The organism is Thermoanaerobacter siderophilus SR4 (assembly GCF_000262445.1).
In the GTDB taxonomy this organism is placed as follows: domain Bacteria; phylum Bacillota; class Thermoanaerobacteria; order Thermoanaerobacterales; family Thermoanaerobacteraceae; genus Thermoanaerobacter; species Thermoanaerobacter ethanolicus.
Genome location: NZ_CM001486.1, coordinates 831683 through 947025, shown reverse-complemented (window position 1 = coordinate 947025; position 115343 = coordinate 831683). Strand labels below are relative to the sequence as shown.

General features: G+C 34.9%; 98 protein-coding genes, 1 tRNA gene and 9 pseudogenes (2 of these 108 running past the window's edge). 80 read left to right on the top strand and 28 right to left on the bottom strand.

The genetic code is table 11. The features are described 5' to 3' along the window. From THESIDRAFT1_RS04550 to THESIDRAFT1_RS04455, 21 genes are all read left to right on the top strand, one after another. Positions 1-1590: the 3' portion of a VirD4-like conjugal transfer protein, CD1115 family gene (locus THESIDRAFT1_RS04550; RefSeq protein WP_006569667.1), read on the top strand. Its footprint begins 243 nt before the window's first position; 1590 of the gene's 1833 nt are visible here — the last part of the coding sequence; its start codon lies off the left edge, out of view; it ends in the stop codon at positions 1588-1590. A 12-nt stretch (positions 1591-1602) separates the two neighbouring features. Beyond that, positions 1603-1845, top strand: a complete 243-nt coding sequence (locus THESIDRAFT1_RS04545; protein WP_006569666.1) for a hypothetical protein — start codon at positions 1603-1605, stop codon at positions 1843-1845. A gap of 40 nt (positions 1846-1885) precedes the next feature. Next, positions 1886-2743: a conjugal transfer protein TrbL family protein gene (locus tag THESIDRAFT1_RS04540; protein ID WP_006569665.1), complete on the top strand. Its 858-nt coding sequence runs from the start codon at positions 1886-1888 to the stop codon at positions 2741-2743. 5 nt (positions 2744-2748) lie between these two features. Next, positions 2749-3048, top strand: coding sequence for a PrgI family mobile element protein (locus THESIDRAFT1_RS04535; protein WP_006569664.1), 300 nt, complete (start codon positions 2749-2751; stop codon positions 3046-3048). Further along, on the top strand, positions 3045-3671 hold the full coding sequence (locus tag THESIDRAFT1_RS04530) for a TraC-like domain-containing protein (protein ID WP_006569663.1): 627 nt from the start codon (positions 3045-3047) through the stop codon (positions 3669-3671). The genes THESIDRAFT1_RS04535 and THESIDRAFT1_RS04530 overlap by 4 nt, the downstream gene beginning before the upstream one ends. Positions 3672-3685: 14 nt before the next feature. After that, positions 3686-5479, top strand: a complete 1794-nt coding sequence (locus THESIDRAFT1_RS04525; protein ID WP_006569662.1) for a VirB4 family type IV secretion system protein — start codon at positions 3686-3688, stop codon at positions 5477-5479. Further along, complete coding sequence (locus THESIDRAFT1_RS04520) at positions 5479-6405, top strand: M23 family metallopeptidase (RefSeq protein ID WP_006569661.1); 927 nt, start codon at positions 5479-5481, stop codon at positions 6403-6405. Before THESIDRAFT1_RS04525 ends, THESIDRAFT1_RS04520 begins: the two co-directional genes overlap by 1 nt. A 16-nt stretch (positions 6406-6421) precedes the next feature. Further along, positions 6422-7513, top strand: a complete 1092-nt coding sequence (locus tag THESIDRAFT1_RS04515; protein ID WP_006569660.1) for a hypothetical protein — start codon at positions 6422-6424, stop codon at positions 7511-7513. A gap of 136 nt (positions 7514-7649) precedes the next feature. Next, positions 7650-8729 (top strand): hypothetical protein, encoded by a 1080-nt coding sequence (locus THESIDRAFT1_RS04510; RefSeq protein ID WP_244262754.1) that lies wholly within the window; start codon positions 7650-7652, stop codon positions 8727-8729. After that, the gene (locus THESIDRAFT1_RS04505; RefSeq protein ID WP_006569658.1) at positions 8698-9075 is read left to right on the top strand and encodes an ASCH domain-containing protein; all 378 of its coding nucleotides are present in this window, start codon (positions 8698-8700) and stop codon (positions 9073-9075) included. Before THESIDRAFT1_RS04510 ends, THESIDRAFT1_RS04505 begins: the two co-directional genes overlap by 32 nt. Before the next feature lie 73 nt (positions 9076-9148). Continuing rightward, positions 9149-9469, top strand: a complete 321-nt coding sequence (locus THESIDRAFT1_RS04500; RefSeq protein WP_006569657.1) for a hypothetical protein — start codon at positions 9149-9151, stop codon at positions 9467-9469. A gap of 257 nt (positions 9470-9726) precedes the next feature. Continuing rightward, positions 9727-10698, top strand: coding sequence for a copper amine oxidase N-terminal domain-containing protein (locus tag THESIDRAFT1_RS04495; RefSeq protein WP_039929163.1), 972 nt, complete (start codon positions 9727-9729; stop codon positions 10696-10698). Positions 10699-11137: 439 nt separating this feature from the next. Next, complete coding sequence (locus THESIDRAFT1_RS04490) at positions 11138-11326, top strand: hypothetical protein (protein ID WP_244262793.1); 189 nt, start codon at positions 11138-11140, stop codon at positions 11324-11326. Positions 11327-11411: 85 nt separating this feature from the next. Then, on the top strand, positions 11412-11765 hold the full coding sequence (locus tag THESIDRAFT1_RS04485; protein WP_006569653.1) for a type II toxin-antitoxin system MqsR family toxin: 354 nt from the start codon (positions 11412-11414) through the stop codon (positions 11763-11765). 13 nt (positions 11766-11778) lie between these two features. Then, positions 11779-12357: a type II toxin-antitoxin system MqsA family antitoxin gene (locus tag THESIDRAFT1_RS04480; RefSeq protein ID WP_006569652.1), complete on the top strand. Its 579-nt coding sequence runs from the start codon at positions 11779-11781 to the stop codon at positions 12355-12357. Between the two features lie 86 nt (positions 12358-12443). Further along, the gene (locus THESIDRAFT1_RS04475) at positions 12444-12797 is read left to right on the top strand and encodes a helix-turn-helix domain-containing protein (RefSeq protein ID WP_006569651.1); all 354 of its coding nucleotides are present in this window, start codon (positions 12444-12446) and stop codon (positions 12795-12797) included. Continuing rightward, on the top strand, positions 12784-12915 hold the full coding sequence (locus tag THESIDRAFT1_RS14545; protein WP_279625021.1) for a hypothetical protein: 132 nt from the start codon (positions 12784-12786) through the stop codon (positions 12913-12915). The genes THESIDRAFT1_RS04475 and THESIDRAFT1_RS14545 overlap by 14 nt, the downstream gene beginning before the upstream one ends. Before the next feature lie 17 nt (positions 12916-12932). Further along, a complete protein-coding gene (locus THESIDRAFT1_RS04470) occupies positions 12933-13526 on the top strand; it encodes an ImmA/IrrE family metallo-endopeptidase (protein ID WP_244262753.1) in 594 nt (197 codons plus the stop codon). An 84-nt stretch (positions 13527-13610) separates the two neighbouring features. Further along, a complete protein-coding gene (locus THESIDRAFT1_RS04465; protein WP_006569649.1) occupies positions 13611-14630 on the top strand; it encodes a stalk domain-containing protein in 1020 nt (339 codons plus the stop codon). A gap of 66 nt (positions 14631-14696) precedes the next feature. Next, positions 14697-19742, top strand: a complete 5046-nt coding sequence (locus THESIDRAFT1_RS04460) for a PKD domain-containing protein (RefSeq protein WP_006569648.1) — start codon at positions 14697-14699, stop codon at positions 19740-19742. Between the two features lie 615 nt (positions 19743-20357). After that, on the top strand, positions 20358-20687 hold the full coding sequence (locus tag THESIDRAFT1_RS04455; RefSeq protein ID WP_006569647.1) for a DUF3775 domain-containing protein: 330 nt from the start codon (positions 20358-20360) through the stop codon (positions 20685-20687). Positions 20688-21196: 509 nt separating this feature from the next. Here the strand turns inward: THESIDRAFT1_RS04455 and THESIDRAFT1_RS13840 are convergent. From THESIDRAFT1_RS13840 to THESIDRAFT1_RS13830, 3 genes are all read right to left on the bottom strand, one after another. Continuing rightward, positions 21197-21559 (bottom strand): hypothetical protein, encoded by a 363-nt coding sequence (locus THESIDRAFT1_RS13840; RefSeq protein ID WP_006569646.1) that lies wholly within the window; start codon positions 21557-21559, stop codon positions 21197-21199. A 63-nt stretch (positions 21560-21622) separates the two neighbouring features. Then, positions 21623-21760, bottom strand: a complete 138-nt coding sequence (locus THESIDRAFT1_RS13835) for a hypothetical protein (RefSeq protein WP_244262752.1) — start codon at positions 21758-21760, stop codon at positions 21623-21625. A gap of 48 nt (positions 21761-21808) precedes the next feature. Beyond that, positions 21809-22405, bottom strand: coding sequence for a DDE transposase family protein (locus tag THESIDRAFT1_RS13830; protein ID WP_244262751.1), 597 nt, complete (start codon positions 22403-22405; stop codon positions 21809-21811). 790 nt (positions 22406-23195) lie between these two features. Here THESIDRAFT1_RS13830 and THESIDRAFT1_RS04440 point away from each other — a divergent pair. Beyond that, positions 23196-23876 carry an RES domain-containing protein gene (locus THESIDRAFT1_RS04440; RefSeq protein ID WP_039929162.1) on the top strand — a complete coding sequence of 227 codons (681 nt, stop codon included), beginning with the start codon at positions 23196-23198 and terminating at the stop codon, positions 23874-23876. Positions 23877-24134: 258 nt separating this feature from the next. Beyond that, a pseudogene (locus tag THESIDRAFT1_RS04435) lies at positions 24135-25350 on the top strand (IS256 family transposase). 273 nt (positions 25351-25623) lie between these two features. On the opposite strand, the gene THESIDRAFT1_RS04430 reads toward THESIDRAFT1_RS04435, so the two are convergent. Next, the gene (locus THESIDRAFT1_RS04430) at positions 25624-27027 is read right to left on the bottom strand and encodes an ISLre2 family transposase (RefSeq protein ID WP_006569644.1); all 1404 of its coding nucleotides are present in this window, start codon (positions 27025-27027) and stop codon (positions 25624-25626) included. A 192-nt stretch (positions 27028-27219) separates the two neighbouring features. On the opposite strand from THESIDRAFT1_RS04430, the gene THESIDRAFT1_RS04425 reads away from it, so the two are divergent. The 16 genes and pseudogenes from THESIDRAFT1_RS04425 (at position 27220) to THESIDRAFT1_RS04355 (ending at position 44208) form a co-directional block, all read left to right on the top strand. Continuing rightward, positions 27220-28815, top strand: a complete 1596-nt coding sequence (locus THESIDRAFT1_RS04425) for a type I restriction-modification system subunit M (protein ID WP_006569643.1) — start codon at positions 27220-27222, stop codon at positions 28813-28815. Next, positions 28790-30127: a restriction endonuclease subunit S gene (locus THESIDRAFT1_RS04420; protein WP_006569642.1), complete on the top strand. Its 1338-nt coding sequence runs from the start codon at positions 28790-28792 to the stop codon at positions 30125-30127. Before THESIDRAFT1_RS04425 ends, THESIDRAFT1_RS04420 begins: the two co-directional genes overlap by 26 nt. 4 nt (positions 30128-30131) lie before the next feature. After that, positions 30132-33020: a type I restriction endonuclease subunit R gene (locus tag THESIDRAFT1_RS04415; RefSeq protein ID WP_006569641.1), complete on the top strand. Its 2889-nt coding sequence runs from the start codon at positions 30132-30134 to the stop codon at positions 33018-33020. Next, positions 33017-33334 (top strand): M48 metallopeptidase family protein, encoded by a 318-nt coding sequence (locus tag THESIDRAFT1_RS04410; protein ID WP_006569640.1) that lies wholly within the window; start codon positions 33017-33019, stop codon positions 33332-33334. Before THESIDRAFT1_RS04415 ends, THESIDRAFT1_RS04410 begins: the two co-directional genes overlap by 4 nt. Positions 33335-33610: 276 nt before the next feature. Beyond that, positions 33611-34603 (top strand): hypothetical protein, encoded by a 993-nt coding sequence (locus THESIDRAFT1_RS04405; RefSeq protein WP_006569639.1) that lies wholly within the window; start codon positions 33611-33613, stop codon positions 34601-34603. A gap of 402 nt (positions 34604-35005) precedes the next feature. Further along, entirely contained in the window at positions 35006-37291 is a 2286-nt protein-coding gene (locus THESIDRAFT1_RS04400; protein ID WP_006569638.1) for a hypothetical protein, read from the top strand. Positions 37292-37335: 44 nt separating this feature from the next. Continuing rightward, on the top strand, positions 37336-38115 hold the full coding sequence (locus tag THESIDRAFT1_RS04395; protein WP_006569637.1) for a hypothetical protein: 780 nt from the start codon (positions 37336-37338) through the stop codon (positions 38113-38115). A gap of 432 nt (positions 38116-38547) precedes the next feature. Further along, the gene (locus THESIDRAFT1_RS04390; protein WP_006569636.1) at positions 38548-38772 is read left to right on the top strand and encodes a DUF3006 domain-containing protein; all 225 of its coding nucleotides are present in this window, start codon (positions 38548-38550) and stop codon (positions 38770-38772) included. 308 nt (positions 38773-39080) lie between these two features. After that, complete coding sequence (locus THESIDRAFT1_RS04385; RefSeq protein ID WP_006569635.1) at positions 39081-39422, top strand: hypothetical protein; 342 nt, start codon at positions 39081-39083, stop codon at positions 39420-39422. Between the two features lie 46 nt (positions 39423-39468). After that, entirely contained in the window at positions 39469-40062 is a 594-nt protein-coding gene (locus THESIDRAFT1_RS04380) for a hypothetical protein (RefSeq protein WP_006569634.1), read from the top strand. A 64-nt stretch (positions 40063-40126) separates the two neighbouring features. Then, positions 40127-41113, top strand: a pseudogene (locus THESIDRAFT1_RS04375) (ComEC/Rec2 family competence protein); the annotation flags it as partial. Positions 41114-41212: 99 nt separating this feature from the next. Next, entirely contained in the window at positions 41213-41383 is a 171-nt protein-coding gene (locus tag THESIDRAFT1_RS15085) for a sunset domain-containing protein (protein WP_483027939.1), read from the top strand. Between the two features lie 271 nt (positions 41384-41654). Next, on the top strand, positions 41655-41936 hold the full coding sequence (locus THESIDRAFT1_RS04370; RefSeq protein ID WP_039929160.1) for a hypothetical protein: 282 nt from the start codon (positions 41655-41657) through the stop codon (positions 41934-41936). 197 nt (positions 41937-42133) lie between these two features. Continuing rightward, on the top strand, positions 42134-42751 hold the full coding sequence (locus THESIDRAFT1_RS12915; protein WP_244262750.1) for a hypothetical protein: 618 nt from the start codon (positions 42134-42136) through the stop codon (positions 42749-42751). A 14-nt stretch (positions 42752-42765) separates the two neighbouring features. Then, positions 42766-43191, top strand: coding sequence for a hypothetical protein (locus THESIDRAFT1_RS04360; protein WP_208854064.1), 426 nt, complete (start codon positions 42766-42768; stop codon positions 43189-43191). Positions 43192-43656: 465 nt separating this feature from the next. After that, positions 43657-44208 (top strand): hypothetical protein, encoded by a 552-nt coding sequence (locus THESIDRAFT1_RS04355; RefSeq protein ID WP_006569631.1) that lies wholly within the window; start codon positions 43657-43659, stop codon positions 44206-44208. Between the two features lie 243 nt (positions 44209-44451). Here THESIDRAFT1_RS04355 and THESIDRAFT1_RS04350 read toward each other — a convergent pair. Continuing rightward, a pseudogene (locus THESIDRAFT1_RS04350) lies at positions 44452-45804 on the bottom strand (IS1380 family transposase). Positions 45805-46118: 314 nt separating this feature from the next. Between THESIDRAFT1_RS04350 and THESIDRAFT1_RS13365 the strand changes: the two are divergent. The 10 genes from THESIDRAFT1_RS13365 to THESIDRAFT1_RS04310 all read left to right on the top strand — a co-directional run bounded on the left by THESIDRAFT1_RS13365 (position 46119) and on the right by THESIDRAFT1_RS04310 (position 61079). Beyond that, complete coding sequence (locus THESIDRAFT1_RS13365) at positions 46119-46259, top strand: hypothetical protein (RefSeq protein ID WP_004398757.1); 141 nt, start codon at positions 46119-46121, stop codon at positions 46257-46259. Positions 46260-46675: 416 nt separating this feature from the next. Further along, positions 46676-47902, top strand: a complete 1227-nt coding sequence (locus tag THESIDRAFT1_RS04345) for an ROK family transcriptional regulator (protein WP_006569630.1) — start codon at positions 46676-46678, stop codon at positions 47900-47902. A gap of 124 nt (positions 47903-48026) precedes the next feature. Continuing rightward, positions 48027-49316 (top strand): extracellular solute-binding protein, encoded by a 1290-nt coding sequence (locus THESIDRAFT1_RS04340; RefSeq protein ID WP_006569629.1) that lies wholly within the window; start codon positions 48027-48029, stop codon positions 49314-49316. A gap of 66 nt (positions 49317-49382) precedes the next feature. Further along, entirely contained in the window at positions 49383-50330 is a 948-nt protein-coding gene (locus tag THESIDRAFT1_RS04335; protein ID WP_006569628.1) for a carbohydrate ABC transporter permease, read from the top strand. Positions 50331-50345: 15 nt separating this feature from the next. Beyond that, the gene (locus tag THESIDRAFT1_RS04330; RefSeq protein ID WP_003868296.1) at positions 50346-51179 is read left to right on the top strand and encodes a carbohydrate ABC transporter permease; all 834 of its coding nucleotides are present in this window, start codon (positions 50346-50348) and stop codon (positions 51177-51179) included. A gap of 39 nt (positions 51180-51218) precedes the next feature. Beyond that, positions 51219-53051 (top strand): glycoside hydrolase family 66 protein, encoded by a 1833-nt coding sequence (locus THESIDRAFT1_RS04325; protein WP_006569627.1) that lies wholly within the window; start codon positions 51219-51221, stop codon positions 53049-53051. Positions 53052-53068: 17 nt separating this feature from the next. Further along, entirely contained in the window at positions 53069-54160 is a 1092-nt protein-coding gene (locus THESIDRAFT1_RS04320) for a glycoside hydrolase family 15 protein (RefSeq protein ID WP_006569626.1), read from the top strand. Next, entirely contained in the window at positions 54150-54371 is a 222-nt protein-coding gene (locus THESIDRAFT1_RS15080) for a hypothetical protein (protein WP_244262749.1), read from the top strand. Before THESIDRAFT1_RS04320 ends, THESIDRAFT1_RS15080 begins: the two co-directional genes overlap by 11 nt. A gap of 23 nt (positions 54372-54394) precedes the next feature. Continuing rightward, complete coding sequence (locus THESIDRAFT1_RS04315; RefSeq protein ID WP_244262748.1) at positions 54395-55849, top strand: glycoside hydrolase family 66 protein; 1455 nt, start codon at positions 54395-54397, stop codon at positions 55847-55849. Positions 55850-56399: 550 nt separating this feature from the next. Then, positions 56400-61079 (top strand): glycoside hydrolase family 66 protein, encoded by a 4680-nt coding sequence (locus THESIDRAFT1_RS04310; RefSeq protein WP_006569624.1) that lies wholly within the window; start codon positions 56400-56402, stop codon positions 61077-61079. Positions 61080-61442: 363 nt separating this feature from the next. On the opposite strand, the pseudogene THESIDRAFT1_RS04305 reads toward THESIDRAFT1_RS04310, so the two are convergent. Together THESIDRAFT1_RS04305 and THESIDRAFT1_RS04300 are read right to left on the bottom strand one after the other, a co-directional pair. After that, a pseudogene (locus THESIDRAFT1_RS04305) lies at positions 61443-62611 on the bottom strand (aminotransferase class I/II-fold pyridoxal phosphate-dependent enzyme). Continuing rightward, positions 62608-63094 (bottom strand): annotated as a pseudogene (locus THESIDRAFT1_RS04300) (Lrp/AsnC family transcriptional regulator). Before THESIDRAFT1_RS04300 ends, THESIDRAFT1_RS04305 begins: the two co-directional pseudogenes overlap by 4 nt. 264 nt (positions 63095-63358) lie before the next feature. Here THESIDRAFT1_RS04300 and THESIDRAFT1_RS04295 point away from each other — a divergent pair. The 3 genes from THESIDRAFT1_RS04295 (at position 63359) to THESIDRAFT1_RS13360 (ending at position 65466) form a co-directional block, all read left to right on the top strand. Then, positions 63359-64174, top strand: a complete 816-nt coding sequence (locus THESIDRAFT1_RS04295; RefSeq protein ID WP_006569621.1) for an Rpn family recombination-promoting nuclease/putative transposase — start codon at positions 63359-63361, stop codon at positions 64172-64174. Positions 64175-64585: 411 nt separating this feature from the next. After that, positions 64586-65137, top strand: coding sequence for a hypothetical protein (locus tag THESIDRAFT1_RS04290; protein ID WP_006569620.1), 552 nt, complete (start codon positions 64586-64588; stop codon positions 65135-65137). Positions 65138-65325: 188 nt separating this feature from the next. Beyond that, a complete protein-coding gene (locus THESIDRAFT1_RS13360) occupies positions 65326-65466 on the top strand; it encodes a hypothetical protein (RefSeq protein ID WP_004398757.1) in 141 nt (46 codons plus the stop codon). Positions 65467-65727: 261 nt separating this feature from the next. Here the strand turns inward: THESIDRAFT1_RS13360 and THESIDRAFT1_RS04285 are convergent, their stop codons facing one another. Both THESIDRAFT1_RS04285 and THESIDRAFT1_RS12910 read right to left on the bottom strand, forming a co-directional pair. Continuing rightward, positions 65728-66300 (bottom strand): hypothetical protein, encoded by a 573-nt coding sequence (locus THESIDRAFT1_RS04285; RefSeq protein ID WP_039929158.1) that lies wholly within the window; start codon positions 66298-66300, stop codon positions 65728-65730. Then, positions 66270-66557, bottom strand: a pseudogene (locus tag THESIDRAFT1_RS12910) (transposase); the annotation flags it as partial. The pseudogene THESIDRAFT1_RS12910 and the gene THESIDRAFT1_RS04285, both read right to left, overlap by 31 nt. A gap of 175 nt (positions 66558-66732) precedes the next feature. Here THESIDRAFT1_RS12910 and THESIDRAFT1_RS04280 point away from each other — a divergent pair. The 4 genes and pseudogenes from THESIDRAFT1_RS04280 to THESIDRAFT1_RS04265 form a co-directional block, all read left to right on the top strand. Further along, positions 66733-67295: pseudogene (locus THESIDRAFT1_RS04280) on the top strand (Rpn family recombination-promoting nuclease/putative transposase); the annotation flags it as partial. A 156-nt stretch (positions 67296-67451) separates the two neighbouring features. After that, positions 67452-67676 carry a DUF3006 domain-containing protein gene (locus THESIDRAFT1_RS04275; RefSeq protein ID WP_039929490.1) on the top strand — a complete coding sequence of 75 codons (225 nt, stop codon included), beginning with the start codon at positions 67452-67454 and terminating at the stop codon, positions 67674-67676. 86 nt (positions 67677-67762) lie between these two features. Then, positions 67763-68425, top strand: a complete 663-nt coding sequence (locus tag THESIDRAFT1_RS04270; protein ID WP_004398749.1) for an SdpI family protein — start codon at positions 67763-67765, stop codon at positions 68423-68425. Between the two features lie 13 nt (positions 68426-68438). Further along, complete coding sequence (locus tag THESIDRAFT1_RS04265) at positions 68439-68630, top strand: hypothetical protein (protein WP_004398746.1); 192 nt, start codon at positions 68439-68441, stop codon at positions 68628-68630. Here THESIDRAFT1_RS04265 and THESIDRAFT1_RS04260 read toward each other — a convergent pair. From THESIDRAFT1_RS04260 to THESIDRAFT1_RS04245, 4 genes are all read right to left on the bottom strand, one after another. After that, positions 68616-68852 (bottom strand): methyl-accepting chemotaxis protein, encoded by a 237-nt coding sequence (locus THESIDRAFT1_RS04260; RefSeq protein ID WP_039929154.1) that lies wholly within the window; start codon positions 68850-68852, stop codon positions 68616-68618. The genes THESIDRAFT1_RS04265 and THESIDRAFT1_RS04260 overlap by 15 nt on opposite strands. A 263-nt stretch (positions 68853-69115) precedes the next feature. Beyond that, positions 69116-70399, bottom strand: coding sequence for a putative bifunctional diguanylate cyclase/phosphodiesterase (locus THESIDRAFT1_RS04255; protein ID WP_244262747.1), 1284 nt, complete (start codon positions 70397-70399; stop codon positions 69116-69118). A 128-nt stretch (positions 70400-70527) separates the two neighbouring features. Continuing rightward, complete coding sequence (locus THESIDRAFT1_RS04250; protein WP_341853122.1) at positions 70528-71916, bottom strand: flagellar assembly protein A; 1389 nt, start codon at positions 71914-71916, stop codon at positions 70528-70530. Between the two features lie 790 nt (positions 71917-72706). Further along, on the bottom strand, positions 72707-72934 hold the full coding sequence (locus THESIDRAFT1_RS04245; protein WP_039929152.1) for a hypothetical protein: 228 nt from the start codon (positions 72932-72934) through the stop codon (positions 72707-72709). A gap of 438 nt (positions 72935-73372) precedes the next feature. Here THESIDRAFT1_RS04245 and THESIDRAFT1_RS04240 point away from each other — a divergent pair, with 438 nt between their 5' ends. Next, positions 73373-75403, top strand: a complete 2031-nt coding sequence (locus THESIDRAFT1_RS04240) for a GGDEF domain-containing response regulator (RefSeq protein WP_006569616.1) — start codon at positions 73373-73375, stop codon at positions 75401-75403. A gap of 432 nt (positions 75404-75835) precedes the next feature. Then, a complete protein-coding gene (locus THESIDRAFT1_RS04235) occupies positions 75836-76183 on the top strand; it encodes a DUF302 domain-containing protein (protein ID WP_006569615.1) in 348 nt (115 codons plus the stop codon). Positions 76184-76508: 325 nt separating this feature from the next. Here the strand turns inward: THESIDRAFT1_RS04235 and THESIDRAFT1_RS04230 are convergent, their stop codons facing one another. The 6 genes from THESIDRAFT1_RS04230 to THESIDRAFT1_RS04205 all read right to left on the bottom strand — a co-directional run bounded on the left by THESIDRAFT1_RS04230 (position 76509) and on the right by THESIDRAFT1_RS04205 (position 83161). Then, positions 76509-77708, bottom strand: coding sequence for a dihydrolipoamide acetyltransferase family protein (locus THESIDRAFT1_RS04230; protein WP_006569614.1), 1200 nt, complete (start codon positions 77706-77708; stop codon positions 76509-76511). 34 nt (positions 77709-77742) lie between these two features. Next, positions 77743-78762 (bottom strand): alpha-ketoacid dehydrogenase subunit beta, encoded by a 1020-nt coding sequence (locus THESIDRAFT1_RS04225; RefSeq protein ID WP_004401010.1) that lies wholly within the window; start codon positions 78760-78762, stop codon positions 77743-77745. Positions 78763-78809: 47 nt separating this feature from the next. After that, positions 78810-79799: a thiamine pyrophosphate-dependent dehydrogenase E1 component subunit alpha gene (locus tag THESIDRAFT1_RS04220; protein WP_006569613.1), complete on the bottom strand. Its 990-nt coding sequence runs from the start codon at positions 79797-79799 to the stop codon at positions 78810-78812. A gap of 215 nt (positions 79800-80014) precedes the next feature. Next, positions 80015-82039 (bottom strand): sigma-54-dependent Fis family transcriptional regulator, encoded by a 2025-nt coding sequence (locus THESIDRAFT1_RS04215; protein ID WP_006569612.1) that lies wholly within the window; start codon positions 82037-82039, stop codon positions 80015-80017. Between the two features lie 222 nt (positions 82040-82261). Beyond that, positions 82262-82489 carry a hypothetical protein gene (locus THESIDRAFT1_RS04210; RefSeq protein WP_003871258.1) on the bottom strand — a complete coding sequence of 76 codons (228 nt, stop codon included), beginning with the start codon at positions 82487-82489 and terminating at the stop codon, positions 82262-82264. A 318-nt stretch (positions 82490-82807) separates the two neighbouring features. Then, entirely contained in the window at positions 82808-83161 is a 354-nt protein-coding gene (locus THESIDRAFT1_RS04205) for a metal-sulfur cluster assembly factor (RefSeq protein ID WP_004401004.1), read from the bottom strand. A gap of 607 nt (positions 83162-83768) precedes the next feature. Here THESIDRAFT1_RS04205 and THESIDRAFT1_RS04200 point away from each other — a divergent pair. From THESIDRAFT1_RS04200 to THESIDRAFT1_RS04180, 5 genes are all read left to right on the top strand, one after another. Next, positions 83769-84008, top strand: coding sequence for an alpha/beta hydrolase (locus THESIDRAFT1_RS04200; protein WP_228378978.1), 240 nt, complete (start codon positions 83769-83771; stop codon positions 84006-84008). A 4-nt stretch (positions 84009-84012) separates the two neighbouring features. After that, positions 84013-84249: a hypothetical protein gene (locus THESIDRAFT1_RS04195; protein WP_003870989.1), complete on the top strand. Its 237-nt coding sequence runs from the start codon at positions 84013-84015 to the stop codon at positions 84247-84249. A gap of 82 nt (positions 84250-84331) precedes the next feature. Further along, positions 84332-84988, top strand: coding sequence for an N-acetylmuramoyl-L-alanine amidase family protein (locus THESIDRAFT1_RS04190; protein WP_003870990.1), 657 nt, complete (start codon positions 84332-84334; stop codon positions 84986-84988). Next, entirely contained in the window at positions 84989-85324 is a 336-nt protein-coding gene (locus tag THESIDRAFT1_RS04185) for a phage holin (protein WP_003870991.1), read from the top strand. A 269-nt stretch (positions 85325-85593) separates the two neighbouring features. Further along, a complete protein-coding gene (locus tag THESIDRAFT1_RS04180) occupies positions 85594-87495 on the top strand; it encodes a DUF4914 family protein (protein ID WP_006569611.1) in 1902 nt (633 codons plus the stop codon). A 107-nt stretch (positions 87496-87602) separates the two neighbouring features. On the opposite strand, the gene THESIDRAFT1_RS04175 is transcribed toward THESIDRAFT1_RS04180, so the two are convergent. From THESIDRAFT1_RS04175 to tdh, 3 genes are all read right to left on the bottom strand, one after another. Further along, entirely contained in the window at positions 87603-88880 is a 1278-nt protein-coding gene (locus tag THESIDRAFT1_RS04175) for a solute carrier family 23 protein (RefSeq protein WP_006569610.1), read from the bottom strand. Positions 88881-89101: 221 nt separating this feature from the next. After that, positions 89102-90337: an aminotransferase class I/II-fold pyridoxal phosphate-dependent enzyme gene (locus THESIDRAFT1_RS04170; protein WP_006569609.1), complete on the bottom strand. Its 1236-nt coding sequence runs from the start codon at positions 90335-90337 to the stop codon at positions 89102-89104. Between the two features lie 19 nt (positions 90338-90356). Beyond that, entirely contained in the window at positions 90357-91400 is a 1044-nt protein-coding gene (gene tdh, locus THESIDRAFT1_RS04165; RefSeq protein WP_006569608.1) for an L-threonine 3-dehydrogenase, read from the bottom strand. A 261-nt stretch (positions 91401-91661) separates the two neighbouring features. Between tdh and nifJ the strand changes: the two are divergent. Continuing rightward, a pseudogene (gene nifJ / locus THESIDRAFT1_RS04160) lies at positions 91662-95173 on the top strand (pyruvate:ferredoxin (flavodoxin) oxidoreductase). 26 nt (positions 95174-95199) lie between these two features. On the opposite strand, the gene THESIDRAFT1_RS12900 reads toward nifJ, so the two are convergent. Next, on the bottom strand, positions 95200-95361 hold the full coding sequence (locus THESIDRAFT1_RS12900) for a CDIF630_02480 family spore surface protein (RefSeq protein WP_003870730.1): 162 nt from the start codon (positions 95359-95361) through the stop codon (positions 95200-95202). Between the two features lie 156 nt (positions 95362-95517). On the opposite strand from THESIDRAFT1_RS12900, the gene THESIDRAFT1_RS04155 reads away from it, so the two are divergent. Beyond that, positions 95518-95925 (top strand): DUF1284 domain-containing protein, encoded by a 408-nt coding sequence (locus THESIDRAFT1_RS04155; RefSeq protein ID WP_004400988.1) that lies wholly within the window; start codon positions 95518-95520, stop codon positions 95923-95925. 6 nt (positions 95926-95931) lie between these two features. Here THESIDRAFT1_RS04155 and THESIDRAFT1_RS04150 read toward each other — a convergent pair whose 3' ends face one another. The 5 genes from THESIDRAFT1_RS04150 to THESIDRAFT1_RS04135 form a co-directional block, all read right to left on the bottom strand. Next, complete coding sequence (locus tag THESIDRAFT1_RS04150; RefSeq protein WP_006569606.1) at positions 95932-96792, bottom strand: ABC transporter permease; 861 nt, start codon at positions 96790-96792, stop codon at positions 95932-95934. Then, the gene (locus tag THESIDRAFT1_RS04145) at positions 96789-97691 is read right to left on the bottom strand and encodes an ABC transporter ATP-binding protein (RefSeq protein ID WP_006569605.1); all 903 of its coding nucleotides are present in this window, start codon (positions 97689-97691) and stop codon (positions 96789-96791) included. The genes THESIDRAFT1_RS04150 and THESIDRAFT1_RS04145 overlap by 4 nt, the downstream gene beginning before the upstream one ends. A gap of 4 nt (positions 97692-97695) precedes the next feature. After that, entirely contained in the window at positions 97696-97932 is a 237-nt protein-coding gene (locus THESIDRAFT1_RS13820) for a hypothetical protein (protein WP_244262746.1), read from the bottom strand. 143 nt (positions 97933-98075) lie between these two features. Further along, the gene (locus THESIDRAFT1_RS04140) at positions 98076-98879 is read right to left on the bottom strand and encodes a DUF2275 domain-containing protein (RefSeq protein ID WP_244262745.1); all 804 of its coding nucleotides are present in this window, start codon (positions 98877-98879) and stop codon (positions 98076-98078) included. A 2-nt stretch (positions 98880-98881) separates the two neighbouring features. Beyond that, positions 98882-99382 carry an RNA polymerase sigma factor SigX gene (locus THESIDRAFT1_RS04135; RefSeq protein WP_003870725.1) on the bottom strand — a complete coding sequence of 167 codons (501 nt, stop codon included), beginning with the start codon at positions 99380-99382 and terminating at the stop codon, positions 98882-98884. Positions 99383-99579: 197 nt separating this feature from the next. On the opposite strand from THESIDRAFT1_RS04135, the gene THESIDRAFT1_RS04130 reads away from it, so the two are divergent. The 15 genes and pseudogenes from THESIDRAFT1_RS04130 to mce all read left to right on the top strand — a co-directional run. After that, positions 99580-100521 carry a DMT family transporter gene (locus THESIDRAFT1_RS04130; protein ID WP_004400981.1) on the top strand — a complete coding sequence of 314 codons (942 nt, stop codon included), beginning with the start codon at positions 99580-99582 and terminating at the stop codon, positions 100519-100521. Between the two features lie 220 nt (positions 100522-100741). Next, positions 100742-101269 carry a class I SAM-dependent methyltransferase gene (locus tag THESIDRAFT1_RS04125; RefSeq protein WP_006569603.1) on the top strand — a complete coding sequence of 176 codons (528 nt, stop codon included), beginning with the start codon at positions 100742-100744 and terminating at the stop codon, positions 101267-101269. Between the two features lie 68 nt (positions 101270-101337). Continuing rightward, a tRNA-Glu gene (locus THESIDRAFT1_RS04120) sits at positions 101338-101412 on the top strand. Between the two features lie 146 nt (positions 101413-101558). Then, the gene (gene spoIIE / locus THESIDRAFT1_RS04115; RefSeq protein ID WP_006569602.1) at positions 101559-103904 is read left to right on the top strand and encodes a stage II sporulation protein E; all 2346 of its coding nucleotides are present in this window, start codon (positions 101559-101561) and stop codon (positions 103902-103904) included. Positions 103905-103989: 85 nt separating this feature from the next. Continuing rightward, complete coding sequence (locus tag THESIDRAFT1_RS04110) at positions 103990-104580, top strand: vWA domain-containing protein (RefSeq protein ID WP_004400971.1); 591 nt, start codon at positions 103990-103992, stop codon at positions 104578-104580. 79 nt (positions 104581-104659) lie between these two features. Next, positions 104660-106037: pseudogene (tilS, locus tag THESIDRAFT1_RS04105) on the top strand (tRNA lysidine(34) synthetase TilS). A gap of 25 nt (positions 106038-106062) precedes the next feature. Further along, positions 106063-106608 (top strand): hypoxanthine phosphoribosyltransferase, encoded by a 546-nt coding sequence (gene hpt, locus THESIDRAFT1_RS04100; RefSeq protein ID WP_003867797.1) that lies wholly within the window; start codon positions 106063-106065, stop codon positions 106606-106608. 71 nt (positions 106609-106679) lie between these two features. Beyond that, positions 106680-108515 (top strand): ATP-dependent zinc metalloprotease FtsH, encoded by a 1836-nt coding sequence (gene ftsH / locus THESIDRAFT1_RS04095; RefSeq protein ID WP_003870719.1) that lies wholly within the window; start codon positions 106680-106682, stop codon positions 108513-108515. Positions 108516-108677: 162 nt separating this feature from the next. Then, positions 108678-110063, top strand: a complete 1386-nt coding sequence (locus tag THESIDRAFT1_RS04090) for an ATP-binding protein (protein ID WP_006569600.1) — start codon at positions 108678-108680, stop codon at positions 110061-110063. Positions 110064-110088: 25 nt separating this feature from the next. Beyond that, positions 110089-111756, top strand: coding sequence for a formate--tetrahydrofolate ligase (locus tag THESIDRAFT1_RS04085; protein ID WP_006569599.1), 1668 nt, complete (start codon positions 110089-110091; stop codon positions 111754-111756). 20 nt (positions 111757-111776) lie between these two features. Continuing rightward, on the top strand, positions 111777-112142 hold the full coding sequence (locus THESIDRAFT1_RS04080; protein WP_003867801.1) for a hypothetical protein: 366 nt from the start codon (positions 111777-111779) through the stop codon (positions 112140-112142). A 123-nt stretch (positions 112143-112265) separates the two neighbouring features. Continuing rightward, the gene (locus THESIDRAFT1_RS04075) at positions 112266-113945 is read left to right on the top strand and encodes an acyl-CoA mutase large subunit family protein (protein ID WP_003870716.1); all 1680 of its coding nucleotides are present in this window, start codon (positions 112266-112268) and stop codon (positions 113943-113945) included. Between the two features lie 12 nt (positions 113946-113957). Beyond that, complete coding sequence (icmB, locus tag THESIDRAFT1_RS04070; protein ID WP_003870715.1) at positions 113958-114359, top strand: coenzyme B12-dependent isobutyryl CoA mutase small subunit; 402 nt, start codon at positions 113958-113960, stop codon at positions 114357-114359. 2 nt (positions 114360-114361) lie between these two features. Then, the gene (meaB, locus tag THESIDRAFT1_RS04065) at positions 114362-115297 is read left to right on the top strand and encodes a methylmalonyl Co-A mutase-associated GTPase MeaB (RefSeq protein WP_006569598.1); all 936 of its coding nucleotides are present in this window, start codon (positions 114362-114364) and stop codon (positions 115295-115297) included. 21 nt (positions 115298-115318) lie between these two features. Continuing rightward, positions 115319-115343, top strand: partial view of a methylmalonyl-CoA epimerase gene (gene mce / locus THESIDRAFT1_RS04060; RefSeq protein ID WP_003870713.1) — the 5' portion only. The gene runs 377 nt beyond the window's last position; 25 of the gene's 402 nt are visible here — the first part of the coding sequence; it begins with the start codon at positions 115319-115321; its stop codon lies beyond the right edge, outside the window.

Genomic DNA, 115343 nt, shown 5'->3' with positions numbered 1-115343 from the left:
ATTCCTATGTATGGAAGGAGAAAAAGAAAAACTGATGAGTTAGGGCTTCCTGAAGCTGCAGGAAGAGGAGAATATGGAACTGCAAGGTGGAGAACAGAAAAAGAAGTATCAAAAACTTTTACAGTGTGGAATTTGAACAACAACAACCCCCCGAAAGGGGGCTTTGTTGTAGGCTTTAATCCTGCTACAGGAAAAACATGGCTCGATACAGGAGATACTCACTGTTTAGTTATAGGCTCAACAAGAAGCGGTAAGTCGAGAAGAATAATACTCCCTACAATATGGACTTTAGCAAAAGCAGGGGAAAGCATGATTGTATCTGACCCGAAGGGGGAGTTATATGGATATTCATCAGAGTATTTGAAAAAGCTTGGGTATAAGGTCATACTAATAGATTTAAGAAATCCATACAGAGGCAATCAGTGGAATCCAGTTTTAGAAGTGGCTTCTAAACTTGAAGCCGGTGATTATTCTGCTGCAAGTCAAAATGCATGGGACATAGCAAATATAATAACAAATCAACAGCCACATATAGGGGTAGATCCTATATGGCCTCAGTCACAAGAAAGTCTTACTGCTGCTTTAATACTTGCCGTTGCTTCTTCTGCGCCAAAGGAAGCAAGGCATTTAGGCAGTGCTTATGAGATACTTCACCGCTTAGGCGCAAATGGAGGGGAGTTATTAGATAAGTATTTTAAGTCATTGCCTCATACACACCCTGCAGCATCAGCTTATGGAGTTACTGCTTTATCAGAAGACCGCCTAAGAAGTTCAATATTCACAGGAACAGCAGCACAGCTGAGGCTCTGGAGCGACCCTGCAGTTATTTACCTTACATCTAAGCGGGACCACGATTTAGATGCTGTAGGGAAAGAAAAAGCAGCAGTATTCATAGTTATCCCCGATGAAAGAAGCACACGAAACGTATTAGCAACACTTTATATCTCGCAAGCTTATCAAGCTTTAGTTGACCTTGCAAATAAAAATGGAGGAAGACTTCCTCAAAGAGTTAACTTTATTCTAGACGAATTTGGGAACCTTTCTCCAATGCCTGACTTTGATAAAAAAATTACTGTAGCAGCAGGACGTGGAATGAGGTTTTTGCTGGCTGTTCAGGATATATCACAGATTAAAGCGAAATACAGAGAATTAGCTCAAACAATCACAGGAAACTGTGCAACATGGGTATATATACTAACAACAGATTTAGAAACAGCAAGGATAATAAGTGGAAAAACAGGACAGTACACAATAAGGACTGAAAGTTATTCTTCACAAGTTAAACATACAGATTACAGCCACGGCACAACGGAAGGCCTTACAGGAAGGCCTCTTTTACTACCTGATGAAGTTTTAAAATGGCCAGAAGGAAGAGCTTTAATACTTCAGGCAAGGCAGAATCCCGCATGGCTTCCTTTACCTGACCTTTCTAAATGGCCTGCAGTAGAAGATTTAATTCCTGCTGCTTTAGAAGAAACTGCAAGGGAGGTGGTGCATGCTCCTGTATGGATACCTGATGTTGAGAGTGAAGGTATAAAAGAAAAAGATGTAGAGAGAACTAATGAGAATTTATTATCAAAATTAAGATGAGGAGGAGATTTTATGCCAACATTAGTTACAGGTGCTTTTCAACTTTTAAATGATGCTCTTACATGGATTTTATATCTCATTCCTGCTGCTTCTGGTGCAGCTATAGGATATCATGCTTTGATGAAACAAATGGGAGATGGAGATCCTTCTGTAACAGCAGCTCATAACAGAGCTATTAGAAATGTTTTAATTGCTGGAGCAATAGGAATGAGTGCAGCATCACTTGTTAAAGTTGTTTTAGCTTATTTTAAATAAGAGGACGGTTTGAAATCCGTCCTCTTTGGAGGTGATTTTTTTGTTTAGTGCTATCACAAACATGATTTCAGATGCAGTTACAAACTTTTTTCAGAATTTGCTTGAAAGTTTAGTAAGCATGTTTACTTCATTTTTTGGAGATGAAATGGCAGTTGCTCTTAAAATACTCAATACTCCATACATTACAAATGGGATTAAATTAGCTCAGATAATAGCAGGAACATTACTTGCTTTAAAGGTTGCGGCTGAGGCACTAAAGACATATATTCTATATAATTCAGGAGATTCCTCAGCACAGCCCTTAGAACTTGTCAAAAGAACTGCTTTTGCTGCTGCAATGGTTTCAACTTCGCCGTGGTTGGTTACAAAGGTATATACTTTTGGTGCAGATTTAGCAAAAGAAGTAGCTGCTTTACCTGCTGTCAATCTTGAAAATCCTGTTTCAAATATAGTTTCAGGCATTTCGCAAATGTCAACTGCTTTACTGCTAATTCTTTTAGCAGTAATAGTGATATGGATTTTAATTTTAATTCAAACTGCAATAAGAGCTGTTGAAATTGCTTTTATAGCTGTTTCAGGTCCAATTATGGCAGTGGGACTTACACGGCCAGATGAAGGTGTGTGGTCTGTATGGTGGAGAGAGCTTGTTGTATTGTCACTATCTCAAGCGGTACAGACATTTATGATTAGAGGATTTTTATCTACAATTGCAAATATGTATTTTACGAGTGAGATTTTGAGTAAATTAATGCTTATAGGCTGGCTGTGGGTAGCTTTTAAGACCCCGTCTGTTTTGAGGCAGTTTGCATATCATACCGGCGTTGGGAGTGCAGTTGGGCAGACAGCACAATCTGCAGGAAGCATGTATTTAATGAGAAAAATGATTATGAGAGGGTGATGTTTTTGTATCAAGTGCCCAAAAATATTTCTGCAAAGTTTGAGTTTTTTCCGGGCTTTGGATGGAAAGAGCTCTTTTTTGTACTTATTGGACTTTCAATAGGTCTATTTGTTTATTTAATATTATCAATTTTTACGAAGTCTATCATAAGGTATTTGATAGTACTTATTTTAACAGGGCTTTCTTACTTTGCAGTTGTTCCCGGTCCAGATGGAAACAGCGTATTTAGTTTAATCAAATACTATCTAAATTGGACTAAAAAGCAAAAAAGATACCTTTATGTGCAGGGAGGTTGCAGAGATTGATTGGAATTTTTAAAAAAGAAAAAGCTGTAAAAAAAGATAAAGCAAAAATAGAAGAGCAGAAAAGAAAGGCTGTTCAGGAGTGGCTTCCTGTAAAAGATGTTGCAGAAGATATGATTTTACTCAAAGACGGAAGATATGTATGTGTTCTAAAAGTTATGCCTTTGAACATCGGCTTAAAAAGCGAAAATGAAAAGAAGAGAATAATACAGACAGTTTATGAAGCTTTAAACGGCTTTAAGGATTCTATGCAGATATTTTCTATGGGAAGACCAGTAGACCTTGACCCTTATATTAATTTTCTTCAGACAAAATCAAGGGAGGAAACAAGCGTAATTAAAAAGAGACTTCTTCAGGAGTACCTGAAATATGTCGCTTCTATTGTCACAAGCGGTGAGGCAATAGAAAGACGCTTTTTTATTATGCTCTCAAGTAAAGAAAAAGACGAATTAAAAGCAAAAGCCCATGAGCTTGCCAACAATCTTGAAAAGTCAGGGTTAAAGGTGGAAATAGCAGCAGATCAGGACATAATAGACCTTCTTTTCAGCTTCAGCCATCCATCACAGGCAGCATTTGAAAGAGCGCCTTTATTTTCAGGACCCTACTTACCACCTATGTATTCTTAAGTGAGGTGAAAGATGTGAAGAAAAAAGAGAATACAAGTGTACTTACAGGCTTAATAGATATGATTTCGCCTCAGGCTCTTGAGTTTAATGCAAGGCAGATTGTATTCAACGATCAGCTTGCAAGAGTTTTAGTTATAGCAGGCTATCCTCCTAAAGTTAGTGCTGCATGGCTTTCAAGAATTGCAGGAATGCCGGGTGTGGTGTGTTCAGTTCACATTGAGCCTACTGACCCTACAAATTTAATCATGAGTTTAAATAAGGCTATTGGTGAATATGCAGGAAGGCTTGAGATGGGAGGAAATGCCCTCACAATGCAGAGGACAGAGCAGGCTTTAAAAGATGCAGAAGAGCTTATGAGAAAAATAGATCAAGAGCAGCAGCAGGTGTTTTATGTTACAGTCGTCTTAATGGTCCTTGCCCCTAATCAGCAGGAGCTTGATAGAAAAACACGTCAGGTTGAAGCAGCTCTAGCAGCTTCAGGTATGAGAGGAAGAGTCCTTATATTCCGTCAGGAAGAAGGCTTAAAAGCTGCAGGACCCTTCTGCACTCTGCCTGACGAGGTGAAAGAAGCAGGAGCAAGGAATATGCCCGCTGAAACTGTTGCAGCTTCTTTTCCATTTACTGCTTCAGGTATAAACGATGGAAGTGGTGTTGTTTTGGGAAAAGACAGAGACGGAGGATTAGTACTGGTTGATATATGGAAAAGAGGAGGAGACAGGACAAATTCTAACTGGACTATTCTTGCAAAGCCCGGCGCAGGAAAAAGCTTCACTGCTAAAATGCTCCTTTTAAGAGAGTACATGCAGGGAAGCAGAGTCATAATCATAGACCCTGAAAGAGAGTACAAAGATATGTGTAATAAGCTTGGAGGAGTGTGGATTAACTGCACAGGTGGAGAAGGAAAGATAAATCCACTGCAGGTGAGATTGAGACCGATTGATGAAGAGGAAGATGAAAAAAAGCAGAACACAACCTTTCAAAGTCCGTTAGCCTTACATGTCCAAACATTAAGGACATTTTTTAGTCTGTATCTCCGAGATCTCACAGACACAGAAAAGGCAGCTTTAGAGGATGCATTAGTGGAAGTGTATAAGGAAGCGGGAATTACATGGGATACAGACCCGAAAGATATTCCAAATGAAAAGTGGCCAACTGTGAGGGAATTATATAAATACCTTGTTAAAAAAGCAGAAGAAAATCCCGAAGCCTATGGAAGGCTTTCAGTACTTTTAAAAAGAGCGGCAGAAGGAGTAGACTCATACCTTTGGGCAGGTCCAACTGCCATAGAGGCTGATTCTGATTTTATTGTCTTTGACGTTCATGATTTGCAGAATGCTGAAGACCAAGTTAAAAGAGCACAATATTTTAATGTGCTCTCTTTTGCATGGAACATACTTGAAAGGGATAGAAGAGAGAGAACTGTTTTGGTTGTGGATGAAGCATGGATGCTTGTTGACCCTCAAACGCCTCAGGCAATTGCATTTTTGAGAGACACATCAAAGAGGATAAGGAAGTACAACGGAAGCTTAATTGTCATAAGCCAGAACGTTATAGATTTCCTTGCTCCTGAAGTGCAGAGGTACGGCCAAGCTTTACTGGATAATCCAACATATAAGCTCCTTTTAGCACAGGGAGAAAAAGACTTAGAAGCAATAACGGCCCTTATGAACCTTTCTGAAGCAGAGCATGACCTTCTCGCAAATGCAAAAAGAGGAGAAGGTCTTCTTGTTGCAGGTACACAGAGAATTCACATAAAGATTGAGGCAGCACCTTATGAAATGCAGTATTTAACTGGAGGCGGAAACTGATGAACGTTTTGGGAAAAGTGCTTCTGGCTTTCTTGCCAGATGATTTGGAGAGTGTTATTAAGTTCGCTCTTCTTTTTATTTTAGTCCCAATTGTATTTCTCACCCTCGCTTTTGCGGGACCTATTACTGCTGTTGAGAAAATACCTCTTGTCAGCTATGAGCAGATTCAAATGTATATTAGTATTGCTAAAAAAGTGAGTGAAAGTACTAAAAATCCCTACAGTGAGGGTGTAGAAATTGACTGGAGGCAGCTTGTTGCTATAGATGCTGTAAGGTTCAAACAGGATTTTAGTGAAGCAAATCCTCAGGAAGTTGAAGAGCTTGCAAAGCTGTTTTTAGAAAAAGTAGGTGAGGTAAAAGTAAAAGAGGGTGATGAAGTTAAAATTTATCCTATATATAGGCTTAGAAGTCTTGATGAAGTTTTAAATATTTTACATTTTTCTAGAGAAGAAAAGGAAAAGGTAAAAGAATTTTTAAGTATCGATTTTTCAGCTTTACTGGACTATGCTGTGCCAGAAAACTGGTCTCCTGTTGAGAAAACTCTTAAATGGCCAGTATCGGGAGTTTACACTATAACCTCTCACTTTGGACCTCGAATTGACCCGGTATACGGAGTAGAAGGATTTCACTCTGGTGTGGATATAGGTGCACCAGCAAGAACACCGGTCACAGCTGCTTTGGATGGAGAAGTAGTCTATGCAGGATGGAATGACGGTTACGGCTTAGTTGTTTTTATATGGCACAACAACAATTTAGAGACAAGATATGCTCATTTATCATCAATTACAGTTAAGCAGAGACAAATTGTAAAAGCCGGTGATGTGATTGGATATGTAGGCTCTACAGGAAAGAGCACAGGCCCTCATTTGCATTTTGAGGTGAGAGTTGGAGGAAAGGCTGTAAATCCATTTGACTTTTTTAAGTAAGAAAGGAGGTTTGGACTTGCTTGTTTCACTTATTGCTACAAAGCAGATGGCAGAGCAGATAAAAAAAGCTTTAGCTGATGCAGGAGATATTGTTTTTGAACATAATGGTAAATTAGATTCTGAGAGTGTTAAAGAAATATTTTATTCTGCTTCTCGGGTTTCTGCAGAGGTACTTATTGTAGATCTTGATATTTTCTATGGGAAAGAAATTATTTCTGCTCTTCAAGGTTTCAGAATCGCAAGACCTAATACCAGAATAATTGTAATTGCACCTGAGAGGAAACCGGGTGATGAAATAATTTCTTCCATAGTTGGCTTGGGCATATATGATATAGCAGCAGGAGAAAAAGAATCCAATTGGAGTGAAATAATTAAAAATATTTTACTTTCGCCTCCAGCCACATATGCTCAAGCTGCAAGATGGCATACGGGTCAGTTTTTGAATGCTTCTATACAGGCAAAGGAAAGGGTTATTATAGAAGAAAGGCCGGCTGGTATTGTCACTATAGCAATAGCCGGTACTGCTCACGGTATAGGATGTACTCATACAGCTCTCTCTATTTCTTCATTTCTTGCCCGTTTAGGACATTCTACAGCAGTTATAGAAGACAGCCAGAGGCCTGTATTTTCTTTTTTATGCAGTGTCTTAAAATCAAAAGAAGGAAAAGCAGAAGGTTCTTATGCGGTTTATGGAATAGATATTTTCCCACTAAATGAAAGTGAAAATAACGATAATTGGAATTACGACATGCTTCTTAAAAAAATTAAGGCGGGGCAGTATGAATATGTTGTTAGAGACCTTGGAGTTTTGGATTCAGCAAGGAAAAGAGAAATGTATAGAGCTGATATAGCTTTTGTCGTGGCTTCAGCTGCAAAATGGCGGTGGCATGAGGTTATTGACAGGATTGATTCTGAATTTAGTGTTATTTTTCCTTTAGCTTCGCAAAACGATGCAGAAGAAATTTCTTTTTATGCAAAAATTAAAGGAACAGCTTTACCCTACTGCTCAAATCCTTTTGCTAAAGAAAATGATTCTGTTTTTTCAAAACTGCTTGCTCCTGTACTGCCAAGCAGAAGAAAAAAGAGAATTTTGTTTGGGGTTTTTTAAATTAAAGTGTATTGTTCTTTAATTTAAAAGCAAAATTTTTGAAAAATAATAAAGGATTTCTTTGCTTTATGTAGAAATATATACTAGAAAGTGGTTAGGTTTTAACATTTATAGAGAAGTATTAGGGGGTTATTGTATGGGAGGGAAGTTTAAATGGACTAAGTTTGAAAACTGCGATATTAATGATCCTTTTTTTAATTCTCTCAAGCAAGATTATCCAGAATTCCCTCAGTGGTTTATGAAGAAAAGTAAAAATGGAGAAAGTGCTCTTGTATGTGAGGACGAAAAAGGCCTTTGTGCGTTTCTTTATTTGAAAGAAGAAAAAGAGCCTATTGAACTTATTGATCAGATTTTACCCAGCAAAAAGAGAATAAAAATAGGAACTCTTAAGTTAGATGAGAGAATCCAAGGACAAAGGCTTGGAGAAGGTGCTGTAGGTGTAGCGCTTTGGAGATGGCAGGAATCTGAAGCAGAAGAGATATACTTAACAGTATTTCCTAAACATACTCTATTGATTGAATTAATTGAAAAATTTGGTTTTACATATATGGGTAAAAATAAGAGAGGAGAAAATATCTATTTAAAGAGCAAGAAAAAGATAAATTACAGTGACCCTTTTAAGGCGTTTCCGTTTTTAAATCCGTATTTTGAAAAAGCCGGATATATACCTATTTATGATTATTACCATGATACACTTTTTCCGTATTCTGAACTCTATAATACTAAACAAGAAGTAGAGGAAAAAGCTGCAGCGAATGGAATTACGAAAGTATTTATAGGATTCCCTACTTCAAATTTACACCATAAAGTGGGTGAACCTGTTATAATCTATAGGATTGATACAAAGGCAGAAAAAAATAAACAGTATAAGTCTGCTGCTACTTCTTTTTGCACTTTAACTAATTTGACCATTATTAAAAGCGATAACATTCCTAACATTGATTTAGATAAATTTATAAAACTAGCAGGAAATAAAACTGTTTATTCTCCTGAGGAATTGGAACAGTTTTTTTATGAGAAGAAAAATATAGTTTTAATAGAAATGGTTTATAACGGTTTTTTTGGAAAAGGGGAAAATATAACTTTTAAAGAATTAAATGAAAAAGGTCTGTTCAATGATTATCCATATAATATTGTACTTTCACGAGAACAGTTTATATCAATATTAGAAATGGGTGGTAAGGATGTCTCAAATATTATTATCAATAAGACCTGAATATGTAGAAAGTATTTTTAAGGGTACCAAACGCTTTGAATACAGAAAAATAAAGTTTGCTAGAAAAGATGTAAATAAAATATTAATTTATTGTACTGCACCAGTTATGAAAGTTGTTGGAGAAGCGGAAATACTAGATGTTATTGAAGATACTCCTTCCGCAGTATGGGAAAAAACCAAAGATTATGCAGGTATTGATAAAAAACTTTTTGATGACTATTACAAAAATAAAGAAAAGGCTGTTGCCTATCGGCTTGGAAACGTAAAAAAATATCTTAAACCAATCAAACTAACTGATTTGGGAATAAGCTTTGTTCCGCAATCTTTTGTGTATATTGAGTCTTAAAAAATTCTACACAATAAATTTTATTAAGGCATTTTACAGAATTAAGTAAGAATGTAGAAAGGAGTTGTGTTTTTTGATACTCTTTCATGGAACTTCTTCTATAAGGGGAAAAAATATTATCAGAGAAAGAAAAATAAGAATAGATGCTCCAAAGGTTTATAATTCTAAGCATCCCATGCCTACAACTCCAAATCTTATTTATTTAACGCCCGATTTTGCTCTTGCTTTATATTACGGAAATAAAACTTCTGTATTGTACGACGATGATCCTTATTTAATTATTTTTAGAATAGAAATTAGTAAAGATTTGTTACTTCCAGATAAAGATGAATTTGATTATACAATAAAAGATTTTAATCCTATTGAATTCAACCATAAAAAAAACTTACGTTAGAAGAGTCTTTAGAGGAAGTTAAAAGTTGTGCTGTTGATAAAGATATATGTTTTGATGATTTTGTGAGTTATTATGCTGAGCTACCTTCTAGTCACTATAAAAATATAGGCGGGATTCTGTATAAAAAAATACAACTAATTTTAAATAACAGCGATTATAAGACTCGTAATAAACAGGCAGATATTTTCATAAATGAATTTATATCACAAATTAAATGGGAAAAACTTTAAAAATAATGAAAAGGAGATGTGATGTGTATGTTTAAAAAGCTTATTTACTTTGTTATTACAGTTGTTTTGATTTTTTCTTTACTGCAAATAAGTGCTTTTGCGAAAGATACAACAATTACAATTAAACCAGGGCAGGTGTTTAATATTTTTGATTATTTGAAAGATGTAGGAGATAAACTGACAGTTATTTATTCAGGGAATAATAGTAAAACGACTTATAAAGTTTTGGAAAAAGGGGCTGACGAAAAGGGTAATTATCTTTTATGTGAAGTAACATATGAACCGAACTGGGACAATGATCCACCATCTCGACAAAAATACTATATTCCCTATGTCCCTCACAAAATAGGCACTGTCACATATACTAAAAAAAATGTTGGACAGGTTACTGAAGATATGCTTAGCAATAAATATGTATCTGATGATATACAAACGCTTGGCTATTTAGAAGGTTTATATACAGATGCAAGTGTTTTAAGTATAGACAAAATTAATGGTACACCTATAAAAAGTACACAATACTGGTATTTTGCTAATTTTCTTCCTCAAAGCGAAAGAGAATATCTTGCAAGCAGATTTATTGATGGAACTGCTTTTGAGTGGCCATCCATTTTCTATACTATAAACGTTAATGGGAAACAAATACACTATGAGCAGTACGGTGCAATGCCATATATAAAGAATGGGAGAATGATGATACCTTATAGAGCCTTGTTTGAACTTGGTTTTGGACTTCCTGAAAATCAAGTTATCTGGAATGATAAAGACTACAGTGTTACTGTAATAAAAGGAGACACAACAATTAAGCTTAAAATAGGTAATAAAACAGCATACATCAATGGGAAACCATATACATTAGATACAGCTCCAGAACTTAAGCTTGATAGGACTTTTGTACCTTTGAGATTTGTTTCTGAAGGACTTGGTTATAAAGTTGAATGGATACCAGATCCAGGGCAAAGAGCTGGTTGGGGTACAGTTAATATTACAGGCAATTAAGGAGTGGTATTAGTGAAAAAAACACTTTTAATTTTAATGGCAGTGGTGTTTCTTTTTTCCACTGCCTTAGATAATTTTATAGCGCAATTAGATTTACAGGAATATATGGTTAACATCAATAATAAGATTTCAAAATTTTAAATCGGTACGGATTTTTCATTTTCGCTTCGCTCAAATCAAAAATCCGGTTAGGAGAGCACCTCTGCTTTCGCAGACGTGCTTTTTTTATTTGCTCCCGCAGGAGCAATTATACGCCTGCTCGCCTATCGGTCAAGGGGCAAGCCTTGCCGGGTCGGTGAGCATATCCTCCCTCGCTTACGCTCGGTCCGGTATCCCTCCCCGACCCCTTGACCTTCGGCTCGCAGGCTGTTTCGTTTTAACTGCCGGGGGCAAACAAAATTTGATATTGAATTTTTTAGGGAGGTGCTCTTAAGTGAGTATGAAAGAGATGAGAGAAAGGGTTATGGAGTTTTTGAGAGAGCAATTGGAACTTGACAAGTTTATATTAGAGAAATGCGACCTTATGCCGGGAGGTGTTTTTGTAAAGGACAGAGAAGGTAAAAGTATGCTGGTTTTTTACGATTTTATGAAAGATAAAGTGGATTATTGGTTTGAAGATGAAAAATAATTAAAGAATTTTATAAAAAATACTATCAAATGATTGCAAAATTATTTGGAATGTGATAAAATACTAAGTGAAAGGAGTATATGCTATGACTCAAATTGAGGAAATTGAAAAATTCCTCAATGTTGCTAAAAATTTAATGAAAGCAGGTGCTTTTGATTTTGTTCCTCGAAAGAAAAATATGGATTCAATTAAAGAAGCTGGCCTAACAATTAAGCATGTTAAAGGGATTATTATGGATTTAACCTGCAAAAATTATTACAGAGGTCCCAGTGAAGATTTGGGAAGCAACAGGGAAGGTTTTGTATGGGAGTTTGGATATGGTATTGAAGGAACAGACTTTTACATAAAGCTTAAAATCGAAAAAAGAGGAGAAAAGCAATGTTTAGTATGTCTTTCTTTCCACAAAGCAGAACAGCCGTTAGTTTATCCGTATAAGTGAGGAGGTGTAGAGTGTGAAGAAATTCTGTCCAGTCTGTGGTAAAGAACAAGAAACAGAAGTGATTGAAAAAGAAGAAGTATCAAACATCAGAGGGGATGAAATAAAAGCTTTAGCAAGGATAAGGATATGTAGTATTTGTGGTGAGGAGCTGTTTGATGAGGAGCTGGAAGAAGAGAATATACAGAGGGTCTATGATATATATCGAAAAAAGCACGGCATACTCTCACCTGATGAGATAAAAAACATTAGAGAAAGTTATGGGTTAAGTCAGAGAGCCTTTGCCAAGCTTTTAGGTATAGGCGAAGCTTCTATTGCAAGGTACGAAACCGGAGCTCTACCTGAAAAGTCTTTGAGCAATATGATAATGCTTTTGAAGGATCCAAAAAATATGGAGAAGCTCCTTGAGAAAAATGAAGATGTTTTAAGCCAGAGAGAAAAAGCAAGACTTCTGCGGAAATTAGAAGAAATGAGTGAAAGAACAAAAATGATAATGATTCCGGAAGAGCTTTATAAAGTACTAGAAGAAAGAGCCGAAAAGGAGGAAAAAAGTATTGATAAATTTGTTAACGATATATTAAGAAGGATTATATAAAACAAAAATAGATGGATATTTTATAACAAATATATTACAATGATAATAGAATAAATATATAAGTGTAACAAAAAGAGGGAAACAGGATGTCAGTATATAGAGCAATTGGAGAAAAGTTAAAAGAAGTACGGGAAAGGAACGGTTATACTCAGGCTGAAGTGGAAAAGGCTACAGGGATTAAAAGGGAACTGCTCTCATATTATGAGAACGGCAGGAGAGAAATAGATATTGCTACACTTGAAAAGCTTGCATCCTTTTATGGGTATTCAATAGAGTATTTTATAAAAAATACTGAAGAGCCGGAGGTTACCCTAGCTTTCAGAACTGATGGATTAACGGAGGAGGATATAGAAGTTATAGGGTGGGCTAAAAATTTTGTAAATAATTTGTATCAGATGGAGAAGCTGCTGGAAAAGAGGGATAGTCGTGTTAACGCTTGAGATTGAAGGAAAAAGGGATGCTCGTAAGATTAGAGGGGAAATGGGACTTGGAGATGGATCTATTGATGTATTTAAGATTTTTAAAGAAAAAATATTTCATATGCTAAAAAGCCTTTAAAGAGCAACATTTCAGGAATGTTTTTAAGAAAGGGAAATGTCAATTTTGTGTTGATAAATTCATCAAAAACAAAAGGACATCAAAATTTTACTGCTGCCCATGAGTTATACCACATTTTATTTGAAGAAGGTCAGACAGGAAGTGTGTGTGTAGCCGGCATTTTTGAGCAGAAGTCGCCGAGCGAAAAGAAAGCAGATTATTTTGCTGCAAATTTTTTGATGCCTGCTGAAACGCTGGAGCTGGAGTTGTTTAAAAGAATGGGTTCATCCAAGAGAAAACCGGATTTTCCTGACCTGCTCTATTTAGAGGCTTTGTTTGGAGTCAGCCACTCTGTAATGCTCATTAGGCTGCAGCAAATTGGGGTTTTAGATGATGATGATATATTACGTTTTAAAAAGGGAATAATCAATGAGGCAGTAAAGTATGGGTATGATATTTCTCTCTATTTACCTACTGAAAAAGATATAATTGTGTCAGATTATGTGGAAAAAGCAAGAGTACTTTTGGAGGAAGGTATTATTTCTGAGGGGAAATATGAGGAACTTTTAATTGAAGCAGGGTTTGAGAATGTATTGTTTGGGGAAGAGGTGCAGGAGTATGAAGATTGTTAGGTATCCTGTAGTGTTCGATACTGACTGCATCTCTTCCTTTAATGAAAGTTATTTAAAAAATTTAAATAGAAAGGAGTTTTCATTATGAAAAAGATAATTTCAGCGATAATTGCTGTCTTACTAATCTTTTTATCCATTCCTGCGTTTGCGCAAACTGGAGGTCAAGAAGAAGAGCTTCCCTATCAAGAGTGGATAGATAAAGGATGGATAAAAGCAGTATCACCTGATGAGAAAGGCCATGATAAATTAGGTTGGTACTACATTATGCCCGGAAAAGAAAAAGAAATAGCTTACAGTGATAAGCTTAAGAATACAGATAGGTTAATTGTTGTAGCAGGGTCTCTTTATTATGATAAACCTTTAGAAGAACTCGTAAAAATTTATAAGGAGCAAGGATTTAGCGATGTGTGTTTATATGATTTAACAACAAAAATAGGATATTTGGATGGGTACTTAGCAAATGATTATATAGGAACAGTAAGATATAATCACCCAGATACATTTAAAGTAGCGCTTTGGAAACAATTTACTGTGGGACTAATTACAGTGAATGGTGTAGATTGGCAGAAAACACCTTATAAAGATGTAATATTACAAGCTTTATACAGCAGATGGGAAGGTTTAAAGGACCCTGCATATAATAAGTATTTGATTGACCCCAAATGGAATGGATATACTATGGAATGCATTTATAATTGGGATGGTGTAGATGTATGGATAGGTAAAGACAATATTACCGTAAGATATGAATTGAAAGAAAACAAGGGAAAATTACCTACAAGAGTCATATCAGACAATGGTGTTGCGATGATACCCCTACGTGGTGTTATGGAAGAATTAGGAGCAGTTGTTGATTATAACGCTAAAACTCAGCAGATAACTATAAAAGATAAAGGTAAAACTGTGGTACTAAAAATAGGGTCTGATACAGCAGTAGTAGACGGCAAAGCAGTTAAAATGCCAAGAAAAGTATATGTGAAAAATGGATACACAATGCTTCCTTTAAGGTTTGTTGCTGAAAATTTAGACCATGCAGTAGAATACTTGAATGACGGCACAATAATGATTTGGAGGGCAAAATACACTACACCACCAAGGATATGAAGAGGCTTCAGTTAAGTCTGAAGCTTCTTTTCTTTTTCTAAAAATTACTTAAAGGAGATGGTGTTTTTGTTCAAAAGAATTGTTTCTGTAGTTGTTCTTATTACATTTCTGGCAGGGTTAATATACATTCCCAAGTTGGAAAATGCCTATGCAGCGGTAATCGACGATGTAGGAGATTTAAATTTAAGTATTGATAGTCCTGTAACATTAAACCCAACTGATTCTCCAAATCTGGTTCCTAATCCGATTCCTAAAAAATCTAACGACAAAAAACTCTATTCCGGTAAATGGAGTGTATATGTTGACGGTACACTTGCTGGGTATGACAAGGTAATAAAGCATATTTACACAGGCAGTAAAGCAGAGCAGTACAATTTTATTAAATACAGCACTGTTTCTCAATGGATAAATGTATTTGGCGGTAACCCTACTTTTGTGAATTCTTATTTAAGTCAAATTAGATTGAGCATATCAGGTTCAGACCGTGTGTATATACGTTATTTGGCTGAACTTTCCGGTGCCCATGTAACAGGATATAAAGTATTGGATGAAAAAGCCGGTAATGGTGAGGTATATGTTGCTACAACAAGACCTCCTTCTGCAAATATATCTATTTCACCAACAAATCCAAGAGAAAGTGATGACGTAAAAATTACAGTTTCGGGTACCTCCTTCTTTAATTTTTGGAACACCGATTTAAAAAATGCTTTAGGGCTTCAAGATAAAATTGTATATACAGTGGATATAGATGGACAAAGAGTAATTAGTGCTAAGACATTGTTTAATAAACAAGGTTTTACTGAAACTATTACGAGGAAATTCTCCGCAGGACAGCATACTATAACTCTATATGTGAAAGATGCAGTAGACAGACTTACAAGGAAGGACTATACCTTCACAGTAAGTGCTGCACCTACACCACCGCCTCCTCCCGGAAGCATACAGGCAAAGATAAATCTTATTTTAGACCCGCCATCTCTCAAAGCAGGAACAACAGGAGATGTGAATGCAACAATAGATGCGACATCTTCTGTGTCAAGCGGAACAGGTCCTTATTCGGCAAGATTTTGGTTGCAGGTGAATGGAGTAGATCTATTAGGTTCAGACGGTGTGGCTGTGCAGAATTTGACTTCTCTTTCTCAAGCAAAATATACAAAGCTTATTGTTAATGCAAAGCCCGGCGATAAGGTCTGGGCAAAGGTAAGAGTATGGGATGCAAGCATAAATAAAACTTCAGAGGCAGAGACGACAAAAGTAATAGGACAGTATGAAGATGTACCTACTCCAGAGCCGACACCACCTCCTGCACCAGAACCTGTACCTCCTGTTGCAGTTATAAATGCTCCTTCAGAAGTGATTCAGGGTGATGATGTGTATATAAGCTCTGGAAGCTATGACGCTGATGGAAATATTGTCAACTACAGCTGGAGCATTTCTCCTTCAAGTGGTGTAGTAGGTACTCTTTCAGGTGAAAGCGGTACGGTATACTTTGACAAAGTAGGAACATACACAGTAAGGCTAACGGTAACAGATAATGATGGGTTAACAGATACGGCACAAAAAACTATAGAAGTAAAACCTGCAGTACCTAAAGCATTTTTTGACTACACGGGTGCTCTGAAAGAAAATAGAAAAGTAGTTTTAGATGCGTCAGGCAGCTATACATCACCGAAGTATCCAATGGTATGGGATGCAACAGAGTGGGAGATAACACCTGTAAGCAGCGGCTTGACACAGGATGATATAAAGATAGTGCCTTCTACAGATATGAAAACAAGAACGGTCCTTTTTAAGAAAGCAGGAGATTACAGAGTAAGAGTAAGGGTAAAAAATAGTGCAGGAAATTATTCTGACTGGTATGAAAGGACATTAACTGTTGTAGAAGATTTACCTCCTGTTGCAGATTTCTTTGTAATGACCACTGCTTTGAGGGACCCTTCAAACGGCAATATGGCCAAAATAGAGCTTATAGATGCTTCTTATTCTCCAGATGGTGATAAAATAGTGCAGAGAATATGGAAATATAAGTATGACAGCAACAACAACGGCAGTTTTGATGATGAGCAGTGGATAACTTTGGACAGTGGCAATAATACTCACCCAGTACTCTATACAAAAGATGTAGGAAAGTATTTATTTGAACTTTCAGTTAAAGAAGATTTTGGAGAAGAAACCATACCAGAGTTTATATCTCCTTCGGATTATAAAACCAGCGATACTTCAAATAAGCCGATGAAGGATAAAATATGTGAAGTGATAAACTTACAGCCTGTTGTGGATTTTGAAATGTATGAAAAGAAAAAAGCAGAGTTGGTTATAAGGGTTGGTAAATTGAACAATTATGATGCAAGGGTAAAACAGCTGGAAGATGGAATAAATAATTTGCTGATACCTCTTTTAAACAGCAAAAACATTGATGCAAAAGTGATAGACAGTGACTTTGGGACAGGAACTTATGGAGGAAATACGAGTTTTGATGGCAGCAGATATACTGTATCAAGCTATGTAATTAAAGCTACTGTAGATACTGCAGGGAGATTCGGGATTACCACTGTGGAAGGTTTTCCGGGCATTACTTCTGATGATAATCAGTACTTGCTTTATAGAGGAGACGTATCAACTACGTCAGCACTTGTAGTGAAAATTGATGGGAATTTGTATAACCTGTATAATTACACACCCACGTCAATTACTACAGAAAATGGCAAAATAGTAGTTAATTACGGTACAATAAATGGAGTAGAGATAAAGGTAATATACACAATCTATGACGATAAATATGTGCTCATAAATTTTGTTGCGACGAATAAAACTACTGTACAAAAGAACATAGGATTTAAGGTATACTATGATACTTGCGTAGCAGGTAATGATGGTTCTCCAATAAAAGTAACGAATAAGGGATTTGAGATTTACAATGACACATATCAGGTTAGAGCAGTAGGGATATTGAAAGATAATCCAGTAATTACTCCTCCTACAGACTGGCGAATGGAAACATGGAGCGGCAGCATGAAAACCGACTTCCCTTACGATGACGGCAGAGCACATTTCAGCAGCAGTTATTACGTTGGACAAACATATCAGACGGGTGATACGGCAATAAGTTTGTGGTGGCACTCACAGAGTGTTGCATCCAATCAACAGAGAAGTATTACTACACTGCTGGGTATAGAAAGACCGACAGAAGCAAAACTTGATATGCTTGGAGATAGCCTCTTAAATGTTGTTTTTAATAATTTAAATGCTGGAAAATATGTACTAGTTTTTAATGACCTATCTTTCTTGGATTACAACGATAATAATGCAAAAACAAAGTTTGCAAATGCAATAAATCAATTATCTTCAAAATTAGTAATTGCAGGGCAGACAACATTTCCTGCATCACAAGCAGACGGGCTTATAAATTTAGTTACAAATGGCGGATTTAAAGTTATTGATAACAGCATAAGCAACCAACTGACTGCTATTGCAGAGTATATTGCAAAAGACTTAGAAAACCAGCAAAGGATAATTGAAAAATATGTTATATTAGGCGAACCAATTGAGATAAAAACTTACTACAATGACCCAGAAAATGACCCAAAATACCAGGAAAGATGGATGTACTTGCATGACCCGAATTACTTTGAAAACAGTTTAGGACTCGCAAGCTTTAATGGAAAATATATAGATGCTCCTATAACTGTCTTTGATAAGGTTGGGAAATATGAAGTGGAGTATGAGGCAAGAGATAATCCAAAAGATGATGATAGATTTGACAACTACAGGCTGTGGAGCTATAAGCCTTTGAGCACTATGTACATCTATGTTCACAGAAGGCCTATTGCACAGTTCGCTGTGACTATGACCTCAAGCGGCTCAAACTACATTGTCTCAATTACAGACCAAAGCTATGACCCAGACCATATGTCACTGCCTAACAAAGGTATACAGGCCTGGGAGTGGAAGTGGAAAGAAGTCAATGAAACAACATGGCATGATGGAAAAATGTCAGGGACATTCCCTGTAGGAAAAACTTATCTAGTGTACCTTAGGGTACAGGATCTAGAAGGAGCATGGAGTGAGCCAAAAGTACAGACAATAACGACGCAGAATATAAATTTACCGCCTGTTGCACAGTTTACTGTAAATCCTGTTGTTCAGGTTGTAAACAAGACAATCACAATAGTTGATCAAAGCTATGACCCTAATGGAGATCCCATTGCAGAACGGCAGTGGAGAGTGCAGAAACCCGATGGGACATGGATAAACTACGGCAGCACTGTACCTAACAATATACCTTCATTAGGAATTGGAACATATACAATAGAGCTTAAGGTTAGGGATAATCCTCGTGTTGGGACACCACTTTGGTCAGAGCCGTATACACAAACAGTAACGATAATACCTGAAAATAATAAACCTGTAGCTAAATTTACAATAAGTCCTAATCCAGTAGTAGCTGATGAGCCATTTACGATAACAGACCAGAGCTATGACCCCGACGGTGACCCGATTGTGGCAAGAGAGTGGAAAGTGCAGAAGCCTGATGGGACATGGGTAACAATAAATCAATGGAAGCCTACTTTTGAGGAAATGGGACTTGGAGATGATGGAACATACAAGATACAGCTGAGAGTATTGGATGACCCAACAGGCAGAAATCCAAACCTCACACCGATGTGGTCAGATCCTTACACAGTTACAGTACAAGTTCAAGGAAAGCTTATTGTTATCGGAAGTTCAAACAAGACCACATACAAAGCAGGAGAAGCGATGATTCTCTATGCCCGAACTGAAGGAAAGGCCTACCGTGTAGAAGCAAAAATGTGGTACCCGAAAAATGAATTTACTTCTTCCAATGTGACTACTTTAGTATCTGATATACCTTTAACCACTCCACCGCAGGATGTGATGACATGGCATACTAAACATACCAAGGAAGAAGGAAGAGATGTTGTAGTAATTATTCCCCAAAATATGCCTGACGGTACTTACAAGATAGTGTTTACGGCTTATAAGCAGCTGGCAGGTGGAGGAATAAAAACAGCTGTAGATACTATTACCGTCAGAGTGAAGGGCACAATATATGATAATTCAAAATCACAAATCATTGGTCCTAAATTTTGATATGAAGGCCCTGTATAGAGCAGTTACTCTATACAGGGCATAATTTTTTATAAGCACAAATTTCATGATATTTTTATATTTCCTGATGAAATAAAAAGGCTTAAAATAGGAGAGGCTTTCGTTGTTAAGAAATTTCCTTATTTTTATATAAGGAAATTATTGATAAAGAAAAGGAAATAGGATTTTGAACTAGAATAATGTGTAATAGTATATTTTGGTGCTGAATTTATTAGTGTTAAAGATAGTCATGATGCCTATTGAATGGAAAATTGCATATATAAACATCAAAAAGGAAGGTTATGGAACCCCGTATATGGTTCTGGTACCTTTTGAGGATGAAAGAATTAAGGAAATTTATTATGGAAAACGAAGGATTACAGGCAGATTGTTAAGACATTAGACAATCTGAAAAAAGTGTATAGGCCGTCTTTACTTTTTGCAAAAAAAGAAGGATTTTGAGAAGTTATACAGAATAATAAGTATAAAGAGGAAATATTATATAAAAAATGAAGGATTTTAAAGGTAATGACAAAAAGAATATCATAAACGTGGCTTAAATGAAGGATTTCAAATTGTGCACAAGCCTATATTACAATAAAAAAGGGGATGAATTGGATGTCTTATAACATAAAAAATATTTTAGTGGAAGTAATTAAATTAGCTGAAAAACGTCGAATGGCTGAAGAAGCTAAAGAAAAAACAAAAAATCTAAAAGATTTTGAGTTGCAAAGTCTTTTAGATGAATCGGATAAAGAAAAGAAATTAAGAGACTTTTTAAATAATTTAGACTTTGAGACCATAAAAACAATACAAACAATTATGTATTTGGGAAGAGATAAAGATTATAAAAAAGGAGAATCACCAGTAGAAAGATATATTAATCATTGGCTATTTCTCAGTGGTGCCAAGGGTGGTCAACGAAAGAGATTGAAATTGAGCAAATGATAAGTAAAATGCCATTAGATGAGTATTTAAAAAATGGTATGAGAATATTGAATATTAAATAGAGCATACTGCCAAGACTATTTTTATACATAAACAAAATGGGGGAAGGAACCCTTCTTGCTTTACATTACTTTGCGTTTCTTTGTTAGCCTACCCCCTGTCAGCTAACATACCTCCCTATTTATTTTTTTAATTCCTGCCCCGGGAGCGCCGTGAAATAGGTTCCTTTACGGCAAGGGGCATGCCCAATATTTTGGTTAACATTGAGCAACCTCCCTTTAAGGGAATTATATTTATTTTAACACACTTTAAAAAAAAGATAAACCAAACACAGGAGTATGCAGAGATTTCGCATCTAATTTCCAATAAAACTTTTTTCTTGATAGGAAATTAGACGTATTCCATTTTGTTGAAATTTTGGAATTTGAAAAGGCCGTAGGCCGTGTATATAGATACACCTTCCCCCTCCCCATCATAATGAAAAGCAATATTTCCAATTTTATTATCGACTATGCAGTGTTAAAAATTGGATTAATCCAATTCATAATTATCAACATTTCATCTTTCAGATCTTCTATTATATTTATCTGCAAAAGCCTTTTTTCTCTGAATCCCCGAATGTTTCTAAAAAAGTATAATTGGGTTAAGTTAAAGGCTATCATCATGAATCCAACTATAGCCTCTATGCCCGTAGGACTATGCAAATAGCAATGGTCAAAATGACACTCTGTTTTCAATTGGTGAAATACATTATTTTCAATGTTTCTGTTCGTAGTTACAATCCATACCTCTTTTGATTCTTTTTTATCATTGCCTTCATAAATCTCCTCTACAAATCTTATAAATCTTACTTTCTTTTCCATACCCGTCATTTCAAATCCATCCTCATCCCATGCACTAACTATAATTTTGCTTTTCTTTTCCTCATCTACGATCTATTTTTTATTAGCCTCTCGCTTTTTAAATAATCCTAATGCGTCTTTAACAATATGAAGCCTTTCATCTTTTACTCTAACAACTGCATCCATTCCAATTGCAAGGACTTCTTTAATCCATGATGTTTTGCAATACAAAGCATCTGCAACTATAACATCTGCAAAGTGATGATATTTTTCATAAAGCTATCTAATGAGTCTTTTACCTCCGGTAATTTCACCTTCATCTTTATCAGAACAATCTTTTTTAGGTTCTAACATTTTATAACCCAATACAGTATGGGGATCAGAACCCACAGTTGCACAAACAACTGCTCTGTGGAAGTAATGAGTTATTCCTTGCTTATCAACACGGGTAAGGCATTTTTCACAGCTCTTTTTAGTACTTTCAAATATCTCGACTCCATTAATAGCGGCAACCTTTATACCATCAATTGTACCGTTTCTAAATACCTTATTTTTGAATATAGTTTTTATTATATGATCATGCATACCATTCAAACCGTTTATATCAAAACTACTTAAAGAACGCCTAACGGCGTCAATATGGGGCAATCTTGTTCCCTTTGGAAATAAATTTTTAAATCTTCCTTTTTCCAACCAATGTTCGAGTCTATTAAAACTTTTAAGTCTACAAATAAATGTGAACAGAACTATAAATGAAATAGTTGAAGTTTCAATTTGAGGATTTATTCTTCCATCTTTTAACCCCTTGACTTTTTCTCCAAGATGGTATACCCTAGAGAAGTAGGTGAGCATTTGTTTTAAATAGCGCTTGTTCATCTCAAAACATCCTTTCTATTGGGTTTGTTACAAAATTCATTATAGAAAGGATGTTTTTATTTTTAAACACTAAATTTTTTCTAGTAAAAATCGGAATTTACATATTTCAATTATTATTCATCTAAACCTTGACATATCAAGGAGCTATGCCCTATTTATTTTTTTAGCTGCGAAACTTCTGCAGTAAATGAACTAATGGTTTACTATCCAATAGAAGGTAACTAAACACCCACCCTTCTTTTTGGTTTTGATATTTTGTTATAAAATTATAATAATTATTTTAATTTCAATTTGAAGTTAAAAGGCAGGCATTCAGAAAGAATACCTACCCCAACTATTGACAAGAAGCTTTATTTTTTAATTACCGTAGAATAATTTAAAAATCTGAATTAATGCAGCAATAATTTGAAGCCAAATTAATATAAAAGAAAATATATCATCATATCGAATTTTTTTATTTTTTTCATCCCAAATCATCTCCTAGATAATTTAATTATTAACCCTTACATTATTTTTAAACCCTATTAGTCACCATTTATATAATCAATTTTATAATCACTTATTTTGGGAAAAATATGTTATAATAAAAGGGAGATGTTATGTATAGTAATGTAATCATCTCTTTTTAATATGAGGACTTATCAAAATCATAAGTCCTCATATTAATTAAATTGAAAATTTTCTATACAAACTAAAGTTCAAAACTTTTTGTTATTTTTATTAACAGACAAATTTGAAAGTTAATTTTTGACTAATTGCAAATCATATTATTATGATAGGAGAAATTATTATGAATGAATATGAAAGTGCTTCAAAGTTATGGAAAAGTTTTAAAGAAGAAATAATGTATAATAATCGTTTTTTCCCTAGTAACAAGGAATTGATTAAGAAATTAAACGATACTCTATCAAAATTGTCTGAAATGGCTAGTGGACGTTTTTTGACTAGAGGAGATTTCTATCGTGCCAGAATAGGAAAATTTGACAAAGAAGAAGATATTAGAAAGCCAGACCCTAAAAAAGTACCTATTGGTGATCAAAGATGTAATCCAAGAGGAATATCATATTTTTATGTAGCAGGTGATCCTACTACAGCCATATATGAAATTAAACCGGAAATAGACGAAATTGTAACAATTGGAAAATTTAAGATTAAAAATCCTTTAGATTTGAAAATATGTTATTTAAATATGATTAATATACCTGAAAGTAATCCAATCAAAGAGCTTGCTTTAAGTGAAGAAGAACGCTGTCTATTAAAGATAATATTAAAAGAAATATCAAAACCTTTAAATTCTCAAGAAACATTAGGATATATACCAATTCAATATATTGTAGAATATATAAAGAATAAGTCTTTTGATGGATTTGTTTTTGATAGTTCTCTTAAAGAAGATGGTAAAAATTATGTATTTTTTGATGATTCAAAATTTGAGTTTGTTAGTATTAAACACGTAAAAATAAAAAAGTAAATATAGAATATAAAGATATTGATTAAGTGTAACATACTCCAAGTTTCAATTCTTTTCTTTATATTTTTATTTTATCCTGTTCGAGTTAAAGTGTCTACAATAATATACTAACAGATAGTGTCAAGATACTGTAGGATTTTTTTAAGACAACCCCTGAAACTTAGTTAGAGACTGTAAAAAATTTTGTGTAAACTGATTAAAAACCTCTTTCTTGGTAAGAATTAGAATATATACAAAACCAAGAAGGAGGTTTTAAAAATGTCACTATTGACAAAAGAACAATTAAGAAATTTCATTAGTGAAAACAATATTCAATCTATTCCAGACCTTTACACATCATTAAAAACCTTTTTAAAGATACTATTCAAGAAATGCTTGAAGCAGAACTTTCAACAGAACTTGGCTACGAAAGATATGACAAAAAAGACAAAGATACTCAAAATTCAAGAAATGGCTATACTCAAAAGACGGTAAAAACTCAATTTGGTGAGATGGAAATTGATATTCCAAGAGACAGACAAGGAGAATTTGAACCCAAAATAGTTCCAAAATACAAAAGAGACATATCAGGAATTGAAGAAAAAGTAATAGCTCTATATGCAAGAGGGATGTCAACAAGAGATATTCATGACCAGATAAAAGACCTGTATGGAATAGAACTATCCGCAGAAATGGTAAGTAAAATAACCGAAAGAATAGTACCAGAAATAAAAGAATGGCAATCAAGGCCATTAGAAAAGATATACACTTTCATATTTATGGATGCCATACATTACAAAGTAAGAACAGACGCTCATATTATCAATAGAGCAGCTTATGTAGTATTAGGGGTAACGATAGAAGGCATAAAAGATGTATTAGGGATTTGGATTGGAGAAAATGAGAGTTCAAGATTCTGGCTTGGAGTATTAAATGAGCTAAAGAACAGAGGAGTAGAAGATGTTTTAGTATTTTCTGTAGATGGATTAACAGGGATAAAAGAAGCAATACAAGCAGCATTTCCAAAATCAGAGATACAAAGATGTATAATACATCAATTAAGGAACTGCTTCAAATATGTGTCATATAAACACCTTAAAGAATTCAGTAAAGATTTTAAAGCAGTATATCAAGCAGCTAATGAAGAAATAGCAAGGGATGAATTTGAGAAATTAAAAACAAATGGCAGAATCTATATCCTTATGCCATAAAGAGTTGGGAGAATAACTGGGATGTATTAAGTCCATTTTACAAATTCCCTGAAGAAGTAAGGAAAATAATGTATACAACAAACATAATTGAAGGATTCCACAGGCAGTTAAGGAAAGTTACAAAATCAAAAACAATATTTCCATCTGATGAAGCATTAGAAAAAATGCTATACTTAGTAACAATGAATGTATTAAAGAAATGGACAGTGAGGTATAAAAACTGGGATATAGTATTAAACCAATTAATTATAATGTATCCTGGAAGACTTGAAAAATACCTATAGGTGGGCGAAGCCCGAAAAAATTTTTTCTCTAGAACCTTTGAATCCCTAGGTCTTCAAAGGTTCTAGAGAAAAAGCTTACAATATCCCTAATTAAATATTTTAACCAAAATTATTCACTTTCATGCATAAGATATAGAAAGAAGGTTATACTAAAGATAGAACAGATAAAAATGTTAACTGATTCTTACTGAGAAAGAGGATATAATTAATCTAAATACACAAAATATTTTTCACTCCCCTTAGTTAATTTCAGCCTTCAACTTATCATGCTTTTTATATAACTTGTGCATATTTTAATGCTCTTAAAACCCTATATATTGGCGTTACTTTCCCTATATTCAAAACCGTAATATTGTTTATTTTTTCATTTGTAGACGTTTTAACTCTCCTTACCGCTTCTTTTATTTGCTTCTTCGTTAATTTGTAACTTCCTGCATTTATATTCTTTTTCTTGCCCCATTCTACTTCTCTTAAGTCTCCTCCATTCTTGCTAAATACCCTTAATTTCGCCATTAGTTTTAATCCTTCTCTGCTCCACCCTAATGGATTCCTGCTCAATCTGGCTGAAAATACATGGCTTATATGCCCTTCTGCACTGCACCCTATTACATCTTTGTCTTCGTTGTATATTTTTATCCCTTCCCAATTGTTTAGTATGTATTTCCTTGCTTCTTTTATCTTCTCTTTCTCTCTCTCTTCCTCTGCTGCCTTTATTAGCTCATCAAATACCTTCTTCACTCCCTCTTTATCCCCTTCATTTATTGCTCTCCATATCTTATCCCTATACTTTGGCTCTTTTGATGTAGCTTTTAATACGTATTTGTTTAAATGATATCTGTCTAACACAAACCTTGATTTTACTATCCATTCTAATCCCTCTTTTATCCACGGTGCTCCATCTCCTGCTATGTATATCTTCTCTATCTTCTCTTCCTTGTAATTTTCTTCTATGTAATTTGCTACATCTATCCATATGTCTTCAGCTTTCTCTCCTACGTATGCCTTGTAATACACATTTTTCAGTACGTTCCTTCCGTTTTTCTCTTCTCTCCCTTCATGTATGTACACCAATCGTGGTGTTTCATCTCTACCCTCTTGTAAAGGTACATGGTCTTCATCTGCCTCTATGTATAATACCCTTACTTCTTTCTTCTCTTTTATTTCTCTCTTTACTTCTACTTCTCCTATTTCCCTTATTGCGTTTAATACCGTCTGTTTACTTAACTCCTCTGGACATGCTTTTTTACTACTTCTCTCATATGATTCTTCTATCGCGTTTTCTACTAACTTTATTTTTACTCCCTTTTCTATCCTATCGTGCCGTCCTATCTCTAATGCATCATCCACCAAATATGTATATCTTCCATCCTCTTTAGATTTGTAATATGTCCTCTCATATTCAATATCCCCAAGAATTGTCGTTAACCTCTTTTTATCTTTCCTCTCTACTACCCATTTTTCTTTCCTTCTCTTATCTTCTTTTATTATCCTATCTAACTCTTCAATAATTGCTTCTATTGCCTCTCTACCTAGTTTGTCCGTGAGTTCCTTTATCCTTGCTGCAAGCTCTGTAATATTCATTCCTTTATTTAATAAATCGCTAAAAATTTCTATCACTTCTCTAGTGAAATTTAGAGCATTTTGTAGTATAATATCCTCAAAGATATGTTTTTTCACAAGAGACACCCCTTTCTGTGATGTTTTGTTTCCAAGTTCTATTTTATCACAGGGGTTGTCTCTTGTTTTTTTTCACTCAAAAAATCCTACGATAATTTTACACTATGATACTAACACCACAACTTGACAACAATTTTTATGATATAATCTAAATATAGCAATGAGATCTTAAAAGCATTTAGGAGGTTACATATGGAGAAAAATATGTTAGACTTAAGTACTCTTGAAAATTGGCTGTGGGAGGCAGCATGCAAAATACGTGGTCCTGTAGATGCACCAAAGTTTAAAGATTACATATTACCTCTTATCTTTCTTAAACGTCTATCGGATGTATTTGAAGATGAGATAAACCATCTTGCAGAAGAATTTGGGGACATTGAAATAGCATGGAAACTAGTAGAAGAAGCTCATCGTCGTGGACAACCGTTAGTGCGGTTTTATCTACCACCAGAGGCTCGATGGGAAGAAATACGCAAGAAAACCACTGGCATTGGCCAGTATCTTACTGATGTAGTGAGGGCAGTGGCAAGAGAAAACCCAAAACTTCAGGGTGTTATAGATGTAGTAGATTTTAATGCCACTGCTGCAGGACAGCGTATAATTGATGATGGCCCATTAGCTGATTTAATACAAGTTCTGAGTAAATACCGTTTGGGAATCAATGATGTTGAACCGGATATCTTAGGACGAGCTTACGAGTATTTGCTAAGAAAGTTTGCTGAGGGGCAAGGGCAAAGTGCAGGCGAATTTTACACTCCTAAAGAAGTAGCAATATTGATGGCGCGTATTCTTGAACCACAACCTGGCATGACAGTTTATGACCCCTGCTGTGGTTCAGGGGGCTTACTCATTAAATGTCATCTGAGACTTTTAGAAGTTTATGGTGAAAGACAAAACGGCCGTTTAAAATTACCAACCCATTTTGCACCATTGAGGCTTTATGGGCAAGAAATTAATCCAACCACATTTGCTATGGCTAAAATGAATGCTTTTATTCACGAAATGGATTCAGAAATTGCTTTAGGAGATACCATGCGAAGACCTGCTTTCACCAAGAGTGATAGCAGTCTTATGCAGTTTGACCTTGTTACTGCTAATCCAATGTGGAACCAGAAGTTTTCCACTGAAGTTTATGAACATGACCCTTATAATAGATTTAATTTTGGTATTCCACCATCGTCCAGTGCTGATTGGGGTTGGATTCAGCACATGTATGCTTCTTTAAACGAAAAAGGGAAAATGGCTGTTGTATTAGATACTGGTGCAGTAAGTAGGGGCAGTGGTAATCAAGGTTCAAACCGTGAACGGGATATACGCAAAGTTTTCGTTGAAAAAGACCGGATTGAAAGTGTTATATTGTTACCAGAAAATCTTTTCTACAATACAAGTGCTCCTGGTATTATCTTAGTAATTAACAAAAATAAACGTCATCCTGGAGAAATTCTACTCATTAATGCTTCAAAGTTGTATTCCAAAGGTCGTCCAAAAAATTACCTGACAGATGAACATATAGAAAAGATTGTCACTATTTATCATAACTGGACTGCAGAAGAAGGGCTTTCGGCTATTATTACCAATGAAGAAGCTGCTCGAAATGATTATAACCTTTCTCCAAGTAGATATGTTTCTCAAAATGGTACAGAAGAAGTTTTACCGTTAGAAGAAACTATAGTTCAGTTGCAAGAAGCGGAGGAAGAATGTTCTAATGCTGACCGAGAACTGGAAGAAGTATTAAAGGCTCTGGGGTTAGGAGGGTTAATAAGTGGCGAAAGCGAAGCATATAAATGATACAGTTTCTGACCTGCCAGAAGGTTTTAAGATGACAGAATTGGGGCCACTTCCTGAGGAGTGGGAAGTGGTAAGGTTGGGCGAGGTAATAGAAGAAGTAAAAGAAAGAAACAGATCAAATTTTAAGTATCCAGTATTTACGATTTCAAACATTCATGGATTTGTCTTATCAGATGTTTTTTTTGATAAGCAAGTGTATAGCAAAAACCTTAGCACTTATAAAATCGTTCGCTCAGGATATTTTGCTTATAATCCTTATAGAGTGAATGTAGGTTCTCTTGCCCTATTCGACAAGGAAGTGGGGCTAGTGAGCCCTGCCTATATTGTTTTTAAAATTTCAGAGCCGCATTATCTTTATCCTATTTTTTTATATAGACTTTTGAAAAGTCCCCAGTATTTAGATGAAATTAAAAGAATTTCAATGTCACGAGGTAGTGTAAGAAGAAGTTTAGCCTTCAGAGATTTGTCAGACTTCTTTATTCCCCTCCCTCCTCTCTCCGAACAACAAACTATTGCAAACATTCTCCAAACAGTACAACGCGCCAAGGAAGCCACAGAAAAAGTTATCAAGGCAATGCAGGAACTAAAAAAGAGCCTAATGCGCTATTTGTTTACTTATGGTCCTGTGTCTGTTGATGAGGTTGATAAGGTACAATTAAAAGAAACAGAAATTGGGTTGGTGCCGGGACATTGGGAAGTGGTGAAGCTGGGGGAGGTAATCCAAGAAAGCTTTAGCGGGGGAACGCCACCTACAAACGTTAGAGAATATTGGGACGGAACTATCCCCTGGACTACGAGTGCAATAATTAGCGAAGATGAAGTTCTTCTTTCGAGGCATCAGCGGGCTATTACTAACTTGGGCCTGGCTAACTCGTCATCAAAAATTGCTCCGAGAGAATCGGTAATAGTGGGAACTCGCGTTGGAGTTGGTAAGGCTGTTGTGGCAACTTTTGATATAGCAATTAACCAAGATCTTACTGCTTTAATTCTAAATAAAGAAAAGATAGAACCTCTGTTTTTGGTATATCTGTTCAAGTCCACTTGTTTGCAGCAACAAATAAAGAATCGCACACGAGGTACAACCATTAAGGGCATAACGCGCCGTGATTTACTGAACATTTCAATTCTCCTCCCTCCTCTCCACAACCAACAGGCCATTGTTCGCATTCTCCAAGTAGTAGACCAAAAGATTCAGGCGGAAAAAGCCAAAAAGCAGGCTTTAGAAACCTTATTCCAGGCCCTCTTGCATCATTTAATGACAGGAAAGCTCCGTGTTAAGGACATTATCTTTCACGAAATAAAGGAGGAATAACCTTATGGCTTTTGGTAGTGAGCGCCGAACTGTCCAAAATCCCCTGATTAAATACGCTATTGAAGCAGGGTGGACCTATCTCTCCCCTGATGAAGCCCTGCGCTTACGGCGGGGAGATTCGGGTATAGTATTACATGATATTTTACTTCAACAATTGCAGCGTCTTAATCCCGGCATTGTAGACCATCTTAGGGCAGAAGATATAATCCGTAAATTAACTTCAGTACGTCCCAATATTGAGGGTAACTTTGAGGTATGGGAGTATTTAAAAGGATTAAAAACAGTATTTTTAGATACCGAGAACAGAGAACGCAATGTAAAATTTTTAAATCCAGAAAATCCAGAAGCCAATAATTTCCATGTAACAGATGAACTCCGTTTTACTGGTGGAAGAAAACCAATCAGAGGTGATGTAGTATTTTTTATCAATGGTATACCAGTTATTGTGGTTGAAACCAAGGCTGCAACTCATATAGAAGGAATTGCTGAAGCTCTTGACCAAATTCGGCGCTATCACTATGAGGGTGCTGAACTTCTAGCAGTTCTCCAGCTTTATGCTTTAACACACCTTATTCAGTTTTATTATGGGGCTACATGGAATACTTCCCGCAAAAACCTATACAACTGGCGTGAAGAACAGGCTGGAGATTTTGAGACTTTAATAAAAACGTTTATTGCACCACGACGTGTTTTACGGGTACTTATTGACTTTATTATGTTTACTCGCAAAGATGGAGAACTGTCTAAAGTTGTCTTAAGGCCACATCAAATGCGGGCTGTGGAACGGGTTGTCCAAAGAGCAAGAGACCCCAAAAAGAGACGCGGTCTGGTGTGGCATACTCAAGGTTCTGGCAAAACTTATACTATGATAACCGTTGCCAAAAAGCTTATTGAAGACCCGTCTTTTGCTAATCCTACGGTGCTTATGATTGTTGACCGAAATGAACTTGAACAGCAGCTTTTTGGTAACCTGGAAGCCGTAGGTTTTGGACGTGTAGAAATTGCTAGAAGTAAGCGTCACTTAATTGAATTATTGCGAAGCGATTATCGCGGACTTATTGTCTCAATGATTCATAAGTTCGAAGGTATACCCGCTAATATTAATCTTCGAGAAAATATTTTTGTGTTGATAGATGAGGCTCACCGCAGTACCGGCGGAAAACTTGGTAACTATCTAATGGGAGCATTGCCCAATGCTACATACATAGGCTTTACCGGAACACCTATTGACAAAACAGCTCATGGCAAAGGAACATTTAAAGTTTTTGGAACAGACGATCCAAAAGGTTATCTCGATAAATATTCTATCAAAGAATCTATTGAAGATGGTACTACTGTTCCATTACATTATTCCTTAGCTCCAAATGAATTTCAGGTTGATAAAGAAACGTTAGAAAAAGAATTTTTAAATCTCAAAGAAATTGAAGGTGTAAGTGATATAGAAGAACTTAATAAAGTACTTGACAAAGCCGTAACACTTAAAAATATGCTTAAAAGCCCGGATCGTGTGGAAGAAGTAGCGAGGTTTGTGGCAGAACATTTTCGTGAAGTAATAGAACCAATGGGGTATAAAGCGTTTTTAGTAGCTGTAGATCGTGAAGCCTGTGCGTTTTATAAAGAAGCTCTAGACAGGTATTTACCCCCAGAATATTCTGAAGTAGTAATAAGTAAAGGACCAAATGATCCAGAAGAACTTGCTAAGTACCATAGAACTGAAGAACAAGAAGAGCAGATACGAAAAAATTTTCGCAATCCCGATGCATTACCCAAAATTCTAATAGTTACTGAAAAGCTCCTGACAGGTTTTGATGCTCCAATTCTTTATTGCATGTACTTAGATAAACCTATGCGTGACCATGTACTTTTACAGGCTATTGCAAGAGTTAATCGGCCTTATGAGGATGAGAAAGGTCGCCGAAAACCTGCTGGTTTTGTGCTGGACTTTGTAGGTATTTTTGAAAATCTTGAAAAAGCACTTGCTTTTGACTCAAAGGATGTTCAAGGTGTTGTAGAAGGTATTGATGTCCTTAAAGAAAGATTTAAAAACTTAATGACAGAAGGACGTGAAAAATATCTGCAATTGATTAATAATAAAAGCGCAGATAAGGCAGTAGAGGCAGTTTTAGAACATTTTCGTGATAAAGAGGTGCGTCATGAGTTCTATCAATATTTTCATGAACTTCAGGATATTTATGAAATTCTTTCGCCTGATCCATTTTTACGACCTTTTATAACTGATTACGAAAAATTGGGACGTATGTATAGATTGTTGCGTGCCAACTATGAACCTGGTATCCCTCTAGATAGGGAATTTTTACGAAAAACTGCTCAACTTGTACAAGAACATACTGAAACAGGTATCATCCAAGAGCCAGATGCTTTTTATAAACTTGATGAAAAAACTTTAAGGAAAATTATGAATGAAGATAAACCCGATATTATAAAAGTATTTAATTTATTAAAAGCAATCCGCGATCTAATAGAAGAGGAAGGACTGCGTTCCCCTTATTTACGTCCTATTGGCGAACGTGCTGAAGAAATTGCCCGCAGTTTTGAAGAAAGACAAACAACAACACAAGAAGCTCTTAAACAATTAGAAATTATGATCCAAGAAGACATAATAAGAGCTGAAAAAACTAAACAGGAATCAAATATGTCACCAGAAGAATTTGCTATATTTTGGCTTTTAAAACGTAAAGGAATTTCGAAGGCTGAAACTGCTGCACAAAAAATAGCTAGCATCTTTAAGGAATACCCTTACTGGGAACAAAATAGCGAACAAGAACGAAATCTAAATATAGCTCTTATTAAAGTATTATTGGAATCAGGAATTGAAGAAGCACTTGATTTCACAGAACGTATTAAAAAAATGTTAAGGAGGCAATCAACATGAAAAAGGGTGCTGCTTCTGAATGGGTACCACTTGAAGAAATAGTTCATGCAGATGTTTTCAAATCGGAAGTAATGGTTTGGGCTCGTCGCATAGGAGTAATGCCAAAAGAAATTCATATTCGTGCCATGAAAAGAAAGTGGGCTAGCTGTTCTTCATCAGGACGTTTGACTTTTAATACTGAACTTTTACATCAATCTGCGGACTTCCGCACTGAAGTGATAGTGCATGAACTTTTACATTTAAAAATTCCAAATCATGGGACATTATTTAGAGCATTAACTAGAGCTTATCTTGCCAGGTGGAGAAATAGATAAGATTCACTCAAAATTGTTGGTAAAGGAAACAGGAGAAGAAAGTCTATTTCCTCTTTCATCAATGCATACTAAATTCAGTTTTCTATGAAGGCTAGAAAGAATATGAATTTTCTGAAACAACGGAAGGAAGATGAAAGTTGCTGCCGATAACAGCAGGCAAATGGTTCCGCTTCACTCTACCCAAATTAGCTCGCCTTTGTTTGCCAACTTCGTATGTCCACGAGACGTTAGGCGATATTTTGCTTGGTACTTTAAAACAAAAAGGGAGAGTAAATAATGGCTGAAATTATTAACCCTGGATCCAAAAAAGAAGATTTCAGCAGGGAGATTTATCGTCTACTTTTATTCTACAGGCAGTTGAATCAACTTCTTGAGATTTATTTTAGTGGATGTTTAATGATATTCAACGATGAAATTAACAGAAATTATATACGGCTTTGTACCAGGATCAAAGAAATCCTTGAAAAACCGGGCTTTGAAGATTTAGCTCAATACGAATGGCAACCTTTTGATAATCTGAGAGTTGTTGCCCCTGATACCGCTGACATTGAGTGGGAATATATAGGGAAGCAGATTTGTGGTAACTTTATGAGTGCTATAGAAGAGCTTTTCCTTAAGGGCGGAGAGAAGACATATTCTCTAAGTAGCGAAGATCGACAGATGCTAATTTACATTCAAACCTATTTAAAAGAATATCGCAGCTACAAAAAAGATTACGAAGAGAAGTGGTTGAAAAAACTCGAGGAAAAGGAAAGAAGCTGGGAAAAGAAGAAAGAAGAAGCTCAAATAGAAATACCACAATTTGATTTCAAATTTATTAGGGACGAAGAGCTTAAAAACCTGCTTATCAGGGATTGGGAAGAAGCTCAGAGAGCGTTCCAGAATAAATTTTATAAATCAACAGTTTTACTCTGTGGAACAATTCTCGAATCCTTGCTAATTGATACTTTATCTCGCGTCGAGAAGGAGGCAAAGTTTAATTATTGTCAGAAATATCTTAAAAGCAAAGACAAAGTGAATAAGTCTCCAGAAATAGAAAATTGGAAAATGTATCAACTCATTGATATAGCGAAGGAACAAGGTATTCTTGGTGCTGATGCAGCTAAACTGTCTGATATTGTGAGAAATTACCGCAATTTAGTACATCTATTTGCACAAAAAAGAGACCAATTACAGATAGATTCTCGCGTAGCATTTATTGTAATTCACCTCCTGGCTATTGCTTATTATGATATTCTTAGGTGGCATGAGAAAATGAAAGATGAGTGAGAAGCGCTGACAAAGGCAGTCGCGTGGCACGATTTTTGGGAGATTGTCCAAAATGGAGGATCCTAAATGGGAATTTTAAGCCTACGGACGTTTAAAATTTTCTAAAGGGGAAAATAAAAAATTAGTTACTCAAACAGAAGAATTAGAATATGGGTCTCTCATCAGGAACACCTTATCCAGACTGCCGTTGGTCGGATTCTTGCAATTCTATAGTCAGGATGACTTAAGTAGACTTCGTTGATAAAATCCTCCTACTTACTCAATTCGATGGTTATCCTGAGAAATCTGAAAAACAAGCCAAAGTCAAAAAATAAGACCCGATGGTGTATAAGCTTTATGGTTTACAAAGGAGGGAACAAAAATTGTGCTGGGGATAAAGGTGATTAATAAATTAGTTAAAAAATGGAAAAATATATTACCACCAAAAAGTCGAAGTCGATTTTTAACATGGCGTATTACAGAAGAAAAAATAAACTTTGCCCTTCAAAGAAAAGATCTCTTTTAAATCAGCTTTATTTCCCTTCCTCAAAGTCTATTCTTTTTATTGTTGTTCCTTTTTTACTGTTGTTTTTGCTTTCTCATTTTCTTCCGGTTCAATACTTGCCTTTTATTAGTAGCAATCATCATCAAAATTTAATTACAATACATGCAGGAATCGCCACGGTTATCTTTGGGATATTGATTTTTGTTGCAGAAAGTGGAAGAGACGATAAAACAAAGGAGAAAATCCGTGTCCTTTTAAAAGAGAGCTTTATATTTCCTTTAGCAGTAGCTGAAATTTTGGCCTTCTTTATCTTTATTTGGGGTGATGTCAATTTCTTAAGTGTCATACCTATTGTGATAGTTGGTTTACTTACAATTAAATCTCTATATAAAACAATTACTGTGCTTTTGAGTAGACATCGTTTTAACCAGAAAAGAGCTGAATTGTTAAAAGAACTATTACAGAAAAGCATTGATTTAGCTATTGATGAAAGAATTGGCAATAACATATTGTTATCATTCCTAGATGGGAAAGAAATAAAGTTAAAGTTTAAGCCTTTCTCAATTGATGATCAATCAAAATACTACTGTTTCAATGCAGAGAAGATTGGGATTGTTTCTGATATTGATTTAGAAGCCTTAAAAAAATTTGCTGAGATTATAGAGCAGGAAGCAAACCGAAAGGGATACTCCTTTGATGGAGTGGAGATAGTCGAACTAGATCTAAAAGAGGAAACTAAGGCGGACTCGGAGATAAAAGCAACTCAAAAAGCTAAATCTCAAAAGTTACTTCAAAATGATCGACGTTATCTTATGAAAAAATTTCATGATACTTTAAAAGAAGAAAATAAAACACTTATCTGTGTTGATAAAAAACTCCTTGATGGGAGTAAAAGAGTTGATGATCTAGAAGGCCTTGTAAAGAAAGCTTTTGTTATCAAACCGATAGATAGTTTCACGAAAGAAGTACGAAGTGAAATTTCTGGGCTTAAAGAGCAATTTATTACCGCTATACTCAATAGGCATTTGGGTGAAATTGAGGAACTTTCCGATATTTATATAGAACTTGCTAATGGTTTTTTAGAATGCATTACGGAGTGTAGTGGAGGCTATTCTTTTGAGGGTGCTCGTAAGGAACTACGTTTTCCTTTGGGGGGATGGGAGGAAGTGGGCTGGCTTTCTTCTGACATTCGAGATATTTTTGAAAAAGCTATGCAAAGTCGTGACCAGGAAGTAATTAGAAAGATTGCTTATTTACCTATAGCAATTGCAGTGCGCGCTATTGAAAGTTATGACCATTATCTGTTTCAAGAATTTATAAATTTTGCCGTGTTGATGTATATTAACTCAAAAGAAATAACCGAAAATAACAGATCTTTAATAGATTTTCTTGTGGATCGGTCTTGGCGCTGGCTTAAAGAAATTTCACTATTTTATATTGAGCCGAAATTAAGAAAAGAGGAATTAGATGAGGAAAAATTAAAGAGGCTAAAAGATTTTGGTATCTACTTGTTTATAGTTTTTCAAAGGCTACTTAAAACAGCATTTGAAAGCAGAGACCTTGATAGTTTTAAAAAGTTTATAGAGGGAGTACACGAGTTATTTAGCGATTTTCATCCCAATGAATCACTAGAGAATACATATAGTATAAAGAAGAAAAATATTAAAAAAGAAATAACAATGAGAAGAAATCAGATGTTCTTTGGGTTGGCCAGTTGGATACTTGACCAACTTTTGAAAAACAAAACAGAACAAGAGGTTTTAGAATTCTACCAAACTATTCAAAAGTTTCTCCCATCTGATTTAGAAGAATTTACAAACCTGTTTATAGAATCATATAAGTTTGAGACCGAGGATTTTTGGAGTTGGGATATGTGGGAGTTGGAGCGACGAGAGGAAGGAGTAATGCATGCTATTCAGTTTTCGGAAAAATTAGAAAAACTTTATATTGTTAAATCACTCTCCTTGTTAGCCAATAGACCTGATGAAGAGATCCTAAAAATAGAGTTACCTTACAATAGAACTTTTGCTGAGCTATGCAGTGAAAATGGAGATTTGATAAATGTTTTAGATGATATAAAAAGAAATGTTAACGACTGGAAAATGGTTTTATCCGATAGCGCAATAAAGAAAATTGACGTCTTTAAGAACCTGCTTTTTGAGACAAGAAAGAAGCAGGAACAAGAAGAATTAAAGGAAAAATAAGGCGGAAAATTTCACAGAAAAAAATTGAGAAATTTAAAGAAGATGTGCTTAAGGGATTTTATGAAAACGCTGTTTTAAGAGATATTTTTCGACATTATGGTCTTCTAGAAAAGGTTCTTGATGCATCAACAAAAGGCGAAAAAGCTCGATTTGGTATCAATACTGTTGCGGACAAAGCAATGTTTTTTGAAGATTGGTATATATTTTTTGACAATCCGGGGATTGAATTCGGACGTGGTATTGCTGCTAGAGAGGATTTACACCTCTTTAATGAAATAGTAAGAGATTGCAAAGAAGTTTTAAGGGAAGATTTTGATAAGGCGCTTCTTCAATCTAAAAATTTAGAAGATATCATAATACTTGTACCAAATACAGCTGTGTGGTATCTCTTAAAAGAGCCTAAAAATTTCAAACCTTACTGGTATGAAGATGCTGATAGACTTGAAGTAAAAGGTTTTAGTGGCTGGTATGATTTTAACGGTCGATCAATTCCTGTGTTCGAAATATATCTCCGCCAAGTGGATAACCAGATTTTAATTTTAGACAAAACAAAGCTTGGAAAGATTATTCAGCTTTCGCCGCTTAATGAGGGAGAAGAGGGAAAACTTATTGAAGATATTTTCTATATGGATATCCAGGCGTTTTCAGAAAACAAGGAATTAATGGAACAATTTATCAAAACTCCGCCAAAATGGTTGGTAGAGATAGTCGACGAACAAAAGCAGAAAGAATATTTACAAGAGCGTGTACTTATACGTATTTTTGAAAGATTTGAGCTTAAAAAACATCAGGATTTCGAAGGGTATAAATTGTCTTTAAAATAAGATAATCGTTTTAGGTTTTAAATTCTACATTTTAATAGAGCAATATTTTAACGCCACGATTGGATCTAATTTTGCTAGGGAATGCTCACATAAAGAAGGAGATAGGGGCAACAGTTATCCTGGGAAGAGGCAGAACGGTCACGGCGGATAGCAGTTTATACTGAAGGGAGCAGTAAAGTTACACCAGGCCGTTTAAATGAATTATAAAATTGGGCAGTTGAAATCCTGGGTAGGTTTAATAAGGCATTCTGCCCGAGCATTAAAAATTTAGAACTGAAAGAAAGTCTCTAGAGGACTTAGCCCTTACGGGAGGAATAAATGGACCGGAGGGATTTTTATGGGAATTTGTGCTTATTGAGGAATCTAACTAAGTTTGTAGCTTTAGCTTGGTAGCTTTATGTGGTATGATAAGTTAAAAGGGGGTTTTTAACGATGTCCAAAAATACACATAAACTCTGCATTATAGACCAATTTGAAGGCGACTGGGCAGTTATTGAGTACGGGGAAAAATTCTTTAACTTTCCAAAAGAGCTTCTCACGAAAGATGCAAAAGAAGGCGATATACTTAAATTCAATGTAGAAGTAGACACTGAAGAAACCATAAAGCGCAAAAAAGCTATTGAAGACCTTGCAAAAGATTTATTTGTAGATGAATAATGATATTAAAAGTTTTATTATTGTAATTTATTGTAATATTAACGATTTCATTTTTCATATTGCTCCATGATTTAGAAGTAGGAATAGATTTAGAATTTAAAGTACGCAAATAATTGTAAAAAGAATAGCAAATAGATTAAATATTTTATTATCGATTGTATAAGAAATTGCATTTTATTTACGTGTTAGGCGTGTTACAATAAGTTCAAAAAGCAGATAAATAACTGAGATAAAATAATCAAAAGGAGAACTTAACTTATAAATTGTATACTAACGTTTGCGACTGTAAGAGTTTTGAGGTGAAAATTATGAATGGATATTATTTACTAACTGGTTATATTGTTTTTTCTCATGATGTTGAAACAAAAATTAAAGGTAAGACTAACAAGAGTAAAATAAACAAGGATGAAATTTATAGAAGCAATAAACAAACTCCCGAAAATTATACATTTTTAGACTTAAATCAGAGTACTAAAATTCATATTGCTTATCACAAATCATGGCATGGTTTCTTGGGAAATTTTGTTATAGAAAGTGATAGCATGGCGGAAGCCTATTATCTAGCTGATATAATAAGAGTATTTTACAGTGTATTTTATGGTTGGATACCTCCGGAGACAATAAGTAATTTTTATTTAAAAAATAAGTAATATTCCAGATGCAAAATGGACAACTGAGGATATAAACAATGTAACTATGGATGAAGATATAAGTATGGCAAATCTTAAATCAATAGATACTGGAGTAGAGTTAACAAAAGAAAGTTTAGAAGATTTGAAAAACTTTATTTCTAGAATTTATCTTAATGACGATTTATGCGAAAGTCTCAATCATTTATTAGAAAGTAGATTTCTTTTTAATTGTTTTATGACAAATAGCTATTATGAATATCATTACAAATATGATAGAACTGAGATGCCTGAGTGGTTAAAAGAGAAGATGTTTTACGAAAATAGGTATAGATATCAAACAGCTTTTGTTTCTGCATTTAAAGGAATTGAAAGTTTTTTTAGGGTAAATGATTTTAGGAAACATGAAATAGAAAAACTGTTTAATAATATTGATTATAACGATATTAGTTTTGATACAGTTTATAAAAGACGTTTTGAAATATTTTCTGGAGAGACTGAAGAAGTAAGATATGGAGAACTCTTAGTACATTTTCTTAAATTGAGAAATGCTGTTGCTGCACACCATAATAAAAAACCACCCGTCATTATCACTGAAGATAATATATGTGAAATACAAAACTTTTTGGTAGAATTAATAAGTAAAGCATTAACCAGCTAAATTTATTTTAGTAATTCGTGAGTTATGAAAACACAACATTACCTAAAAAGAGAGGTAGCAAATCATGCTGAAAAAATTACTTTTATTATCTTTAATTTTTATTTTCCTATTTGCCTTTGCTGGCTGCTCAAGTACAACAAATACAGAACAACAGTCAAAATCAGCACAAACACAACAAGTAAGCAATGTCCAGACACAACAAACAAATACGCAAGAGGTCAATCAGGCAACACAGCAGCAGTCTAATGAAAATACAAATAGATCAGTATCTAATAAGCTCATAGTTAGTTTCATAGATGTAGGACAGGGAGACAGCATATTCATTCAAACACCATCAGGCAAAACAATGCTGATAGACGCAGGAGTACCCGAAATGGGCAGCAAAGTAGTGGACTACATAAAAAGCCGTGGAGTCAACAAAATAGATATACTTATCGGCACACACCCTCATGCAGATCACATTGGTGGCATACCCGCAGTGATAGAAAACTTTGAAATAGGCAAATTTTACATGCCTAAAGTAACAACAACCACAAAAACATTTGAAAATGTCTTAAGAGCAGCAAAAGCAAAAGGCCTCTCAATAAGCGTTGCAAAAGCCGGAGTTACACTTGACTTGGGTGAAGAAATAAAAGCTAAAATGCTTGCACCAAACAGTACTCACTATGATGATTTAAACAACTACAGCGCAGTAATTAAAGTAACATATGGAAACACGGCATTTATGTTTACAGGTGACGCAGAAAAGGAATCAGAACAAGAAATGTTGAGCAAAGGATATGACTTGAAAGCAGATGTATTAAAAGTAGGACATCATGGAAGCTCTTCAGCTTCAACATGGGCATTTTTAAAAGCAGTCAATCCAAAATATGCCGTAATTTCAGTTGGCAAAAACAACGACTATGGCCATCCACACAAAGAAACAATGGAAAAGTTAAAATCGCTGGGCGTGATAGTATACAGGACAGACCAATGTGGAACAGTCGTTGCTACCAGTGACGGCAAGACAATATCATTCAACGTCAAGCCGGGAGATTACACAGCCGGTAGCAGCGGAAATAAAAGTACGTCAAGTATATCTTCAGCAAAGACTTTTGTCAGCGATTCAAATCAGAATTTGCCGTACGGTTATTATGGAGAACCAGGGAAAGTGTATGTTGATTCCAATGGGAGAGGATTAATCAAGGGCAACATCAACAGCAAGGGCGAGAAAATCTATCATATTCCAGGCGATCCGTGGTATGACAGAACAAAAGCAGAAGCATGGTTTAAGACAGAAGCAGAAGCACAGGCTGCAGGATTTAGACCGCCAAAAAGGTGAATTATAAATATACGGAATTTTTATTATGGCTATGGCGGTATAAATAAAAAATTAGGAAAATATAAAAAAGAAGGATTTTGAGAAGTTATGTAGAAATAACAGATATAAATATCAAAATAACACAAAAGCAGATTGCATAAAATCAACTTTTGCTTTTGAATATTTTGTGAGGAGTAAACTATTAATCAAAAATTATTTTTCTAAAAACAAGAACTAGGTTACAATATAATGAAATAGTCTAACTGCAAGTTTATTAATTGAGGTGAAAGATATGAGCGGTAAAGATTCAGAACTTGTTTTTAGAAATCTAAATTTAACACTTGAACAATTTGAAAATTGTTTAAATAACATATGTGTAGATAATAATATTTTTATAGAAGAAAAAGAAAGCAAAAATAATGGTAAAGAAATTCATTATAAGGTATTCAAGAACTTAATTAGAGTTTATGTTACAAAAAAAGGATTAACAATTGATTGTTCCATCTGTCGCGATGAAAATTTAAGGCAAATTATTAGTAATGAATTAAAAAAATACTTAATAATGTTGATATAGTAGAAAACAAAAGTTATACTTATAAAAATAGAACAAAAGATGAAATTGAGGCTGTTAAGAAAAATCTTAAAAATTGTTTCAATAGAAATGAATATAGCTTTAATATTCGACGAGATGATGTAAAGGAGATTATAGAAATTAAAGATAAAGTAAGCAACGAAAAAATAATAATAAGTCTATTCAACACGGGAACCATAATGATACAAGGAGCATATTACATTTTATGGCAGGATGTTGCGAAAGTAATTGAAGAAAACCTAAATAATTTTAGTGTATCTGAAACAATAAATAGAATTTTATTTAAAGAAAAAGAAAAAGAAGAAGTTAATTTCGAAGAATATAGAAATGAAATTAAAAAAATACTTGGGACCGATGCTTTCGATTATCTTGAAGAAATTGACAGAACTTATTTAACTTCATCTTGTTATCTTGTTAAAAATGAAATTAAACTACCTGAATATTCTCCAGTAATAATGCCGTTATTTAAAGGATTTGAAGGATATTTCAGAAAAATAATATATGATTTAGATTTTTATCCAAAAGCTAAAATAGATAAATATTGGAGAATCGGTAATATTTTTGATAGAGGAAAAGGAGTTATGAAAGATCAATTTAAAGATAAAATTAATAACGAGATAATTATAAATCAATTAGAAGAACTATTTGGGTTTATAAAACAAAGAGACGATATTTTTCATAGTGGAATTCCTACTTTTATTTACGTAGATGATTTTGAAGATGCCGTTGAATACTACAAAAACGTGCTAAATATCATACATTCCTCATATAAAAAAATTAAACAGTTTCTCATATAACAGGATTTAACCAATTGATTTATAAGAAGGTGGTAAAAATGTTAGAAAATAAAATAAAAAGTAAAAAAGAAACCATAAAACTGGTCAATAAATACGGCGAATCTTTTGGCAATGCATATATTCATATAAAAATAAATAATTTTAAAAAGTGTTTAATTGTGGAATCTGATAATAAAACAAATCCAGCTGAATATGTTATGGATATTTTTGAATTTGTAAAGCCTTTTATAATTAATAACAAAAATGTTCATGTATATTTGGATTTGTCAAATTATTATGGAATAAACAACAGCAGCTGGTTGTATGAATGGATCTTTAAAATAAACAATAATCAATTAATAGAAACTGATTTCATCAGGATAGATAAATGGTCAAAGTTATCTGATAAAATGGATTATGCTATTTTGCAGGATTATTTATTTGAGAAATTCCATCATTAGAACATCTTTATTATAGGTTCTTCTTGAAAAACCGCAAAATTAACTACATTCAAAAGGTAAAGAGAGCTTCAAAAACGAGGCTCTTTTTTATTTTATCAGCGGTACGGATTTTTCATTTTCGCTTTGCTCAAAACAAAAATCCGAATAAATTAGAGCACGTCTGCGAAGCAGAGGTGCTTTTTTGTTTGCCCCCGCACGAGAAATTATAAGCCTGCTCGCCTTTCGGTCAAGGGGCAAGCCCTGCCGGGTCGGTGAGCATATCCTCCCTCGCTGGCGCTCGGTCCGGTATCCCTCCCCGACCCCTTGACCTTCGGCTCGCAGGCCGTTTTGTTTTAACTGCCGGGGGCAAACAAAATCAAAATGAAAAAGTCTGTGAAGGAGGTGAAAGCAGGCAGAGGCGAAAATAAAGATGTTCCATGAATGTAAAGCAATTACAAAAATAAAAAATGCGGGGAGGAAGAAAAAATGAGTGCAAAAAAAATGGCTGAGGAAATAAGAAAAAGGCTTAAAAATCACGGTATAACATCGAGGCAGGTGAGTGTTAGAGCAAAGACATACACATTTGATGAAGCTATTGATGTTAGAATTAAGGATTTATCAGTCTCTAAAAAGCTCGTTGAAACTATTGCTGAAGAGTATAAATACATCAGATGGGATGAGTTTACTAACGAGATACTAAACGGCGGCAACATTTATGTAAGTGTAGACTTCGATTATGAAGCACTGAGAAAAAAAGCTAAAGAATTTACAGAGGTGGCTAAAAGAATATTAAAGGAAAGAAACAAATACAAGGAAAATGAATTAATGAGGCTGGCAGAAAAAGATGATTTAGTAGTATTATATCAGCCTTATCACAACGGCACTTATCCTCATGTTAGATTATGTAAAATAAGTAAGGACAGCTGCCTTTTAGACAATCTTGAAAGCTATTATGCAGTTGATGAAAATTCACTGAGTGAGGCTTTAGCAATCTTATCATATCAGTACGGCTTCGATTTTACCAAAACAAACTCTTAAAGATTTAAACTTGAATTCGGCAAGTAGCAAGCAAATTAAAAATTCAATTTCCATGAATGTAAAAAAACAGGTGTTTTGTTATAAGTTTTGCACTTTGATAACTGCATATTTACATTGAAAGAATAAAAGCTATATCGTTTTTTACAGTTAATTTACTCTTTTAAGGTATAGCAAAGCTAACCGTCTATTTGATATGGCGGTTTCTATCATTTGGTGTATTTTTTGGTATATTCTATGTGTTTACTATGTTAAGCAAAATACCATTAGTGCTTTTCGTATATACGTTATCACAGTTTTAAGAAACGGATTATTAGGATAACGTATATGCCTATAACGTCCTTTCCCAACAAGATTACCAGGTACATTATATACTATTCGCCTTATTGTGGTTCTCTCATGATGCCTCATAAACTCTGGCAAGATAGTCCCCTTGAACCAATTGTGGAGATTGTAAGCGATCATTTTGATAAGCAAAAATATTTCGTTGCAAAATTTGTTTCTTTGACTGTTTTGATCAAAAGCAAATCCTTCTTTTAGTTCATCTATTTTGTTTTCAATGTCGCAGCGTTGGTTGTATTCATGAAATATCTCTTCAGGTGTCATGTACTCAATGTTTGTTACTATAGCTTGATATTCATATTTGAATTCCTCTATATCTATACAAATCTGCCCTGTTTTGGGCTGTGGCAGTTTTTTGCGTATAATCACAATTCTGCGTACTTTATCCCATTTAGGCATTTTTGCATATATTTCATTTACACTAAAGGTTTTATCTATTTCAGTCCAAGGATAAAGGTGTTCTCTTTGATTGACATAGTCTATAAAGCATCTGATCCATGCCTGATTTTTAGCTTTCATTACATATTCATAATCTTTAGATTCAAAATACAGCATATTATCGTAATCAAATGCTCCACGGTCAACGCGTACTCGCTTAATTATCCAATTTTCAGGAAGCTGTTCTTCGCAAGATTTTACAAAATCTAAGAAACCATGATTTGTGTGATGCTTACCTTCTTCAAGAGTAACATTAACAAGTTCATCAGTATTAGCAATAATGCCGATTTTCTCTTTGAAAGATGGTCGACCATGGTACCTTGTATAACCTACTGAAGCACCTTCCTGCTCTCCAAATATAGTACAAACTGTATCATCAAAATTCATAATGACTTCACGTTTCGTTCCTTTACATTGCAAGGAAAGCAAAGTCTTGTTAATAAGTCTTAATTCTTCAAGAGAACTTTCAGGCATGGCTTTAATTAAGTCTCTGCATACTTTTTCGCTGGGAACTTTATGTCCTTTAATTTCTGTGTATGCATTATCATATCTTAGTTGGTCCATGTGAAGAAAGCGAGTATTCCCTTGGACTATAGAATCAACCATAAAGTCAATAATTTCTGCTGGTTGGAAAACAGCATTTGGTGCTTTTTTAAAGGATAATATGCTTGAAAGAATTCTACTAAAGCCAATTTTTTCTTTAAATGCTTGTATTTATGTGAAAGTTACATTGTTTGATACTGTAAAATTGTCAAAAGTTGCTGGCAAAATATATTTTGAAAACCCCTTTTCTTTTGTAAGATTAAGTGTTAAACTCATACTATGGAGATTCTCCTTTCTGTTAATGTTTTTGTTTGTCACTTAAATTTTATCAGAAAAAGGGGAATCTCCATATATTTTTTGTAAAAAATTTTTCACTTAATTTAGTCCTCAAATGGCTCTATTTGAGCATTTCATAAATTCACTTGCCGAATCCAAGTTAAAAGAAGTTTTAAGAAACTTTGTGTAGAAATGCCATGATATACTGTGTTATAATTATTATGAAGAAAAATTCTCGAGATATGTGGGAAAAGGCATTCCCCTTACATGGGACACTTCGGGAAATCTCACATAAGGAAAGGGGGAATGCCGATGTGGAAAAAAGTATAATCAATCTACTAACTATGGTAACAGCAGTTGTAGGATTGTACATTGTAGTTAATGCACCCAAATCCATAACAATTAAAGTAGAAATTGCAAATTTTAAAATAGAGATAAATACAAAAAAAGAATAGGTAGCTCACATCTACCTATTCCCACATCCCACATATCTATGACATCCGAAGTGTCCCTTCATTTATTATTATACCACATCTTTTAGAAATTAAAAGGGGGAAACAAAAATATTGACCGTTTTTTTAAGTATTATAACTGCATTAATAGTATTTATTGCTTCTTGTGTGCTCTTCAATATTAACTTTGATTACAAAAGTAAATTTTTAAAGATTTCTATAAAAACAGAAAAAGATTCTTGATGATAATGATAGAATAAAAGTACGTTCAAAGTTGAGAGCGATTCGCCGCTACCAATTTTTTCCATAAAAACTATTGTTTTTTTATATCCTATCAAAGTAATGTGTGGATATTTTTTTAATTAAAAATACTTGATTCAGTGAAAAAAGTATGTTATTATATATACAGGTGATGGCAAATGAAACTAAGGATAGGAAACAAGGAACTTATAAAAGATATTAATCGCTCTTTAGTAATAAATGAAATAAGAATGAACGGACCTATTAGCCGTACTGATATTTCAAAAAATCTTAATTTAGGATTATCTACTGTTACAAACATTGTTGAAGAATTAGAAAACCAAAATCTCGTTCATGAAGTAGGAGAGGCTGATTCTACAGGTGGAAGAAAACCTATTCTTTTGGAATTTAATTATAATTACGGATATATTATAGGCATTAAAATTGAGGAGAATAACTTGATATTTGCTTTGACAAATCTTAAAAGTGAGATTATTGAAAAGAGAGTTGTACCATTTAAAAAAGGGACAAATAGTAATACGGTATTAAACATGGTGGTTGAAAACATAGAAAAATTAATTACAAAGATTCCTTATAACAAAAATTTGATGGGTATAGGAGTCGCAGTTTCTGGTTTAGTTGATCAACAAAAAGGAAAACTTATATATTCTGGTATGTTAAATTGGAGCAATGTTGAAATTGGTAATATTTTAGAAAATAAATTTAACGTTCCTGCATACATTGATAATGACGTGAATGCCTATACATTAGCTGAATTGTGGTATGGACATGGAAGAGAATTAAATAATTTTATAGTGGTAACTTATGGTTCTGGTATTGGTTCAGGAATAGTAATTAATAAAAAATTGTATACTGGTGATTTTGGCGGTGCTGGAGAAATAGGACATATGGTGTTGGTTGCTGAAGGCAGAATATGTGAATGCGGACAAAGGGGTTGCTTGGAAGCATATGCTTCAGAAGATTTCATAGTAGATTATATTAGAGATAATATAAAAATGTATAGTGAAAGTAAAATAGATTTAACAGAAGATTTATCTATTGAAAAAGTCTATGAATATGCAAAAGAAGGAGATATGCTTGCGATTGATGTATTAAGGTTGTCTGCAAAATATTTGGGGTATGGTTTATTAAGCGTGATAAATCTATTAAATCCATCAACAATAATTCTTGCAGGAGAAGGAATGATTGCTAAAGATATTATTTTACCTGTTATAAATGATATTGTAAAAAATAATTTTTTCAAAATGCATGAAAAAAAAGTACAGATAAAAGTATCTGAACTTGGAGATGAAGGATGGGTGATTGGTGCTTCAACATTAGCGATTAGCAAACTTTTTGAAATACCTTTGTATGAAGGGCAAGATAATGCATTAACAGTATTTTAAGTGAGTTTAATTAATTTATTTTTAATACTTCATTCACTGAAAAAAGTTGAAGGGAGGGGTAAAGGGAACAAATTAAATAAATATTTGACTTATAAATTTGATTAATAAAAGGGGGAAATTTAGAATGAGTAAAAAGGTGATAAGTGTTTTAGTAGCAGCTATTTTGGCTTTGACATTTGTAATGGCGGGATGTAGTTCAAATAGTGGCACAAAAAAGACAACTGACAATAGTTCTGTAAACGATACCCAGAAAGTAGAACCTGTTACAATTGAATTTTGGCATACTTTCAGTGATACGGAAGATAAGATTCTAAATGAGCAAATTATCCCTGATTTTGAGCAGAAATATCCCAATATTAAAGTAAAAGCTACGCGCATGCCTTATGATGGATTAAAACAACAAGTAATATCAGCAGTTGCAGGTAATGCAACTCCAGATGTAATGAGGATGGATATAATTTGGGTACCAGAATTTGCGAAATTGGGTGCACTACAACCGGTGGATAACCTTGAGGGTTTTGATGCTATAAAAGAAAAAGCATTTAAAGGACCTATGGAAACTAACTATTTCAATGGTCATTATTATGGAATTCCTCAAGATACAAATACTAAGATAGCAATATATAATAAAACGTTATTACAACAAGCAGGATTAACAGAACCGCCAAAGACTTTTGATGAACTTGTTGCAGCTGCGGAAAAAATAAAGGGAAAAGATAGATGGGGTATAGCAATCAGTGGAACAGGACCTTGGGGAATTGCTCCCTATTTCCTCTCATTAGGAGGTAAAGTTACAGATGATAAGTATACTAAAGCAACTGGATATTTAAACAGTCCAGAAAGTGTAGCAGCATTGCAGAAATTAATAGATTTGTATAATGAAAAATTAATTGGACCATGTATTTTGGGAGGACAGCCAGATACATGGGGTGGTATGAAAGGTAATAATTATCTCATGATTGACGATGGTCCATGGTTTTACAGCATACAAGGAGATGCTGCAAAGCAATCTACAGTACCTGCTTTATTTCCGCAAGGACCTGGAGGAAGCATATCAGTTGTAGGCGGTGAAGACCTTGTTTTATTTAAAACTACTAAACATCCTAAAGAGGCATGGATTTTTATGCAATATATGTTTTCTGAAACACCTCAAAAATTGTTAGCGCAACAAGCAGGGCTTATACCGACAAATATGGATGTAGCTAATTCATCAGATGTCAGCGGTGATCCGATTATTAGCCTTTATGTTCAACAATTAAAAACTGCATGGCCAAGGACACCAAGTCCAAATTGGGGTAAGATAGACGAAACTTTAGGTCAAGCCTTTGAGAAAGTATTTAGAGGCAAAGCAACACCTCAGCAGGCGTTGGATGAAGCTGCAAAGCAAATAGATGAATTTTTGCAAAATAATTAAAATTAGTTTTGTAAGAAGGATTAGGAGTGTACTCTTAATCCTTCTTACAAAAAGGAGTTGGATTCAATGTTATCACAGTCTATATTAGAAAATAAAAGTAAAAATAACAAAAAGAATAGCCATTTTAAGCAAAAATTTAAAGAATGGTTTGAAGTTTTGCCTTTTATAGGATTAGGGTTAGTTTTATTATCTGTATTTGTTGTTTATCCACAAATAAAAAATATTTATATGGCTTTTACAAATTACAATATAATGCCAGGGCAACCCAGTGAGTTTGTAGGGTTTGCAAATTTTATGAGAGCGTTTCACAGTGAAAAATTTTGGTTAGCTTTTAGAAATACGGTTTTATATGGAGTTGTTACAGTACCTGGTCAAATGGCGATAGGGCTTATTGTTGCAGTTTTAATTAACAATGTAATCAAAGGGAAAAATTTATATAAAGTTATGATATATATACCTGTAATTACTTCCTGGATAGTTGTTTCATTAATTTTTAAATATTTATTTACAGATGGTAAAGAAGGTCTAATTAATTATGCATTGTTGAAGCTACATTTAATTTCTAATCCTATTTCCTGGCTTCAGAATACATGGACAGCTAACTTTGTAATCTGGGTTCTTGGCATATGGAAGGGTATAGGATGGGTAATGGTTATATACTTGGCAGCACTTCAAGGTATACCAAATGAGCTGTACGAAGCTGCTGAAGTAGACGGGGCTAACCCTGTTCAAACGTTTTTTAAGATTATTATACCGTTAATAAAACCTACCACTTTTTTTATATTGATAAATCTAATTATAGGTGCATTTGGAGTATTTATACAAGTTATGATGATAACAAATGGTGCTCCACTTGGTACAACGGATGTGCTTTTGAATTATATGTATAATAGGGCATTTTCAGATTTTGAATTCGGATATGCATCTGCAATTAGTGTAATAATTGGTATAGTAATTATGGCTATAACTTTGTTACAAAAAAGACTCTTGAAGTATGATGAGTTTAATTATTAAAAAGGGGCAATATTTATGGTTAAAAGCAAATTTGGTCAACTTATTATTCATATTTTGCTATTGATTTGTTCTGCTGCCATGGTTATTCCTTTTATGTACATGGTAGCTACAGCTTTGACACAAGATACGTATGTTATGCCATATCCTCCTATTTTAATACCAAAATCTTTATACTTAGGCAATTTTATAGAGGCGTGGAATGCTAACAATTTCGAAAGATACTTTTTAAATAGCTTATTTCTCGCAATAACGAATACAATATTGTCTCTCTTTATTTCTACCTTATCAGCATATGGGTTTGCAAGGTTCAATTTTCCTGGCAAAAATTTAATTTTTAATATCTATCTTTTTACAATGATGGTACCAGGAGTTTTAAACATTGTAGCACAATATACGGTTATTAATGGAATGCATCTTGTTGACACATATACAGGACTTTTACTCCTGTATGTAGGAGGAGGAATTGCAGGAAATACATTTTTTTTGAAGGGCTTTTTTGAACAGATACCAAGAGAATTGGAAGAGTCAATTATTATTGATGGAGGTTCTAGGTGGACTATATACAGACACATAATACTGCCACTTTCAAAACCTGCATTAGCAACTTTTGCAATTTTTGCTTTTTCAGGTACATGGGATGAGTTTTTCACTGCATTGACATTAATAAAGACCCCAATAAAAAGAACATTGCCCATTGCGATAAGAATGTTTCAGGGACAGTTTGCAACAAAATGGGGACTTGTATTTGCAGCATCATTGATAGCTGTTATACCAATAATTTTAATATTTATCATATTCCAAAAGTATTTTATAAGGGGAGGTATCCAAGAAGGAGCTTTGAAAGGTTGAGCATAATAGAGTTTCATAAATATGGGAGAGGATTAAAAATTGAGTAAAAAGATTATTGCGTTAATATTAATAATATCAACTGCTATATTTGGAGCACTCTACATGTATAGAAATATTTTTAGTTTTAAAGATGACAATAATATAGTAGCTTTAACAAAAGGCAAACTAATAAGCGATGTATATACAGATAAAGCAAGATATTATCCAAGTGATAAAGTAACCGTAAAGATAGAATTGAATAATGAACTACAAGAAGATTTTCGTGGAACGATTTATATTTTTTATAAACATCTTGAGAGTATTGTGGGGAAAGCAAAAATACAAGTAAATATAAAAAGTGGTCAGAAAAAACAATTGAATATATTTTGGGAAGCTCCAAAAGATGATTTTAAAGGATATTTAGTGGAAGTCTATGCCGTAAAAGGAAATAAAGCAATAGATAACAAGAATACTGCTGTGGATGTTTCTTCTGATTGGTCAAAATTCCCAAGATACGGATATATAGCTAATTTTCCGGAACAGAGTAAGGAAAAATCTGCCCTTATTATTGAAGTCCTTAATAAATATCATTTAAACGGATTATTGTTTTATGACTGGCAATACAAACATAACAAGCCGTTAGCCGGGACAGTTGAAAACCCAGATCCAAAATGGAAAGACATAGCAAACAGGGATATCTATGGCCAGACAGTTAAGGACTACATTGAACTTGCTCATTCTAAAAACATGATGGCTGCAAATTATAATCTTATGTATGGAGGATATTTCGATTATGTAAAAGACGGGGCGAAACCAGAGTGGGGTCTTTATAAAGAGCCCAATCATGAAGAACAAGATAACCACCCTCTTCCACATACATGGGCGACAGATAGATTGTACCTTTTTAATCCTGAAAATAAGGATTGGCAAAATTACATTTTTAGTGCTGAAAAAGATGTTTTTATGGTTTATAACTTTGATGTATGGCATGTCGATACATTAGGGCCGAGAGGCACAGTTTATGACTACAAAGGGAATCCGGTAGAACTATCTATGACATATGCAGATTTTTTAAACAATGCGAAAAAGGTATTAGGGAAAAGAATAGTATGCAATACTGTAAATGAATATGGTCTTATTAATGTTGCGTCTGGTGCTGACGTAGACTTTTTATATGTGGAAATTTGGCCGCCGGCAAGAGCTCATTATAACTTTTTAAAACAAACTGTCGATAATGGATATAATTATTCTGATGGCAAGAAAGCCACCGTTGTAGCTGCGTATATGAATTATGGCATTGCAAATAGAAGTGGTGAATTTAATGAACATAGTGTAAGACTTACTGATGCTGCAATATTTGCTGCTGGTGGCGACCACATTGAGCTTGGTGATACGGGAATGCTTTCAAAAGAGTATTTTCCGTCAGCAAATTTAAAAATGTCGGAATCACTTGTAAAAGCTATGAGAAATTACTATGACTTTTTAACAGCATATGAAAATTTGTTAAGAGATGGGCTTAAAGAATCAGATAACAAAATAGAAATACCTGGAGTTGAGATAAGTAATAACGGTTCAGCACGAACAGTATGGACATATGCGAAACAAAAAGAAGGGTATGATGTTATACACATGATAAATTTACTTGGTATTGAGGTTTCGAATTGGAGAGATGATCTAGGGAATTATAGTGCGCCACCTATAATAAAAGATTTTAAGGTGAAGTATTACTTAAAAGATGATAATATTAAAAATGTTTATCTTGCTTCACCAGATATTAATAATGGTAAGGTTATGAAACTTCAATTTAAAAAGAAGGAAGATAGTAAAGGTAAATATCTGGAAATATCTGTTCCTGAACTGCAATACTGGGACATGATATTTATTAAAAAATAATTTTTGGAGGAATTGAAATGGAGAATTTGGTAGAAAAGAGTATTAAAATTATTAAAAATAATCAATCAGAATATGGTTCATTTATAGCATCACCTTCATTCCCAACATATCATTTCAGTTGGTTGAGAGATGGCAGTTTCATTGCGTATTCTATGGATTTAGTGGAGCAGTATGCTGAAGCAAAGAAATTTTATCGTTGGCTAAATGAAGTGATAATAAGATATAGTTATAAAGTGGATAAAATTATAGAGAAAATAAAAAATGGCAATAAACTTGAACCGAATGACTTTCTTTATGCGCGATATACGCTGGAAGGTTATGAAGAGAAAGATAGTGGATGGGGTAATTTTCAACTTGATGGATATGGCACATGGCTTTGGGGATTATCAGAACATATAAAAATTACAGGTAAGACGGAACTCATAAATGATTTTTTCAAAAGCATAGATATTACAATTAAATACATTGATAATTTATGGTATTATCCTAATTTTGATGTATGGGAAGAAAATAGTGATAAAATACATACCTCTACGCTAGCATGCCTTTATGGGGGACTTAATTCTATAAACAAGTATTTAAATGATGATAAAGTTAAAGAATTAGCGAATAAAATAAAAGCCTATATTTTGACAAACTGTGTTGTTGAAAATAGTTTTGTAAAATACATTGGAAGTAAGGATGTTGACAGTAGTTTGATATGGCTGGCAATACCTTTTGAAGTAGTTGATGTAAATGATGAGATATTTCTAAATACAATTAAAAGAATAGAAAAAGAACTTTTACACAATGGGGGAATGCACCGCTATAGAAAAGATACTTATTATGGTGGCGGCCAATGGATATTATTATCTGCATGGATGGGGCTTTACTATTGCAAATCAGGTGATTATAAAAAAGCGGAAGAAGTAAAAAAATGGATAGAAGAGCAAGCGGATGAAAATGGATATCTGCCAGAACAGGTACCTTATCATTTAAATAATGAAGTTTATTATCCCTATTGGGTTAATAAGTGGGGTAATATTGCAAAGCCATTATTGTGGTCACACGCTATGTATTTAGTACTTGACTATGAACTTAAAAAGGCAGGTGTACAACTTGAGGATTAAAGATGTGTATCCGTCAAAATCACAATATAGGCCTGGTGAAAAAGTTGAAATTATTGCAACATTTGAGGTAACGGATGATTTAGGTAACTATACTGTATCGTGTACTGTTTTAAATTTTCATGACATACTTTATAAAACAGAAAAAGAATTAAAATTGCATGACGAAAAAGTTGTTTTTGAGTTTAATATAGAAAAAACGAAAAAGAAATGATGGGCTTTGGGGTTGAAGTGGATTTGTACAGGAATAATGAAAAGATTAACAGTTTATCAACATCGTTTGATATTACCGAGTCATGGAAATTAGCACCGAGATACGGTTTTCTATCGGATTTTTTTGATAGAGATAAAAACGATGATAAAGATTTAGTACAGTTGAACAAATATCATATAAATGTAGTACAGTTTTATGACTGGATGTATAGACATCATGAACTGTTACCCCCGACTAATAGTTTTGCTGATCCTCTTGGTAGAAACCTATTAATTGATGTAGTAAAGCAAAAAATTAATTATGCGCATAAATTTGGTATGACAGCTATTGCTTATGGTGCTGTTTACGGTTGTGAAAAAGAATTTTATGATAAACATAAAGATTGGGCACTGTATAAAAATGATGGAACTGTTTTTGACCTTATAAATTTGATTTACATTATGGATATATCAAAGGAATCTGGATGGCATGATCACATAATATCTGAATTTTTAAAGGCTATTAAATTTGGATTTGATGGTATACACATGGACCAGTACGGTTTCCCCAAAGAGGCTTTAAGTATTGCTGGTGGTGTGAAAAAGATAAGAAGACTAAGGAATGAATTTCCTGTGTTAATTAATGACACAATGGAGTATATCGAAAAAAATGGATATAAACCTGCTTTAATTTTTAATGCTGTAAATAACTGGCCTATTGATACAGTAGCAAGTGCGAAACAGGATGTTGTATATATAGAAGTATGGCCTCCAAATGATACATATCAGGATTTATATAATTTAATTACAAATGCGAAAAAATATGCTCCTGATAAGCAGGTTATTCTTGCAGCATACATGGAGCCTTTTTCAAAAAGATCAAATGTCCCAGTAGAATATGCAGAAAATGCGACAATTATGACGATGGCTACAATATTTGCAAGTGGCGGCTTTCATCTTTTGCTTGGTGAATTAAACGGCATATTAACAGAGGCCTATTATCCTAATTATACAATGATAGACAATGAGAGATTCGTTAGAGAGCTAAGAAATTATTATGATTTCATTGTAAGATATGAAGAACTTTTATATGATTTTAATATTGTTGATAATACTATGACACATACAGGAGGAATAAATGGTGAGTATGTATTTAAAGGTACAAAGTTTTCACCAAAAGCTGAAAAGGATAGCGTATGGACTTTAATAAAAGAAAAACCGGGATATAAAATAATACATTTTATTAACTTTACTGGACTAGAAAGCACAAAGTGGAATGAAGGGAAAGAAAAGAGATCCAAAATTATAAATAATATCGAAGTTATTGCTCTTGTAGTAGAAAATGTAAAAAGTATATATTTAGCATCACCAGACATCGATTCTGGTAAACCGAAGAAACTGGATTATGAATATGTACCTCATGAACATGGGAAAGCTATTAGATTTGTTATACCACAATTAAGAGTTTGGGATATGGTTTATATAGTTTGTGAGAGTTAAACTAATATAATATTTCAAAGATAGATAAATGGGACATATTTGAGCTATTTCTTATATTTAAGCTCTCTTCATTTTATTGCTATTTTTATCTAGAAGATTAGGATAAGCACAAACCTTGTATAAAAATTTTTTTGAGAAACTGAGGTATTCCTATTTGCTACCATTGTGTAATGATGCTAACGATATAAACTTGGCGAGTTATGGTATAAAAAATGAGAGAAATTATGCGAGGTAGATATATGTATTGTCAATAAGAAGTACATATACTACATTTTTCAGTTTCATAATAAAAAAATTGAAATATTAAGTGAGAGGAATAGAGTCTGAGGAAAGTATTAGATATTATCTATTTATCTATCTAAAAACAACAATTGGTTATTATTAGTTTTCATAGGGTTCCCTTCATTTTGTTTTTGTGCGTATTTTGTGCAAAAATTCGCCAAAAACAGGGGAATTCCTTTGAAAATATATAGCAGAACCACTAATTTTATGATGACTTTGAAGTTATTCTCCGGAAACCAAAAAATAAAATGAGGAGGTGTTTTTGATTATGTTGTCTCTTTATAGAAGAAAACTCTTTATAACAATTTTAATAGTAATTTTCGTGTTGTCTAACTTTTTCACATTATTTACTTATCCTATCTCACCAGGAGTTTCTGTTGCTTATGCTGCTTCAACAGGTAATTTGATTCAACGGGTTTATACAGATAAAGCTCGATATAATCCAGGGGATCTTGTTACTATTAGTGCTGATTTAATTAATAAAACTGGTTCAACATGGTCAGGCACTTTAACTCTTCAGATTAATAAACTAGAAAGCCAAATTTACACTGCAAGTCAGTCAGTTACTCTTGCCAATGGGGATTCAACCACAATCACATTCACATGGACTGCTCCACCTACCGACTTTGTTGGTTATTATGCCGGAATTGCGGCAGGAAGTACAGATTTCAATGGAACAGGTATCGATGTAAGTTCCTCTCCGCTTCGGTTTCCTCGCTATGGTTTTATCTCAAACTTTCCTGTTTCACAGACTGTCCAGCAATCCACAGATATGGTTAAACAGATGGTGGAAGACTATCATCTTAATCTTTTTCAATTTTACGACTGGATGTGGCGACATGAGAAGCTAATTAAGCGAACCAATGGAGTTATAGATTCTACTTGGGTTGATCTTTTTGATCGCACACTTTCTTGGCAAACTATACAAAACAATGTTGCAGCAGTTCACTCCTTTAATGCTTATGCCATGGCTTACGCTATGAGTTATGCAGCTCGTGAAGGATATGAACAAATGTGGGGAATCAGCCCTACCTGGGGTATCTTTCAAGATACGGCACATCAAAGCCAGTTTAACGTGGATTTTCATAATGGCAAGTTTCTGTGGCTTTTTAATCCAGCAAATGTGAATTGGCAGAGTTGGATCATTAGTGAATACAAAGATGCTATCAATACGGCAGGTTTTGACGGCATACAGATCGATCAAATGGGGCAGCGAGACAATGTTTACGATTATACTGGCTTTTCCGTTACTTTGCCTAGTACATTCGCTCAGTTTCTTCAACAAGTTAAGTCAGAATTAGAATCTAATAATGCAAAAAAGAATGTTGTTACTTTTAATATTGTTGATGGCACAGTGAATGGTTGGGCAGCGGGAGAAATTGCTCGTTATGGTGCCAGCGACTTTGACTTCAGCGAGATTTGGTGGAAAGCTAACACATATAATGATCTCCGAAATTACATCGAATGGCTCAGGCAAAACAATGGTGGCAAGCCTGTTGTACTTGCAGCTTATATGAATTACAACCAGGAATACGGTCCAATATATGAAGCTGAATCCGCTATTCTATCAGGTGTTAGTGTCAATACAAACCATCCTGGTTATACGGGCACTGGCTTTGTCGATGGATTTGAAACGGTGGGTGATTCTATCACGTGGACAATTGACTTCCCTGAGACTGGTGATTATTCGTTTGTTTTCCGTTATGCAAATGCCACTGGTGCTACTGCTACTCGTAATGTTTATGTAGATGGACGATTGCTGGGACAAGTCTCATTTGCTAATCAGGTGAATTGGGATACTTGGGTGGCAGACGCCTGGATTCAAATAGAGGGACTTACTGCTGGTACTCATAGTGTGACATTAAAGTACGACAGTGACAATATAGGGGCTATAAACGTTGATCATTTAACTCTTGGAGAGTTTGAGGAACATTCAGTTCGATTGGCAGATGCAATGATGTTTGCTAGCGGTGCTACACACATTGAGCTTGGTGATACTAATCAGATGTTAGCGCATGAATACTATCCGAACCGTTCCAAGTCAATGCGTAATTCTCTCAAGGCAGCGATGAGAGACTACTATAGTTTTGCTACTGCTTATGAAAATTTACTCTTTGATCCTAATATAGTTCCAGCTGACCAAGGCAACCAATGGATTGCACTGACCACCGGACAACCTTTAAGCGGTAACGGAACTTCTGGTACTATTTGGCAAATGGTTAAACGCAAGTCTGATTATGATATCATACACTTGATTAACCTAATGGGTAATGATGACCAGTGGCGTAACCCAGCTGTTCAGCCTACTTTCCAAAGCAACATTGGAGTTAAATACTATCCAGGACCTAATGCTGCCGTCAGTGGCGTATATCTTGCCAGTCCGGACCTCGATCACGGCATGACCATTCCACTCATTTATACGACGGGTAATGATAGCCGAGGTAACTATATCCAGTTTACTGTGCCAAGCCTAAAGTACTGGGATATGATTTATGTAAAGCGTACGATAACCACACCGCCAGATGGACAGTATGAAGCAGAATATGCTATTAAAAGTGGCACTAACATCAATACCGATCATACAGGATATACTGGCAGCGGTTTTGTAGACAACTTTGATGCTAGTGGTAAAGGTGTATCGTTTATTATAAATGTTCCAACTAGTGATACTTACACGCTTCGATTCCGATATGGGAACGGCGGTACTACTATTGCTACGCGAAATTTATTTATTGATGGTCAGTATGCAGGTACTCTCCAATTCCGAAATCTTTATAACTGGGATGTGTGGGACACAGTGGAAACCACTGTATGGCTTTCAGCAGGTGTTCATCAAGTGGTACTTTGGTACAGTCCTGAAAATGATGGTGCTATCAATCTTGATAACCTGATTGTTCTACAACAAACTACTTCAGCAAGAACTTCAGCCCGCTCCTTTTGGATGAATAACTGGTCCAATTTGATAGGTATTCACATGGCTAGCAAATTAAGCCCGACTGATAATGGAAATTATGGTCCTCGCCTGGCTGAACTTCATTTCAGAGGCGATTGGCCTACTAATCAAATCGTAGATGCAACTGCTTTTTTCCGGGATGAAACGGATCTTACTCCCATAAAGTATACTAATGCTCATAGTTTTGATTCTGAAGCATGGTTTGAAAACGACGGGACCCTTACCGTGAGATATCTGAACTATAATGGCTCAGCCTTGCCAGTACAGATCACCAAACAATACGCTATGGTGCCTAACCAAAATTTTCTTGTGATCAAATATACTTTTTTAAACCAGACAAGTAACGCACGTACTTTAAACTTTCTAGAACAAGTTCATTTGAACAACAAAACTAGTAGCGATCCGAATCCAGGGTGGCAACACGGCTGGTGGGACGTGAGTCGAAATGCACTTGGTACTGACATGAGCCAGACTGGTCAGTTCTATATTGAATTGGGTGCTTTTCAGACTATGGATAGTTATCAGGTGGGTAATGACGCCGATTCCAATCCTAACAGTCAGACGTCATCACCGTGGTATCAGTTCGACGCCAACGGTGTTCTAAATAGGTGCGGTGATCTTTGGTCACAGAATCTTAGCATGGGTTTTCAGAAACTTATTACTGTGCCTGCTGGAGGCAGCGTAACATTGGCTTTTTATTATGCTATCGGTTCAACCCAGGAGGAAGCGGAAGCAGCAGCAGATTTAGCTCGATCTCAGACAGCTGACTACTGGTTTACCCAAACTGCTGCCGAGTATAATAATTGGCTTAACAGCGGCCAGCGGGTTAATACGTCTGATATTGGTATCAATACTGCCTTTGATCGGAGCCTCATCATAAACAAACAGGCACAACATCCGGAGTTTGGTTCTTGGCCCGCGGCTACAAATCCCTCTTATCAATACAAGGTGTGGGTTCGTGACTCGGCTGTAACGGCTATGGGAATGGATGCTGCTAATCATCTTTCTGAGGCAGAAAAGTATTGGAACTGGATGGCCTCTGTTCAAAATACAGATGGGACATGGCATACAAATTACAATGTATGGAAGGCAAATGAATGGATCTCGTTTGTGGAGCCTGAACACGATGCCATTGGACTTTTTCTCATTGGGGTTTACCAGCATTACAGTTTACTTAAATCCCGCGATCCTTCGGCAGCAACGACTTTTCTGAATAACATTTGGACGCAGGTAACCCGCGCTGGTGATTTCATCTACAAAAACATTGGTGCTTCTGGGTTTGGTCCGGCTGATGCTTCTATCTGGGAGGAGCAGGTCGAGTATAATATTTTTACTCAAGTTACTTATGCCGCAGGATTGAATGCTGGACGGTTGTTAGCCCAAGAAAAAGGTGATATTACTCGTGCAAATAACTATTTGTCGGGTGCTCAAATCATCAAGGATGCGATTCTACGATCGTTTTTGTCTTCACCACGAGGTCTCTGGAATGAATCTAATCGCTATTTTAATCGGGCGATCAATACAGACGGTACAGCGCGAACGACGGTTGATGCTTCATCGGACTTGATTTGGGTCTTTGGTCTTCTTTCACCGACTGATACTAGGATTCGAGATCACCGCATTAAGGTACTATCACGGCTGACCCATGACAGGTACGGCATTGCTCGATATGAAAACGATGAGTTCTATTATTCTAGTCCATATAGCCCCGGTGGACAGTATGAGGCTGGCGCAGCCGAACCAGTTTGGCCACAAATGACTATGTACGCATCTATGATTGAGCATTGGAGGGGTGATGATGCCACTGCACTGGCTCGGCTTAAGTGGTATGTCAGCCGAACTGCTCGTGGCTATGTCACACCCGGTGAAGCTGTGGACTGGACCAATGGTCAACCGCTTATCAGTACGGCAGTTGAACCAGTGACGGGCTCCTGGTTTCAGATGGCGGTTCTTACTTACTCAAACCAGTTTGATCCACGATTACCTGATTTTTAAATCTATTGCTGAGAATGATAAGTTTGATTTTTATAAGATTAAATATTTTCTGACTCTAGACGCGAAAGGGAATTAAAAGATAAAATGATATATTAGATGAAATTTTTACAAGTGAATAATGTAAAGTACAAAAATTGGAAAATAAAGGTATATACAAGGTTTCTCTTCCTCATAGTATATACAAGGGAGAGAAGCCTTATTTTTAAATTCAACACAAAATAAGAAAAATGAAGAAAAGATTTAAAGTTAAAATTTCGGATTGCTAAATTAAAGTATAGTTAAATGTTGTCTAGTTAGGATAGATGAAAATTAGGTAGAAATATTGTGATACAAATAAGATGTATAAAACTGAATATTTACTTTTCACAATATTTTTTCAGCAAAATGTTTTATTCTTTCAAGAGCTTTTGCTATTTTATCTATAGAATATGCATACGATACGCGGATGTATCCTTCACAGCTTGGACCAAATGCATTTCCGGGTACTACTGCTACCTTTTCTTCTTTTAGGAGCTTTTTACAAAATTCCTGAGAAGTCATACCTGTCTTTTTTATTGGAGGAAAAATATAGAAAGCTCCTTTTGGTTCAAAACAGTCAAAACCTATTTCACGAAATCCATTTACGATAAACTTTCTTCTCTGGTTGTACGTTTCACGCATCTTTACTATATCTTCTTCACATTCGTATATCCCTTTTATGGCTGCGTACTGCGCAGTGATTGGAGCACATATTGTTGTATACTGATGAATTTTGTTCATTGCTTCTATAAATTCATGCTCTGCTGCAATGTATCCTAACCTCCAGCCTGTCATGGCAAAAGCTTTTGAAAAGCCGTTTATAAGTATTGTCCTTTCTTTCATCCCTGGAAGCGAGGCTATGCTTACGTGTTTCCCTTTATAGATCAGTTCGCTATATATTTCGTCAGAAATTACGATCAAATCATTTTCAATTATCACATCTGCAATTTCTTCTAATTCTTCTTTTTTCATGATTGCATCTGTGGGGTTATTGGGATAAGGCAAAATTAATACTTTCGTCTTTGAAGTTATTTTTGATTTTAGGTCATCAGGAGTAAGTATAAAATTGTTTTTTTCATCAGTAGGTATGAATACAGGAACACCTCTTGTCAGAATTACGCAGGGGGCATATGAGACATAGCTGGGTTCGGGAATTAGGACTTCATCACCATCGTTTAAAAGGGCTCTAAGCGCTAAATCAATAGCTTCGCAAGCACCAATAGTAACCATAATTTCTTTCTCAGGGTAGTAATTTAAGTTATAATGTTTCTTTTTAAAAAGTAAGAGATGGCTATTCTAAGTTCGAGTAGACCTAAGTTTGATGTATATGTGGTATTTCCCCTATTTAGGGTCTCAATTTCTTCTTTTCTTATTTTCCATGGAGTTACAAAATCTGGTTCGCCAACTCCTAATGATATTATATTTTTTGAGTTAGTTACAAGATCAAAAAATTTCCTAATTCTAGATGATGGTATACTTTTTACTACCTCAGATATGTATTTGTTTGTATTCATGGTGTTATCACCAGTCTTTTGTCGTCTTGATTTTCTTCAAATAAAACACCATCTTTTTTATACCTTATCAGTATAAAGTGGGTTGTGGTGCTCAATACTCCTTTAATAGGAGCGAGCTTTTCAGCCACAAATAGCGCTATTTCTTTCATAGTTTTGCCTTCTACTTCTACGGAAAGGTCATATGTTCCAGAGATCAAGGATACAGATTTTACTTCTTCAAACTGGCATATTCTTGAGCTATGGCGTTAAATCCCAGGTCTTGTTGTGGTGCTACTTTTACGTCTATGAGAGCGGTAACTATTTCACAATTTGTTTTTTCCCAGTTTATTAGTGAGAATATTTTAGGATTATTTTTTTGTCTTCAAGCTCTTTTATTGTATTTCTTACTTCTTCTTCAGTAAGCTCAAGAGCTACCACAATTTGCTTTTCCGTAAGCCGGCTGTTTTCTTGTAAAAGTTCAATAATTTTCATGGTTTTGTCCATACTTTTGCCCTTCTTCCTGAATGATATTTTATTCATCATTATAATACTAACATGAATGCGATTCAATAATTTAATAAGTTGAAGTGAGGAATTTTAGAAGTAATTAATGTCAAGTCTATGTTGATTTTTTGTTTTGAACAAGTATGATGAATTTTTGGATTTTAAAAGATCAAATTTTTGTATGCAATCAAATGAGATTTTAATATTTGGTAATTGACTCAACTGTGATATAATTACAGTAGAAGCAAAGGGGGAAATTTTCATATGGGACAAGAATACGATATTGCTGCCAAAAGTATATTTTCAAATCTTGCTGATGATATAGCATCATATTTTTTAGGACTTACATACACAAAAATAGATGAACTTAATATCGAGTTTACAATAGTTGAAAGCAGAGAAAGTGATATGATATTTAAATGCACTACTGACTACGGTGACATTGCTCTACATATGGAATTTCAGACATATAATGACAATAAAATGCCCTATAGAATGTTAAGATACGCTACAGAAATAATGGAAAAACATAACTTAGTGCCGTACCAAGTAGTAATTTATTTTGGCAAAAATGAATTAAAGATGGAGGATAAATTAGACTATCATTTAGGAAAAAAGAATTTTTTAAACTTTCACTACAGGCTAATAGACATGGGAGAAGTAAAATTTGAAGATATTGCTGAAACTAAATATTACGACTTATATGCTTTTTTACCTCTGGTAGACAAAGAGAAGAGACAAAAAGAGGAAGAGGAATATCTTAAGAAATGCGCTGAAGCAATAAGAGATATGCCAGTAGATAAGGGAAAGAAGGAAAATATAGTGACATCAGCCCAGATACTGGCAGGGATAGTGTATGATAAGGAAATTATAGAAAGGATTTTTTCGGAGGTGATAGGAATGTCTATACTTGAGGAATCAAAAATATACAGAGAAATATTAGAGAAGGGTAAAAAAGAAGGGGAAAGAGAAAAAAGTATAGAGATAGCCAAAGAACTTCTAAAAGAAGGAATGGATATTAACAAAATTGCTCAAATTACCAAATTATCTGTAGAAGAAATAAAAAAATTATTAAATTAGAGCCTAAATCAAGGCTTTTTTTTATTTTACAAGCATCGGTACGGATTTTTCATTTTCGCTTCGCTCAAATCAAAAATCCGAATCAATACAGCACCACCGCAGGCGGCAAAGCCGCAGCGGTCGTGCTTTTTTGTTTGCCACCGCACGAGAAATTATAAGCCTGCTCGCCTATCGGTCAAGGGGCAAGCCCTAGTAGGTCGGTGAGCATATCCTCCCTTGCTTGCGCTCGATCCGGTATCCCTCCCCGACCCCTTGACCTTCGGCTCGCAGGCTGCTTCGTTTTTTACTGCCGGGGCAAACAACAACCAACCAAAAAATGAGGAGGTGTGGGTGCATGGCGTAAGAAAGTAAGCTATAGCGCTGGGTTGTCAAATACGAGCGAGTAAAAAACTTTAGGGGAGGGAATGCAAAATGGCTGCTAGAGAAATTGCTGAGGAAATAAGAAAAAATCTAAAGAAGCACGGCATAACATCAAAGCAGGTAAGCGTCAGAGCTAAAACATACCTTTTAGATAAGTCAATTGAAGTTAGAATTAAAGACTTGAAGGTCTCTAAAAAGCTTGTAGAAGCTTTTGCTAAAAAGTATGAGTATATAAGGTGGGATGACTATACAGATGACATACTTGCTGGAGGCAATACTTACGTTACTGTTGACTTCGACTACAAAACTTTAAGAGAGAAAGCTGAAAAATTTAGAAACACAGCCAGAAAAATACTGAAAGAGAAAGACAAATATAAAAAAGATAAACTAATGAGATTAGCAGAAAAAGAAGATTTAATGCTACTATACCAGCCTCATCATAATGGAACTTACCCTCATATTAAACTGTGCAAAAGAAATGAGCAGAGCTGCATTTTGGACAACATTGAAAGCTATTATGCTGCTGACGAATATGGGCTAAGTGAAGCTCTAGCAATTTTAGCATATCAATACGGGTTCGATTTTACTAAGATAAAGATATAGCAATAGTAGAGCGTTAACTTTACCATGGCACTAAAGAGAAAACTTTGAGAAATTTTGTATAGAAATGTTGGAATATGTTATGATATAATAATTAATGTGAAGAAAGATTTTCGAGATATGTGGGAAAAGGCATTCCCCTGCATGGGGCACTTCGGGAAATCTCACATAAGGAAAGGGGGAATGCCGATGTGGAAAAAAGTATAATCAATCTACTAACTATGGTAACAGCAGTTGTAGGATTGTACATTGTAGTTAATGCACCCAAATCCATAACAATTAAAGTAGAAATTGCAAATTTTAAAATAGAGATAAATACAAAAAAAGAATAGGTAGCTCACATCTACCTATTCCCACATCCCACATATCTATGACACCCGAAGTGTCCCTTCATTTATTATTATACCACATCTTTTAGAAATTAAAAGGGGGAAACAAAAATATTGACCGTTTTTTTAAGTATTATAACTGCATTAATAGTATTTATTGCTTCTTGTGTGCTCTTCAATATTAACTTTGATTACAAAAGTAAATTTTTAAAGATTTCTATAAAAACAGAAAAAGATTCTTGATGAAGGTAGGATAAAGTACGTTCAAAGTTGAGAGCGATTCGCCGCTACCATCCATGCGCAAACTGTATCGTCTACCGAAAGCCTGAAATGGGCTTCAATTCTAGCAGGGTAGACGATTATTTTATTGATATATGTTGGTAAAATTTGTTTAATTTTGTGAGGGTCACCCGCTTCCAACACTTCTTTGCCTTTTAGAAGGTATTCTTTTATCTTTTCTTCTGTTACAAAAGAAGAATCAGGTAAGTTATCCATCTCTTTTAATCTTGTTTCTATTTCGATTTTTTGCTGCTCAAGTTCGGTTAATTTATCATCAAGACTGGGATGAAAATATCCTCGTGCTATTACGTCTACAATCATATTTATGCCTTTTACAACATCTTCATATCTTTTTGCGAGTATCTTTCTTTCTTCGTTTCTTTCTAGAATTATTTTTTTATTTTCTTCATTTAGTTTTTCGACAAGCTTTGGTAGTGCAGCTTCAAAAAATACTTTTTTAGATAATTCAGACAAAAGAGACTTATCAAAAATCTTCTGTCTGATAATAGTAGTGTAACTGGAAAAGCTGTATAATAATCTTCGAAGACTTTGTTCCAATCAGCTTTGTTTTCTTTGCCGTCAAGATCAATACCAAGAACAATATAGCAGGTAGCTTTTTTAACTTTGGAAGAATCTTTAATTTCACAATGATAAGCATCAATAATTATAGCAAATGCTTCTTGTGGTAGTTCCCTTTACTTGAAAAAATCTAGCTCTTTTTTAAGGTTGTTTTTGATTTTAGTAATTTCTTCTTCAGAATAAGGTAAATTCAAACTTTTAAGATCGTTTAAAAGTGAACTTTCCGAATAACTATTGACGAATTTCAATAGATATATTTTTTACTGTTTCAACGAATACAACAGGAAAACCCTGATCTTACATATTCCATGGGTTGTCACTAAAAATTATCCTACAGTATCTTGACACTATCTAGAGAGTGTAATGGATTTATTATCCCTGTGAAGTGTGTTATAATTACAATAGAAGGTAATTAAGGAGAAACGGGAGGAAGAAGATGAACTCAACATTGAATTTATGAAAGTTGAAAACAGAGAAAGTGACATGGTCTTTAAAAGCAGTACCGAGAAAGGAGATATTGCTGTACATATATAATTTCAATCCAGCAATGATGATAAGATGCCTTACAGGATGCTAAGATATTCCCTTGAAATAATGGAAAAACACAATCTAATACCTTATCAAATAGTAATTTACATGGGAAAAAATGAGTTAAAAATGGAAGACAAATTAAATTACAACTTAGGAGAACAAAATATTTTAGACTACAGGTATAGAATAATTGATGTAGAGGAAATAAAATTTACAGACATTACAAAAACAGATTATTATGACTTATATGCACTTTTGCCTTTAATGGACAAAGAAAAAAGAAAGAGAGAAGGAGAAAATTATCTTAAAGAGTGTGTGGAAGCAATTCAATAAAGAATATGCCTGTAGATACGGCCAAGAAAAAAGACATAGCTTTTAAGGCAGAAATATTATCGGGTATAGTTTACAGCAGGGAAGTCATAGAGAGAATTTTTTCGGATATGCACGCTCTTCAAACTAAAAAGCGGGATATATTAATGTGATAGATATATGAATATAGATATTATAAAATTCATGGGAAAAATATGAAGATGCAGGAATGTTACTTAAATAAAGCATTAAAATCAAATATAACAGAATTTAATGGAGAGGTGCAAATAATGTCTAAAAAAACATCCAGACTCTGCATTATAGACAGATTTGAAGGTGATTGGGCAGTAATAGAATATGGAAATAAAACATTCAATTTTCCGAAAGAACTTCTTCCTCAAAACGCAAAAGAAGGAGATGTGCTTATATTTAACGTCATAATAGACGAAAAAGAAACAGAAAACCGCAAAAAGATAATGGAAGACCTTGCAAAAGAATTGTTTAAAGAGGAATAATGTATGTTAAATATGTTTGCCAAAATTATTAAACAAGTAAGATGTACAACGAGTTTATCATAAACATGGAAAGGAGTATGAATATTATGTATGAGAACTACGATGTGAAATACGAAATCAAAAAAGATTGGTGGTTAATTGCGATCATCATATTGATATGGATTTTTACGTTTACTGTTTTTGGACGTTTGCCGGATAAAATTCCAATGCACTGGAATATTTCGGGCCAAGTGGATAGTTTTGGTCCAAAACATGATATATTTATTTTGCCGTCAATTATTACTGGAATATATTTCGCAATGTTGTATATACCCCTTATTGACCCTAAAAGAGCCAATTATGGTAAATTTGCTGGAGCTTATAGAGTGATAAGGGCAGTTTTAGTAATTATTTTATCAGAAGTATATTTTGTTTCTACATATTCTGCATTAGGTTATAAGATTGATATAAATAGAATGGGCAATCTTATTATTCCTTTTATGCTGATTGGATTTGGAAGTGCTATGGGTAAACTTCGCCATAATTATTTTGTAGGGATAAGAACTCCATGGACGTTGGCGGATGAAGAGGTATGGAATAAGACACACCAGCTAGGCGGAAAACTATGGCTTATTGCAGGTATTATCGGTTTATTTGCTTCCTTTTTCACCGGTACATGGGTGGCTGTTTTGATGTTTGTGCTGTTAATTACTGCTGTTATAGTACCGATTGTATATTCTTATATAGTTTTCAAAAACAAAGAAAAGTAAAGTAGACAATACTATGGGAAATAATAAATTAGGCTTATTTGTAGTTTTATTAGGAATATTTGTAATATCTACTACAACATATCTAAGCAGACATATTTATATTACTGATTTTTTGCGAGGGATATTTAACGGGGTAGGCATCGGATTAGAAATTATAGGGATTATTATCATGCAGCAAAAGAAGCTACATTTAAAATTTATGTAAAATTTCCCAAAGTGTCCTGTGACAGGGGAATGCTCTTCTTTCGCATATCGATATTTTAAATGAACTATTCATTTCAGCAAATTCGTTCTTACCTTCATTATCAATTTCCACTGTAAAGTCATAATTTGATAGTTTTTCAACAAGAACATTAATCTGCTTCATTGAGATTCCTAATAATTTTGTTATAGCAAATCCTACAATTATTGATATTACCGTCAACAAGATAAATACTCCTATAAAGATACCTCTTGATTTTGAAAAGCTAAATTTGCTTTATTTACAACTTCCATTAAATTTTTAGCATTTAATTCAACTGATTATGCCATTTTAGAATTATACAAATTATTCATAGCTTCTTAAAATCTTCATGTTATTTATAACAAAAAATGAAATTATTCCAAAAGAAATGGCAACTATTCCTATTAGAATAAAAAGTAAAGTTGTTATTTTTACATTTTTCAGTATGTTTTTACTTCCTTTTACGTTCACGTTCTGAACATCAGTTCTATCTCCTCTGAAGTTTTAGGTCTCGATATATAATAACCTTGTATTTTGTCACAACCCCATTCCTTTAGCATACTAAGCTGTTCCCCTGTTTCTACCCCTTCCGCTACGACTTCATAGTTCATTTCCTTTGAGATATACAAAATTCCCTTAATTAATGTTTTTACTTTGTTTTCGTCAATCCTGTCAATAAGGCTTTTGTCCATCTTAATAGTGCTTATAGGAAACTCTATCATGTTTATTAAGGAAGAATATCCAACTCCAAAATCATCTAGCGAAATCTTTATTCCCCTTCTTAAAAATTCGTCTATTTTATTTACCTTTTGCTCTTTAATATCTAATATTTGAGTTTCAGTAAATTCTATGCCGATGAGATTTGATGGTATATTGTATTTACTAATAAGCTCATCAAATTTAAAGAAAAACTCATCGTCCCTAAGCTGAAGGGGAGAAACATTGATGTTAACCTTAAGCTCGATACCCTTATTCCGCCAATCTTTTATTTGTTTAAAAACATCTTCAATAATAAAAATACCAAATTCTTTGATAAGACCAGTCTCCTCAAGCACTGGAACGAATCGAGAAGGAGAGATGTCGCCATATTTGTCGTTCCTCCACCTTGCAAGGGCTTCAACTTCCCTTATCCTATTCTCTCTCAAATCATAAATAGGCTGAAATAAAAGGTAAAACTCGTTGTTTAACATCGCTTTCTTGATATCTACCATCATTTCAGCTTTTTCGATTATCTTGTCCTCTATAGTTTTGTCAAAAATGACATATTTTGATTTGCCCAATTTTTTAGCTTCAAACATTGCAGCATCTGCTTTTCTTATAATATCATCCATATGTTCGCCTACTTTTGATACATAAATGCCTGCGCTCACTGTTGTTAAGATATCTCTTTCCTCAACTTTGAAAACATAATTAAACTTTTCTATAACATTTTCTATAACGCTTATTGCTTCATCCAAATTACAGTGAAAAAGAACAACGAACTCATCACCCCCAAACCTGAAAATCTTTCCCTTTTCTTTTACTATTTCAATCAGCATCTTGCTTATTTCAACTAACACTTTATCCCCAAAATGATGTCCATAGGAATCATTAATGTATGTGAAATTATCAAAATCAAGGAGTGCAACAACAAATTGGCAATTGCTAGAGCTATAATACTCATATAAAAAATATCTGTTTGGAAGGTGGGTCAAATAATCATAATAATACTTCTTATCTCTAAGTTCCTTTTTCTTCAACACATAAATCATCCTTTCATATTCGGTCGGCGGTATCGAAGATATGCCGGACAGAAATGATATATTCTTCAAAATCAAACAGATTCATGGGAAAGGCTCCCATTCCCACGGTGAATTTTTCAAAAGCCAACTGAAACAAATTAAATAATGTCTTCAACGACTTTTTCATCTTTGTCTAAATATAATTTTATTTTTTCACCATTTTTTAATTTGTAGCCTATTTTATCAAAGTATAATTCGACTCCTTCATAGCCGTAAAGGATTTTTACTATTGAATTTTTACTTCCCTTTAATAATACGTAACTACCGACGCCGTGCGATCCGGCTTCTTTTACAAAGATATTTTTGGCAAATTCGATCGTGCTCATTTTAACCTTACCATTAATAGAAACCGAACCATTTGTAGAAATTTTTGTGTTATAACAGCCTGCTTCTGAGGTTATAATTACGTCCTTCATAGCATAAATTTTGCTGTCATGAACCCATTTTGCAAGTATACGCCCCTTGTTTTCATGTTCCTCGGCTAAAATCCTTGATATGAAGAGGATTTTTTCATAAATTTCTTTTAATGAATTCAAATGTTTTATAAGACCAATAATATCGTAATCCAAAATGTTGTTGAGCGTTTTAACGAGACTTTTTAAATACTCCAGAAGATTTTGAAGTACATTTGAACTACGTATCATACTTATTTCTCTTGATGATGTTTTTAACTCTTCTTTTAAGGTTTCGATTAATTTGATTTTCTCGCTTAAATGTCTGGAATTATTCATAACCGTTGGTAGTTCTTTAATATGGACAAAAATTGCCGATAATTTCTCAACAATAAGATTTACGGCGTGAAGTTCTATTTTATCAAAAATGTTTCCTGGTAAAAAACCGGCATGTAACTGGCTATCAACAATTCCGCCATGGATAATAATATTTTGCCCTCCCTGAACTACTGATTCGTAAACTGAACCAAGTATCTGAACATTTCCTGAAACAATTATTTGATTGCCTTTTTCGACATTTCCGTTTATTATAACATCACCATCGAATGTTACAGGCCTTGAATTCTTCGTGATACTTCCTTCGTAAATTAACATGGGAATAGAATTAAATAAATATACAACTTTATCATTTTCGTCTTTTTTATGTACAACCGGTCTTATGTCAGCTATCGCAACTATCTTATCTTCATCTTCTTTAAAAACTATGGAATCGCTGAGAATTTTTACTTCAACATCTCTTACAGGCGGTGCATGTATAATTCTACCTCTTACGCTAATTCCATTTTCACCTTTTATGGGTTTATGTAGTTTTCCGATAACATCACCTTTTCTTGCAAAGGGTATACTTGCCATCTTAAATATATCTTCTTCAGAGAATGTTTCGGTATAAAGAATTCTCGGTTTATCGGTTTTTATAATAAATTCCAGATAACCATCCCTGCCACTTTTATATGGTATTCCTCTTGCTATTACTGCTTCTTTTTTATTTTGGGTATATACGCTAATTAACGCACTTTTATCTACACTCACTATAATTCCATTCTTACGAAGATCGCTTTCCAGTATATTTAAAAATTCATGAATATCTACATCACCCCAGGAAGAAAAAAGGTTTTTTTTAAGGTTGCAATCATTTCATCATCCGAAATTTCTACAATAACCCCCATTTTCTTCAAAACATCACTTAATTCTATTTTCATAAAAACACCCCCGCATGTTAGGCGCCCCAATGGATATTAATGGATATTCTATATTCAAATATATATTCTGCCTCATTGTAAGCTCAAAGCGACTATATCTATTAACTTCAAAACTTATTATTCTGAAATTGCTATCTTCCGTTGTCCTTATTGTGGTAAAACTCTTGAAAAATCAAAGCTCGTAGGGAATGTGATATCCATAAATGCAAGAACTCTTCTCGCCCTTATTATCTTGATAAATATTTAAAAAACTATTTAAAAAACTATTTAAAAAACAAATTGCATGGGGTTCAGGCAATATTGGACTTTTGTTTTGTTTGACAAACTCGTCTGCTTTAAGTCAGCCTTATATGCAGTTCTTGGTCATCGGGCCGGGATTTATCATCTAATGTAATTTGGATGATTATTTTCGTTTTTTTTTTGAGAAAAAGACAATATAAATTTTTTTAGTTGTTTTCAAGTTATAACTTACTTACAAAAGCAAAGATATACAATATAAATAGTTAACTGTTTTGTTTTTTACATTATTATCTGTTAAAGTACTATATTCGACAAAAAAAGCATAATTCCTTCTTAAAAAATTAAAAAAAAAAAAAAAAAAAAAAAAAAATTACAGAAAAAATTGTTTATTCTCTTTCACTAATTGTATATTTAATCCTTTCCCAAAAAATAAATAATTTTTGTAGAAAGATTTGGTAATATTTATCACTATTTACTAAACTAGGATTTATTTCTTTAAAGCCTTTCATATCTCTATGCTCAAGACTTTTCGTTTTAAATTCTATATTATGCCACATCCAATTGTTGTTTTTATATACTTTGATTTTTACTGTATTATCTTCCTGTGCGCTCAAACATGCTGCCTTTATAAAATACGGGAAATAAATATCTAACTATACTCAATACAGGTGTTTTGTCTTTCAATACTTTTCCCTTCGTCATATTGTGCTTTCCTTCTCCAGGTAGGATATTGTCAAAAGTTTTTACTCTAAAATTCGTTCAAATGCTTTATTTATTGAAAGATTTATCTACTATTTTGATTTTAAACTTTACAACTTTAATGCATTTCACATCAATAGCAACTTTACAAATTTTTTTTATGGGAATACACAATTATAAATGAGGAAAATTTTACGCAAAATTTGCACTTGAACGGAAAATTTTTATTGTGTTTTTTGAGGGAAAAAAGTATAATAATATTTCGGAAAATAAAACTCTTGAGTAATTTTTCGAAAATACATAAAGGGTTTTATAATCTCCATCTACTTCGCATTAATTGGGGGTACTAACTGATGAACGCTGCTTTTCCAAAGAAAATCCTTATTGTAGAGGACAGCAAACTTAATGCACAAATAGCAGCAGAAATTCTAAATAAATACGGATACAAAACAGAGATAATCACATCAGGAGAGGAGACTGTTAAAAAAGTAGTAAATAGTGTTCAAAGTCCAGATTTAATTCTTATGGACATAGAACTTAGAGGAACAATCGATGGGATAGATACAGCAAGAATAATTCAACACCATAAAGATATCCCAATTTTATTTCTAACTGCTAATGCCAGTAAAGAAATAATGGAAAAAATAAAGTCAGTTTCAGCTTATGGGTATGTTCTTAAGGGTGTAGATGAGTATGTACTCATATCTCAAATAGAAATGGCTTTTAAGCTTTATGAGGCTAAAATACAGATAAAAAAGAGAGAAGAGTTATTCCACAGTATGTTTGAAAGCCATGATGTAGTGATGCTACTTATCGAACCAGAATCAGGACGCATTATTGATGCTAACAAAGCTGCCTGTCATTTCTACGGTTATTCCAAAGAAACTATGCTGCAGATGGACATAGAAGCTGTTGTTGGCGTTTCTACCATAGACGGTGGTCAAAAGTGTTCGGAAGCTTTAAAGAAGGGTTGTAATCCCTGCCTTTGCTTCCAACGGTTAGCTAACGGAGAAGAGAGATTAGTAGAAGTATATTCATCCCCTGTAGATTATCAAGGAAAAACACTGATGCATCTGATTATCTTTGACATTACTGAACAATGGAAAGCAAAGAGAGAGCTTGAATTTTATAAAAATCTTTTTGAAGACTCACTCAATGAAATTTACATATTCCATCCACAGACACTAAAATTCATTGCAGTAAACGGGGGTGCGAAGAAAAATTTAGGATATACTGAAGAAGAGTTCAAAGAAATGACTCCTGTTGACTTAAAACCGGAGTTTACATTGCAAAGCTTTAAAGAACTTCTTGCCCCTCTTTCTAAAGGAGAACAGAAGCAAATTATCTTTAACACAGTACACCGCAGGAAAGATGGTTCTCTTTATCCAGTAGAAGTTCACTTGGAACTTATAGAATTTGGGAAAGAAAAAGTATATGCAGCACTTGTGATTGATATAACGGAGCGTAGAACAATGGAAAAAGAACTGAAGGAAAGGAATGAGATTTTAAGCACTATAATGAAGTCTGCAGGAGATGCCATTATTATGATTGACGACAAAGGGAACGTAACTTTTTGGAACCCTGCAGCGGAGCGTATACTTGGATATTCAAGAGAAGAAATAATAGGAAAAGAATTACACGCACTTATGATTCAAGATGAACGACTGTACGAAGTATATAGAAAAGCATTTAAAAGATTCCGCTTGACCGGCAAGGGGAATACTGTAGGGAAAACAATCGAGCTAAAAGCAAGACATAAAAACGGCTATGAAATTGATGTAGAACTTTCACTTTCTGCTGTAAAAATTAAAGATGCATGGCATGCAATAGGCATAATTCGCGACATAAGCGAGCGCAAAAGATTGGAGGAATTACTTTATCACCAATCTATTACCGATCCCCTTACAAATACTTATAACAGGCGTTTTTTCATGCAGATGCTGGAGCAGGAAATAGAGCGAGTAAAACGAAATAGAAGGCCATTTTCCCTTATTATGTTTGACTTAGATCATTTCAAAAAGGTAAATGACCGTTTTGGGCATGCTGCAGGAGATATGGTTCTTAAAAGTGTTGCCGATACAGTAAAAGAAAGGATACGCAAGACAGATTGTTTTGCGCGCTGGGGAGGAGAAGAATTTATAATCCTCCTGCCTGAAACTTCTTTGAATAATGCAGTTGATCTGGCTGAAGAGCTTAGAAAACAGATAAGTAGGATGGAACTGCAAGGAATAGGGGATGTAACAGCAAGCTTTGGAGTAACTGAATATAGGGACACTGATACCATTGACACAGTTCTTATTCGAGTAGACAACATGTTGTATGAAGCAAAAGGCGCAGGAAGAAATTGCGTAAAAAGCTGTAAATTTGACATAGAAGGAGGATAAGGAAGAGGCTATAAGTAGCCTCAATAAAAGAGCTATGGGAGAAAGAAAAGACAGAAAGAGCATTCTAATATTGAAAGTAAAAAGTAGAAAAGAATTGTTTGATTTAGTAATTGTGGAACAATCAAAAAAATGAATTTCCACATGCCGCTAAAAATTGAATCCAATAACCCTATAATACCCACAAATATCCAAAGCCGACCGCCTGTTAGATGGGATTTATTTCACGCCTTTTTATCCGCAAGTATCTAAGGAGTTCTAATGTCTATAAAATAATCTCTTAGTAAATTTTCCTTCACATTTTCTTCAAATTTTTAATTTAAAATAATCTTATACTAAGAGTACACACAAATTTTTCATCAAAGAAAAAAGATAAATGAGAGGAGAAAAAACTATGTTTGACTTCACGTTAACTACCTATAAAAAACAAAAGAGTTGATTGAGGACTTAAAAAAAGAACTTAAAGAGGAAAACTTTGGTGTGTTATGGGAATTTGAATTGCACAAAAAACTCGCTGAAAAAGGGCTGCCTTATAATCACAGTGTAACAATTTTAGAAGTTTGTAATCCTAATGCCGCTGCAAAAATTATCGCAATTGACCCAATGGCAAGCTACTTTCTACCATGTAAAATTGTAATTATAGAAGATACAAAAGAAACAAAAGTAGGTGTTTTAAAATTAGCTCAATTATTCTCACATATGGACAGCGATAATGTAGAAATTAAAGACATTGCTAAAGAAATTGAGGAACGTTTAATAAAAATAATCAATAAGGTTGTTTAATGAAAAAGGTCAAATGACTCCCTAAATTATCGTATAAGAGCCCCAGCTTTTTATTTTTACAAAAAGCTGGGGCTCTTGCACAGAGACAATATTTATAAATTCTCTTTAATTTAAATAAATGAATTTATAAATTGCCCTGATGGCAGCAACATTGACCAGAAATATGAAGATATAATTAAAAACTTAGTATAAAAATTTCGAGTTTTTGTGTCTACTATATTGACATAAATCCAGGTACCACCTAATGCACCTTATTGAAACCACTCCTCTTGTCTTTTTTTCGTGTATTCTAAAAGGGCAGCGCACATGCATTGCCCTTTTGCTATTACGACTCCAAGAGCGCTTCAGGTTGAGAAAGAAGTTCCGCCAGCCGAGTTAAGAATCTCGCAGCAGGTGCGCCGTTTATTACCTGGTGATCTACAGTAAGACTAAGAGTCATAAATTGTGCGGAGCGGACGTTTCCATTCTCAAGAACTGGTCGTTCCACTATTCTTCCAATACCGAGAATTGCAGATTGCTTTGGATATAGCACAGGGGTAAAGAAACCAATACCATAAGTACCCAGATTTGTAATCGTAAAGGTACCTCCTTGTAGCTCTTCTGGCTTTATAATACCTTGCAGAACTGCATCAGTAAGCCGGCGTCTCTCAACAGCCATTTCATTAAGATTGAGTCTATGAGCATTTTTGATTACAGGCACTAAAAGTTCATCGCCACGGGCAACAGCAAATCCCAAGTGAACTTCTGCAGGCAGTATCATATCGTCTCCATCAATAATAGCCTGCATTTCAGGATTTTCTAAAATCGCCCGAACCACTGCTTTATGTATAAGATCCGTCATGTTGGCAGGTGAACCTTTTTGTCTAAGCTCCATGCGGACTTTGATTAACGCGCTTACATCTATCTCCCGCCCTAATGTAAACTGTGCAGTTTCTCGCAGGCTTTGTAACATCCTCGCACCAACTAAACGTTGAGTAGGAGTGAGGGGTACCCTTTTTGCTTTTAAATCTGTCTTTTCAGAACGTTGAGCAAATTTCTTAACATCCTCCTCAGTAATACGACCGCCCGGGCCGGTTCCCGGTACTGCCTCCAGAGAAATTCCCAATTCACGGGCAAGCTTACGGGCTGCAGGGGTGGCTCTTACATCTCCTGTCCTGTTACCGGGATCCTGGGTATCCACTGGAGTACTCTGGGATCTCTGCTCCGTCTCGCCGTGGATGTGGGTCGTTTCCTCTGGCGCATAGACTGGAGGTATCGCAGATTCACTACCTCCAGCCACCTCCGTGGCCTCTTCTTCGATCAAGCAGAGCGGCTGCCCAACCTTAACTACATGGCCTTGGGGGCATAGGATTTTTGTAAGTATGCCGCTTACTGGAGCCTGGATTTCAACAACTACTTTTTCAAATTGTACTTCCAGCAGCAATTCGTCTGCTTGTACTGGCTGTCCTTCATCCTTGAACCAATTCACCACAAACCCTTCTATTCCATTTGATGCTACGTTAGGCATGCGAAATTCGTATGGCATAAGATATCAGTCCTCCTGCTTTGAAATTTCATTATTATGACCTGAGCAATTCCTTAACTGCATTCACAATTTTAGAACTTAAAGGTAATACAAACTGTTCCAAAGGACGAGAATATGGGATAGGCACGTCTGGAACTGCTAACCGTTTGACAGGCGCTTCTAAGTAGTCAAAAGCATGCTCAACTACAGTTGCAGCAACTTCTCCGCTCATACCATAGCTCAAGTAGTCTTCATCCACTACCAATACTCTACGAGTCTTTTTTACAGTATTTATTATGGCTTCGCGGTCTAATGGCACCAATGTCCTGAGGTCCAGAACCTCAACGCTTATACCTTCTTTTTCCAGTTCTTTAGCCGCCTCTAATGCTTGATAGACGCCCATAGCCACGCTGATTATCGAAACATCTTTTCCTTCCCGTTTTACCTCTGCTTTACCAAACGGGATCGTATAAGGCTCCTCAGGGACAGGGCCAGTGCTGTCCTTAATAAGGGTCATCCAACCCAGACCAAGTAACCCCTTGTGGAACATGTATAGAACAGGATTGTCATCCCGTATGGCTGAAATCATCAGACCTTTGGCGTCATAGGGAGTAGAAGGTACAACTACTTTGAGACCAGGCAGATGAGCGAAAGTCCCCCAAAGACACTGTGAATGCTGTCCTGCATCGTTGTAACCACCACCAACCGCAGTCATGAGCACCAAAGGTATCCGAATATTTCCCCCTGAAAAGTAAGTGTTTTTGGCAATGTGATTATAAATTTGATCCATACACACGCCAAAGAAGTCTACAAACATTAATTCTACTATAGGACGCATACCTTCCATAGCAGCTGCTAAAGCAGCACCTATAAAACCTGTTTCGGAAATGGGTGTATCGATAGCTCTTTCTGGCCCAAATTTTTCATATAGCCCAGCTGTGGCACTGAATATACCTCCATATACACCTACGTCCTCACCCATGACAAAAACTCTCGGATCCCTTTCCATCTCCAAACTAATGGCCTCAGCAATTGCTTTTGCCATAGTAAGCTTTCGCGTGGTTTTCGCAGACATAATTTTCTCCTCCTTTACATACTATTCACCACTAAACGCGTAACTCACTATTCTACAAACACGTGAAGTAGAGCTTCTTCCGGTGCTGGGTAGGGTGACTCCCGAGCAAACAAGAAAGCATCCTCAACACGCTTCCGTGCTTCATCGTCTAATTGTTTAATTTCAGCTTCTTTGGCTATGCCATTTTCAATAAGGTATTTCCTGAACCGCTTAATTGGATCATTTTGCTTTAGACGTGGAACTTCGTCCTTGGGTCTATAGACTTCTGGATCACCCTGGAAATGCCCAAAGAAACGATCTGTTTTAACTTCAATAAGAGTTGGACCCTCCCCCTGGCGCGCTCGCTCTACTGCCTCGCCAGCAGCATCGTAGACAGCTAAGACATCGTTTTCTCCCACGTATATTCCGTGTATACCATATGCAACTGCACGGTCAGCATTTCTACTAATAGCTGTGGACTTTTGTTTTGGTACAGAAATTGCCCAACTATTGTCCTCACATACAAACACCACAGGTAGCTTCCAAATTGCAGCTAAGTTAAGCCCCTCATGAAAAGCACCCTGATTTGCAGCACCGTCACCAAAAAAGGCCACAGCTACACGTTTTTCCTTGCGCATTTTGAAAGCTAGAGCTGCCCCTACTGCTTGGGGAATGCTAGCACCGACGATACCGCTGCAGCTGAAGTGTACATCAGGGTCAAAGAGGTGCATGTGACCACCTTTGCCGCGGCCTAAACCGGTAACTTTGCCAAATATTTCTGCTGTCATGCGTTTGAGATCTACTCCTTTTGCAATAGCAAAGTGGTGAGGCCGGTGAGTACCGACTACAGCATCCTCCTTATTAAGGTGCATGCATACCCCTACAGCTACAGGCTCCTGTCCTGCAGCTAAATGCATCTCACCAGGGACTGGGCCTGATGCAATGTTGAATACTGGGTATTTCCCTTCCTGATAGGCTTCAGCCATGGTTTCCTCATATAATCGAATTGTAACCATCTCAAGGTACATACGCATAAGAGTTTCTTTGGGAATGTTCATACCTTTTCACTCCTATCTATTTACAATTTTTCAATTTTTTACAATATACTACCCTGCTTTATAATATCAAAGAAGGTGAATATGTTTTAATTTCTTTTGTTACATCCCCCCCTTTTAGATTTTGCATTAAATATATTCTTGCAAAAAATATGCCAGCACCCATTATTGAGTGCTGGTTTACTCATCTCTTGATTTTTACAAGAAATTATGAAATCTTAATCTGCTTCTTTGTAACTTATGTCTCTTTTTGTAACGTTAGATTTTGGAACACCATAACGAGTCTTTAGCCCATATTTATAAAGCTTCCTATACAAAGTGTTCCGTGCTATGCCTAAGGCTTCAGCAACTTTGGTTATATTACCTCCATAATGTTCGAGAAGTCGACTAATCTCCTGCTTTTCCAGTTCAATAAGAGAGGTAGAAGAAAAAGTACAGCTGTTCTCGCGGATAGTTTGAGAGCCAGACAAGTAAGGTGGCAAATGATTAACAGAAATTGTACTACCCTCTGCTATATTCACTGCCCATTCTGCCACATTTCGTAATTCCCTAATGTTTCCTGGCCAGTCGTAATTACTTAATAAAGGCCAAATTGATGGATCAATATTGGTAATATTTTTGCCTAATTTTTGCGAAAATTTATTGACAAAATGTTGAAAAAGAAGAGGTATATCACTTTTGCGTTCTCGTAACGGGCATAAATGAATAGTGAGAACTCTCAGGCGATAATACAAATCCTCTCGAAATTTTTTCTCTCTTACTAACTTCGTTAAATCCGAATTGGTCGCAGCAATAATTCGAACATCTAACGGTATCTCCTTATGTCCGCCTATTCGAACTACCTTTTTTTCTTCTAACACTCGTAAAAGGTAAACCTGTATATCCATAGGCATATCGCCTATCTCGTCTAAAAATAAAGTACCTCCTTGTGCTTGTTCAAATTTACCTGGCTTGCCCTCTGGTCGTGCACCGGTAAAAGCTCCGCCTACATAGCCGAAAAGCTCACTTCCAATTAATTCTCGCGGCAAAGCACCACCATTTATCGCCACAAAAGGTCCTTTCCTACCGCTAGCCTCATGAATGGCTCTTGCAAAAAGGTCTTTCCCTGTCCCTGTCTCTCCTAAAATAAGGACTGGTGCATCGCTATTTGCTGCAATTTGGGCTAATCGTATACTTTCACGCAAACAGGGATGATTTCCCAATATTACTTCGAATCCTTTTAAGGCTGGAGGAGAGCTTATATAAAATTGACTACCTTCATGCATTTTTAGAGCTATTAGAGCCGCTACATTTTCATTGTAATAACCACTTATAGGTGAAACATCTGCGCTACACCGCAAGATACCTTTTCTACTTTGCACTAATATTTCCTTGTTTTTTATACTCTGCCGCGCTTTTATGAGGAATAGGATTTCCTGCGAATTGTCAAATATTTCATCAGCTCTTCGTCCTATTAAATCTTCTTTTTTCCATCCCAAAACTTTCTCAGATGCATAATTAACCTTGATTAATCTTCCTGTATTATCCATCACTAATAAGGGATCACTGTTGTTTTCTAAGAAGTATTCTGAGAGTTGTCTGTAAGGTAAAGTTTCTTTAAAGGCTTTACTCTGCTTCAAATTGTTTTCAATCGCAATTGCAGAAGATACTATAGTAGCTAATGCCAGTTTATTTTCTCGGTACCAAGGTCCCGAAAGATCAATAACTCCAATAGGTTTTCCTTCCGGACTAAAAATTGGAGAACCAGTACATGTCCAAGAGTGAAGTCCACGAGAGAAGTGTTCAGCCCCAGTTACATCAAGGGCTTGCCCTATAACCATTGCAGTTCCTATACCGTTAGTGCCAACTTTATCTTCTCGCCAGCATGCGCCAGGAATGAAATTGGTTCTTCGAGCTAGGTCTATAGTTTCCTGGTGGTTCCCTAATGTCTCTAATATATAACCGTCCTCTCCTACTAAAACTGCAAGGAAACCATAGTCACCAGACAGCGATAAAAGCTTTTCCATAATCGGCCTAGCAGCTTGAATTAGTTCTTCTTGTTTTTCTCTGACTTCTTTTAAAGCGGCACCCTCGATAATTTCTTGTCCTTGTTCCTGGTACGGATCGACGCCTGCAATTTTGCTCCTTTCCCAAGATTTAAGTATTTCCGACCTAACGATTTGTTTTGAGATAGTCATGGTGTTTTGAAAGTCGTTCCATTGATGCCACACTTCTTCATAAACTCCATAAAAATTTTCTTTCATTCACCTCTCCCCCCGTACCAAGTTATATCAGATAAACCCCTAATTTAGGGGGTTATCAAACCCTATAATACTTGATACAAAAAGATTTGAGAAAAAGAAGGCTTCCCTCCCTTTAGTGTCGAAGGTAGGAATTACCGAAACCCAAAACCCACAAAGGAAGAAACTCTATGTTATATTTCGACAACCACTACGCAATCTCCTTCTTCGTTCTTTATTAAATTTTTACTTGAAAATTTTTCTTATAGCTGCAAAGCACTTTACTACAATAACTCTTAAGAGAGATTTGTATTCATCTGATATAGCTAATCCTATCAAATGAAATAGATTTTTTATTTCCCTCTCAGTAAATTCGTAATTTTGTAACGCATAAGAAATTTCCAAAAGATAATTTTCTATTAAAATTTGGTCATCAATCATAGATGATATTAATTTATCAATTTTTTTCTCCACTTCTGCATCATCTTCAAAATTTATCCCTATAAGTATATCACCAGGTATTCTCAGATCTTTTAATCTTTCATCTTTAAATATAAATAGTGCGATTTATTCTAACTTTCTAATTATATCGGCTTGTGAAAAATTTTCTTCCTTTGTCTATGTATCCTTAATCAATTTTGATAATTTTTCTACATCGAGATAATCCTTCGTTTCAGATAGGTCAATACCATATAAAATACTTATAACTCGAATTGATAGTATTCAATTCTTTTTAAATTTTTAATTATTGTTTTTTTGAGCTATATAAAAAGACGGTTTTAAACCGCCTTTTTATAATCCGAGTTCCATTCTTGCAAATGAAGATAGACGATCATGATCCCATGGAGGTGAATATACAATTTTTACTTCTACCTCACTATAATCTCCAATTGAAAGTACTTCGTTTTTTACCTCATTTGACAACACATCAGCAAGTGGGCAACCTAATGCTGTTAGTGTCATTATAATGTATAATTTATTATCTTCTTTGTGAATTTCATAAACAAGCCCAAGGTTTATAATATCTATACCGATTTCTGGATCAACAACAGACATGAGAACATCTATTATACGATTTTGCTCTTCTTTGTCATCAATGCCAACAAATTTAATTGGTGCAAAGTCAAGAAATTCTTCACTTTCCATAATATATTGTGCCTCCTTTATATCCAATTATATTGTATTACTTTTTCCTTTTTCTTCGGTTTTAAAGTTAAAAACTATACGTAGTTTTTCCAAAATTATTTGCGTAAAAAAGACATATAGAGGAACTTAAATAATTTGAGTAATAATTCGAGGAGGTAATGTAACTTTCATGGACAAATGGAAAAGCAATTGGATAAAATAAGGTACAAGTATTACAGAAGATATAAGCTGGCCTATTCCGATGGCTATGACTAATTGCCAGAATGAAGGCAACGTCCCATCCTCCGGCACTTCACGCGAGACACCTACTCTGCCAAGAGCTATTTTATATTATATCATATTTTACCGTTTTTTATATAGACGAAATTTTTGTGAAAGGGGTCATTTTTATTAAAAGAAAATAAAAAAGCTATTTGTAAAAGAGATTAAAAGTGGTATAATTTTGGAAAGGAATTATTTAGGTAGTATAACAAAAACCTTAAGAGGGAGTTTAAATGGAGGATTATAAGGGGTACTTTATAAAAGGCGAAGATGAAGAAAAAATATATCTTCATTGTTGGGAAAATGTTAATAATGGGCACTTTTAAATTTATATAAAAAAGAGAGACTGCAAAACATACCTCAAAATTTGCCTATTTTTATAATTTCAGGTGAAGAGGATCCTGTGGAGGAATATGGAAGATTAGTAAATAGACTTTATGGAATTTACAAAAACGTGGGTAGTACATTAGTAGATATAAAAATTTATCCTAGTAAGAGACATGAAATTTTAAATGAGATTAATCGGGAGGAAGTGTTTGAAGATATTTTAAATTGGATAAAAGAAAAGGTATATGAAAGGAGATAAATAAATGGTATATGTGGCTATTATAATATTTTTAATTGTAATTGCTATTATAGTAAAACCGAGGATTGAAATTTACCATCTTAAACAAAAGTACAGGCAACTTATGTTTTTATCTTCAATGGAGCAAGCTGAAAAATCCCTTCAGCTTCAGATACAGCGTCTTAAAGTTAAATATCCAGGTCGAACTGAAAAGTGGTACATTGAAAAAGTCATTTTTGATTTAGAAAGAGATAGAAGATAATTTTTATAAACTTGTTATTTTTTTCTGCATATTATATGATAAAAGAAAAGTTGGAAAAATTATTTTGATGGTGGTGATTAATATGCTAATAGCTGTTGACCCCGGCCATGGAGGAAAGGATCCTGGTGCTGTTGTGGGTGATTATAAAGAAAAAGATATAAATCTAAATATAGCTTTAAAAATAAGGGATATTTTAGTGAAGGAAAATATCGGTGTAATAATGACAAGAGATAAAGATGAAACAGTAGACTTACAGCAAAGGTGTGATATTGCCAATAAGAGCAAAGCAGATTATTTTATTTCTATTCATTGTAATAGCTTTACAGATCCTTCCGCAAATGGTACGGAAACTTACGCGTATCCCAGAAGTTTAGCAGGACGAAATTTAGCCCAATATGTACAAAATGAAATAGTAGAAATGTTAAAAACAACAAATAGAGGAGTAAAATATGAAAGTTTTTATGTACTGAAGCATACTGTAATGCCTGCGATACTAGTTGAAACAGCTTTTATGTCAAATCCACAAAATTTAGATTTGCTTTTACAAAAGCCAGATGCTTTTGCACAAGGGATTGCAAATGGCACAATTAAATTCTTAAAAAGCGTAAATTATAAGCAAACAGATGATATTGAAAAATTACAGATGAAAGGAATTATAGATAAACATTATGACCCTAAAAGTTATGTCACTTGGGGAGAATTTGCTTCTGTAATATTGAAAATATTGGGAGGGAGATAAATGAGGGATTTGGTCATGACAATTTTGACAGCTGGTGTTCAACTCGTTATAATGGTTGCGCTTGGGTATTTGATTGATTATTTAAATACCAAAATTGGTATGGAAAAAATGAAGAGATACTATGAAATTGCAAAAACTTTTGTGCAAGCAATAGAACAGCAAATAGGGCCAGGTAAAGGACCTGATAAAAAAGCGGAAGTTTTTAACTTATTAAAAAAAGTGGTTGGCAATAAGTTAACAGACGAAGAAATCGATAAACTAATAGAAGCAGCAGTTTTTGAAATGAATTATATATTGAAATTAAAAGGTTTGGAGAGACAAGGTTTGGACAAATAATGAAAAAACTTTATTACAAAAAAGCACTCTATATGGGTGCTTTTATTTTTAGCACCTATTACTAATAAAAATTGCAAGAAGACAATTTAAAAATTTCATCAATGTAAAAGATTACAAAAGGCGTACCTACAAAACAACGATATTATAATGAAAAGTTTGGAATAGAGGAACATGCTAAAATTTATTTTGCAAATTTTATTATTCAAATTGCAAAGCTAAAAATTTTTTTGTATAATATTCTTATACTTATTATTGTGAGGTGGTATAAGTTGGACTTTTCTCTCATTATTAATAAGGAAACAATGGAAATTATAAATAAAATGAGACTACCAGAAGAAGTAGAAGAAATATTAAAAGTGTGTCCTAAAATAACAATTCCAGAAAGTAGACAACATCTTCTTGAAATTTCTGTTGGAGGAAATAATGACTTTTTTGAAATTTTTTATGATGTTCCAGAAAAAGGGAAAGTATTAGAAGCGACTGTGGCAAGGTGTAAAAATGGGTTAGCAGTTAATTATCCTGAGCCTTATATGAGAAGGAGAGAGCCAGATTGTCTTGTAGTTGCTGATAATGGGGAGACAGATAAACCTAGGTTTGTGGATAGGTATGGATATGATTTTGACGAATTAAGGCAGAAAACTTTTGAATGGCTGAAAAAGCAAAATTTAATTGTCATGCCTTTTATGTCTGGTGGAGATGAGTACGGTTATCCATCGCTTCTCTTGGCACCTGAAAATGCTGGTTTTTTCGCTACGGCTCTTGCAGATATTCAAGGATTTATACCTAAAAAGGAAATACCGGAAGGTTTTACTCCGAAAGCAATAGTATATTTAGCCCCTCCCTTTAGGCATACTCATTTTAATGGAAAGCAAGTAGTTGTGCACAACCGATTAGAAAATCTCCATGAACTTTTTTCGTATAACTTGTATCCTGGGCCAAGTGCAAAAAAAGGAATATATGGGGTACTCTTAACAATGGGAGAAAAAGAAGGGTGGATTACTGCTCATGCTTCTGCAGTGAGAATAATTACTCCTTATGACAATATATTGACTATTATGCATGAGGGTGCCAGCGGTGGCGGAAAGAGTGAAATGCTGGAGCAAATTCACAGGGAGCCTGATGGGCGCATAAAAGTAGGGCGCAATTTAGTGACAGGTGACGAAATATACGTAGACCTTAAAGAAGCTTGTGAATTACAACCTGTAACTGATGATATGGCATTATGCCATCCGGATTTGCAACAAGGTAAAAAATTAGTGATAAAAGATGCAGAAAAAGGTTGGTTTATACGTGTAGATCATATGAATGAATATGGAACGGACCCTCATTTTGAAAAGTTATGTATCTATCCTAAAGAGCCTTTAATCTTTTTAAACATAGACGGAGTGCCTAAATCCACTTGTCTTATATGGGAACATATTATGGATGCACCTGGCAAACCTTGTCCCAATCCTCGTGTAATTATGCCAAGAAGGTTTATGCCAAATGTAGTTGATGAAGCTGTAGAAGTGGATGTGAGGAGTTTTGGTGTGAGGACTCCCCCTTCTTCAAAAGAAAAGCCTTCCTACGGTATAATAGGCATGCTACACTTGTTGCCTCCTGCTCTTGCTTGGCTGTGGAGATTAGTTGCACCGAGAGGTCACGCTAATCCAAGTATAGTAGGAACAAGTGGACTCGAAAGCGAAGGTGTAGGTTCTTATTGGCCTTTTGCAACGGGTAAAAGAGTAATTCACGCTAATCTTTTATTGCAGCAGATTATAAATACACCGGGTACTCGATACATTCTCGTTCCAAATCAATATATAGGAGTGTGGAAAGTAGGATTTATGCCCGAATGGATAGCTCGTGAATATCTTGCAAGAAGAGGAAGTGTAAGATTTAGACCAGATCAAGTTACACCAGCGAGAAGCAGTCTCCTCGGTTATGCTTTAAATACATTAAAAATAAACGGAAGTTTTATTCCTCGCGAATTGCTGCAAGTTAACAAGCAGCCCGAAGTAGGGGATGATGGATATGACAAAGGTGCTGAGATGTTAAATGAATTCTTCAAAAGAGAATTAAAGCAATTCTTAGTACCTGAACTTGACCCTCTTGGTAAGAAGATTATTGAAACATGTTTAGAGGATGGAAGTTTAGAGGACTATATAAGACTTTTGGGAGATTATAGATAATTAAAAAAAGAGCCTGTACATAAGTGTATGGGCTCTTTTTTGTATTTCTTGTAAGAGCTGTGGCAAAACAAAAAAGCATAAAAAAGAGGGGGGAAGTCCCCTCTTTTTTATGCTTCGTGAACGGCTTCTTTTGAGGTTGAAGTTTTTTCTGTCTTTTTTGCTTTTGCTAAGTTGATTTTGGGCAAGACAAGGTTTAGAAGTATTCCTGCTAAGGTGGCAGGACCTATGCCTTCAAAGACGAAGTTTCCAAAGGCTATTTTTATACCGCCTACACCCAAAGTCAGTATTACAGAAGCTATTATGAGATTTCTGCTGTCAGAAAAATCTACTTTATTTTCAACAAGTGTTCTCATACCTGCTGCCGCAATCATTCCAAAGAGTATTATTGTTACTCCGCCCATAACAGGTTGCGGAATTACTTCTATCAAAGCGCCTATTTTTTGTATAAAGCTTAAAAGTATTGCTATTATAGCTGCACCTTGAATAACTTTTGAGCTATAGACTCTTGTTATTGCAAGGACTCCAATGTTTTCACCGTAAGTTGTGCTGGGTGGTCCGCCAAAAAGTGCCGCAATTGATGTTGCAAGGCCATTACCTAACATTACTCTATGAAATCCAGGGTCTTTTATTAAATCTTTTTCAACGATATTTCCTATTACGAGGACGTGCCCTAAATCTTCAATTATAGCGACTAAGGCCAGCGGCGCAACCAAAGAGACAGCACCCCATGCCAGTTCCGGAGTATGTCCTGTTAAGAAGGAGAATTTGGGAATTGCAATCCATGAGGCTTTTGCAACAGGTCCGAAGTCTACAAGGCCTCTTGTTATCGCGAATATATATCCGCCAATTGTTCCTAAAAGTATGGGTATGACTTTTATAAATCCTTTGCCAAACATGCTAAAGACTATGATAAGGGTTGCTGTAAAAAGAGCCGTTGGTAAATCTTTTTGCGCTTGAGCTATTGCTACAGGAGCAAGGCTTAGACCTATTATCATAACTACAGGGCCTACTACAACGGGGGGAAGCAATTTTTCTAACCAATCGATGCCTGTCAAGCTTATGATTATGAATACCACTATATATACAAGGCCTGCTGCTATCATACCAGTAAAAGCACCTCTTACACCAAATTGCTTAGTTGCAGCTATTATAGGTGCTATAAAGGCGAAGGAAGAACCTAGATACGCAGGTACTTTTCCTTTTGTCATCAAATGGAATATTAAAGTTCCAAGCCCTGATGTGAAGAGGGTAACAGCTGGGTCAAGACCTGTTAAAAGAGGTACTAAAATTGTTGCACCAAACATGGCAAATACGTGCTGAAAAGATAGTGGAATTGCTTGTTTTATAGGGGGGGTTTCTTCGATTCCGTATATTTTGTTTGACATAAAAAAACCTCCTTTGAGTTTTTTGTTTACAAAAAAACCCTCTCAAGGAGGATGCAAATATAGATATTTTATTTTCCTCCTTTTTAGCCTCGCTGGGCTAAATTAAAGGGTTTTTTCACTTTTTCTCTACAATTATAGCATACAAAATATTATTTGTCTACCACAAAAAGCCCCTTTAAGAGACCTTTTAAAAAGCAAAGAGAAGATAAAATTTAACTATTTTAGCTCCACCTTTCTTTTCTGTAACGTTCCAATACATTCAGTACATAATTTATATCAAAAGTTGTATGGTCGGCGTTAATTTGGAACCGGATACTTTCACTACCTCTAGGTACCACTGGATAGTTTATAGCTGTAGCGAGAATGCCGTTATCTATGAGGTAATTTACTAAATCTATCGTTCTTGTTGCATCTCTAACCAAAAGTGGTACTATTGGATGCTCGCTTACTACAGTTTCATATCCTAATTTTACAATCCCTTCTCTAAAAAGTTTTGCCAATTCTTTGAGGTGTGAAAGTCTTTTTTGACCTTCTTTGCTATCAAGTATTTCAAGGACTTTTAAAACACAAGCAGCTTCTGATGGTGTTACTGGATTTGAGTAAATATAAGTTATAGTTTTTTCTCGCAAGTAAGTTGTTATAACCTCGTTTGATACTACATAACCTCCATTTACACCATATGCCTTTCCCATAGTACCGATGAGAAGGTCAGCTTTTCCACCTGTTATTTCTTCTGTGCCTCTTCCAGTTGGGCCAAAAGCGCCAACACCGTGAGAATCGTCAACTATAGTTATTATGTTTTCTTCAAAATCTTTGTCATATCTGTCTGCAATCTCCTGAATTTTCTTTAAATCTGCGTAATCTCCTCTCATACTGAATACACCGTCAGTGACTACAATGGCGCGTTTAGCTTTACCAATAAAACTCTTTATTCCATTTTCTAAATCTTTATAGTCTAGGTGTTTATAAATATATCTTTCTTTGGGTCTTGAAAGTCTTATAGCGTTTATAATACAGTTGTGATTTAGTTCATCACTTATTATTACTGTTTCAGGAGTCACTAAAGAGGAGATGATACCTACTACAGTCATATAGGCGGAGCTAAAAATCATTGCATCTTCTCTGCCGTGGAATTGAGCAAGCTTTTTCTCAAGGTCTCTATGTGTTATATAGGTTCCGCTTATAAACCTCACTGCTCCAGGTCCAATGCCAAACTTTCTTGCAGTCTCCTCTTCTACTTTTATTACTTCCTCATTAAATTGCATTCCGAGGTAAGAGTTAGAGTTCATCCTTATAAATTCTTTGTCTCCAAAGCCTTTTAAAAAGAAACGTGGACCTTTTTCACCCTCTGGTTTTTTTACATCGACTATGATAAGTTCTTTTCCTTTAGCACGACCTTCAGTCTTTAACTCATCGAGTTCTTTTTGTAAAATTTCATTTAATCTTGTAAGTGGCATCTTTTTTACCTCCTTTTGTTTATGGATATAATACAACTTTGCCACATTGGCCTTTTATCATTAGTTCCATGCCCTTTTCATATTCAGAAAGAGGGAAGGTATGAGTAATTATTGGTTTTAATGCTTCTTTAAGGCCAGAGCGCAATAAACCCTTTACTTTGTACCAGGTATCGTACATTCGCCTTCCTGTGATGCCGTTTATTGTTATGCCTTTAAAAACGACGTCATTTGTTATGTCTATAGGAACTTCATTGTCAGGAAGACCCAAAATAGACATCCTTCCGCCTTTTGCTATATATTTAAGTCCTTGTCGTATTGCAGTGGGACTTCCAGAGAAGTCCAATACTACATCTGCACCGTAGCCTTCTGTTTCACTTTTTATTATATTGACAACGTCTTCTTCAAGTGGGTTTATAACTCGTGTTGCACCTAATTTATGAGCAAGTTCCATTCTGTATTCGACAGGTTCTATTGCAAATATAGCTGAAGCACCAGTTGTTTTAAGAAGTGGTATTGCCATCATACCTATAGGACCGCAACCTACTACAGCGACAGTTTTTCCTACTATCTCTCCAGAAAATACTGTGTGAACGGCGTTTCCAAGGGGTTCTTGTATGGAGAGAAGTTCTAAAGGTATGTCTTTATCGTTTAGCCATACATTGCTTTCAGGGACTTTAAAGTATTCTGCAAAAGCACCGTCTGTGTCAACACCAAGTATAAGCGTATTTTCACATATGTGAGCATTTCCAGTTCTGCAAGCTTTGCATTTTCCGCATACTATGTGAGTCTCCGCACTTACTAAATCTCCAACTTTTATAGATGTTACATTTTCTCCTATTTCTACAACTTCTCCTACAAATTCATGTCCCATTATCTTAGGTGGTTTTATCCGGCTTTTTGCCCATTCATTCCAAACGTAAATGTGAACGTCTGTGCCGCAAATAGATGTGGCTTTGACTTTTATTAGTACCTCATCAGGTCCTATTTTTGGTATTTCTTTTTTTATTATATCTGCACCTTCTTTGGGATGTTGTTTAACAACAGCGATCATATATCCTTCCATAATGGACATCTCCTTTACTTGTACACTCATCTTACTACATAATATATTCTATATATTTGTACAAATTCCTTCTTGCATTACAAAAAAATTTTAATGGACTATATTTTTTTATAAAGGCAAAAAGAAACCTGTTCTATCATTAAAACTCTGAAGACAAATATTTAAAATTGTCTTCAATGCCTAAATGTATGATTATTATTTTTTAATGAAATAATATATCTGGATAGAAAGACCATGTTAAGGGTTAAGGAGGATTATTTTATGCGAAAAATGGCTACAATGGACGGAAATACAGCAGCTGCTTATGCCTCTTATGCTTTTACGGAGGTTGCAGCAATTTACCCTATTACGCCTTCTTCTCCAATGGCTGAAAATGTTGATGAATGGGCTGCCCATGGCAAGAAGAATATATTTGGTCAACCCGTGAAGGTTGTTGAAATGCAGTCAGAAGCAGGTGCTGCAGGTGCTGTCCATGGTTCTTTAACTGCAGGCGCTTTGACAACCACATATACCGCATCACAGGGGCTTCTTTTAATGATACCAAACATGTATAAAATTGCAGGAGAGCTTTTGCCAGGGGTGTTTCATGTAAGTGCCCGCGCAATTTCTGCCCATGCACTTTCTATATTTGGCGACCATCAGGATGTAATGGCAGTAAGACAAACAGGTTTTGCACTTCTTTGTTCTGCCAATGTACAGGAAGCCATGGATATGGCATTTATAGCCCATCTTTCTGCTATAAAATCTAGGGTACCATTTTTGCATTTTTTTGATGGCTTTAGGACTTCTCACGAGATGCAAAAAATAGAAGTGGTGGAATATGAGGAAATTGCGAAACTTTTAGATTTAAGGGCAGCAAAAGAGTTTAGGGACAGAGCGTTAAATCCTGAACATCCTGTTGTAAGAGGTACTGCACAAAATCCTGATATTTATTTTCAAGGAAGAGAAGCTGCTAATAAATTTTATGAAAAGGTTCCTGACATAGTAGAAGATTACATGAAGAGGTACAAAGAGCTGACTGGAAGAGAATATCACCTTTTTGACTATTACGGTTCAAAGGACGCAGAGTATATAATTGTAGCTATGGGTTCTGTTTGTGACACGATAGAAGAGACGATTGATTATTTAACAAAAAAGGAGAAAAAGTGGGTTTAATTAAAGTACATCTCTACAGGCCATTTTCTGAAAAACACTTTTTTGAGGTTTTACCTGATACAGTTAAAAAGATTGCCGTATTAGACAGGACAAAAGAGCCGGGTTCAATAGGAGAGCCTTTGTACCTTGATGTGGCTAAATTATTTTATAACAAAGATAAAAAGCCCGGCATAGTAGGAGGTAGATATGGTCTGGGCTCAAAAGATACAACTCCTTCTCAGATTATTGCAGTCTATGACAATTTAAAAAAGGACTCCCCCAAAGACCGTTTTACCATAGGAATTTTAGACGATGTGACTTACACATCATTAGAAGAAGGTGAATTTGTAGAGACTACTCCTGAAGGCACTGTAAGCTGCAAGTTTTGGGGATTAGGCTCTGATGGAACGGTTGGGGCGAATAAATCGGCTATTAAAATAATTGGGGACAACACAGACTTGTATGTGCAGGCATATTTTCAGTATGACAGCAAAAAATCAGGAGGCACCACTATTTCACATTTGAGGTTTGGTAAAAAGCCGATTAAATCTTCTTATTTGGTAAATCATGCTGATTATATTGCCTGTCACAATAAGTCTTTTATTTACAATTATGATGTTTTAAAAGGACTTAAACATGGTGGGACTTTTGTATTAAATTGTCCTTGGAGTAAAGAGGAGCTGGAGGAGAAGTTACCTGCTTCAATGAAAAGATATATAGCTAAAAACAATATCAATTTTTATACAATAGATGCCATATCAATTGCCCAAGAAGCAGGTTTGGGTGGCAGAATAAACATGATAATGCAGACGGTGTTTTTTAAACTTATAAATATAATACCTTTTGAAGAAGCAGTTGAGTATTTAAAAGATTCTATACAGAAGGCCTATGGCAAAAAGGGTCAGGATATAGTGGATATGAACTTAAAGGCTGTTGACAGAAGCGTAGAAGCTCTTGTAAAAGTAGAAGTGCCTGAGGAGTGGAAAAACGCAAAAGAAGGGCAAAAAATTGTAAAGCCAGAGCCTGATTTTGTTAAAAATATACAAAGACCTATGGAGAGAAATGAAGGAGACCTCCTTCCTGTAAGTGCTTTTGTCGGCATGGAAGATGGCACATTTCCTACTGGCACGACTGCCTATGAAAAGAGAGGAATTGCAGTATTGATACCCGAATGGCAAATAGACAACTGTATACAGTGTAACCAGTGCTCTTATGTTTGCCCCCATGCAGTAATACGGCCATTTTTATTAACAGAGGAAGAAATGAAAAAAGCGCCTTCAACTTTTAAACTGAAAAAAGCAATAGGAAGAGGATTAGAAGGGCTTTGGTATAGAATACAGGTAAGTCCTTTAGACTGTACAGGATGCGGCAATTGTGCAGATGTTTGTCCAGCACCTACAAAAGCTCTTATAATGAAACCCGCTGAAGAACAAATAGAAAAAGAAGCGAGAAATTGGGAGTATGCTGTAACTCTTGATGTCAAAGATAATTTAGTAGATAAGACGACTCTAAAAGGCAGTCAATTTGCAAAGCCTCTGTTTGAATTCAGTGGCGCATGCCCCGGCTGTGGTGAGACTCCTTACATAAAGCTTTTGACACAGCTTTTTGGAGATAGGATGATGATAGCAAATGCCACAGGCTGCTCATCTATTTATGGGGCAAGTGCACCCTCTATTCCTTATACTACTAATAAAGAGGGAAAAGGGCCTGCGTGGGCTAACTCACTTTTTGAGGACAATGCCGAATTTGGCTACGGCATGTTTTTAGCAAATAAGCAGATAAGGGAAAGGCTTAGAGATTTGATGAAAGAAGCTATAAATATCCCTATTGACGATGAATTAAAAGCTGCATTCCAAGAGTGGATTGATGGGATGGAGGATGGAGATAAATCTAAAATTGCTTCTAAAAAGATTTTGGATATTATAAATAGAGGCGGGTATACAGAGAATGAGATAATAAAAGAGATACTTGACAAAAAAGATTTTCTTGTAAAAAAATCTCAGTGGATAATAGGGGGAGATGGATGGGCGTATGACATTGGCTTTGGAGGGCTTGACCATGTTATAGCATCAGGAGAAGATGTAAATGTACTAGTGCTTGACACAGAGGTGTATTCCAATACGGGAGGGCAATCCTCAAAATCTACGCCATTAGGGGCAGTTGCAAAATTTGCGGCAGCAGGTAAGAGGACAAGCAAGAAAGATTTAGGTTTGATGGCTATGAGCTATGGATACGTGTATGTGGCACAAATTGCGATAGGAGCAAATATGAACCAGACGATAAAGGCTTTTGTGGAGGCAGAAAAATACAAAGGGCCTTCACTTATAATAGCATACGCTCCTTGTATAAACCATGGCATAAAGTCAGGCATGGGGACAAGTATAATGGAGGAGAAAAAAGCAGTGGAGTCTGGTTACTGGCACCTTTATAGATTTAATCCAGAGCTTAAAAAAGAAGGCAAAAATCCATTTGTACTTGATTCTAAAGAGCCGACAAAATCTTTCAGAGAATTTATTGAGGGGGAGATACGATATTCCTCACTTAAAAACGTATTTCCTCACATTGCGGAAAAACTTTATCAGAAGGCAGAAGATACTGCAAAAGAGAGATACGAAAGATATAGAAAGCTGGCAGAATAACGATTCCGGGCGTATGCCCGGAATCGTTATTTTTTGTTTTCTTCTACCCATTCTTTTGCATTTATTACTTCATTTTTACTTGGGATAGGCACATTTGATTCTTCTTTTACATTTTGTATATTTGCCCAGGAAGCAGTCTTATGATTTTCTATTGGCACTTTGTGAGGTTTTTTTGGTTTTTTAGTCATACAATCACTCCTTTAAATGTATTATTTTCGATAATTGAAGAAATTATGACTATTATTGTGATAAACTGAGGGATGTAAATTTCTTTTCTTTCTTAGGTTACAGTTCAAATTAGCAGTATAATTATTGTTGTAATCCTGGGATGAGGAGAGATTGAAATGGAGATAAGAGGACATCATTTTTTATGTATATTAGGTTTTAGAGGGCTTGGTTATGATGAAAAATTTGTTAAAAATATGGATGAAATTATTAGAAAATTGAATAATGAACATGATATGTTGATAAAAGCTGTGGATAGTGTGGATAACATTTGCAGCATGTGTCCAAACAATGTAAATGGAGAATGTACAGAGGAAGAGTATCCAGGAAGTGTAAAAGGAAAAGATAGGGCAGTTTTAGAAGTTTTAGATATAAGGCCAGGGGAGATATTGAGCTATAGGGAAGTCACAAATAGAATTAAAGAGAAAATGACTGAAGAAAAAATGGAAAAGATATGCAGTAACTGTCAATGGTTTAGTCTTGGGTATTGTTTGGAAGGGTTTAAAAAGTTAAAAGGCGGTGTGTGACCGCCTTTATAAGTCTCTTTGTGAAAAGCGCTTTGCACCGTAATAGAGGAGAAATACCACGTAGAAAAAGATGTATATGAACATGTAAATACTGGGTTGAGACATGCCCCCAAAGAGTCCTTGTGTCATAAAACTTATCCCACTACTTTGTGTCAAAAGCTCTGCAGTCATTTTTCTATATATGACATCTGTAGGAAGGATGAGACTTGTAATTATCCCTGCGTTTATAAGACTTTCTCCGCTTTTTAAGCCAAAGGCACCGACTTGACTTTGTTGCATTGCTGTTCCAATTTGTTCAAGAACACCTCCGACGAGGGCAATTCCATAAGCCATAATAGCTATGATGCCTGTGTTTACAGTCGAAAAAATTGAGCTGGAAGCTATTATAAGGGCTAAAAATACAATCGGTCCTAAGTCGAAGAAAAAAAGTCCTCTTAAAATATTGCTTGCTTCAAAGGTTATTTTAGACCCCATAAAGATGTTTAAACCTACTACAGACAAAAACATGATGGAGCTGTATATTACAATCATAGCGCCTAAGCCTATAAATTTTCCCAACACCAGTTCATATCTTTTTATAGGTTTCGATAAAACGGCGTATATGGTGCCATTTTCTATTTCTCCTGATATAGCATTTACTGATGTCAAAACTACAAGAAAAGCCACTATGAAATTTGCGAAAAATAGACCGGCAGACAAAATTTCTGATTGAAAGATGATGTCATATATAGAATCGTTGGGACGCTCAAATATTTTACTTAAGCCAAAAGTATATATGGAAAGGTAGAGGAGGGACAAAAGGGAGACTAATAGAAAAGCCCGTTTTTTTAGCATCTCTTTAAAGGTATATTTTATTATAGTTATCACGACACCTCATCCTTTCCAATCAAGTTTATGAATAAGTCTTCCAATGAAGAAGTTTGAGTATTTAATTGATATAACTTGGCACCGGCTTCTATTACCATTTTAGCTATAACTGGTATTTTTTCTCTGTCTTCTACTTTAAAAGAGATCTTACCTTCTTTAAATTGAAATTCTTTTGATAAGCGAGAAATTTTTTCAATCAACTCTGAAGTATAGTCTGATACAATCATTTCTACATGGGTGTGTTCTTTTAATAGCTCTTCCAGTTTTCCTTCGGCTATTATTCGGCCGTGATTTATTATAGCCACTTCATCACATACCATTTCCACTTCACTTAATAGATGGCTGTTTAGAAAAACAGTTTTTCCTTGCGATTTTAATTGTTTTATGATTTCTCTTACTTCAATTCTTCCAACAGGGTCTAAAGTTGAAGTGGGTTCATCTAAAAACACTATTTCAGGGTCGTTTAAAAGGGCTATTGCTATTCCAATTCTCTGCTGCATTCCTTTGCTGTAATTTTTGATGAGTTTATTTTCGTGACCTTTGAGTTTTACCAATTCTAAAAGTTCATCAATTTTTTTGCCTGGATTTTTTATTTTATAAAGCTCAGCATGGAAGCTCAAAAGCTCTTTTCCTGTCATCCAGTCGTGATATCTAAAATTTTCAGGTAAAAATCCTACTTTTTCTCTGGACTCTACAGTGCCTATGGGTTTCCCTAAAATCCATGCAAAACCAGAGGTGGGGTGTAAAAGCCCCACCATGGTCTTTACAAAAGTGCTTTTTCCTGCACCATTTGGACCTAAGAATCCAAAGACCTGACCTTTTTCTACAGAGAGAGTGACTTCTTTAAATCCGCCTTTTCCATTAAACTGCTTTGTGAGATTTTGTGTCTCTAAAACCATTTGATCACCTCATTGAATTTGCAATTTGAATTAATGTATTTATATTTTGCTGTGTTATTAATTCATCATTTATTGTTTGTTTGTCTGTAGATGGTTCATAGGATCCATAGATTGATAGACTATACATTACTCCGTTTTCATTCCATGCTATAGATGCCATATTTGGAGAATATTTATTTGTTAGAATAATAGCTGTATTTCCTCTTATATTTATTTCTTTAACATTTTTAGATTCATCCATTGGTATAGGTAATGTCTCCTTCCAGTCAGTTACACTTGCAATTTGTTTTTTTAAATTGTCGGGCAAAAATGGGAGGTTAGCCAAGGCATCAATTACCTTATCTATATTTGCCCCTTCTGGTACTACAATCTCAGGAGTTTTATTTATGGTAAGATAAATACTTTTTTTGATATTTTCTGTATCATTATTATCCTTTTTTCTTTTATATCAATATTTATAGATGTGCCAACATTTATTGTAATAGGTTTATTGTTGAGCTCTTTAGGGAAAAGATGTGTGCCGCTAAATGTTTTAATTAATTCATTTATTTTGTCAACATTAAGTTTAAACTCTAATCCATCACCCTTTGATACATATATATGGTTAATTTCAAAATTTTCGTCAGTTGGCAGCTTAAATTTATAATCTACATCGGACTTTAGTTTGTCAATTTCATTTATTGAAACTTCATATCCTTCATAACTTCCAGACCTTAATATTTCACCATATTCTTTTAAGTCAATGTTCTTTATGTTTCTATTATAGAACTCATTTTGAATTTGTGTAATGTCATCAGGTGTAATAGTTATAATCTGCATTTTGTTAAGTCTCAATAAATTTAGAATTTTAGCCTCTGCATTTTTAAGGGGCGGGAAAAGCATTGAGGAAACTACAAATGCCACTACGACTAAGGCGGCAATTGACTTTTTGTACTTTGTAAACATGGCAAACATTCCTCCTTTATTATTATTTTTGCTCAATTTTTCATTTAGAGTAGCCCAAGCTTCATTTAAATCTATATTGCTTGCTTTTAAAGCTTTTGAAGTGAATTCATTTATGGATTTTAGTTGTTCAAGTTTTTCTCTACATACATCGCAAGTTTTTAAATGTTCTTCTACATTTTTTGCAGTGATTTCATCCAGTTCACTGTCTAGATATGCTTGAAGAGTTCCTTCATCGTAGCACATACTTACACCTCCTTTTCATATAATTCTTTAAACTTTTTTTGTGCTCTTGCTATGGTTGTGCCGACGGAGGTTTTCTTAATTCCCAATGATATTGCTATTTCTTCGTAACTATATCCTGAATGTTTAAGTATTAGACACATCATATCTCTTTTACTCATTTTTAGGAGGACTTCTTTCACTTTAGCTCTTTCAAACCTTTTAATTGCTATTTCTTCAGGGTCTTCAAAAAATTCCTCTTGCGTGTTTTTAAAAACTTCCAGTTCTCTTGTTTTTGTGTTTTTTTCACTGCGGATATAATTTAAGGCATGATTTATTGCCACTTTGGATAACCAACCTCCTATATTTTCATTGTGACGGGGAGGATTTTTAAAATACTTTATAAAAACTTCTTGAGTAATGTCTTCCGCTTTGAATTCGTCTTTTATCATCCAAGAAATTTGATTTAAAACTTTTGGATAATATTTTTCAAAGATATCTTTGAAACTTTCCTCTATTTTGAACACCTCCCCTATGTCTTTTCACTAATAATAACACATCTAAAACCAATTTTGTGACAAAAACTTTTCAGACGAAGGGGACGGTTCCTCTTGTCTGAATTTTTCAGATGAAAAGAACCGTCCCCTTCGTCTGGATTTTATTTTTTGTGGGAAGTGCTATATAATTATATCGGTGTTTTTAAAAAGGTGCGGGGGTGTTAAATTTGGAGAGGATAAAGAGTTATTATCCTTATTTAGCAGGAATAGGAATGGCATCAATTTTTGGATTTTCTTTTATGTTTACCTCTATGGGGCTTGATGTAGCTTCTCCTATGGAGCTTATAGCCTATCGTTTTTTACTTGCAGCATTTATGATTACTCTTTTGTGGGTATTTGGAATTATTAAACTTAATTATAGAGGGAAAAATCTGTGGCCATTGTTTTTATTGTCTCTATCAGAGCCTGTTGTGTATTTTATATTTGAAACATATGGTGTAAAATATACATCCTCTTCTCTTTCTGGTTTGATGATAGCTTTAATTCCTGTTGCTGTTACCGCTTTGGCGGCGGTATTTTTAAAGGAAAGGCCTTCTTTGTATCAGCTTTTCTTTATTCTTTTGTCTGTTACAGGAGTTGCTTTTATAATTTTTATGACAGGTGTTGAAAGCCGTAATACGTCAATTATAGGTTTTGTATATCTTTTAGGAGCAGTCTTATCTGCAGCTTTTTACAGTATTTTAGCAAGAAAGTCTTCTTTAGAATTTTCACCTATTGAGATAACCTTTGTCATGATGTGGTTTGCCGCAATTTCTTTCAATTTTTTAAATTTAATTGATAGATTAGCAAAAGGCTATCCTATTTCTGACTATTTCAGGGATTTAACTGATTACAGAGTACTTATTCCTGTGCTATATCTAGGTGTTTTATCTTCTGTTGTAGCGTATTTTTTAAACAATTACGCTCTTTCAAAATTGCCTGCATCTCAAGCTTCAGTTTTTGCAAATTTGACCACAGTAATTTCGGTAATAGCGGGGATCACCATACGACGTGAAGCTTTTTATTGGTATCATATAATAGGAGCTATTATGATATTGATAGGAGTATGGGGGACAAATTATTTTGGAAAAGTGTCTCAACCGATTATTTCTTCAGAAGAAACACACTGAAATTCTGTATTTACATTACATAGAGAATGTGATATACTTTTAACGTAACCCTATACCATACGGGGGCATATATTAGTCCAAAAAGGATGCGGTATAAAAATACCGCATTTATTATAGAGGAGTGATTTTATTAGTACTTTAATTAGTATAGCATGTTTTTGCGTTTTATTAAAGTACAAAAAGAGAGATAATAAATATAAAAAGTTTTTGAGGTGAAACTATGGAGAGAGATGTAAAAGAAGCTGTGGAAATGTTAGGCAGAGGAAGTGGAAAAGCTCTTGATATTGGTACAGGACGGGGACGAATGGCAGCCGCTTTGGCTGAATACGGATATCAAGTCGTGTCTATTGATGAGAGTAAAGATGCTTTAAAAAGAGCAGAAGACCTTTTGAAAGAAAGTGTAACTTTGGAAAATATTTTGCTACTTCAGGGAGATGCTCACAATCTTCCATTTTTAGATGAAACCTTTGAGGTTGTGGCTACATACAATGCCATGCATCACATGAGGGATTATAAAAAGGTACTGGATGAGATGGTGAGGGTCTGTAAAAAAGGCGGTAGTATTCTTATATCCGAATTAAACGAATATGGGAGGAAAGTTGTTGCTGAAAGACACAAAGAAAGAGGAAGCTATCATGAAGCAAATATAAGCATTGAAGATATTGCAAAGTATTTAGAAGTCGAATATGCTTTAATAGGAGAAATAAAACAAGGGGAGAGGACAGATATTTTTATATCCAAAAAATGACAATTATTAAGGAAAAATTTATCGTTGACAAGACATGAAAATATGATAAAATAAGTAATGTCTTTTGTGGCCCCGTGGTCAAGAGGTTAAGACACCGCCCTTTCACGGCGGCAACACGGGTTCGAATCCCGTCGGGGTCACCATTTAAGTTAAGAAATAAAATGTCGCACAAAGGTGCGACATTATTTTTTATGTCGAAAGAAAAATTACATATATAGCAAAAATTAACAAATAAAACCATCACCATGATGCTATAATTTAGAAAAAAACAAGAGGTGGTGGTTTTTTTATGCAAAATATAAATATTTTACCTTATAAAAGAGTTATAAAAACTCCCTTGACAGAAAATACTCAAAAAAATCTTTCTAAAAACATTCAACAGATTATATTATTGTCAGTTATAAGCTTTTTTATAGGGCGAGCTGTTATTTTCAATAGTCTTTTGCCTTTCGGCATTGCTTTTTTTGCAACCCTTTTAATGTATAAAAAGCGATATCTTTTAACAGGAATAGGAGTATGGTTGGGAATATTAACTTTACCAAATGTCAATAGTTTTAAATACCTTTTAGCGCTTGTTTTGATCTTTTCATTAGAAGGGCTTCTAAAAATTAAACCTCAAAATATTATTAAAACCTCTTTCATTACTTTTATTTCTCTTTTTAGCGCAGATCTTATATTCAGCTATATTTATGGCTTTTTGCTTTTTGACATTATGATGAGCCTATATGAGTCTGTCACTGCAATGTTAATGGTTTTTATTTTTAACCACGCTGTTTCATTTATTTTGAATATAAACAGAAAAATTGTTTCCAATGAAGAGTTGATATCTTTGAGTATATTTATAGGGCTATTTATTCTAGGAATGAATCATTTGAATGTGTGGAAATTTACTCTCAATGGGATATTAGGGATATTTATAATACTTTTAGCCTCTTATATAGGTGGGGCTGGAGTAGGAGCAAGTATCGGCACAACTATGGGGCTTCTTGGAAGCTTATCTTTTTTCCAAATGCCAGTCTCCATAGGGCTTTTTGGATTTGCAGGCTTGTTGGCCGGTAGTTTGAAAAAATTGCATAGAATTGGAGTTATTATAGGCTTTTTAACTGCCATTTTTATTATTACATTTTATGTAACTTCAACTGTGGATATGCTTGTAAATCCTTATGATATTGTGTTAGCTTCTTTAATGTTTGTAGCACTTCCTAAGAAGTACATAGTAAAGGCGGAGGAAATAGTAAAGGGTAATAAAAATTTAAACAACAGAAATTACAATGAAAAATTAAAAGAAGTAGTGACAGGCAAACTTAAAGAGTATTCTCAAGTATTTGAAGAGCTCTCTAAAAGTTTTAAACAAGTAAATGAAAAAGTATTAGACCACAAAGATATTTCTTATTTGTTTGAGGAAATTGCCAATAAGACCTGTACTCAATGTGTCATGTATAAAACTTGTTGGGACAAGGAGTTTTACAATACTTATAAAAGCATGTTTGAGTTGATAGAACATCTTGAAAAAAATAGTAGTATTGAGGACAATAAACTGTATAGAAAATGTATAAGATTTTCTGAACTTATGAGTACAACTAAATATTACTTAGGCATTTACAAAATAAGCATGCAGTGGAGAGAAAGGCTAAAAGATGCTAAAGGACTTATTGCTACTCAGTTAAAAGGAGTTGCCGATGCAATATCTAATATGGCTAGTGATATTAGCATGAATATCACTTTTAAAGATGAATTAGAACAAATAATGATGGTGGAATTGGACAAAAAGGGCATACCTGTGGAGGATGTGCTAATTTATGACACAGGAGACGAAAATTTTAACGTAAAAATATATAAAAAGGCATGTTTTGCTAAGGAATGTGACAAAAAGATTGTCCCTATTGTATCTGAAATTATGGGGGAAAGATATGAGAGAAAAAGTAGGTTATGCTCTATAGACCACAATGGAAGATGTGTACTTACTCTTACAAAAGCAGAGAGCTTGCAAGTCTTAACGGGTATAAGCAGAGTTAGCAAGTCAAAAGCCAAGATTTCTGGAGATACTTATTCTTTTATGGACTTAGAAGATGGAAAATATATGGCAGCTTTAAGCGATGGAATGGGGATTGGATATAAAGCGGCTGCAGAGAGCACTACTACCATTTCTTTGCTGGAGAAATTTATAGAGGCAGGCTTTGATAAACATTTAGTTATTCAAACATTAAACTCTATTTTGGCTTTGCGGTCTGCAGAAGAAATGTTTTCTACTGTGGATATAATGTTTCTGGACAAGTTCACTGGAGAAGCAGAATTTATAAAAATTGGCTCTTGTGCTACCTTTATAAAAAGAGGGAATGAGGTTGAGATTATAGAATCCAGTTCTTTGCCCATTGGCATTTTGGAAGATATAGAGGCAGATATACATGAAAGAAAATTAAAAGATGGAGATTTTGTGATTTTAGTCACTGATGGAGTGTTGGAGTGTTTTGAGAAGGATAAAGAAGTAGAATTTTCAAGGTTAATTAGTGAAATCAACACGAGGAATCCTCAGGATATGGCAGATGCGTTAATGAAAAAATGTTTGGAATTGTGTAATAATACTCCAAAGGACGATATGACAATTTTGGTTTCAAAGGTATGGAAGAAAATATAAAAGTTAATAAATTGGAATAACCCTTCCACAATGTGGAGACAATATATCGAGGCGATTAAAGGAATACTTTTGTGGAGGGGTTTTTGTGTCTATAATTTTAAAAGAAATGGTCATTATTACTGACGGCGATATAACTGATTTGTCAGCAAAATGGGAGCAAATTATAGAGATGATGAGAAAAAGAGGTGTAATTGTAAATGTCATAAGTTTATTAGAAAAGGAAAGCTTTAATGAGAAGATGATGGAGACAATTGAAAAATTAGGGGGAATAAGATGTTATACATCTATTCAGCTTTTAGATAAAACTTTGTCCAAAGTGGTAGAAGAATCTGTGAAATTGACTTTAAAAAATGTTATTGACCAGAGTATAAAAAATATTAGTGGCAAAAGTTTAGAAAAAATGCATCCTTATATAAAAGTGCAAATTATAAATTATGTCGCAAATTTAAGTGAGTATGTAGATCTAAAACTTGCTCTTTTGTTAGAAATAAGCAAAGGAGAGGCAAATTATGTTATAAATAATAAAAGAAAACTTTTTAAATATCTTAACAAAAGAAAAGGTAAAATTGATTTGTACGTAGCTTATGCAAAAACGCTAATGGACTTTGAAATGGAAAAACTTATTCTTTTCTTTGAAGAAAAAGAGATAAATGCCGAAAATATAGTAGGAATATAAAAAGAGGTTTGATTTAAAAAGGAGGATATTATATAATCATTATATAACATGAGTATATATCGCTATAAGGGGTTAAGAAATGATTGATAAGGTTATTTCAACAATTAAAAGGTATAAAATGATTGAGGCAAATGATAAAATTGTAATGGGGGTTTCCGGCGGACCTGATTCTTTGTGTATGCTGGACATTTTATACAATTTAAAAGATTTATTTAATCTTAAGTTGTATGTAGTACATGTTAATCATATGATAAGAGGAGAAGAAGCTAAAAGGGATGCGCAATTTGTTAAAGATATGTGCCGCAAACTGAAACTCCCATTTTTTTTATTTGAAAAAGATGTAAAAAAAATAGCCAAAGAAATGGGATATTCGGAAGAAGAGGCTGGACGATATGTGAGGTATCAGGCTTTTGAGGAAGTATTAAGAGAAGTTAAGGGTAATAAAATAGCAGTAGCCCATAATAAGAACGACGTAGTGGAAACAGTTTTTTTAAATTTAATAAGAGGTTCTGGAATGGCTGGTCTCATTGGAATAAAACCGGTAAATGGAAATATAATAAGGCCTCTCATTGAAATAGAAAGGGAAGAAATAGAGAATTACATCAAGGAAAAAGATTTAAAGCCGGTAATAGATTTTACAAATTATGAAGATTTATATAAGAGAAATAAAGTAAGACTTAAATTAATTCCCTATATAAATGAAACTTTTGAAGTAGATATAATAGAAAATATCTACAGGATGGCAAAAATTATTTTAGAGGAGAATGACTATTTAGAAAAAGAGTGTGAAAAGATTTTTAATGAGGTTTGCTATTTTAATCAAGAGGAAATTTTTTCTGATATAAAAAAACTGAGGGCACAGCATCCAGCTATTCAGCGACGCTTAGTTAGGCTTATGTACCAAAAATTAAAAGGAGATATTTATGGATTAGAATACATCCATGTAGAGGATGTTTTAAGCCTTTTAGACAAACCAACTTCCTCAAAAATTGATTTACCCTTTGAAATTGAGGCTTTAAAAAGCTATAATAATCTTATAATGAGAAAAGTAAAAGAAAAAGAGGCCAAGACTTTTTGGGCAAAATTAAATATTCCTGGAATTACTAAGATATGTGGTGTTGGGCAATTTAAAGCTAGTGTTTTAGGGATTGAAGAAATAAAAAAACTTAACATAGGAAAATACACGAAATTTTTTGACTATGATAAAATACAGGAAGATGTGGTAGTTAGAAATAGGCAAGCAGGGGATATTTTTTCTCCTCTTAACCTGGGGGGGAGTAAAAAATTAAAAGAATTTTTTATTGACGAGAAAATACCCCGCGAAATAAGAGATAGCATTCCTTTATTAGCCATAGACAATGAAATTGTGTGGGTTGTAGGTTATAGAATGAGTGATAAATTTAAAGTAGATGAAAATACAAAAAAATGTCCTTGTGATAGAGTATACCAAAGGATAAAATAAAAAAAGAGGAGGTTAAATTTATGTCGAGTCCAACACAAGATATACAGGAGATTTTGATTACGGAAGAGCAATTAAAAGAAAAAGTGAAAGAGTTAGGACAAATAATTACAAAAGACTACCAAGGGAAAGACCTTGTCCTCCTTGGGGTTTTAAAAGGAGCAATAATGTTTATGGCAGACTTATCTCGTGCGATAGATTTACCTTTATCAATAGATTTTATGGCAGTCTCCAGTTATGGTTCTTCTACTCAGTCTTCTGGAATAGTAAAAATAATTAAAGACCATGACATAAACATTGAAGGGAAAGATGTGCTCATAGTTGAGGATATTATAGATAGCGGTTTAACACTTTCTTATTTAAGAAAGACTTTATTAGAAAGAAAACCTAGAAGTTTAAAAATTTGCACTATTTTAGATAAACCTGAAAGAAGAGAAGCAGACGTTAAAGTAGATTATTGTGGATTTAAAATTCCTGACAAATTTGTAGTTGGTTATGGATTAGATTTTGATGAAAAATACAGAAATCTCCCATTTATAGGGGTTTTAAAGCCAGAGCTGTATAAATGATTTGGTTTTTTAAAGGAGATATGATATTATAGATTAAAGGTAGTTGGACTTGTTTGAAGGAGGGGCCTTATTTGAACGATAATAACAAGATAATTAGAAGCATGGTGCTCTATTTGCTAATCTTTATAGCTATTTATGCTATGGTACAGTTGTACTCTCAAAGTACACCACCGCTAGCAAATATAGATTATGGAGAGTTAATTAGGTATATTAACTCTAACCAAGTAAAAAGCATCACTCTTGCGGGAAATGAAGTTAAAGGAACTTTAAAAAATGGGACAGAGTTTAAGAGCAGTATTCCGGATGTGACAAATTTTATGAATTTTGTAAATCCATATATTTTAGAGGGAAAATTAGACTTTAAAAATGAACCGCAAGTAGGTCCACCTTGGTGGGTTCAGATGCTTCCTTCCTTGTTTTTGATTATTGTTTTGGTTATATTTTGGTATATTTTTATGCAACAGGCACAAGGTGGGGGAGGAAGCAAAGTGATGTCTTTTGGTAAAAGTAGAGCAAGGATGGTTACTGATAAAGACAAAAGAGTTACTTTTAATGATGTGGCAGGAGCGGATGAAGAAAAAGAAGAATTACAAGAAATTGTTGAATTTTTAAAATACCCTAAAAAATTTATTGAGTTAGGAGCCAGAATACCTAAAGGGGTTCTTTTAGTAGGGCCTCCAGGTACAGGAAAAACCCTTCTCGCAAAAGCTGTAGCAGGAGAAGCGGGGGTTCCATTTTTTAGCATAAGCGGTTCTGATTTTGTAGAAATGTTTGTTGGTGTAGGTGCTGCAAGAGTAAGAGATTTATTTGATCAAGCCAAAAAGAATGCGCCTTGTATTGTTTTTATTGATGAAATAGATGCAGTGGGAAGACAAAGAGGTGCAGGTTTAGGTGGCGGACATGATGAAAGAGAACAGACACTGAACCAATTGTTAGTTGAAATGGATGGTTTCAGTGTCAACGAAGGTATAATTGTGATTGCCGCAACAAACAGGCCAGATATATTAGACCCTGCTCTTTTAAGACCAGGAAGATTTGACAGGCATATTACTGTTGGTATTCCTGATATAAAAGGAAGAGAAGAAATTTTAAAAATACACGCGAGGAATAAGCCATTGGCTCCTGATGTATCTTTGCAAGTGCTAGCGAGAAGAACTCCAGGATTTACTGGAGCAGACCTTGAGAATCTCATGAATGAAGCAGCTTTATTGGCGGCGAGAAGAGGACTTAAGCAGATAACTATGGCAGAGCTGGAGGAGGCCATAACAAGAGTTATAGCAGGGCCTGAAAAAAGAAGTAGGATTATGTCTGAGAAAGACAAAAAATTGGTGGCATACCATGAGGCAGGCCATGCAGTTGTCGCTAAGCTTTTACCTAATACCCCACCTGTTCACGAGGTTACAATAATTCCAAGAGGAAGAGCTGGAGGATATACTATGCTTCTTCCGGAAGAAGATAAATACTATATGTCAAAGTCCGAGATGATGGATGAGATAGTTCACCTTTTAGGTGGGCGTGTGGCAGAGAGTTTAGTGCTAAATGATATAAGCACAGGAGCACAAAATGACATTGAGAGAGCTACAAATATTGCGAGAAAGATGGTTACAGAGTATGGCATGAGTGAAAGATTAGGGCCTATGACTTTTGGTACGAGAAGTGAAGAAGTATTTTTAGGGCGTGATTTAGGAAGAACGAGAAATTACAGTGAAGAAGTTGCTGCCGAGATAGATAGAGAAATAAAAAGGATAATTGAGGAGGCATATAAAAGAGCAGAAACCCTTTTAAAAGACAATATGGATAAGCTCCATAGAGTTGCAAAGGCTTTGATTGAGAAAGAGAAACTTAATGCAGAAGAGTTTGAAAAAGTTTTTCATGGAGAAGAGATAAATGGGGTGCAGTTTGCATAATAATGTATAAGTCGTAAGACTTATACATTATTTTTTTACAAAAGTTTTAGTTAACAATAAAAAAATTATTGAAAAGAAGAAGGATTTTTATACCTTTGTGTCTAATATATTAGTAAAAGTAAATTTTTAAACAAAAGATAAGGGAGAAAAAGGGGGGATACCGTGAAGTTATACAAAGCTTCTGATTCTAGCAAAAATCCGTTGCAATGGATATGTAATCTTTTGGATAATGCCCATGATTTTTTTATATTGAAAGATTTAAGTGGCAAAGTGGTCTACATAAATAAGAGGCTTCTTGAGATATTGGGGTATAGTGTTGATGATGTAGAAAATTATGATTATTTTTTTTACCATATCTTAAAGTATAAGGAAATAGGGCCCTATGAGGATGGGCTTATTATAGAGCTTACAGCAAAATATAACATAAAAATGTCATTTAGCATAAGGTTGAGTTCTATAACTAACACTGCAGGGGATAAAATAGCCTATTTAGGTTTTGTAAAATTGAGAAATTATTTTAAAATAGAACCAGGACATTATTTTAATTTGTTTAAAAGTCCTACAGATGTTATGGATATTACAGAAGAAGGAGTTATAGTAGTTGACGGCAAATTCAACGTAGTTTATATAAATAACAAGGCTTGTGAATTATTTGGTATAAAATATACGAGATTTGTAAATGAAAAATTTTTCGAAATTATAAAAAAATACGATCTCAATGCATCAGAAGAAGGATTAGTCAAAGGTGAGAAAATTATAATTCCTTCCAAAAATAATATTGAAGAAAGAGTGCTTTTACTAAAGTATGGTAAGCTAAATAATGACCATTGGAAAGTTATCACTGTAAAGAATATAACTGAGGATTTAAAATATAAAAAATTGATTGAGCAAACTGAGAAATACACAATTGCTGGGGAATTTGCGGCAACAACTATTCATGAGATAAAAAATTCTCTAACTTCTATAAAAGGTTTTATACAGCTTTTACAGGCTAAGCATCCAGATAGTTCTACTTATTATGAGACTATTTTAGATGAGGTAAATAGAGTATTGGGCTTAATAAAAAATTACCTTGGCATAGTGAGAAACAGTGAAGAAGAAGGGGAAGCTGAAATAGACATAAATACTGTTATAAATCAGTATTTGCTTCTTTTTGAAGCGGAAGCTACCAAAAAAGGGGTTAAAATAGAAAAGCGTTTTGGCGATGTTCCACTTGTGAAAATGAACAAAAATCATCTTAAACAGCTTATTTTAAATATTGTACAAAATTCCCTTCACGCTATTGAAGAGAATGGTAAAATAATATTGAATACAAAATATAATCATCACACAAAAAAGATAATAATAAGAGTTGCGGATAATGGAGGTGGTATAGAGAAAAAATATCTTAAACGAGTTCTTGAGCCACTTTTTACAACTAAGAAAGAAGGAACAGGATTAGGACTTGCGATTTGCAGAAGCATAGCAGAGATGTACAATGGTGATATTAAAATTTTTAGTAAAAAAGGCAAAGGTACACTTGTAAAAATAATTTTAGGTGAGAGATAAAAATAAAAGCTGGAGGGGAAAATTTATGAAATCTGATATTGAAATAGCTCAAGAAGCGAAAATGCTACATATAAGGGAGGTTGCAAAAAAGTTAGACATTGAGGAAGACTACCTAGAATACTACGGCAAGTATAAAGCAAAAATTTCTCCTGCGTTATGGGAGAAAATAAAGGACAGAAAAGATGGCAAGCTTATTCTTGTCACAGCGATAACTCCCACCCCTGCAGGCGAGGGTAAGACTACACTTACTGTAGGATTAGGACAGGCTCTTGCTAAAATAGGTAAAAAAGCCATGATAGCTTTAAGAGAGCCATCATTAGGTCCTTCTATGGGAATAAAAGGTGGAGCGGCTGGGGGAGGATATTCTCAAGTTGTACCTATGGAGGACATAAATTTACACTTTACAGGAGATTTACATGCGATTACTGCTGCTCATAATCTACTAGCTGCTATGATTGACAATCACATCCATCATGGAAATGAACTTAATATTGACATAAGGACTATTACATGGAAAAGAGCTATGGACATGAATGATAGGGCTTTAAGAGAAGTAATAGTAGGACTTGGAGGAAAAGCAAATGGATATCCAAGACAAGATGGTTTTATAATAACTGTGGCGTCGGAAATAATGGCAATTTTGTGTTTATCACGAGACCTGATGGATTTAAAAATAAGAATTGGCGACATAATTGTAGCATATGATAAAGATGGCAATCCTGTAACTGCAAGAGATTTAAAAGCCGATGGAGCTATGACAGTCTTATTAAAAGATGCTATAAAACCTAATTTAGTGCAGACGATTGAAAACGTTCCAGCATTTGTTCATGGAGGGCCTTTTGCAAATATTGCTCATGGATGCAATAGCTTAATTGCCACTAAATATGGTTTAAAATTGGCGGATTATCTTGTAACAGAGGCAGGCTTTGGTGCAGATTTAGGAGCTGAAAAATTCTTTGACATAAAGTCAAGGTTTGGAGGACTAACACCCAATGCAGCCGTCATAGTAGCGACTGTAAGAGCTTTAAAGATGCATGGAGGAGTTAAGAAGGAAGACTTACAAAAAGAAGATGTGGAAGCAGTAAGAAGAGGAATAGAAAATCTTGAAAAGCAAGTTGAAAATGTGAGGAAATTTGGGGTACCAGTGGTTGTAGCTCTCAACAGGTTTGTTTTTGATACTGAAAGGGAAATTGAAGAGGTAAGAAAGGCCTGCGAAAAAATAGGAGTAGATATGGCGGTAGCGGAAGTTTGGGAAAAAGGAGGAGAAGGCGGAATAGAGTTAGCTGAAAAAGTTGTGAAAGCTTGTGAGACACCTTCCAACTTCCACGTTTTGTATGATGAAACACTTCCAATTAAAGATAAATTGCACATAATTGCAACAGAAATATATGGAGCTGATGGAGTAGAGTATACTGCTTCTGCTCTTAAAGATATAGCAAACCTTGAAAGACTAGGCTTTGACAAGATGCCAATAGTTGTGGCAAAAACTCAATATTCTCTTTCAGATGACCCAAAACTTTTAGGACGTCCGAGAGGATTTAAAATAACAGTAAGAGAACTGAGAATTTCAAGAGGTGCAGGTTTTATTGTGGCTTTGACAGGTGATATAATGACAATGCCAGGCCTTCCAAAGCATCCGGCAGCAGAAAACATAGACATTGATGAAAACGGAAGAATAACAGGACTGTTTTAAGGGAGTGTAGATGAAAGTAGATGAAAAAAGAAATATTAGATATACAAAATTTGTCACAGGCGAAAAAGGAACTTAGCCAAATAAAAGCTGAAGAAATTTCTGTAGATATTATGGCACCAAAAGCCGTTTTCAGGGTTGTCAAGCTCTTTGATGTACATCCAGCAGCTGCTAACATAATAAAACAGGAGATGCTAGCTATAGGAGGAGAAGCAGCTGTAGCAAGAGGTTGCGTAAATATGAGTGTTGAAAAATCTGACGTTATTATAATGGGAACATTAAGACAATATCAAAGGCTTTTGGCAAAACTTAAGATGCAAAAGGGCTATTTTGGGCTTAATGAAGTTGTAGAAGAATTAAAAAGTGTTATTGAGGAAATGTCTAGATAGGCGGCGAAGAGGTCTTCTCTTTGGCCGCTTTTTTGCTAAAAAAGAAACTTCTAATGAAAAGGTAAACATTTGTTAAAAATTTGTGTTATAATGTAAAAGGGGAAAATTAAAGGAGGGTTTTTTATGGTTGACAAGGAAGAATTAGAAAAAATTAAGCGCAAGAAAGAAGAATGGGAAGTCAATCAAAGGCAAAAGGTGTTAACTAAGTTTCCTGAGAGGAAAAAGGAGTTCAAGACCTCGTCTGGGATAGAGATTAAGGAGATTTACACACCTTACGACATAAGTGATATAGATTATCTCGAAAAGATTGGTTTTCCAGGAGAATATCCTTATACAAGAGGCGTACAGCCTACTATGTATAGAGGCAAATTTTGGACTATGAGGCAATATGCAGGATTTGGAACTGCAGAAGAGTCGAATAAAAGGTTTAAATATCTTTTGTCTCAAGGGCAGACGGGTTTGAGCGTAGCTTTTGACTTACCTACACAGATAGGCTATGATTCTGACCATCCAATGGCTGAAGGAGAAGTTGGTAAAGTCGGTGTAGCCATAGATTCACTTTACGACATGGAAATTCTCTTTGACGGCATTCCTCTCGACAAAGTCAGTACTTCTATGACGATTAATGCACCTGCTGCAATACTTCTTGCAATGTACATTGCAGTTGCAGAAAAGCAAGGGGTATCTCCAGATAAGTTGAATGGGACTATTCAAAACGATATTTTAAAAGAATATGTGGCTCGTGGAACTTATATTTTCCCAACAGGTCCTTCTATGAGGCTTATCACTAACATTTTTGAGTATTGTTCCAAGTATGTTCCTAAGTGGAATACCATAAGTATAAGCGGTTATCACATAAGAGAAGCAGGAGCAACAGCAGTACAGGAAGTGGCCTTCACTTTGGCAAATGGGATAGCTTATGTAGAGGCAGCCATAAAAGCAGGTCTTGATGTGGATGAGTTTGCTCCAAGATTGTCCTTTTTCTTCAATGCCCACAACGACCTTTTCGAAGAAGTCGCTAAATTTAGGGCAGCAAGAAGAATGTGGGCAAAGATAATGAAAGAAAGATTTAACGCCAAAGACCCAAGGTCAATGATGATGAGATTCCACACACAAACGGCAGGTTCCACTCTTACTGCGCAACAACCAGACAACAATATTGTCAGAGTTACTATTCAAGCTTTGGCTGCGGTTTTAGGAGGTACTCAGTCACTACATACAAACAGTAGAGATGAAGCTCTTGCTCTTCCAACAGAAGATTCAGTGAGAATTGCCTTAAGGACGCAGCAGATTATTGCTTATGAAAGTGGTGTTTGTGAGACTCCAGATCCATTGGCCGGAAGTTACTATGTTGAAAAATTGACGGATGAAATTGAAAAGAGGGCTTTTGAATATATAAAGAAAATTGACGAATTAGGAGGAGCGGCAAGAGCTATTGATTTGGGATATATACAAAAAGAAATACAAGAAAGTGCATATAGATATCAAAAAGAAATAGAATCTGGTGAAAGAGTAATAGTAGGGCTTAACAAATTCCAAATTGAAGAGGAGCCGCCAAAAGGGCTTTTAAAAGTAGACCCTGCTGTAGAAGAATTGCAAAAACAAAAAATCGCTAAAGTAAAAGAAATGAGAAACAATGCCAGTGTGAAAAAGACTTTAGAGGCATTGAAAAAAGCTGCAGAAGGAGACGACAACTTGATGCCTTGGATATTAGATGCAGTAAGGGAATATGCGACATTAGGTGAAATTACAGATGTGCTGCGTTCTGTTTTTGGAGAATATCAGCAGCAGATTATACTGTAAAGGAGGATAAATATGGACAGACCTATAAGAGTATTAGTGGCAAAGCCGGGATTAGACGGTCACGACAGGGGAGCAAAAGTAATTGCAAGAGCTTTAAGAGATGCGGGAATGGAAGTGATATACACAGGGCTTAGGCAAACTCCTGAGCAAATTGCAGAAGCTGCCATACAAGAAGACGTAGATGTTGTAGCTTTAAGCATTTTGTCAGGAGCTCACAACACTTTATTTCCCAAGATAACCAAGCTTTTAAAAGAAAGAGGAGCAGATGACATACTAGTAATAGGAGGAGGAATCATTCCCGAAGAAGACATACCTTTTTTGAAAGAGAATGGAATAGCGGAAATTTTTACACCCGGTACGCCTACCTCTGCAGTGATTGAATATATAAAACAACATGTCAATAGGGCGGTATAAAAATGGAGAACTTAGAAGAACTTTTGATAAAAGGGGATAAAAGGGCTATTGCCAGAACTATAACTTATGCGGAAAACTATGAGGATAAAGCCAAAGAGATAATAAAAAAGCTTTATGAAAGGTCTGGTAATGCTTATATTATAGGCATTACCGGGCCGCCGGGTGTTGGTAAGAGCACATTGACAGACAAATTAATTAAAAATTTAGTTGATGTAGGTAAAAAAATAGGAGTAATAGCAGTAGACCCCACTAGCCCTTTTACAGGGGGTTCACTTTTAGGAGACAGAATAAGAATGCAGGATTTATCTCAGCATCCTAATGTTTACATAAGGAGCATGGGCACAAGAGGTCATATTGGTGGTCTTTCCAAAGGGACATATATGGCAGCGAGAATTTTAGATATAGCCGGCATGGATTACATTTTTATAGAGACAGTGGGAGTAGGCCAGTCAGAGATTGACATAGTAAAAATTGCCGATACAGTAGTGATGGTTTTAGCCCCAGGCTTGGGGGACGATGTACAAGCTATAAAAGCTGGAATCATGGAAATAGGGGATATTTTTGTCGTAAACAAATGTGACAAAGAGGGAGCAGACAAAACCGTAGTTGAACTTAATATGATGTTGGATTTGGATGAAAAAAAAGATTGGAGACCACCGGTAGTAAAAGTGGCTGCGCAAGAAAATAAAGGGATTGATGAACTTATTGATAAAATTGATGACCATAAAAGTTATTTGATAGAAAGTGGAACTTTTCAAGAAAGGAGAATTGAAAGATTAAAAATGGAAATAATTGAAAGCATAAAAAATAAATTGATGAAGAATATCTTTGACAAAATTCGAGAAAAGGAATTTTCATCCAGGCTGCAACAGGTGATAGATAAAAAAATAGACCCTTACACTTTTGCAGATGAATTGTACAAAGATGTTTTTAATTAGATTTTATGAGGAGGTATTAAAATGATAAAAAAAATTGACCACATAG

Bases quoted from the DNA above. Each gene is read 5' to 3' on its own strand.
- THESIDRAFT1_RS04545 (WP_006569666.1), top strand. From the start codon at position 1,603: ATGCCAACATTAGTTACAGGTGCTTTTCAACTTTTAAATGATGCTCTT.
- THESIDRAFT1_RS04520 (WP_006569661.1), top strand. From the start codon at position 5,479: ATGAACGTTTTGGGAAAAGTGCTTCTGGCTTTCTTGCCAGATGATTTG.
- THESIDRAFT1_RS04510 (WP_244262754.1), top strand. From the start codon at position 7,650: ATGGGAGGGAAGTTTAAATGGACTAAGTTTGAAAACTGCGATATTAAT.
- THESIDRAFT1_RS04505 (WP_006569658.1), top strand. From the start codon at position 8,698: ATGTCTCAAATATTATTATCAATAAGACCTGAATATGTAGAAAGTATT.
- THESIDRAFT1_RS04495 (WP_039929163.1), top strand. From the start codon at position 9,727: ATGTTTAAAAAGCTTATTTACTTTGTTATTACAGTTGTTTTGATTTTT.
- THESIDRAFT1_RS04490 (WP_244262793.1), top strand. From the start codon at position 11,138: ATGAAAGAGATGAGAGAAAGGGTTATGGAGTTTTTGAGAGAGCAATTG.
- THESIDRAFT1_RS04485 (WP_006569653.1), top strand. From the start codon at position 11,412: ATGACTCAAATTGAGGAAATTGAAAAATTCCTCAATGTTGCTAAAAAT.
- THESIDRAFT1_RS04475 (WP_006569651.1), top strand. From the start codon at position 12,444: ATGTCAGTATATAGAGCAATTGGAGAAAAGTTAAAAGAAGTACGGGAA.
- THESIDRAFT1_RS04470 (WP_244262753.1), top strand. From the start codon at position 12,933: ATGTTTTTAAGAAAGGGAAATGTCAATTTTGTGTTGATAAATTCATCA.
- THESIDRAFT1_RS04465 (WP_006569649.1), top strand. From the start codon at position 13,611: ATGAAAAAGATAATTTCAGCGATAATTGCTGTCTTACTAATCTTTTTA.
- THESIDRAFT1_RS04455 (WP_006569647.1), top strand. From the start codon at position 20,358: ATGTCTTATAACATAAAAAATATTTTAGTGGAAGTAATTAAATTAGCT.
- THESIDRAFT1_RS13840 (WP_006569646.1), bottom strand. From the start codon at position 21,559: ATGACGGGTATGGAAAAGAAAGTAAGATTTATAAGATTTGTAGAGGAG.
- THESIDRAFT1_RS13830 (WP_244262751.1), bottom strand. From the start codon at position 22,405: ATGAACAAGCGCTATTTAAAACAAATGCTCACCTACTTCTCTAGGGTA.
- THESIDRAFT1_RS04440 (WP_039929162.1), top strand. From the start codon at position 23,196: ATGAATGAATATGAAAGTGCTTCAAAGTTATGGAAAAGTTTTAAAGAA.
- THESIDRAFT1_RS04425 (WP_006569643.1), top strand. From the start codon at position 27,220: ATGGAGAAAAATATGTTAGACTTAAGTACTCTTGAAAATTGGCTGTGG.
- THESIDRAFT1_RS04415 (WP_006569641.1), top strand. From the start codon at position 30,132: ATGGCTTTTGGTAGTGAGCGCCGAACTGTCCAAAATCCCCTGATTAAA.
- THESIDRAFT1_RS04410 (WP_006569640.1), top strand. From the start codon at position 33,017: ATGAAAAAGGGTGCTGCTTCTGAATGGGTACCACTTGAAGAAATAGTT.
- THESIDRAFT1_RS04405 (WP_006569639.1), top strand. From the start codon at position 33,611: ATGGCTGAAATTATTAACCCTGGATCCAAAAAAGAAGATTTCAGCAGG.
- THESIDRAFT1_RS04400 (WP_006569638.1), top strand. From the start codon at position 35,006: ATGGAAAAATATATTACCACCAAAAAGTCGAAGTCGATTTTTAACATG.
- THESIDRAFT1_RS04390 (WP_006569636.1), top strand. From the start codon at position 38,548: ATGTCCAAAAATACACATAAACTCTGCATTATAGACCAATTTGAAGGC.
- THESIDRAFT1_RS04385 (WP_006569635.1), top strand. From the start codon at position 39,081: ATGAATGGATATTATTTACTAACTGGTTATATTGTTTTTTCTCATGAT.
- THESIDRAFT1_RS04380 (WP_006569634.1), top strand. From the start codon at position 39,469: ATGGATGAAGATATAAGTATGGCAAATCTTAAATCAATAGATACTGGA.
- THESIDRAFT1_RS04370 (WP_039929160.1), top strand. From the start codon at position 41,655: ATGAGCGGTAAAGATTCAGAACTTGTTTTTAGAAATCTAAATTTAACA.
- THESIDRAFT1_RS12915 (WP_244262750.1), top strand. From the start codon at position 42,134: ATGATACAAGGAGCATATTACATTTTATGGCAGGATGTTGCGAAAGTA.
- THESIDRAFT1_RS04355 (WP_006569631.1), top strand. From the start codon at position 43,657: ATGAGTGCAAAAAAAATGGCTGAGGAAATAAGAAAAAGGCTTAAAAAT.
- THESIDRAFT1_RS04345 (WP_006569630.1), top strand. From the start codon at position 46,676: ATGAAACTAAGGATAGGAAACAAGGAACTTATAAAAGATATTAATCGC.
- THESIDRAFT1_RS04340 (WP_006569629.1), top strand. From the start codon at position 48,027: ATGAGTAAAAAGGTGATAAGTGTTTTAGTAGCAGCTATTTTGGCTTTG.
- THESIDRAFT1_RS04335 (WP_006569628.1), top strand. From the start codon at position 49,383: ATGTTATCACAGTCTATATTAGAAAATAAAAGTAAAAATAACAAAAAG.
- THESIDRAFT1_RS04330 (WP_003868296.1), top strand. From the start codon at position 50,346: ATGGTTAAAAGCAAATTTGGTCAACTTATTATTCATATTTTGCTATTG.
- THESIDRAFT1_RS04320 (WP_006569626.1), top strand. From the start codon at position 53,069: ATGGAGAATTTGGTAGAAAAGAGTATTAAAATTATTAAAAATAATCAA.
- THESIDRAFT1_RS04310 (WP_006569624.1), top strand. From the start codon at position 56,400: ATGTTGTCTCTTTATAGAAGAAAACTCTTTATAACAATTTTAATAGTA.
- THESIDRAFT1_RS04295 (WP_006569621.1), top strand. From the start codon at position 63,359: ATGGGACAAGAATACGATATTGCTGCCAAAAGTATATTTTCAAATCTT.
- THESIDRAFT1_RS04290 (WP_006569620.1), top strand. From the start codon at position 64,586: ATGGCTGCTAGAGAAATTGCTGAGGAAATAAGAAAAAATCTAAAGAAG.
- THESIDRAFT1_RS04275 (WP_039929490.1), top strand. From the start codon at position 67,452: ATGTCTAAAAAAACATCCAGACTCTGCATTATAGACAGATTTGAAGGT.
- THESIDRAFT1_RS04270 (WP_004398749.1), top strand. From the start codon at position 67,763: ATGTATGAGAACTACGATGTGAAATACGAAATCAAAAAAGATTGGTGG.
- THESIDRAFT1_RS04265 (WP_004398746.1), top strand. From the start codon at position 68,439: ATGGGAAATAATAAATTAGGCTTATTTGTAGTTTTATTAGGAATATTT.
- THESIDRAFT1_RS04255 (WP_244262747.1), bottom strand. From the start codon at position 70,399: ATGATTTATGTGTTGAAGAAAAAGGAACTTAGAGATAAGAAGTATTAT.
- THESIDRAFT1_RS04240 (WP_006569616.1), top strand. From the start codon at position 73,373: ATGAACGCTGCTTTTCCAAAGAAAATCCTTATTGTAGAGGACAGCAAA.
- THESIDRAFT1_RS04230 (WP_006569614.1), bottom strand. From the start codon at position 77,708: ATGCCATACGAATTTCGCATGCCTAACGTAGCATCAAATGGAATAGAA.
- THESIDRAFT1_RS04225 (WP_004401010.1), bottom strand. From the start codon at position 78,762: ATGTCTGCGAAAACCACGCGAAAGCTTACTATGGCAAAAGCAATTGCT.
- THESIDRAFT1_RS04220 (WP_006569613.1), bottom strand. From the start codon at position 79,799: ATGAACATTCCCAAAGAAACTCTTATGCGTATGTACCTTGAGATGGTT.
- THESIDRAFT1_RS04215 (WP_006569612.1), bottom strand. From the start codon at position 82,039: ATGAAAGAAAATTTTTATGGAGTTTATGAAGAAGTGTGGCATCAATGG.
- THESIDRAFT1_RS04205 (WP_004401004.1), bottom strand. From the start codon at position 83,161: ATGGAAAGTGAAGAATTTCTTGACTTTGCACCAATTAAATTTGTTGGC.
- THESIDRAFT1_RS04195 (WP_003870989.1), top strand. From the start codon at position 84,013: ATGGTATATGTGGCTATTATAATATTTTTAATTGTAATTGCTATTATA.
- THESIDRAFT1_RS04190 (WP_003870990.1), top strand. From the start codon at position 84,332: ATGCTAATAGCTGTTGACCCCGGCCATGGAGGAAAGGATCCTGGTGCT.
- THESIDRAFT1_RS04185 (WP_003870991.1), top strand. From the start codon at position 84,989: ATGAGGGATTTGGTCATGACAATTTTGACAGCTGGTGTTCAACTCGTT.
- THESIDRAFT1_RS04175 (WP_006569610.1), bottom strand. From the start codon at position 88,880: ATGTCAAACAAAATATACGGAATCGAAGAAACCCCCCCTATAAAACAA.
- THESIDRAFT1_RS04170 (WP_006569609.1), bottom strand. From the start codon at position 90,337: ATGCCACTTACAAGATTAAATGAAATTTTACAAAAAGAACTCGATGAG.
- tdh (WP_006569608.1), bottom strand. From the start codon at position 91,400: ATGGAAGGATATATGATCGCTGTTGTTAAACAACATCCCAAAGAAGGT.
- THESIDRAFT1_RS12900 (WP_003870730.1), bottom strand. From the start codon at position 95,361: ATGACTAAAAAACCAAAAAAACCTCACAAAGTGCCAATAGAAAATCAT.
- THESIDRAFT1_RS04155 (WP_004400988.1), top strand. From the start codon at position 95,518: ATGGAGATAAGAGGACATCATTTTTTATGTATATTAGGTTTTAGAGGG.
- THESIDRAFT1_RS04145 (WP_006569605.1), bottom strand. From the start codon at position 97,691: ATGGTTTTAGAGACACAAAATCTCACAAAGCAGTTTAATGGAAAAGGC.
- THESIDRAFT1_RS13820 (WP_244262746.1), bottom strand. From the start codon at position 97,932: ATGGATGAATCTAAAAATGTTAAAGAAATAAATATAAGAGGAAATACA.
- THESIDRAFT1_RS04140 (WP_244262745.1), bottom strand. From the start codon at position 98,879: ATGTGCTACGATGAAGGAACTCTTCAAGCATATCTAGACAGTGAACTG.
- THESIDRAFT1_RS04125 (WP_006569603.1), top strand. From the start codon at position 100,742: ATGGAGAGAGATGTAAAAGAAGCTGTGGAAATGTTAGGCAGAGGAAGT.
- spoIIE (WP_006569602.1), top strand. From the start codon at position 101,559: ATGCAAAATATAAATATTTTACCTTATAAAAGAGTTATAAAAACTCCC.
- hpt (WP_003867797.1), top strand. From the start codon at position 106,063: ATGTCGAGTCCAACACAAGATATACAGGAGATTTTGATTACGGAAGAG.
- THESIDRAFT1_RS04085 (WP_006569599.1), top strand. From the start codon at position 110,089: ATGAAATCTGATATTGAAATAGCTCAAGAAGCGAAAATGCTACATATA.
- THESIDRAFT1_RS04080 (WP_003867801.1), top strand. From the start codon at position 111,777: ATGAAAAAAGAAATATTAGATATACAAAATTTGTCACAGGCGAAAAAG.
- THESIDRAFT1_RS04075 (WP_003870716.1), top strand. From the start codon at position 112,266: ATGGTTGACAAGGAAGAATTAGAAAAAATTAAGCGCAAGAAAGAAGAA.
- icmB (WP_003870715.1), top strand. From the start codon at position 113,958: ATGGACAGACCTATAAGAGTATTAGTGGCAAAGCCGGGATTAGACGGT.
- meaB (WP_006569598.1), top strand. From the start codon at position 114,362: ATGGAGAACTTAGAAGAACTTTTGATAAAAGGGGATAAAAGGGCTATT.